We start from the raw sequence: 115,343 nt of genomic DNA, 5'->3' as shown, positions 1-115,343 counted from the left end.
CTTCTGGATGCGGCGGAGCGACACGGCGTGAGCTGTGCCGAGGCGTTGGGCGAATAGTGAAACGCGAAGTTCCTCCACCATCCAGCGAATGTCCTTGACTTCGCGCGTCTTTTCGCGGCCAGGTGGTAGGCTGCGCAGCCGGTTGGCTAGGTAGGCCTTGGCGTTATCGACCTCGGCCTGGCGGTCCGCGTCGCGGTCAGGGTCAAGGTTCATGTCCTCTAAGCGAATGCGCATGGCTTGGATATAGCGCGGTAGATGACGCAGGTGGGACATGCCATGGATTGTGATGGCATTACGGGGTAGGAGGAACTCCAATTGCTCTCGCATGTCATCGATGGCCGCACCGTCCCAGTGGGCGAGTTCGGCTTGCAGGTTGGAATACTCGGCGAGTCCTGGGGCGATAGCCACCACCGCTTGACGCACACGGCCCGGAACCTGGGGCTTGATGGTGTCTTTGAGCTTCTGGAAAGCGGAAGGAGTGCGGACGGGTCCGCCGGCCTCTAGCATCAGGTCGCGTATGGCAGCGACGCGGGCGTCGTTGACCAGGCCATCGGCGCCGCCGTGGGGATAGGAGTCGACGGCGACGCGTTGTTGCAGCGGCAGGCCCTTGACCATTTGTGCAGTATTGACCGCAATGTCGCGCATAAGCAGGGTAAGGGTGGTGGTAACCATAGCGGCATCGGCTGCGGCCTTGGTGGGATGTACCTTGAGTTCAACGCCGTCCTTTGTGGCGACGAGGGCGGGGTAAGCCGTGACTTCGTGGCCGTCGACGTTGGTGGTAACCGTGTCATCGATGGCACCTAGAGTATCGTCGGTCCACTCGCTGACAGCGGTGGACTCAGCGGTGCGAGAGACGCGGGACACAGAGGATTTGATATGCCCGGACTGGCGGCGGATAAGCGCTGCGAGGTCGCGGTCGGAGTCGACGATCTTGCCGCGCTTGTCGATGGCCCCGTAGTTCATCCGCAGGTGCATCGGTAGCTTGCTGGGCTGGAAATCGGTGGCGTTGATGCCTTGGCCGCCGAGTTCATGGAGGACGTCGGCAAGCTGCTGGGTGATGGTGCCTTCATAAGGGACGAGGCGGTCGATGGCGCGCTCAGCGAATTCGGGCGCTGGAACAACAGTGCGGCGCAGGGCCTTGGGCAGGCTGCGGATGAGTTCGGTTACGAGCTCGAGACGCAGGCCGGGTACGAGCCAATCGAAGCCTTCGGTATCTAAGCCGGCGAGCATGGGGATGGGTACCATCACGGTAACGCCATCGAGTGGATCGCCGGGTTCAAATTTATAGGTTAGTTCGTAGTCGATGGAACCCTTTCTCCAGTGGTCGGGGAAGGAGTCTTCGGTGACCTCGTGGGAGTCATCGATGAGCTTTGTCGGATCAAAATCCAGCAATTCAGGGTTGCGACGGCGTTCTTTTTTCCACCACGAGTCGAAATGACGGCCGGTTGTTACATTTGCTGGGATGCGCTGGTCATAAAAGTCGAAGAGGGTGTCTTCGTCTACGATGAGGCCGCGGCGGCGGGCTTTTTCTTCGTATGCGGCGGCGTCGTCAAGCGCTTGGGCATTGGTTTTGAAGAAGGCGTGGTGGGTATTCCAGTCGCCGGCAACGAGCGCGTTGCGGATGAACATATCGCGCGCGGCGGTGGGATCGACGCGGTGGTAGGGCACGGTGCGGTCGGCCACAATGGGTACACCGTAGAGTGTGGACTTCTGGTGAGCGATGGCGGTGGCGCGTTTGCGGGACCAGGTGGGCTCGGAATAGTTGTGCTTGAGCAGGTCTGCGCCCAGCTTTTCTACCCAGGCGGGATCGATGGTGGCGACGTCGCGTGCCCAGAGGCGGGAAGTTTCCACCAGCTCGGCGGCCATGAGGAACTCCGGCGGCTTTTTGGCCAAGGCGGAGCCAGGAAATACCAGGAATCGGGTGTTGCGCGCGCCTTGGAATTCTTTGGAGTTGCCATCGCGGGCGCCGATATTGGACAGCAAGCCTGACAGGAGGGACATGTGGATATCATCGGCGCGGCGCTCGGTACCTTCCTGGTATGTCCAGCCCAGCTGCTTGGCGACGTCCTTGAGCTGGCGCACCAGGTCGAACCACTCGCGAATGCGCATGTAATGGAGGAACTCCTGCTTCATGCGTTTGCGGAATTTATTGCCGGATTGCTCGTTGCGGGTTTGTTTAATGTAGTCCCAGAGCTTAAGCATGGACAAGAAATCCGAGGACTTGTCCTTGAAGCGGGCGTGGGCTTGGTCGGCCTGGGCCTGGAAATCAAGGGGGCGTTCGCGAACGTCCTGGATGGTCATGGCCGCGACGATGACCATGACATCATCCAGGCATCCGTTGGTATTGGCCTCAATGAGCATGCGTGCCATACGGGGATCTAGCGGGATGCGCGCTAGGTCGCGGCCAGTGGCGGTCAGCGTGGGCTTATCCTGCTTGTCGTGGAGAGCGCCGAGCTCGTGCAGGAGGTTAAGGCCATCGCGGATGGCCTTGTGCTCGGGCGGTTGGATGAAGGGGAATTGTTCGATGTCGCCTAGCTTGAGCGAGACCATCTGCAAGATGACGCTGGCGAGGTTGGTGCGCAGAATTTCTGGGTCGGTGAATTCGGGGCGGCTTTCAAAGTCCTGTTCGCTATAGAGGCGAATGGCGATGCCATCGGCAACGCGGCCGCAGCGGCCGGAGCGCTGGTTGGCGGAGGCCTGCGAGATAGGCTCGATAGGCAGGCGCTGGACTTTGGTGCGCGTGGAATAGCGCGAGATACGGGCGGTGCCGGTATCAACCACATAGCGGATGCCGGGCACAGTAAGCGAGGTTTCTGCAATATTCGTGGCCAGCACGATGCGGCGGCCACGGTGTTCGCTGAAAACGCGATGCTGTTCTTGATTAGATAAGCGGCCAAAGAGGGGAGTGACCTCGACGTTTTTCCACTTCTTGCCTTCGATGGCCTCCATGGCATCGCGGATATCGCGTTCGCCAGGGAAGAAGCAAAGGATATCGCCGTCGCCTTCGTGCATCAGCTCTTCGATTGCCACGGTCAAACCGTCGAGCGGGTCTTGGTCCACCACCTTTCCGCCGGCCTCGAACTCGAGGGGCCGGTAACGGATTTCTACCGGGTAGGTGCGGCCGGAGACCTCGATAATGGGGGCAGGGTTTCCGTCGGCGTCGGCAAAATGGGCAGCGAAGCTTTCCGGATCGATGGTTGCGGAGGTAATGATGACCTTGAGATCGGGGCGCTTGGGCAAAAGACGCTTGAGATAGCCCAATAAAAAGTCGATGTTGAGGGAGCGCTCGTGGGCCTCATCGATGATGATGGTGTCGTACTTGTTGAGGAAGCGGTCACGCTGCATCTCGGCGAGTAGGATGCCATCGGTCATGAGCTTAACCGCGGTGGTCTCAGAGACGCGATCATCAAAGCGGATGGCGTAGCCGACGGATTCGCCAATCTTTTGGTCCAGTTCTGAGGCGATGCGTTCGGCCACGGTGCGCGCTGCAATGCGGCGTGGCTGGGTATGGCCGATTAATCCGCGGCGGCCGCGGCCCAGATCAAGACAGATTTTTGGGATCTGGGTGGTCTTACCGGAGCCAGTCTCGCCCGCAATGATGACTACTTGGTTGTCACGGATGGCTTCGGCAATATCGTCCTTACGGGCTGTGACGGGGAGGGCGTCGGGGTAGGTGATGGTGGGGACGGCGGCGTCGGTAAGCGCGACGCGCTCAGCCGCAGCGTGGATTTCAGCGCCGATTTCTTGGAGCGCTTTCGGGGCACGGGCCTTTTTCAGGCGGCGGCGGAAGGAGCGGGCTTCGGCCAAGGTGACATTTTCGAGTGCGGCGAAAAGCTCGTCGCGGGAAGGGGTTTCATTCATAGTCATGACTAGACACAGATTTTACCTGCCCGCCTGAAATGAGGAAAAGTTGTTAAAGTGAAAATACTTATCCATGCACTGATTCGCATTCCTTAAGGAGGAACCCCGGTTATGACGAACCCGTATTCGGGTGGAAATGATGATTTTCCGCGCTACGAACCGACCGATCACCCCGAGGACCGACCAAACTACGGACAGCTTCCGTCCTATGGCGGAAGCCATGAAGAAAATACCCAAGGCTATATGGGCTACCAAGCAGGCCAGCGGCCGTTTACCGGTAAGGCCTCCGCAATAGATGCGGTTTCTTGGGCTTTTAGGACTGTCTTTGGCAATTGGAAGCTGTGGATTCTAGGAGCACTAGCGCTTTTTGTTCTAAGTATCGTTTTTGTAGCCGTTGCAGGCGGCATCAATGCCGCGAGTTACTCCGGTACGGGTGATCCAACCGCGGGTTCTTGGGTTTCTCAGCTCATCTCGACTGTCCTAAGCCTTGTATTGTCGCTGGTAATTATGCGTCTGGCGCTTTTCCAGATTGATGATTCTCGCACCGGCTGGGGCTATCTGTTTAAGAACGTACGCTGGTGGCAGCCGCTGGTCATCATGCTCGTCATCGGGGCGGTGGCGAGCCTCATTGCATTCGCTGCAGTAGGTGGAACTGTCTATGGGTTGCTTAACGACGCCGAGAATATGACGGAGGACGAAGCAGTTGCGGCAGTATTAAGCGTCATGGGCATCATGGGCGTGCTTTTGCTCATTAGCTTCTTTATCCAACCATTCTTCTCGCTGATGCAATGGTTCGCGGCCGACGGCGATAGCGTTGGTGACGCCGTGAAGAAGGGCTTTCAGGCAGGTAAGAATAACTACGGTCAAATGTTGCTACTGGCAATTTTGAACTTTTTCATCATCATCGGTGGATTCTTGCTTCTGGGTATCGGCCTCATCGTGGCTTATCCGGTTACGTTCTTGGCGCAGGCACATTTGTTCCGCCAGTGTGCTGGGCGCAATACGCTCCCGCAGGCATAGCTCGATAAAGACAAAGGCCACCGTTTCCTACGTGGAACGGTGGCCTTTGGTGTGTTGTGTGCAGCGCCGCGTTACTTGCGGGAGCGCTCAACCGCCTGGTTATAGGCAGAAGTGATGAGCTTGCCGAGTTCAGTGAATTCTTCACTACGGGCCGCGGAGGAGCGGAAGACGAGGCCGACTTCGCGTTCGGCGGTGACATCGGAGGCGAAGTGAGCTATGGCTACATCCTTACCGTGGCATTCGGTGGCTAGGGCCGATTCTGGGACGAGGGTGCAACCCAAGCCGCCCATGACCAGCTGCATGATGGTAGTAAGAGAAGAGGCGCGAGTGACGGAGTTGGTGGCCTCGGCCGGGTTGACGTCGGCATGGCGGCAGAGATCGACGATTTGGTCGCGCAAGCAGTGGCCGTCGTCAAGCAGCAGCAAATCTAGGTCCTTGAGCTCGGAAAGCTGGACGTCCTCGCGGCCGGCGATGGGGTGATCGGGAGGGCAAACGATGGAGAATTTTTCCGTGTATAGCGGGCTGTCGACCATGCCGGTGGTTTCGGACGGAATGGCCATGATGGCGAGATCCAAGTTGCCGTTGCGCAGGCGGGTGATGAGGTGCTGGGTTTGCTCTTCTACAAAACGCGGCTCGAGATCCGGGTAGACCTCGGCGAGCATGGAGAGTAAGTCAGGCAGGATATATGGCGCAATTGTGGGGATAACGCCGATGGTGAGCGGGCCTGCGAGGGTGCCGTTGGCACCGCGTGCGTGGGCTAGGAAAGTATCGGCTGCCTCGAGGGTGGCTTTGGCATAGGGGAGAAGCTTTTCACCGGCCGAGGTGACAATGACCTTGCGGGTGGAACGCTCGATGAGTTGAAGGCCTAATCCCTGTTCGAGGGCTACGAGACCTTGGGAGAGCGAGGGTTGGGAAATTTCGAGTTTGGCGGCTGCGGTACCAAAGTGCTTGTTTTCCGCCACGGTGACGAAGGTGCGCAGCTGAGCAAGTGTAGGGCGATACTCTTTATTATGCATGCCTATTACTCTAACACTTACCTATAGGATTTGCTATTGACGCGAGCGGAAAAGATGGTATAACTGATGGTGTTGGGCCGGACACGGTCCGGCCCCGCTGCTTGTACGCCAAGCGGCAGGACACTTAGAGGAAAAGCCTTTGCTAAAGGAGTTGAAGACTATGCCTATTTTGACCGTCGGCGAGAAGTTCCCAGAGTTCAACCTCACCGCCCTGACCGGTGGCGACCTGCACGACGTTAACGCTAACCAGCCGGAGGACTACTTCGAGCAGGTATCCCTGGACAAGTACGAGGGCAAGTGGAAGGTCGTCTTCTTCTACCCGAAGGACTTCACCTTCGTTTGCCCGACCGAGATTGCTGCCTTTGGCAAGCTGGACGAGGAGTTCCAGGACCGCGATACCCAGATCCTCGGCGGCTCCACCGATAACGAGTTCGCTCACTTCAACTGGCGCGCAACCCACCCGGAGCTGAAGGAAGTTCCATTCCCAATGTTCTCTGACGTGCGCCACGACCTCATCCGCGCACTGGGCGTAGAAAACGCTGATGGTGTTGCTGACCGCGCTACCTTCATCATCGACCCGGATGGTGTTATCCAGTTCGTCTCCGTTACCCCGGATGCTGTCGGCCGAAACGTAGACGAGGTTCTGCGCGTGCTCGACGCCCTGCAGTCCGAAGAGGTCTGCGCTTGCAACTGGGAGAAGAACGACCCCACCAAGAACATCAACAAGATGGACGTCGTTCAGTCCGCGCTCTAAATCTCACTGAGATGCAGGTTAACCCCGCTTTCGTGGCGGGGTTTCCTTTTAAATCCAGCGCAGTAAATTCCTATCAAAACCTAAAAGGAGAAAAGCTATGTCTATTGATAATCTGAAGTCTGCACTGCCGGAGTACGCCAAGGACCAGAAGCTCAACCTCGGTGCGCTGACCCGTTCCAAGGACTTGGACGAAGAGCAGCTGTGGGGCTGCCTGCTGGCATCGGCCGCAGCAACCCGCAATGACACCGTGCTGGCAGAAATCGCTGAGGAAGCAAAAGAGCACCTCTCCGAGGAGGCTATCGAGGCAGCCTACGGCGCAGCCACCGTCATGGCGATGAATAACGTTGCTTACCGCGCCAAGGGCTGGTTGGGCGATGACTACGCACAGGTAAAGTTTGGCCTGCGCATGAACATCATCTCCAAGCCAGGCGTGGACAAGGCCAACTTCGAGCTGTGGAATACCGCAGTCTCCGCCATCAATGGCTGCGAGCACTGCCTGGGTGCTCACGCTCACGAGCTTAACGAGGCTGGTCTGAGCAAGGAGCAGGTCTGGGAGGCCGTCAAGGTCGCTGCCGTGGTTCAGGCTGTGGCACAGGCTGTCCAGATTGAGGCCGCACGCTAAAATAGCCGGCCTTTAGCCGCCCTCGCGCTTGCCGACGTCCCCCTCACTCGGGGCGTGGCAGCTAGGGCGGCTTTGTCGTTTTGGCTGGCTAGTACTCCACGCGCAGGTCCGACAGTCGGACTTCGCCAGCCTCATCGGAGGCATCGAGATCTACCGTAGCGACGAACTGGTAGGCGTGGTCGCCGTCTGGGTCCTTGATGATCTGGCGCACGGACCACGCACGCGAGTCAGTATCGCCTAGGCGGAAAAACTCCGGGCCGCGGGCCTCGGGGCCGGAATCGATGTCATCATACTCATCGAAGTAATCATCTAGGATAGCGCCGAAGCCCGGCACCTCGTCCAGGTAATCGAGCAGCTCCGCCAAGCGGTCTTCTTTTTCTAGCGCGAAAAGCTGCACCAAACGGAACATGTAATTGCGCACCATAATGGTAAAGGCGCGGCGATTGGCCGTAAGAGCGGTGGGGTCCTCCACGCCGAAGGCAAGCTCGCGGTCCACGGTGTCTTGGTCGATGGGGGAGTCTTCGCCGGCCATCTGCGCCCATTCGTCGACAAGCGAGGAATCCACCTGGCGGATAAGCTCACCCAGCCAGATGACGATGTCCTCGAGCTCCGGGGTGTTGTACTCATCGGGGATGGATTGTTTGAGGGTACGCCAGGCATCGGTCAAGTAACGCAAAATCACGCCCTCGGAGCGGGCCAAGCCGTAGGTGGCGACCAAATCCGAGAAGGTCATTGCATTCTCGAGCATGTCGCGCACCACGGACTTGGGTCGCAGCTCAAACTCCTTGACCCACGCATTGCTCTCAGCGAAAGTGTCGTAGGCCTGCTCCAATAGCTCCTCGAGCGGCTTCGGCCAGGTGATATCCTCCACGATATTCATGCGGTCGGTGTAGTCCACTCCATCCGCCTTCAGCGCGGCAATTTCCTCGCCACGGCGCTGTTTCTGCTGGGCGATGAGCACCTGACGCGGGTCATCCAGGATGGACTCGAATACGGAAATAACGTCCAAGTTATAAGTGTCCGCCTCCGGATCCAGCAGCGAGAGCGCGGCTAGGGCGAATGGTCCCAGCGGTTGGTTAAGCGCGAAATCGCGGGGGAGTTCTCGCACCAAATGATAGGGTCGGCCGTAGATATCCAAGCCCTTGGTGGATTTTTGCACTACGCCAGAATCCACCAGCCCGCGGAAAAGGTCGAGGGCTGTGAGAATGTCCTTATTCTGCTTGCTGCGATTATCGTGATTGTCCCGCAGCAGATGGCGCATGTGTTCATAGCCATTGCCATGTCGTGCCAATACATTAAGCAGCATCGAGTTAGAGACGCGGAATTGAGACGTCAGCTGCTCAGGCTCAGCCTCAGTAAGGCGCGCAAAGGTCTTTTCGGACCACGAAACCTCGCCCTCTCGAGCGGACTTTTTCTTTAGCTTCTTCAAGCGCTTGGGGTCATCACCGATGCGGCGGCGTTCCTTAGCGTTTTCGATCTCGTGCTCGGGGGCCTCGACCACCACGGTGCCCTCGGTGTCATAGCCGGCGCGGCCGGCGCGGCCGGCAATCTGGTGGAATTCGCGCGACTTGAGGATGCGTTGGCGCTGTCCATCGAACTTAGCCAGCCCCGTCATCAGTACGGTACGGATGGGCACGTTAATGCCCACCCCCAGGGTATCGGTGCCGCAAATGACCTTAAGCAGGCCCTTTTGTGCCAGGCGCTCTACTAAACGGCGGTATTTGGGCAGCATGCCCGCGTGGTGGATGCCGATGCCCTTGCGCAGCAGCTTGGATAAATCCTTGCCAAAGGCAGTGGTGAAGCGGAAGCCGCCGATTTCTTGGGCAATGGCCTCTTTTTCTTCTTTGGTGATTATCCCCGAAAGCGAGGTGAGCGCCTGGGCGCGCTCGGCGGCCTCCCGCTGGGAAAAGTGCACCACGTAGATGGGGGCCTTCTTATCGGCCAAGAGCTCTTCGATGGTCTCGTGCACCGCACTAAAGACATAGGAAAAATCCAGCGGCACGGGGCGCGTGGTACCAGCAACCAGGTCGGTAGCGCGGCCGGTACGACGGCTAAGGTCTTCTTCCAACCACGTGGTATCGCCCAGGGTGGCGGACATAAGCAAGAACTGCGCTTTGGATAGCTCTAGTAGCGGCACCTGCCAGGCCCAGCCACGGTCCGGTTCGGAGTAGTAGTGGAACTCGTCCATTACCACCTGGTCGATATTGGCCTCGGCGCCATCGCGAAGCGCAATATTAGCCACAATCTCAGCCGTGGCGGCGATGATGGGGGCATTGCCGTTGACGGTGGCGTCACCAGTCATCATGCCTACATTTTCCGCGCCAAAGATATCGCAGAGGGCAAAGAACTTCTCACTTACTAGAGCCTTGATGGGTGCCGTATAAAAACTGCGCTGGCCACGGGCCAAGGCGATAAAGTGTGCTGCATTGGCCACCATGGACTTTCCGGAGCCAGTCGGGGTAGCGAGGATGACATTATCGCCGGCCAAGATCCCCAGCGAGGCCTCCTCCTGCGCTGGATACAAATTAATGCCCCGGCCGGTGGTCCACGAGGTAAAGGTATCCCAGATCGCCTCGTCTACGAGGGACTCGGGCACTTCCGATAAATCTGGCAGCAGCTGAGATAAGTTCACCCCCACCACCTTAGCGGTGATGAGGGTGGGTTAGTTAGATATCGTCACCTAAGTCGCTATCGCCCTGAGCGGAATCTGGATCATCCTTGCCGTTATCGGCTTGAGAGCCCTCGCCATCGGCGGAATCTTCGCGGTCATCTATGTCAGAGTTAATGATCTGCTGGCTTTCTTCCTTATCCAAAGAAGCCAAGAAGGCTTGGAATTCCTCGCTGATTTCCTCGCCGGTAGGCACGGCTTCCTCGCCGGGCATGATAGCCTGCGGGTGTTCTTTGCGGTAGCGCTCCATATAGGCGTCATACTGCTGCTCGAGTTGCTGAACCACGCTTTCTATCTCATCCGAGCCACCAACTTGTTCTTCCAGTTGGTTTTCTACGCGGGAAATATCAGCCTCGATGCTGCCCAAAGGAATATTGAGGTGCGCAGCCCGAGCTACCGAATTCAATAACTGGAAAGTGGCTTGCGGGTAGGGCGAAGCCGCAAGATAATGCGGCACGTGGACGGTATATCCGGCTACGGTGCGCTGCTTATCCGCCAGTGCTTTTTCCAGATACAGTGCAGCAGAGCCTGGGACCATCATGGTGGAATCCATCGACAACATATGCTCAGTCAGACGGGAGGAAGTGCCATGCGCCGTGACCACCGTGGGACGGGTGTGCGGAACCGGCATAGGTGCTGCATAGAGCATGATGGTGTCATTGATATTGAACTTTTCCACCAGCTTGACCACAGCAGTGGTAAAAGCCTCCCAGCGCATGTCGGGCTCTGGGCCAGACAGCAGTAGGAAGGTTTTGCCGGAATTATCGCGCAGGACCTTGATACCCAGATCCATCGATTCAATTTCTAGCGCCCGATCCTTATCGATGGTGACGGCTGGCCGGCGCGAGCGGTAATCAATCAGCTCATCAGAGTTAAACGAGGCCAGTTGGCGGCCTTCCAAAGCTGCCTTCAAATGGTCCGCACTAGCCTCGATGGCCTGGCCGGCGTCTGCATAGCCGTGCATGGCAACAATCATGGTGGGGCCTTGTCCGTCACCGGAATCATCCCTAATCACCGGGGCTGGATACTCCAGCTCATACATGCGGCGATCTTCTTCGTGCATGTTGTGTTACCTCCTTGCTTTCTTACCTACCCCAACGCCGCAGGCGGGCTCAGTATTCCCGCGCGCACTGGGAGGTTAAATAACTGATTGTGCCCCAAATCGCCGCACATTGCCAGCGCAATCCCGGGCGGGGTGTGGACAAGCCGCCTGCCGACGCCCCCTCACCCCGCCTATCCCCAGATTCTTACCACTTCTCGATGCTTGTCCTATACATGGTTGCGCGCGTGGCTGAAGCTGGGGCCATGAACATCTCAACACCAACTCAGCCCATTCGTACGCCCGGCGATATCTTCGCCAATATCCCAGGAATTCTCGGATTCTTCCCTTCCGAATCAGTCATCCTCATCTCCATCCAGCCCAGCCCACGCGGATACAGTATGGGGCCGGTAGCCCGCCTCAATCTGAACGATGTCCCTGCCGCCTTGCAAGAAGTGATGGATGCATTTCACTGCGGCAACCCCGAAAGCATCTTTGGTTTCGTTCTCTCTCAACGCCAAGAAGAAGATCTATGGGATATCCTGCACTCCCTCTACCGCTTTCAGGATCGCTCTGGTGTGGGCATTGACGCCTGTTGGCTGGCCGAAGAGCTATCTACTGATACCGCCTACGACCTTATTTTTGGCCACGCGTCCGAGGACGGCGAGGGCCCGATGCAGAATTGGATGGAAGGAACCATTCCCGCCATATCGACGAGCCACTCCATGCGTGAGTGCGTGAATAATGGCATGCTTCCTGAACTCAGCCGCAATGACTTGGTTCAGCGTTTTAAGGACCACAACCCATACTTTGGGAAAGAAGAAATTAGCGCAATGGAGCGATGCTGCAGAGAAATCGCCCGCCAACTGCGCGCCGGGCGCGGTTACCAAACTTCAGATCCAGTGCAGGTGGTCAAGCGCCTTATCGCTGATGTCCGCTTCGTGCTCAGTGAGGTGGAATCGCTGGAGGAGACTTTGGAAAATGAGGAATTGCTGTGTGCAGCAGCCATGTGGATGTCTACCACGTGGACCCGTGACCTGGTCATCACAGAGCTGGTGTCTGCGCCGCGGGAAGCAGGGGACCTCCTCCTAGCGGTGGCACGTACATTCCAGGGGTCCATCCGCTATAACGCCCTAGCCTTATACGCAGCTAGCCAGGTATCCCATGAATTCGGAATTTATGCGGGTCCGGCGCTTTCTGTACTAGTAGAAGAGGCGCCCCATCATAATTTGGGGCGCCTCATAGCGCAGGGGTATAGGGGTATCGCAGCGGCATGGGAAGGCGGTTGGTCACGAGCCTCTGCCATGGCTGTGAGTTAGCCCGCGAAGCGGCGGGGCTTGGCGCTGATGCCCCGCAAAGTAGCTTTGGAGGCTAGGCCCGCTTCGCTGAATGTGCCTTATCACCTAGTTGGCGGGTGAAATTCCATGCATCGGTAACGATCGTTTCCAGATCCGTGCGGGTGGGGCTCCATCCGAGCTCCCGCTTGATCTTCTCTGAGGAAGCGATGAGGGTGGCGGGGTCGCCTGCGCGGCGCGGAGCCACCTCAGCAGGAATGTCGTGGCCGGTGACCTTGCGGCACATCTCAATGACCTGCTTGACGGAGTAGCCATCACCAGAACCCAGGTTGTAAATGCGGTGACTACCAGATTCATTGGATTCGAGAGCAAGCACATGGGCATCGGCCAGATCACGGATATGGATATAGTCACGCACTGGGGTGCCGTCTGCGGTATCCCAGTCATCACCGAACATGAAGATCTTATCGCGGTGGCCCAAGGCCACCTGCAACACGATGGGGATGAGGTGGGTTTCTACCTCGCGGTTCTCACCGATGTTTCCGTAGGCTCCAGCCACATTGAAGTAGCGCAGGGAGGTCGCCCCCAATCCATAGGCGTGGGCGAAAGAGGTGATCATGTAGTCGATGGCAAGCTTGGTTGCACCATAGGGATTGGTGGGCTGGGTTGGCATATCCTCTGTAATCGGCACTTGGTCCGGCTCACCGTAGGTTGCAGCGGTGGAGGAGAAGACGAGATTTTTGACCTCGTTATCCCGCATGGCATTGAGCAGCGTCAGGGTAGTAACGACATTGTGCTGCCAATACTCATCGGGCTTTTCCACGGATTCGCCCACCAACGAGCGCGCCGCGAAGTGGATGACACCCTCGAAACCACCTTCTCCCAGGACCTCGGCGGCCTTATCCGCCACGTCGCCCTCGACGACGCGGGCTGTTTCTGGAACGGCTTCGCGGTTTCCGGTGGAGAAATTGTCAATGATGGTTACATCATGGCCTTGTTCGACCAATACAGCGGCGCACACGCTGCCGACATAGCCGGCGCCACCGGTGACAAGAAGTTTCATGGTTATACCTCCACGCGCACTGCGTGCGCCAAGTCGTCGGAAAGCACGACGCTGCCGCCATCCGGTGTCGACAACGTAATCGTGCCGCTGTTATTGACTACCGATACCTTTGCTCCCACGCGGATTCCGGCAGCGGTGAGTTCCTGGAAGGTGCCATCATCAACCTGCAAAATCTCATTGACCTGGATGACGGTGGCGGAGACCTCCTCACCATTGGGGAGATCGACTGCGCGGGTGCCCTGGTCCGGCTGCGGAGCATCGAAGCCCAGTGCAGACAGCGCCGGGATAGGGTTGCCGAATGGTGACCGGGTTGGATCATCGAGAACCGCGACCATGCGTTTTTCTACTTCTTCGCTCATCACATGCTCCCAACGGCAGGCCTCGTCGTGAACTTTTGCGATGTCGAGCCCGAGGACGTCGGTAAGCAAACGCTCTGCCAAACGGTGCTTGCGCATGACTGCGGTAGCCAGGTCGCGGCCCTTGTCCGTGAGATCCAAACTGCGGTCGGTACGCACGTGCAAAAGGCCGTCGCGTTCCATGCGAGCTACAGTTTGAGAAACCGTAGGCCCAGACTGCTCCAAACGCTCCGCGATGCGGGCGCGAAGGGGAGTAATACCTTCTTCCTCTAGCTCGTAGATGGTGCGTAGATACATCTCCGTTGTATCAACTAGGTCCCTCACGTGGGCATACCTTTCTGTGTGAATACAGTTTCGCGGCTAATCTCCCGACCAAGGACGGGAAAGCGCTTTCTAGACTCTGCAGTCCAGATTAGCCTACCTAAGCCCTTGCTCGCCGCGTCGAACTAAGCCGCTGCCTTTCTAACGCCAAACCCCGAGCCCGTGGCAGTATTGTGCCGAATGGACTCGGGGAGGGGGACTGGGCGCGGAGCGCTGCCAGCCCAGATTAAAGAGCGTACTCGCGCAGGCGATCGGCGCGGTTGCCATCGCGCAGCTTTGCCATAACTTCGCGCTCAATTTGGCGTACACGTTCGCGCGAAAGACCGAAGCGGCGACCAATCTGATCCAAGGTGCGCGGAACACCATCATCGAGGCCGTAGCGCAGACGAATTACGTCCTGCTCGCGCTTTTCCAAGGTGTCAATCACTCCGCGAATATCGGAATGGCGCATGGAGGCTACGACCGCGGTTTCTGCATCGGTAGCTTCGGCGTCTTCAATGAAGTCACCCAAAGGAGCTTCTTCATCGGTACCTACCGGCATATCGAGAGAGACTGGGTCGCGCGACTGGCGCAGCAGCATCTCAATCTTGTTTTCGTCAATGCCTGATTCCTCCGAAAGCTCTTCATTGGTAGCTTCACGGCCCAGGGATTGATACATCTCGCGCTTAATGCGGGACAGCTTGTTGACCTGTTCTACCAAGTGGACTGGGAGGCGAATGGTGCGAGACTGGTCAGCCATGCCGCGGGTAATTGCCTGGCGGATCCACCACGTGGCATAGGTGGAGAATTTAAAGCCCTTGGCGTAATCGAACTTTTCCATCGCGCGGATGAGGCCGAGGTTTCCCTCCTGGATGAGATCCAGCAGTGGCATACCGCGGCCGGTGTAGCGCTTTGCTAGCGAGACCACGAGGCGCAGGTTGGCTTCAAGCAGGTGGGAGCGTGCCTTTTTGCCTTCGCGGGCGAGGATTTTAAGGTCACGCTTTTCTGCACGGGTGAGCTTTTCAGCGTTATTGAGCTTGTACTCCGCGTACAGTCCAACTTCGATGGCCTGAGCGAGTTCTACCTCATCTTCCGCGCTGAGCAATGCGGTCTTGCCAATGCCGTTGAGATAAACACGAACGAGGTCGGCAGAGGGGTTGTCGTTGGTTTGGTTGCGGCGAGATCCGCGATCTACTTCCTGTTCTTCATTAGTAGTGGCAGCTGAAGCGCCCTTGGCGGTGGTGGCAGATGTCTTCGTCATAGTGAAGCCTCCTGAATTTGTCGCCGGTTTCACAAGGTACAACGGAGTCTTTAGAGATTTAGTTCCCAATGTGGAAAGAATTGATAAAACGCGGCGTTCCCCGTGGTACGACTCCACCTTTTCGGGGGAGATGTGCCACGGAGAACGCCGCGCTCTGCGATGGGGCAGGTACGTAGGAGTACTATCCGCGTACCTGTACGAGATAGCGGTAAATGGTGGGTTCGGAAACACCTAGCCGCTCTGCCGCTGCGGCAATTCCTCCCTTAAGAAGGAAGAATCCCGCATCCTCCAAATCTGAGACCACCTCGAGGCGCTCCTCGCGCTGCATGCGAGGGGCAGGGGTGTTTTGGTTAGAAATGGCGGAGTCCAACATTGAGTCCAGAAGGTGTTCCACGTTGGAACGCAAAGACTCGCTGACTCCTTCCTTGTCCGCTTCTTCCTCTACCGGTTCCTTATCTGGAACTGGGTCTGGTACTGCAACGGGGCGGTTGGGTAGCTCAGTTTCACCTGGGTAGCCGCCGAAAGCCTTTGACTTATCGAATGCGGGATCATCGGCCTTGCCGATGAGTGCTGCGGCCGCATCGCGAATGTGTACTAATTCGGATACATCAACATTGATGCACAGCATGCCGCGCATATGCCCGGAGTCGTCTCGGATGAAGTAGCTAGAGGAGCGGCAAATCTTGCCTTCCGCATTGACGGCGCGGTAGCCGGTCATCATGGGGATTGCTGCGGCATCGCCCTGTTTCATAAACCATAGAGCGAAGTCGGTCACCGGGCCGCCAAGTTGCCGGCCGGAGATGTGCCCATTGGCGATGGCCATGATGGATTTATCGGGAACGTCGAGATCGTGGAGGACGATTTCGGTGTTGGGGCCCATTGCCTTACCGAGGAATTCGACGAGGGGAATATACTGCTCGAGGAAGTTTTCTTCGGAGGCACTGCCGCTAGGAAAATTCATTAGCTGAAGCATGTCCTTTAATTCCTGTCAGGTTATAGCGAAGGTACCACATGGAAGCGACTCGGTGGAAGAAAGGGAATAGTCCGAAGAAAGCCGGGTGAACACTAGCGGCTTAGCGCTGTGCTCACCCGGCTCATCGCTTCATTACAGGGTGTTCTTTATCCACACACCGGGACTGGTGGGTGAACTGCTAGGGCCAGACCACCTTGTGAGGTCTCCCTGTACTTGGCATTCATATCCTTACCAGTCTTGTACATGGTCCAGATGACTTCGTCCAAAGAAACACACGGCTTGCTCTCACGCTCTAGCGCCATGCGAGCACTGGTGATGGAGTCGACCGCAGCAACGGCGTTACGCTCAATGCAGGGTACCTGAACCTGTCCGAGGACTGGGTCACAGGTCAAGCCAAGCTTGTGTTCCATGCCAATCTCAGCTGCGATGCATACCTGCTCTGGGGTAGCGCCCATGAGCTGGGCGAGTCCGCCGGCAGCCATGGAGCACGCCACACCAACTTCACCTTGGCAGCCGACCTCAGCGCCAGAGATGGAAGCGTTCATCTTGTACAGGGAAGCAATCTGGTTGCAGGCGAAGATGTAGTCAGCGAACATCTCCGTGGTAACTGGCTCGACAAACTTGTCGTAGTAAGCCAGGACTGCGGGGACGACACCACAGGCGCCGTTCGTAGGAGCGGTAACAACGCGGCCGCAGGCTGCATTCTCTTCGGAGATAGCCAGTGCAAACATGTTTACCCAGCTGAGGATGTTCAAACCATCGTGCGGTTCGGACTGCTCAAGACGACGCTTAAGGGCAGCCGCGCGACGCGGAACGAGCAGGGAACCAGGCAGCGGACCATCGGTGGAGGAACCGCGCTTGATGCCGGTGTACATGACATCGCGAACCTTGCGCAGGTGCTCATTGACCTCATTTTCAGAGCGCAGTGCCAATTCGTTGGCCAAGCCCAGCTCGGGGAGGGTCATATCGTTCTTTTCGCACAGTTCGAGCATTTCTGCAGCGCTGGCATATGGGAAGGGGATATCAACCTTGACGTCCTGCCGCTTTGCAAAGTCTTCCTGCTTGACGATGAAACCGCCGCCGACCGAGTAGTAGGTCTTGTGCAGGATGTTTTCTTCGCCGGCGAAGGCGATAAGACACATACCATTTTCGTGCATCGGGAGGTATTCGTCGTGGAAGAAGAAGCCGCCGTCCTTGGGGAATTCTACCTCGTGGGTGCCGCCCAGCATGAGCTTCTCGCTGCTGCGGACGTTCTTCATGAATTCGGAGATGCCGTCGATATCAACGGTCTCTGGCTCTTCACCGGCCAAGCCGAGGAGGATGGCCTTGTCGGTGGAGTGGCCGATACCCGTGAGGGAGAGGGAACCGTAGACATTTGCCTGCACTCGAGTGACCTTGTCAAAGAGGTCTTTTTCCTTGAGCTCGTCTACGAAAGCCTTGCCGGCCTTCATTGGCCCTAGGGTGTGTGAGCTTGAGGGGCCGATACCAATCTTGAACATATCGAAGATGCTGATGAACATTGTTCTTTCCTTGAATCCTCTGCGAATTTCTCGTCTACGGCGGTGCTTAGAAGGCGTGGACGATGGAGTAGATGATGGTTGCTAGGGCGACGAGGCCCATGAAGAAGACGAAGTAGTTGGAAGCCTTGCCCTTGTAGCGCTGGAGAGCAGGAACCTTGTGGATAGCGACCATCGGGATGATGAAGAGCATGATGGCAATCGTTGGACCACACAGGGTTTCAATCATGCCCAGGATGGACGGGTCAGCCCAAGCGACGAGCCAAGCGGTAACCAGCATGAAGATGAGGGTGATGGTGTCGAGCTTGTGAGCCGACTGTGCGTCATCCTTGCTTGCGTTCTTGCTGCCCTTGACGATGAGACCCTCGAAGCCTTCGGCTGCGCCGAGGTAGTGGCCAAGGAAGGACTTAGCAACTGCAATCATGGCGATGATAGGAGCAATCCACTGGATAAGTGGGGTATCGAAGTGGTTGGCCAGGTAGGACAAGATGGTGATGTTTTGTGCCTTAGCTTCTGCCATATCAGCCGGGGAGAGGCTCAGGGCGCAGGAGAAGACGAAGAACATAACCACGACGACCATGAGGATCTCAGCGCGGAGCAGGGTCTTGCGGGACTTGGCTTCTGCGAACTTGCCATAGGTCTGGCGGCGGTCAACGGCGAAGGAAGAAATCATCGGGGAGTGGTTGAAGGAGAAGACCATAACCGGAACCAAGAGCATCAGGGTAACGCCCATGCCGTGACCAGAGGCTTCGCGAGCAACGTTTAGGTCAAAGGAATCGAAGAGTGCGGTGTTCCACTTCGGGATGAGGTAAAGGGAAAGGAGAACCAGGATGCCGATGAACGGGTATACCAGGTAAGACATGACGTGAACCACGACGTCCTTGCCCATGCGGACAATCAAGATGAGTCCACCAACGAGCAAGAGAGAGGTTAGCCAGCGGTGCGGCGGGGTAACGCCGAGCTGGTGCTCCAGGAAAGAGTTGACCGTGTTGGTGATGGTGACTGAGTAAACCAGCAGGATGGGGTAGACCGACAGGAAGTACAGGATGTTCATGAGAACACCGGCCTTCTTGCCAAAGTGCTCTTCGACGACGTCCGTGAGGTCACCGTCTGGCTTGGAGCTGGACAGTACCAAGCGGGTCATTCCGCGGTGAGCCCAGTAGGTCATAGGCAGTGCTACGACCGTCATGATGAGCAGCGGGATGATACCGCCGATACCGGCGTTGATGGGGAGGAAGAGGACGCCGGCGCCGATGGCGGTGCCGAACAGGGAGAGCATCCATACGGTGTCTTCCTTATTCCACTTCGGTGCGCCCTTCTGGCCATCGAAGGGGGTGTCGATGCCAGGAGCCGGTGCGGCTGTCTTGGGGGGTTCGGGCATTTCTGCCCTGTTTTCTGGGTGCTGGGCTGAATTGCGCCGCTTGAGTGAGTGGGACATTTTCTTTCCTACATCTAGTTGGTCGGCCGAAGCGTTTGGGCTTCTGCAACCGTGACTGAGAAAACGATTCTCATTCAACTTTGCGTTAGTAGGACCTTGAGAAAATTTCTCTCATCCTGCTTGTCCAGCCCTTTTGCTTCGCTGTGCCTTCAGTATAGAACAGAAACTTGCAGGATGATAATAAATTATTGCACTACAGGTAGGGCATTTATCACTCTCGAAAAATTTGCAATCTGCCGTTCTTTATGGCTTGTTCCATATAATTTCACCGAGAGTGGCACCAGTCACAAGTGCTCTAATGAAAGTACTGCTTAATACGTTTTGAGGATCGTTGGGGCGGGAGAAGGGCGCGCAAATTACGTCTCAACTAAAACGGTGAAAGGGCCTTCATTTACAGAGGAGACGCGCATTTTAGCCCCGAATTGGCCTGTTTCTACTGACACGCCGCGTTCCTTGAGGTGGTTGATAATCGTTGAAACAACCGGCTCAGCTTCCGGACCTGGCGCGGCATCCGCCCATGCAGGGCGTCGCCCCTTGGCAGTGCGACCATACAAAGTAAATTGGCTCACTACTAGTACCGGAGCTGCGGCATCGATCACCGAGACCTCGCCGTCAAGAATGCGCAGTTCTGCAATTTTGCGCGCCATTTTCTCTGCTCGAGGCTGCCAATCATCCATATCCTCGCGCGAGACGCCGACGAGCGCGAGAAGACCGCCGGTATCGGGACAATCAATGGCCCCGACGGTCTCTCCATCGACGGTTACTGTGGCCTCTGAAACTCGAGTCAAAACTGCGCGCACCGCTTACTTCTCCTTATCTATCCAGTGGGTTGAAAATGCGGTATCAGCTAAGGTTCGTTGAACCGGTGTCCAAGAGGAGATCTGCTGGGATAAGCAGACCGTGGCGGACCATATCGATGACTGCGGGGAGGGCAGCGGCGGTGAGTTCTTCCTCATCGAATCCGTGCGCCGCCGCATACAGCCCAATTGTCTCTTCTAGGTTCAGACCCTGTGGGTTGAGACCAGCGACAATTGCGGCAATGTGTTCATCTACCTCGTGGCTCCAACGCGGGCCGTCTGTGCGGGTTAGGCGCAAGGCGGCGCGGGTGAATCCCTGTCCCAAATCTTCATCTGGGGTGCCGATATCTTCGCGTGCCAAGCCGGGCCTTACTTGGAAGTGCTTTCCCTGCAGTTCTCCCGGCACAAGATCGCGCAGCCACGCCACACGGGCAAAGTATTCTTCTACTTCGGGGCCAAGCGGATCGCTGAAGGCCTGCGGCATTTCTTCGGCCAAGATATCTGCAGGCTCATCGTCACCGATGCGTTGAATAGCTACGAAACCAAAACCAATGCCGTTTACTTCGTGTTCCTGGAAATGTTCGAGCCAGGCGCGAGAGCGCTCTTGCCCCTCAGGGCAGCGAATATCGAGGGATTCATCTTCGAGCCAGGTGGACACATAAAGTGCGGGATCGGCAACGTCGCGCTGAATGACCCAGGCGGCGATCCCTTTATCCGGCAACCAGGAAGCAACGCGTTGCTGCCATGTTTCGCCACTGGTGTGTACCCATGCAGCCAGAAGGTGAGCGGTTCCGCCGGGCGTCAGGTGATCGGTGGCTTGAGAGACAACCAATTCACTGGCTCCGTCGAGGTTTAATCCGGAATCGCGGTAGACGTGGCCCACTTCGGGAAGGCCTACAACAAAAGGCGGGTTAGCTACTAGACGGTCAAAGCGGCGACCAGCTACGGGCTCAAACCATGACCCAGGGAGCAATTCCACTTTGTCGCCCTCACCAGCGGCCGCGATGGTGGCCGTGGCCAAATCCAAGGCACGCTCATGCACATCGGTCGCGGTGATTTTTTCTGCGCATTCGATTTGCCCCAGCAATTGAACACCCGAGCCGGTGCCCAGATCGAGAACGCTGCTGACTGGACTTACTGGCGTGGACTGCAGCAAAGAGAGACTCGCCGCGCCTACTCCCAGCACATGGTCAGGGCCGGGTACGTGATCCACGAGGGAGGCATCGACGTCGGAGAAGATGAGCCGGTTAGCGCCCACGATGGTGTGGGGGCGGATGTCGAGGGCAATGTAGGCCATGCCGTGGGCGTCGGCAAGCGCAACCTTGGCATCCAGCAACTGGGTAGCCAGGCGCGCTCCTACGGCCTCACCCAAAAGCGTGGCAGGCAGGTGCTCGTGCAGGAGGAAAAAGCGGATCAACAAGTCCATCTGAGATTCGCTTTGCGCGGCTAGCGAAACAGGTGCCGGCTCGCCGCGGAATAGGGCTTCAGTAACCTCCGGCCCTAGGTACCCGGCCACGCCATCGGTGGTAAAGCCTGCGGCGGTAAAGACGTCCGCAAGTTCAGGGGCCAACGTGGCCAGTGCCGCGGCATCGAAATCGGGTCCAAAAGTAGTCGTCATGTGGGCAGGATTCCTTTACTCTTCTTCGTGGTCGATGATGTCGTGTTTAGCCTCAATCGGCCGCGCCGTGCCGCTGGAGACCTGTGGTGCGTGTGTCTGGCCATAAAGCTGCCGATTTACGGCTGGCTTGTACACATTCTTTTCGCGCTTATCCTTCTTTTCTCCTCGGCCGTTCCCAATTACCACGGCGATCCACGGGAGGGGAAAAGTCACGCCCACAACGATTGCGGCTAGCAGCCACCAATGCATATAGAGGAAAAAGCCGGCGATGAGCAAGGAAGGAACGCGCAAGAACTGGAAGATTCCGTACTGAATTTCGCGGCGCTTACGGTCCTGGCCAGGCGTGAGCTTGGCATCTGTGATGAGGTAGCGCTCTTTTTTGCCAAACAACCTAAACTCGGCTCCCCTCGCGCGCGGTAGTCATCCCTCGATATGGGGAAAGGGGCGCAGTGGCTGGCGTGCATGAGGTGTCCATGTTCTCCAAGGGTAGACGCATGACTCGCAAAGTTCGATGCCGATGCGGCAAAATAGAGGGCGTGACTACGACTACGAAGACAATTGAACGGCCAGATATTCGTGAAGACACTTCGACGACGGATAATGACACGCCGAAGTTCTTCCATTACGTCAAAAAGGATCACATCCTCGATTCCGCGGTCAACGGCAAGTATGTCGTTGCCCTATGCGGCGAGACCTTCCCGGTGACCAAGCAGGCAAAGCCGGGTTCTCCGGTATGCCCCGATTGTGAGCGTGTGTATAAGGGTCTGCGCCGCAAGTGAGGACTTTTAAAAAGACTAACCTTCGCGCTTGGCAGCAATCCGCCCTTGATAAATTCCTCGCCACTAAGCCGCAGGATTTTATGGCGGTGGCGACTCCGGGCGCCGGCAAAACTACCTTCGCGCTGCGCATCGCAACCGAGCTTATGGAAGACCGCACGGTCGAACGCGTTATCGTGGTGGTGCCTACCGAACACCTCAAGACCCAGTGGTCTAGCGCTGCCGCGCGAGTAGGTTTAGCGTTGGATCCTGCGTTTAGCAATTCTTCTGCTGTCAATCCCTCGATGGATGGCATTGTGGTGACCTATGCGCAGGTAGGAATGCACCCCTTCAAGCACCGCGCGGTGGCCTCTGCCCGGCGCACTTTGGTGATCCTGGATGAGATTCACCACGCCGGTGATGCCAAGAGCTGGGGTGATGGTGTCAAGGAGGCCTACGATGACGTTAACCATCGCTTGGCGCTGACGGGTACGCCGTTTCGTTCCGATGACTCGCCCATTCCCTTTGTTCAGTATGTAGACGACGGGGAGGGACACAAGGTCTCTCGCTCGGACCATACCTATGGCTATGGCGATGCGCTTGCCGACGGCGTCGTGCGCCCCGTTGTTTTCCTCTCTTACTCCGGCGAGGCCCGCTGGCGGGATTCGGCTGGCGAGGAACATGCCGCGCGCTTGGGTGACATTATGAATGCGGAGCAAACCGCCCGTGCGTGGCGCACCGCGTTGGACCCCAAGGGCGAATGGATCCCTGCAGTGCTGCAGGCAGCGCATACCCGGCTCATGCAAATGCGGCGCAATATGCCGGATGCCGGTGGCCTCGTGTTGGCATCGGATACGACGACCGCACGCGCGTACGCCAAGATCCTCAAACAGCTGTCCAATACTCCGGTGTCGGTGATTTTGTCTGATGATCCCGGCTCCTCTGATCGCATTCAGGAGTTTTCTGAGTCCACCGATGAGTGGATGGTGGCTGTGCGCATGGTGTCCGAGGGAGTGGACGTCCCGCGCCTAGCAGTGGGCGTGTATGCGACGTCCGCATCGACCCCACTATTTTTCGCCCAAGCCATTGGCCGTTTCGTGCGCTCGCGCATGCCGGGTGAGACGGCGTCCGTTTTCCTTCCCTCGGTGCCTGTCTTGCTGGGCTTGGCCGAAAATATGGAAAAGTCCCGCGATCACGTTTTGGGTGAGGAAAAGCCGGACAAGGAGGGCTGGGACGATGAGCTGCTAGAGCAAGCGAATCAGAAGAAGACCGAACCGGACATGCTGGAGAAGTCTTATGAGTCGCTTGGTGCCGAGGCAGAGTTCTCAGGCCTGCTTTATAACGGTTCTCAGTTCAACACTGGGGACATGACCACGGATGAAGAAGCCGACTTCCTTGGTATTCCCGGATTGCTCGATGCGGAACAAGTCAAGGACCTGCTGCGCAAGAAGCAATCTGAGGAAATGGACCGCCGCGAGGCGGAGGAAAAGGCGCGGCGCGCGGCTGAGGCCGAGGAGGCTCACCGTCGCAAGCTCTATGGCATGGACTATGCCCCGGCCTCGCGGAAAAAGGCTGTGGAAGCTGAGTCAAGCGATACCGGAGTCGTCGATGAGCTAGGCCAGCTGCGCAAGGAGCTCAACACGGTGGTTTCTATCGCCGCCCAACGCTCTGGCCGCCCCCACGGTGCTATTCACACCGAGGTCCGCAAGGCCTGCGGTGGACCGCCCACCGCGCTGTGCAACGCTGAGCAGCTACGCGAGCGCATCGAATACCTGCGCAAGTGGTAGTTTGGCCACAACCGCCTGAGGGCAGCTACGCAAAAGCCCGCACCAGAAAGGTGCGGGCTTTGTTCTTGTCCACGTAAAACGATTAGTCGAGATAATCGCGCAATACCTGGGAGCGAGAGGGGTGGCGCAGCTTCGACATGGTCTTGGATTCGATCTGGCGAATGCGCTCGCGGGTAACGCCGTAGACTTGGCCGATTTCGTCTAAAGTGCGCGGCATGCCATCGGTCAAGCCGAAGCGCAGGCGCACCACACCGGCTTCGCGCTCGGAGAGGGTGGTCAGCACGTCTTGGAGCTGATCCTGCAGCAAAGTGAAGGAGACAGCGTCGACCGCAATAACGGCTTCGGAGTCCTCGATGAAGTCACCCAACTGGGAGTCGCCTTCGTCGCCAATGGTCTGATCCAAGGAAATGGGCTCGCGGGCGTACTGCTGGATTTCGAGCACCTTTTCCTCGGTGATATCCATCTCCTTTGCCAGCTCCTGCGGGGTAGGCTCGCGGCCCAGGTCCTGCAGCAACTCGCGCTGGATACGGCCCAGCTTGTTGATGACTTCCACCATGTGGACCGGGATGCGGATGGTACGAGCCTGATCAGCCATGGCGCGGGTAATAGCCTGGCGGATCCACCACGTGGCGTAAGTAGAGAACTTATAGCCCTTGGTGTAGTCGAACTTCTCCACAGCGCGGATAAGTCCCAAGTTGCCTTCTTGGATGAGGTCCAAGAAAGCCATGCCGCGGCCGGTGTAGCGCTTTGCCAAGGAAACCACCAGACGCAGGTTCGCCTCCAACAGGTGGTTTTTGGCCTTGCGGCCATCGCGGGCGATGCTGCGCAGGTCGCGCTTTTCCATGGGGGAGAGCTTAGCGGCCTTATCGCCTTCGGCGCGGGCTTTTTCCATCTCATCCATGCGGTGCTGTGCGTAAAGACCAGCCTCGATGCGCTTGGCCAAGGAAACCTCTTGCTCGGCGTTGAGCAGGGCCACCTTACCAATCTGCTTGAGGTAGGCACGAACGGAGTCAGCAGAGGCAGTCAGCTGCGCATCCTTGCGTGCCTGACGCAGTGCAGCGGATTCTTCCTCGTCCCAGACGGAGGAGGAGTCCTCTTCTTCGTCATCGTCCTCATCGTCTTCGTCCAAGTCCTCTTCGAGGTCCTCGTCCTCGAGGTCTTCACCGCCTGCGAAGTCATCATCTTCCTCGATGTCCGCATTGGTGGGATCGAAGTCGACGTCTTCGTCGTGCTCGTCCTCGTCGAGCTCTTCATCTACCTCCGGCTGTGCTTGCTTTTCGGACTCAGCGGGGGATTCCTGCTTTTTCGCCGCGGACTTGCGGACCGTCTTCTTCGTGGCCTTCTTAGCAGACTTTTTAGTGGTCTTCTTGGCTGACTTCTTAGCGGTCTTTTTCGCAGTCTTTTTGGCTGTTTTCTTAGCGGTCTTCTTGGCCGTCTTTTTAGCCGTCTTCTTCGCGGTTTTCTTTGCCGTCTTCTTGGCGGTCTTCTTTGCAGGAGTAGATGCCCCGGCGGCGTTTTCGCCCTCGCCGAGTGCCTGGTCTGAAGATTCAGTGGCTGCCACGTACGCCCTTTCGACTTACTTCTTGATTAAAACAGCTCAGTGCGCCCTAGCTGGGCGCTCGTCCATCACTGTGATGTTAACGCGCTGTGGCCTTATGCAGGCCAGACACGCCTTAGAGCTATTTAACTTAGGATCGACCGCCCAGTATAGAGGATCTTTCTACTCTGCCGGTGGATAGGGTCACCAGCAGTGCATAAATTTTATGGTTTCAAGCCCTCTACCGCCGCCATTGCGGCACCAACAATCCCTGCACGATTGCGCAATTGTGCAGGCCTGACGGGGGTGGCAATGTCAAGGTGCGGGCCCCACTTTTCAAACTTGCGCGAGATACCACCCCCAATGAGGAAAGCCTGCGGGTTAAAAAGCTTTTCATACTCCGCAAGGACCTTATTTAACCGCTTAGCCCAGTGCTTGTACTTGAGCCCTTCGCGGTCCTTGACGGCCGAAGATGCAATCCTTTCGGCTTCATCATCGCCCACCAGCATGTGCCCTAGCTCGGTATTGGGAAAGAGCTGACCATTCAAGAAGAAGGCCGAACCAATGCCGGTCCCCAGAGTCAAAAAGATTACGGAGCCCTGCTTGGCGATGTCCTCTCCGTAGGCAACCTCGGCTAGTCCCGCCGCGTCGGCGTCGTTAAGCACGGCAAAATCCGCATCCAAGTAATCAGCGAATAGCTCTGTAGCATTAATGCCAATCCATTCCTTGGAAATATTCGCTGCCGTTTCTACCTCTTGGTTGCGGACAACGGAAGGCAGGGTAATGCCTACTGGGCCTTCCCACTGCTTTTCCTGGATGATCTGGGCTACCACCTTGGCAACATCGTGCGGAGTCGATGGCTGCGGCGTGGCGATTTTCATACGCTCGCCCACGAATTCGCCGGTGGCAAGGTCCACCTCTGCGCCCTTAATGCCCGAACCGCCGACATCGACGCCAAAAGAATGTCCAGAAAGAGTAGTCATGCCCGACAGTGTAGAAGAAGGCACAATAGTTGGCATGACTGAGCACATCGATTTTCTCCAATTGCGGGATTTTGCCGTCTCTACCGCCACGCGAGCGGCCGAACTAATTGCCGCCCGGCGCGCAGAGCTTGTCGCCGGTGATGGCATCGCGGCGCATACCAGCACCAAGTCCAGTGATGTGGATCCGGTAACTGAGGTCGACACCGCCACAGAGGAATTCATTGCCACCACCATTCGTACCCAACGCCCAGGGGATGGAATCTTTGGGGAAGAAGGCGCCAATGTGGAATCCACCAGCGGTGTTACCTGGATAGTGGATCCGATTGATGGCACCGTAAATTTCCTCTACGGGGTGCCGGATTTTGCAGTTTCTATCGGTGCGGAATATCAGGGGCGCCTGGTAGCTGGCGCGGTGGTCAACGTGGCCCGCGGGCGCACTTATGCAGCCGCGGCCGGTCAGGGCGCCACGGTCACCGGCCCGGACGGGAAGGCGCACCCATTGCAGTGCGCCCACACCAAAAATCCCGCGTTGGCATTGGTAGCCACTGGCTTCGGATACGATGCCCAACGGAGAGCAGCGCAAGCCGAGCTGCTCACCAAGCTCTTGCCCCAGGTACGAGATATTCGCCGCATCGGTGCTGCCGCGCTGGATTTATGTCGCGTAGCTGAGGGCACGGTTGATGCCTACTTTGAGCACGGCATCAATGCTTGGGATTTTGCCGCCGGGGCAATTATTGCCCGCGAAGCAGGCGCGGTGGTGCACCATCCAGGCTTTGAGAAGGGGTCTGCTCAGGGCGAACTTACCTGGGCCGCGGGGGCAGATTTGGCCCCCGCCTTTGAGGAACTTTTGGCAGCACACAACGCCACAGGCGCGTTGCGGGGGTAATAGTTTTCCACGCTAACGGCCGGTGAGATGACATCTAGCCATTTGTGCTTTACTATGCGCGATCGATAATTACCCATTCCTTAAAGCAATTTGACCATTAGGGGCGTGCATTATGGCCACCGATTATGACGCACCGCGCCGGCGCGCGGAAGATGAACTCGAAACTGACTCCCTAGAGGGGCTCAAAGCCGCTGAAAGCGACAACAACGGCATGGACGATGACGGAGAAATCGTCGAATCGTTCCAGCCGCCAACAGTTGACCTTACCGGTGAGGAGCTCAATGTTGAGGTAGTTCCCCGCCAAGAAGACGAGTTTACTTGCGGCTCTTGTTTCCTAGTGCAGTCCAATAAGCGCTATTCCCACGATGAGGATGGCCAGCCTATCTGTAAGGACTGTGCTTAAAGGAAGTCGCAGCAGTAAAGAAACCCCGCACACGGCAACTTGCTTAAAGCCGAGTGCGGGGTTTGGTGTTGTGGCCGTCTCGAATCTGCCGGTTCGAGGATGCCTACAAAATCTTTAAAATTTAGTGCTGTTCCGGCAGGAAGGCATGGAGTAAAGCTTCTGGGTCCTTCGAAGCGATGAGCCAATAAGGGGTATCGTCCTCAGGATCATTGAGCACCATCATGGCGTGCTCATCCACCCAAGCGTGGGAGACCAAGAACGCCGCGGGATCGAATTGCGGGCCTAGCGCATTACGCCGTGCAGATTTGGGAACCGTGATAGACCGCGAGACCACGTCGTTGGGTAGTTGGGCGTCTTTGACTGAGAGCCAACGCGTTCCGTCTGGGTCACGCTCTACCACGATGACCGTATTGGACCACGTAATAAGTACCCACACGGCGATGGCGCCAAGGAGTATTGCAGGAATAATGGTCCACCACATGGAGCGGTTTAGCCCGGCGGTAGCAGAAGTAAGTGCCACGATGCCGGCGGCAAAAAGCCAAAAGTACCAAGGCACCCATTGGCGTTCGCGGTAGAGCACCTGAGGGGCCATCGTGCCCTGTGCAGAAGCGGAGCTCGACGGTGCCGGAGTTGCGGAAGAAGCAGATGTATCAGACACGTCTAGCTAGTCTAGTCCACACGCACCACAGAATGAACCTGCTAAGGCAGGTAGGATTGGCCAGGTGACTGACTCGTTTCCATATTCTCAGCCAGAAAGCCCTTTCGGCGATATTAAAGTCAAGCGTCTAGACAAGGAGCTTCCGCTGCCGAAACGCGCCCATCGCGGCGACGCCGGTGCGGACCTCTACGCAGCAGAAGCACTTACGTTGCAACCCGGCGAGCGCGCCCTTGTAGGCACCGGGATTGCAATTGCGCTGCCACTAGGAACAGTCGGTTTGATTCATCCACGGTCCGGGTTGGCTGCTAAACAAGGGCTTTCGGTAGTTAATACTCCGGGGACAGTGGATGCTGACTACCGCGGGGAAATCAAAGTCTGCCTTATCAACCACGACCGGCATACCCCAATCGAAATCGAACGCGGAATGCGTATCGCTCAGCTCGTGGTCCAGCGCGTTGAACTAGTGGGATTTGCTGAGGTCGAAGAATTGGATGACACCGACCGGGGAGCCGGTGGCTATGGCTCTACCGGCGTGTAGCTAAAGCAATAGAGACTTAACGAAACTTCTAGAAAGGATGTAGCAACCATGGGAATCTGGCCCTTTGGCAAGAAGAACGAGGATGCGAAGAAGGAGCAGGCAAAGCCTGCAGCAAAGGGCGAAAAGCCGGTGGGCCCCGAGTCCGTGGATAAAGATGCCCAGGAATCATATCCTCCGGTAGAAGATACCGCAGCCGATGCCGCGGCCGCTTCTGGCAATGAATCACGCGAATTTGCCCATGACGCTATCAACGGTCAGACCGGCCCCTTTGATGGTGACTCCGTAGATATCGAAACTTTCGATTTCAGCGACTTTTCCATCGGCATTTTAGATTTGGGCTCTCTGCGCATCCCACTGCCAAAGGAATCCCAGGTACAAGTAGAAATGGGCGAGCAAGGCCCGCGGATGCTGCACATCGTAACCAAGGTGGGCCGAATTACCCCCGTAGCCTTTGCCGCCCCACGCAAGCCGGGCCAGTGGGCAGAATCCGTCGAGGAGATCAAGGAAGGCATGAGCCGCGATGGTCTCACCGTTACTACCGAGCCAGGCCCGTGGGGTGCTGAGGTCGTGGGTAAAAACGACAATGGCCAGGTTCGCGTCATCGGTGCAGATGGCCCACGGTGGATGCTGCGCATGACGCTGGCGGCACCGGCAGGAATGGAAGCTGACCTGGCAGAAATGGCCCGCGAGGTAGCCGCGCGCACCTTTGTCTACCGTGGAGAAGACCCCATCTTGGCCGGAAACGCTTTGCCGGTCATCATGCCCGAGCAGCTCGTAGAGCAAGTCAAGCAGGCCATGGACCAGCGCCAGCAGGAGCAGCAGGCAGCCGCTAATGCCCAGAACCACCCAGAAAACGGCGTTGGCGGTCCAGACCCTGCAGCAGAAGCAGAGGCGGAACAGCACTTGCGCGATTTGGGCGGCACCCCACAGGAGGGGGAGAATGGATCGTCCCCGCAGGACCCCGATGAGGGTTCTGCACCTACTTCCAAAGACTAGGCAAAGCAGTAAACCACGTGACACATTCTTCCTCGCCGCAGTCCTCCCAGGACGCAAAGAACCTTGACGCTAATGAGTCTCAAGCCGAACCCACCCTATTGGAACAAATGGGTGGGCTATCCGGGCTCGTTTCCGCTACCTTGCCGGTCCTTGTGCTGATTCCAGTCAATAACTTTTTTGGGCTGGGCCCAGCCCTCGCAGCGGCGCTTGGTGTAGCCGTTGCTATCGCTATCTGGAGGGTGCTTCGCAAAGAGACCCTTCAGCCAGCCATATCGGGGCTTTTGGGCGTCGCTCTGTGTGCGGCAATCGCCTGGTTTACCGGTGATGCCAAAGGGTATTTCTTGTACGGTATCTGGATGTCGTTGGCGCTATGTATTGCCGCCGTACTCTCGATCCTATTCCGGTGGCCCGCGGTGGGCGTTATCTGGAAGGGGATTAACGGCGAGGAAATGCAGTGGCAGAAGATTACCCCAGCGCGCCGGGCCTATGCCATAGCTACCGGTGGGTGGGCGGTAATCTTTCTCGCCCGTTTTATTGTCCAGCGCGCCATCTATGATGCCGATGCAACTACAGCATTGGGAGTGACCAGAATCCTAATGGGATGGCCCCTGACCCTTCTGGTAACGGCGCTTACCGTGTGGATGGTGCGGCGCGCGGACACAGCTGTGGAGGAAGTTACAGGCGCGGGTGAGCGTACGCAGGCACAACCAGAACCACTACAAGAGGCCGAGGTAGAAAATGACTGAACCTACGATTAGCCGGGGCGATATTCTTGAGGTGAGAATTGACCGCATGGCACACGGCGGGGAAGGAATCGGCCAGGCGCCTGATGGGCGAGTTGTATTTGTTCCACGCGCATTTCCAGGAGACGTCGTTAAGGCTAAGGCCGGCCGAGTCAAGAAGTCGTTCATTAAGGCGGACCTGGACAGTGTAGTGACCCCGGGTGCGCTGCGCGTGCCATCGTCGTGCCCAGCTGCGGAACAAGGGGCAGGCTGCTGCGATTTTGCAGAGCTAGATCCTGCGGCCGAAACTGGGATTAAGGCAGAAATCTTAGCGGAGCAGCTGCGCCGCACTGGCGTTAAAACCAGTGCGGGCCTAGACATTGAACAACACACCCTAGAGCCGGTGAGGGGCTGGCGCACTCGGGTTCGGTGGGGCGTCGACAAGCAAGGGCGTGCTGGAACCCGTGAGCGTCGGTCCAATGAGCTCGTTACGGCAGCCGCCTGTACGCAGCTGGCTCCGGGATTGGCAGACGGCCTCGTCGGAGAAGGCGCACGTCGTTTTACCCCAGGTGCAGAGGTCATTGCTGTTGTCGATGGCGCGGGAGACCGCCATGTAGTAGAAACCCGCAAAGCCCCGCGCGGACGCCGCGTAGAGACCATCCGTGAGGTGGTAGAAGGCAGCGGCCAAGTGCAAGAACATGTGGGTAGTAGGACGTTTAGCTTCCCCGCCACTGCCTTTTGGCAAGCCCATAGTCAGGCGCCGGCAGCGTATACCCAGCTGGTAACTGAGTGGCTCGGTCAACGTGAGTACCAGGAACGTACCGCCTGGGATCTTTATGGCGGCGTTGGGCTTTTCGTTCCAGCACTGGCAGCAGCCGTGCAGGGCAAGGTCATCTCCGTGGATTATTCGCCAGCGGCAACGGCAGCGGAGCAGCCCTGCCTGGCGGACTGCGATGTGGAACTAAAATCCGCGAAGGTGGAGCAGGTTGCTGCGCAGTTACCTAAACCAGGCGCTGTAGTCCTCGATCCCCCACGCACCGGCGCAGGCAAAGACGTGATTCGTTCCGTGGCGGCCGCTGCACCCCAAGCGGTCGTGCACGTGGGATGTGACCCAGCCACCTTTGCTCGCGATCTGCATTACTGGGACGAACACGGGTACGGGATTGAAAAAATGGCGCTCATTAACGCGTTTCCCGGAACGCATCACTTCGAAACGATTGCGCTCATTACCCCTGCCTAATGCGCCGCATAGGTGCCCAGGCGCGGCCGGGTATGGTGCCGCGCCCTAGCCGGAATATAATATTCACCGCCCGCCGCGGGTACGGTAGAAAAGAAGAACTAAGCACAGAAGGAGTTGAAGTCCGCTCCATGACTATCTTGGATACCATTAACTCGCCGCAGGATCTCAAGGCACTGTCCGCAGACAAGCTTGAAGAGCTTGCGGCAGAGATTCGGCAGCGTCTCATTGATAAGGTTTCCGTCACAGGCGGACATTTGGGTCCCAACTTGGGCGTGGTGGAACTGACCATAGCGTTGCACCGCGTATTTGATTCCCCGCGCGAGCCCATTATTTTTGATACCTCGCACCAGTCTTATGTGCATAAAATGCTTACCGGTCGCACCGATCAATTCGATACCTTGCGGCAAAAAGATGGTCTTTCGGGGTACACGGACCGCGGCGAGTCCGAGCATGACTGGACCGAGTCCTCGCACGCTTCGGCCTCGCTGTCTACGGTGGATGGCTTGTCAAAGGCCTTTAAAATCCGCGGCGATGGTCACCGCAACGTTATCGGCGTCGTTGGTGATGGCGCCCTGACCGGCGGTATGTGCTGGGAGGCACTCAACAATATCTCCGAGGACAAGGACCGCAATGCGGTGATTGTGGTCAATGACAATGGCCGCAGCTATTCGCCCACCATCGGCGGCCTCTCGGAAAATCTTGGTCGTATCCGCTCTCAGCACGGCTATGACGAACTTATGGAGCAGGGCAAGCGCCGCCTGAAACAAATGGGTTGGGTAGGCGAGCGGGCCTTCGATGCCCTGCATGCCATGAAAGAAGGCGTCAAGTCTACGGTCTTGCCAACCGAGATGTTCCCGGAACTAGGCATGAAGTACATCGGTCCGATTAACGGGCACGATATCGATAGCTTGGTGCATGCCCTGACCTATGCCCGCGATTATGACGGACCCATCATTGTGCATGTGGTTACTGAAAAGGGCCATGGGTTTGCCCCAGCCGTCAATGAGCCAAAGGATCAGATGCACTCAACCGGTGCTATTGATCCGGTCACCGGTGTGGCAAAAGGAACTAAGCAGCCTGGCTGGACCGCAGCTTTTTCAGAAGAGCTTGTAGCCGCTGCTGAAAAACGCGAAGACATTGTGGCCATTACCGCTGCCATGGCAGGGCCGACTGGGCTCACGCCGTTCCAAGAGCGCTTTCCTGAACGCTTCTTTGACGTGGGAATCGCAGAGCAGCACGCGATGACCTCCGCCTCTGGTCTTGCGCTCGGGGGTATGCACCCGGTCGTGGCGGTATATTCCACCTTTTTAAATCGAGCCGTGGATCAGGTCATTATGGATATTGCGCTGCTGAAGCTGCCAGTAACCATCGTGCTCGACCGGTCCGGGGTTACCGGTTCCGATGGAGCATCGCACAATGGTGTGTGGGATATGGCGCTGATGAGCATCGTACCGGGCATACACATTGCCGCCCCGCGCGATGGCGCGCGCCTGCGGGAGCTCTTACGGGAGTCGCTAGAAATCGAATCCGGCCCCTCCGTAGTTCGTTTCCCTAAAGGCAACCTGCTGCCGGATATGGATGCGGTAGAAACCTTGGGGGATGGCGTCGACATCCTCCACTACGGCGAAGCCGACGCTGGCGAGGACACCCCAGAGGTGCTTATCGTCTCTATCGGTGCCATGTCCGCGCGCAGCATCGAGGCAGCGAAGCTGCTCGGAGAGCAAGGCGTTAACGTAACCGTCGTTGACCCGCGTTGGGTTGTGCCGGTTCCAAGTTCTATTGTGGCACTCGCCGCTGACCACGATCTGGTGGTTACGGCAGAAGACGGCCTTGTACGCGGCGGTATTGGCTCCATGATTTCTGAAGCCCTCAGCGCAGCCGAGGTAAATACCCCTGTGCGCCGACTTGGCGTTCCGGGATACTTCCCTAAGCACGGCTCGCGCGGCGAGGTCCTAGAGGAATTCGGGCTTACCCCTGAACTTATGGCGGCCTCGATTAGCGAGTGGGTAGAAAACTTCACTGCTGATGCCAATGAGCTGGGAAATGAAGGCTAGGCCTGTCCTGATAAATATCTTCTAGAAAAGACCGTCCACGATAAGCGGGGCGGTCAATTCTATTTGCCATTCGCGCGCGCCTTCCGCGCGGAGAAACGCAGCGACGTCGTCTGGCTGGCGGATGGAACCGGCAACAGAATCAGGTCCGCGGTGGCGTTTATCAGCACGTACCCCTACCTTCGCCCATACTGCGGCGCGCACGGTGGCGGGGCGGATAATAAGCTCGGAGGACATTCCAAGATCATCGCCTAGTTCCGCGATGTCGGCGCGAATAGTTTGATATATCTCCCAGAGATCAGGGTAGTCCTTAGTCCAGATGGTCTTGGAAGGGACCGGATGCGGGGTACGGTGCACGCGAGGCCGCTGGTGCGGGGGAATGGCGCGCGCCTGGTTTAGCACCGCCATCCAGCGGGCGGTGGCCCCCTTGCGCCGGCGGGGAAAACCCTTGATGCGGGCCAAATCGCTGCCAGAGGTGGGGAGAGCGCGCGCAATTTCTACCAGCGTCTTATTCGCTAAAACCCGGCCGGGTGCAGTATCGGTGCGCCGAGCTATTGCGTCCCGTTTGAGCCATAGCGCACGAGCGGCGGTAAGCTGGTTGCCGTTGCGCAGGTTGGAGACTCCCTTTAGGTCGCGCCAAGTAGGTGGCTGCGGGTGAGTATCACCGGCATGCTCGCGGACAATGGAGGAAAATTCCTCTAGCGCCCAATCCATTTTGTCTTGTTCGGCCAAGATATCGCGTAGTGAATCGGCAAGCTCGAGGAGCAGCTCCACATCTAGTGCGGCATAGGCCTTGAGTTCCTCGCTGAGCTGCGGGGTTGACCAGTCAGCGTCGCCGTAGCCTTTTTCTAATTCGATATCAAAAAGCTCTGCAACCATTGTGCCCAGATTCGGGCGGTCGAAACCAGCGAGCCGCGCCGCTAGCTCGGTATCAAAGATGGAGCCGGGGAATAGCCCAAGCCACCCTAGGCAGGGCAAATCCGAATGCGCGGCATGAATTATCCATTCCGCCCCGTTGAGTACTGGGGCGAGGGCAGCGGTGAGCTCCGCGCGATGGCCTTCAGGGGCAAAAAGCATGGTGCCTGCGCCGCAGCGGCGAATTTGAACTACGAAGGCGCGGTCATCGTAGCGATAACCAGAGGCGCGTTCAGTATCGATGGCAAACGGGCCCGTACCTGCAGCTAGGCGTGCGGCGGCAGCGGTGAATTCATCCCGGGTAGCAAGGACCGCCGGGATGCCCTCTACCGGCCGGCTGCGCAATTCTGGCATTCTAGTGGCCGAGCTTGGTAACGCCCTCAGGAGGGAGGCCGGCAACGTTAGCCAATACCTTTGCAAAAGCCTGCACGTGAGGCGCCAGATCGAGGCCTTCAGCGGTCCACGAAGCACGCATTTCAATTTGATAGGCGCGCGGTGGGCCACCAATCTCCCCAAATCGAACGGACGCGGTAGAGGTGACGGTGCCACCCAAGTTGGTGTGGTCGGCGCCTTCCTCTTCTAGGCCTTCATTGAGCCACTGCCAAGCCACATCGGGCAAGAGCGGATCTCCTGCTACGGCATCATCCATATCGGCCTGAATATACGCCACAAGGCGCATAGCGCCCTCCCAGGCTTCCTCAGCACCCGGATCGTGGAGCAAGATAAGGCGGCCAAATGCATCGCCTTCCGCATCAGTGGGCACGATGTCTGGGTTGTCTTCGCCTCCCACCTCGAGGCCGATAGCGTGGCTAAACGGCGCAAGGCGCTGCGGTGGGCGAATGGAGCCCAGGGTTATCTCGGGGCGCAGGTCGGCCGCGTGCATTGACTCCACTGCTTGGGTGAATGCGGCGGGGGTAGCTGGTTCGTGGCTTTCCGCTTGCCTGTGCAAAGGAGTGGGGGCGGAAGCCTCGGCGCTGCGTGGGGTGGTCGATTCGGAATTGCTCACGACGTTCAAGCTATAGTTTCCCAGCCTCTAGCTGGGGGAGGCGCGCCGATGCGAGAGCGTGTCGGCATCCCCGCGGCGGGGGAAGTGACAAGGTTTCATATCCAACTTATGATGGATATGTCCGATTACCCAGAGGCTTTGGCAAAGGAGAACGCAATGGCGAAGCTAGACTACAAGGAACTCAATGCGGTTCAGCAATATTCCCAGCACGCAGTTTTTAAGGTGATCCCGGGGGCGCTCGGCACCGAGCGAGCGGAAATCATCGCCCAAGCGCAGAAGTTCTTCGCCGACGTTGAAGAGGCTGGCAAAGTGACGGTGCGCGGTATCTATGACCTCACGGCTATGCGCGATTCTGCTGATTTTATGATCTGGTGGCACGCCGAGGAATTCTCTGACCTGCAGAAGGTCTTTGGGGACTTTCGCCGCGAGACCACCTTGGGCCAGGTTAGCGAAGTGACCTGGGTAGGCAACGCTTTGCACCGTCCAGCGGAGTTTAATAAGTCGCACCTGCCGTCTTTCATCATGGGCGAGGAGCCAAAGGAGTGGATTTCGGTCTATCCCTTCGTGCGCTCCTATGACTGGTACACCATGGACGAGGAAAAGCGCCGCCGCATCCTTATGGAGCACGGCATGCAAGCGCGTGATTATCCTGATGTGCGAGCTAATACCGTACCGGCTTTTGCGTTGGGTGACTACGAGTGGATTCTGGCCTTTGAGGCGGATGAGCTCCACCGTATCGTCGACCTGATGTACCTGATGCGCTATACCGAAGCCCGTCACCACGTGCGCGAGGAAATTCCTTTCCACACCGGCCGTCGCGTCAAGGACGTGGCAGAACTCATTGCAGTACTGCCCTAAAGGAAACGCCGCCTAGCAGAAGCACTGCTTGGCGACGTCCCGGGCTGCGCCCCTTTCACTAGCCTGGCAGCCAGGCTGTTGACGGGGCGTAAGTTGTGGCGGGGCCCTTTAAGCGGTGCCACCTTCTACCGGTTTTTCCTCCAGGTCAAGGCAAATGGAGTTAATGCAATAGCGAAGGTCAGTAGGGGTGTCGTAGCCCTCGCCCTCAAAGACGTGGCCTAGGTGCGATTCGCAGTTGGCACACAAGACCTCTACTCGGCGCATGCCTAGCGAGTTATCTTCTCGCTCGATGATCTTGTCTCCGGCAAGCGGGGAGAAGAAAGACGGCCAGCCACAATGGGACTCAAACTTTTCCGTGGAACGGAAAAGCTCCGCTCCACACGCGCGGCAAGAATAGACACCCTCGGTAGTGGTATTGGTGTACTCGCCTACATGGGGCGGCTCCGTACCTGCCTCACGCAGAACATAGTATTCCTCGGGGCTTAAGCGCTGGCGCCATTCGGTATCAGCAATGAGCTTGAAATCGGTCATGGGCCGAGTCTAAACCGCTCTGCGCGCGGCACGCCACCAGCCAGCGACCGTAGCGAAAATTGCGACGATAAGCAGCGCCCATCCTGCCGTGGCCGTGAAAAAATTCATCCACCGTCCAGCATCCGGGTGCGCTGTAGACGCCCACGAGACCGGAGCCAAAAAGAGAAATGCCGCCAACCACGCTCCCGCGGAATGAAATACCGAGCGCGGGAGCACAACGGTAAACATCAGCGGGAAAAGCCACATGGAATAGTACTGCTGGCCTAGGGAAGACAGGAAGAAAATTCCCACCATTATCGCCCCGCTAGTGGTCAGTGCCCACAAGGTTGGGTCGGAGTTGCGCCAGCGTAAAAGCCCGAGAATCGCTGCGGCCGTAAGGCCGGCAAAAATCAGCCACACGGTCCAATACAACCCGGCGCCAAAATTAACGTAGGCGTGGAAACCCGCCCAGGAAGAATTGGCATAGTCACGAGTTTCCGAAAGATAGGGCAGCAGCTTTTCGAAAAAGCCGCTGGCGCCCGGCACCACCGGCCACGCCAGTAGATTGAGAATCACCGGAACTCCGATGCCCTCGGCGAGACTGCGCCACTGGAGCTTTACCAAGGGCAGGAAGAGCAGCGGCGCAAACTGCGGCTTAATGACGATGGCAAGGCCAATGACCACGCCTGCCACCCAGCCCAACCACGGGGTGCGCTCGGCCCGCAAAAAGGCCCACAAAAACACGGCCAGACACAGCAAGAGAACGCCGTTGATATTGGTAAAGGCAAGCGTATTGGTCACTGACTCCGTGACAAACGCCAGCGCAATAGATACCGGCCACACGGGCGAGGTGAGCTTGCGGTCCACTATAAGGGTAAGCACCGCCAGTGCCGCGATGATCGCGGCCGCATTCGCCACGATGAATAGTCCTCGCGCAAGTGAGAAGTCTAGGTGCCCTAATGGCGCAAGCAGCAGCGTGGCTCCCGGGGTATACAGATACAGCGGGTCAACGTGGTTATAGGCCTGCTCGTAGACCGGCTGGCTGCTGGACATGCGCGCCACCGCGTTATACACGGTGGTGAAATCATCCGTTGGCGTGCCGTTGCGCGCAATGATGAATACGCGGTGCACAACGAGCAATACGGCCACGGGCCAAGCGGCAACATTGATTCGGGAATTCACGGGCCCTTAGTCTACGTCCTCGCGGGTGCGGGAATACCGCAGAAACACCGTGCCATCCGTATCGGCCGCGACATTTTCCAACTGCATGCGGCGGTGGGAATGCTCGCCCTTAAAAGTAGCCATCGGAGTCTCTACGCCGGTAGACAGATGCGGATCCAGGGTCAAATACATCTGGTCAATCGCATCGGCGTCTACCAACTGCCCAATCATTCCTGGACCGCCTTCACATAGCACGCGCTTAAACCCGCGATCCTTCAGGACGGATATGTAGTCGCGCACGCTTCCTTCACCGGCATCGCAGACCTCCGCCCCCGTGCTTTCAATAGCCTCGATTCGGGTAACGATGTCTTCATCCTCCCAGCTGCTGTGTGGGGCCAAGATGACAGGTGGGGTAGTAAAGTCTGTAAAAAAGTCCGAGTCGATATCGAAATCAAGGCTGCGAGAAGGCACTGCAATAGGAGCTGGGCGCGAGCCATCGGTGCTAGGAACAACGCCGGAGTAATCTTCTGCGCGCACCGTTTGCGCGCCCACCAACACCACGTCTGCCCAGTCCCGTAGAGCTGCAAAAAGTTGTCCATCGGTGTCATTTCCCATGTCTTCTGAGACATGGTTCATCGTCGCCGATCCGGTCAACGTGCTGACCATATTCGTACGGATGGTGAATGTGTCGCGGGAATCAGGACCCAAAAGCGAAGAGATATCCATGTCATCCCAGTGTAGCCAGAGCGGCGAGTGCCCAGCATGGCAATAACAGCGCCATAACCTCAGCAAGACGGGCTACACCAGACGGATGAGAATCACACCGGCCAGTATCACTGCAATGCCGGCTACCTGGCGCAGCGTTACGCGGGCGCCACGCAAGCGATCAATAAGTACGGACCCCAGCATGGAGCCGAGGAGCGTCGCAACCACGGTAAGCCCCGTTCCCAGCTGCGGTACTAAGGCCGCGTTGCCAAAAACAAACAAGGCACCCAGGACGCCACCAACCCACATCCACCAGGGATTGTTCTTCCCCTCGGGGCGCTCAATGCGAGGTCGCCAGCGTAGAACAATATTCACAATGGCAAGGGCAGATACCCCGACGCTAAAAGAAACTAAAGCCGCGCTAACAGGTGAGCCAGTAATCTGGCCCAGGTGACCATTGATCGCGGATTGGCTTGCCGTAAAACAGCCAAAAACAAACCCCGCTAAGCGCCACATCCACAGCGCTGTGGCACTGTCCTCATGCTTCGTGGGCGCGCCGGGGCCGGCGACGATGGCGATTACTCCGCCTAGGACGATGAGAGCCCCTAGCATGCGAACCACGGTCAGCGGGGATATAGGGGAGTCAAAGAGCCCAAGGTGATCGATGACGAGCCCCATGATGATCTGACCGGCGATGGGAAGAACTACGGTCTGGACGGCACCCAAGTGGGGAAATAGGAGAATATTCCCAGTAAGCGCAACTACGCCGAGCAAACCGCCGAACCATATCCACAGTGGTTGGCCAGCTGTGCGGGAAAGGCCGAATTCACCGCCGGTGACAGCGGTGGCGATAACGAGCAAGGTCACCGTGCCCACGGCGAAAGAGATAAGCGAAGAAGAAAAGGGCGTGCCTGTTGACAAGCGCAAGCGCGTATTAACCAGGGTCTGTACGGGCAAAACAAGCCCAGCAAAAATGCCTAAAAGGATCCACAACACGACGGAACACCTTACCGGCACACAAAGAAACCCGCCCAAGCTACCTGTGAAGTGGAGTGCAGGGCGGGGAAGTGGTGGTCCTAACTGGGATTGAACCAGTGACCTTTCCGGTGTGAACGGAACGCTCTCCCACTGAGCTATAGGACCGTGCGGTGGCTAAATGTACACCGCTTGAAATTCAAATACCTAATTGGCTGCGTAGGGCTACTCATGAGCGGGAGGCGGCTGGGCGCCTGCGGTCCACAAGAATCACACCGGTGTGATTTGGGAACGTACAAACGTGGAATATCGGCGGTTAAAAGCAAGGCGCTGGGCTGGGGATTTGGAAACTGGCGCGGAGCACGATAATGTTTCTTCTCGCACCGCAACGGAATAAAAGTTTGCGGCGCAATGCGGATGTAGCGCAGTTGGTAGCGCATCACCTTGCCAAGGTGAGGGTCGCGAGTTCGAGTCTCGTCATCCGCTCCACGCTTTTCAAAGGGCTACCTGTGAAGAGTGATTCTAAGTGAATAGCGCGCGATTAGCTCAGTGGGAGAGCGCTTCCCTGACACGGAAGAGGTCACTGGTTCAATCCCAGTATCGCGCACAAGGACTTTGTCCTAGAAACCGGGCCTGGTTTCGCATGCGGATGTAGCGCAGTTGGTAGCGCATCACCTTGCCAAGGTGAGGGTCGCGAGTTCGAGTCTCGTCATCCGCTCCAGCACTGTATTGTGTGAGGCGGTATCGCCACGGTGGAATGGCCGAGTGGTGAGGCAACGGTCTGCAAAACCGTGCACACGGGTTCGATTCCCGTTTCCACCTCAACTTCTTAATGCCTTCGGGCATTAAGCGCGATTAGCTCAGTGGGAGAGCGCTTCCCTGACACGGAAGAGGTCACTGGTTCAATCCCAGTATCGCGCACGAGAGTCTCTTTTTAGGCTCTGTAGCAAACTCCGGTTTGTTGTGCGGATGTAGCGCAGTTGGTAGCGCATCACCTTGCCAAGGTGAGGGTCGCGAGTTCGAGTCTCGTCATCCGCTCCATGTAGCCGCCCCAGAGACGGGGCGGCTTTTTCTTGTCTCCTTCCGTGTGCTGTGCGATACGCTTGCCTTTGAAGAGTCATAACCCAAAGCGGAGGAGGAAAGATGTCACGCGCACTAGTGGTACCGCTATTGGTTGGAGCCTGCGGCTTCGCGTCTTTTGTTTCGGGGACTGTGCTTTTCTTTATGGGCCTTACTGCGGCAGATGCGGCTGGAGGCAGTGGCAGCGGGGCGTGGCCTTTGACGCTCATCGGTGTTGGCGTCGCCCTGGTTATTTTTGCTCTGATGGTTTCTGGTCCGTTTTTTAATGCCCGGCAGGGGGAGAGGTCCTAAGGCTAGGTCCGCTGGAATTGAGTCAACTTGGCTTAAATAGTGATAAATACCTCTTTTTATTAAGGAAGCGGAACTCGAGCCCAGTTCAAGCCGACATATGACTCGACGCGCTGCTTTTGTGATTGCCGCTATGGCAAGTCGCGGGGCTAGTATGTCTGACAATTCAACTTGTGCTTTTCCAACATCACAAAGGAGCTATCTATGGGCTACCGCGTACCTTGGCTGCGCCGCACAGCCGCAGCAGTGGGCACAGCCGCACTGGTCTTGGGCGGGTCGATGCCTGCCGCATTCGCGCACGACTCCGTTATTGGCGGTTCGGTCAAAGACGGCGATCTACTCGATGAGTTCCCTAAGGAAATCACCCTTGAGTTTTCTGGCATCCCCAAAGAGGACTTCAACACCTTTGCCGTAACCAACGCCGATACCGGTGAGAAGCTCTTTAGCCAGGAACCGCAGCTCCATGAACGAGACCTCACAATTGAGACTCCTGAGGGGGTTAACCCTGGGCCGGGCAACTACCAGGTGGGTTTCCAAATCACGTCTTCGGATGGACACGCTACTCGCGGTGGTGTGGAATTTTCCGTTAAAGGTGACGGGGCCGAAAACCCCGAGGCTGGCGAGTCTGACGCGACAGACCAGGAAGCAACCGAGGGGCTGCCGATGTCGCTGAAAATCATTTTGGGCGTGGGCGGCGTTTTGGCAATTGCCGCAGTAGTTGCCCTATTTATTGGCAAGTCTCGTCGCATTGATTCGGAAGGTGAAAAATAATGTCCAAGATTTCTAGCATTGCCCTTGTGGGGTTAACTGTGGCCGGCCTTGCCCTGGCGGGTTGCTCCCCGCAGAACCAAAATGACTCCACCGAGTCGAAGGTTGATGCCACCTCCAGCGCTGCGGAGAAGTCCTCCCCCGCCGCAGCCGAGGACCTGACCTTCGAAGACGCGGTCGTGCGTGCCAACGAAGATAAAGACATGACTGCTATTTTTGGCACCTTGGTGAACCACACCGATAAGGACATCGCTATCACCGGTTTTTCCACCAGTCTTAATGCCAAGGTGAACCAGATCCATGAGACCGTCGATGGCAAGATGCAGGAAATGTCGAGCCCGTTGGTGGTCAAGGCCGGCGAGTCCCACGAACTTGCACCAGGCGGTGACCACTTCATGCTCATGGAAATGGGAAACCACATCGCTCCCGGTGAATCCCTTGACCTTAAGGTGAAGCTAGAAGGCGGCGAAGAGCTCGATCTGGGCGAGATCCAAACGCGTAGCATGCCTTCCGGGGATGAGGACTACGGCGATATGGAAGGCCACGATATGTCCCACATGGAGCACGGAGATATGTCCCACAATAAGGAAGGCCACGACCACTAACCATGTCTGGGTTCAGCAGAAGGGGATTTCTCACTGGCGCTGCGGTATCGACCAGCGCCTTCGCGTTGGCAGGCTGCAATAACCAGGGCTCTTCCCCGGATGCTGGGGCACAGGAACAGCCTGCGCTTGCCGACGCCCTCGTGGCTTTTGACGGCGAGCATCAGGCGGGCATTGCTACCGCAGAGCAGGCTCACCTGAATCTGGTGGGGTTTGACTTTAAAAGGGGCGTCGACAAGCGGGGGTTTGCCAGCCTGATGAAATTGTGGACCGAGGACGCCCGCGCGCTGTGTACGGGGGAGCCGCCGCTGGGCACCCTGGAACCGGAAATGGTGCAACAGCCCGCCAACTTGACCATCACCTGCGGTCTAGGCCAGAAGGTATTCTCCCTGCTCGGCGTGGAGAAACCACACTGGTTGGGAGATGTGCGTTCCTTTAAGCGTGATGAGCTGCAACGACAATGGGGACAAAGCGATATTGTCCTTCAGATTTGTTGCGATGACCCGTTGATGAATACTTATGCACTGCGCCACATGGTGCGAGCCGGTGAGCACTATGCCAGTGTGAAGTGGCTGCAGCAGGGATTTATTAATGCCTATGGCAGCCACGAAAAGGGCGCTACTGCGCGCAATATGTTCGGGCAAAAGGACGGCACCGTTAACCCGCGCAGCGAGGAAGATTTTGCAGCCCAAGTGTGGATCGATGAAGGGCCGAAGTGGGCGCAAGGGGGAACGGCCATGGTGGTGCGTCGCATTCGCATGAACGTGGATACGTGGGAGAAGCTGGATCGCTCCTCCCGTGAAAATGCGGTGGGCCGTAAGCTTGACACCGGCGCCCCGCTTACCGGTGAAGAAGAATTTGATGCTGCAGATTTCGATGCGGTAGATGACTACGGCTTGCCGGTGATTGATAAAAACTCGCACATGGCCGTGGCCGCGCCACCTGCTGATCATCCGGAGCAACGCATCCTACGCCGGCCGTATAACTATGAGCTGGCCCCCGATGGCAAGGATGGGCAGCTTTCCAATATCGGCCAGGTTTTCATCTGCTATCAGCAGGATCCCACCAAGCAATTCGAGCCTATCCAGGCCCGTTTGGATAAATCTGACCTGATGAATGAGTGGCTGACCCATATCGGCTCCGCTATGTATTTCTGCCCGCCGGGCACCCTCGACGCGGATGGGCGTGAATCTTGGTGGGCGAAATCGCTTTGCGAGTATGCAGGGTTGTAGAATAGCTATCCGTAAATTTAAATAGCGGACGCGGCCAGGTATGCCGCCGACGCACGAGCGCATAAAGGAGCGCGATTATGGCGGAACTCATTCCCGCAGTACCGGTCAATTACGATTCCTTCACCGTGCCCGCCGGCCAGGCCGTGGGCGCAGCAATGCGAGAGCTCAATCTTCCCAATAAGGGCCCTGAGGCTGTCGTAGTCGTTCGCGGTGAAGACGGCACTCTCTTTGATTTGTCGCACACCCCCGACACGGAATCCACCTTCACCCCGGTAGCCGCCTGCGAGGAAGACGGTCGCGCGGTAATCCGCCACTCCTGCGGCCACGTTATGGCGCAGGCCGTGCAGGCCGAATTCCCCGGCACCAAGCTGGGCATCGGCCCGGCCATTGAAAATGGCTTCTACTTCGATTTTCAAACCGCGGAGCCTTTCACCCCGGAAGATCTCAAGGCGATTGAAAAGCGCATGAAGAAGATCATTAAGGGAGGCCAGCGTTTTGAGCGCCACGTTTACGAATCCGCTGCAGAAGCGGAGCAGGCGCTTGCCGGAGAACCCTTCAAGCTCGAGCTGGTCCAGGACAAGGGCAACGTTGACCCTGACTCCGATGAGGCCGCCGAGGTTGGTTCTGGCGATCTGACCCACTATGACAACATCAACCCGCGCACCGGGGAAGTAGAGTGGTTCGACCTCTGCCGCGGACCGCACGTTCCAACCACCAAGTACATCCCGGCCTTCACGCTAACCCGCTCTTCTGCTGCATACTGGCGCGGAGATCAGTCTAAGGCTGGCCTGCAGCGCATTTACGGCACCGCTTTTGAGTCCAAGGAGGCCCTGGAGGCCTACCAGACCATGGTGGAAGAGGCTGAAAAGCGCGACCATCGCCGCTTGGGCCAAGAGCTAGACCTCTTCTCCTTCCCAGATGAGATTGGCTCCGGTTTCCCGGTATTCCACCCGAATGGTGCCACCGTGCGCATGGAGATGGAAAACCACTCTCGCAACCGCCACGTCCAGGCCGGCTATTCCTTTGTCAACACTCCGCATATCACCAAGGGTGATCTCTTCAAGAAGTCGGGCCACCTGGACTTCTACGCCGATGGCATGTTCCCGCCAATGCAGCTCGATGGCGAGTATGACGAAGAAGGCAATACCGTCAAGGAGCCGCAGGACTACTACGCCAAGCCCATGAACTGCCCGATGCACAACCTGATTTTTGCATCCCGTGGCCGTTCCTACCGCGAGTTACCGCTGCGCCTATTTGAGTTCGGCACCGTCTACCGCTACGAAAAGTCCGGCGTGGTCCACGGTCTGACCCGTGCCCGCGGCTTTACCCAGGACGACGCGCACATTTACTGCACCGAAGAACAGCTGGAAGAAGAACTCACCAAGGTCCTAGACTTCATCATCTCCTTGCTGAAGGACTATGGCCTGTCTGATTTCTACCTGGAGCTTTCCACCAAGGATCCGAATAAGTTCGTCGGTTCCGACGAGATTTGGGAGCGCTCGACTTCCATCTTGCAGTCGGTCGCGGAAAAGTCTGGCTTGGAGCTGGTACCGGACCCAGCCGGCGCCGCGTTCTACGGTCCAAAGATTTCTGTCCAGGCCCGCGATGCCATTGGCCGTACCTGGCAGATGTCTACCGTGCAATTGGACTTCAACTTGCCCGAGCGTTTCGAGCTGGAGTACACCGCTTCGGACGGAACAAAGAAGCGCCCGATCATGATTCACCGTGCGCTCTTTGGCTCCATTGAACGTTTCTTTGGTGTGCTGCTGGAGCACTACGCTGGCGCATTCCCAGCTTGGCTGGCGCCGCACCAGGTGGTGGGTATCCCGGTGGCAGATGAATTCTCCCCGCACCTTGAAGAAGTTGCCGCACAGCTGCGCCAGAAGGGAATCCGCGCCGATGTGGATACCTCCGATGACCGCATGCAGAAAAAGATTCGCAATCACACCACCGGAAAGGTCCCATTCATGCTGGTCGCCGGTGCCCGCGATGTGGAAGCCGGCGCCGTGTCCTTCCGCTTCCTAGATGGCACCCAGGTCAACGGTGTGCCAGTGAATGAGGCTGTGGAACTCATCACTGCGTGGGTCGCAGAACGCAATAACGAGCAGCCGACTGAAGAGCTCATCAGTGCCCGACGCTAAAAAGACGCGCGAGACCGAAAGCTCCGCCGCTTTCGACAATGGAGCGGTGGAGGGGACCTTCGTTGACTCAGGCGCGGGCGACCCGGACCGTCTAGAACGGCTGTGGGCACCTTATCGCATGGCTTATATAGCCAAGCGCTCTGAGGACCCCTTCGTTGCCGCCCCGCAGGGTAGCGACGAAGACGGGCTCATCATCGCCCGCGGCAAGAGCGTTTATGCATTGCTAAACCTCTTTCCGTACAACGCTGGACACCTCATGGTGGTGCCGTACCGTAAAGAATCTCAGCTTGAGAACCTAACGCAAGAGGAATCTCAAGAGCTGATGGAGTTTGCGCAAAAGGCTATCCGGGTACTCAAACGCGTCTCTCACCCAGAGGCCATTAACGTAGGTTTGAACTTGGGTCGCGCTTCAGGAGGCTCCGTGGGAGATCACCTGCACCTGCATGTGGTGCCAAGGTGGCCTGGGGATAGTAACTTTATGACTGTCCTTGATGGGACTAAGGTATTACCGCAGCTTCTGCAGGATACACGCCGCGTGCTGGCAGAAGGTTGGCGCGAGATGGAAGAGGAGGATTCGCGTGCTTAGCGTGCATGGGCGAAAGCCCGCCGCCGTGGTGGTGGAACCTATAGCGAAGGCCTTTTTAAAGCTGGGCCTGACCCCGAATGTGGTCACTATTGTGGGAACCATTGTCACCATTGCTATTTCGGTGATCCTCATTCCTACCGGTCACCTGTTTTCCGCTGCCGTATTATCCGGCCTCTTTGCCGCCTTTGACATGCTCGACGGCACCATGGCGCGTCTGACTGGCAAAGCCACCGCCTTTGGCGCGACCTTGGATGCTTCCTGCGATCGAATCACCGATGGTGCCTTGTTTAGCGCTATTGCGTGGTGGCTGATTTATTCCGCGGATTCTTCCCGCATTACGGTCATCGCTTGCTTTGTCACCTTGGTATGTTCCCAGGTCATTTCCTATATCAAGGCTAGGGGAGAGGCGTCTGGGTTCAAGATGGTCGGCGGCCTCATCGAGCGCCCTGAGCGGCTTATCTTGGGCTTGGGCGGCATTGGCCTTGAGGGCCTTGGCGTTCCGCATGCTATCGAGGTAGCGCTGTGGATCCTTGCCGTTGGCTCCATCTTCACCGTGTGCCAGCGCATGGTCATCGCTGCCCGCCAGGAGCAGCACTAGCTCGCTGAGCACCACCGAAAAACCAGGAGGTTTTAACACCATGTGGGATAAAGAAGACCTCTCCGCGGCGGGCTACCTCGCGGGGTGGAAGGTGGTGCGTCGGCTGCCTGAGCCCATTGCGCGCACGCTGTTTCGGTGGGGCGCAGATTTTGCCAGCAGCAATGGCCGCGGAATGGAAGGCTTGCGCCGCAACCTTGCCCGCGTGGTGGGGCCAGAAAACGTTACCCGCGCGCTGGTACGCGATTCCGTTCGCTCCTATATGCGCTATTGGATGGAGGCCTTCCGCCTGCCGGCTATCCACGGCGATGCCAGCCTGCACGAGCGCTTACTCAGCGGCTTGGAAGGTCTCGAGCATTTTGATGCTTCCGCTCAATCCGGACGCGGCACTATTTTGGCCCTCCCACATTCGGGTAATTGGGACATGGCGGGTGTCTTCCTCGTGGGCCACTATGGCCAGTTCACCACTGTCGCAGAGCGCTTGAAGCCCGCAGTGCTTTTCGACGCCTTTGTGGACTACCGCGAAACCCTCGGTTTTGAGGTCCTTCCCCTCACCGGGGGCGAAGCCTCGCCTTTTGCTCGCCTCAAAGAAGTATTAGAAGCTGGCGGCGTGGTGTGCCTGCTGGCCGAGCGTGACCTGACTCGAAGTGGTGTGAGCGTAGATTTCATGGGGGAGGAGGCCAATATGGCCGCCGGACCCGCCCGCCTTGCGCTGGAGACTGGTGCCGCCCTCCATGTGGTGCACTCATGGTTTAAGGGAGAGGGCTGGGGCCTATCGGTGTCTCCGGAACTTGAGGTAACAAACGTACAAGAGACTACGCAACGCATGGCCGATGGCTTCGCTGCCAATATTCGCCGGCATCCGGAGGATTGGCATATGCTGCAGCCGCAGTGGAATGTCGATATTGAGAGGCGTCGGCAAGCGCGCGCCGCGCACAAGGCCCGTGATAGCCGCCACGCTGGTGCACGGCAGGAAGGCGAGAAATAATGCGGATCGGCATCGTGTGCCCCTACTCCTTTGATGAACCGGGCGGAGTTCAAGCCCATATCCTTGATCTAGCCACTGTATATATAGAGCAAGGGCACTATGTTCAAGTCATCGGCCCCGCTTCTGACTCCACGCCGCTGCCTGATTTTGTGGTCAAGGGAGGCCCGGCTTTTCCCATTGCTTATAACGGTTCGGTGGCCCGCCTGTCCGTCGGACCTCAGGTAACGCGCAAGGTCAAACGCTTTATCAAAGATGGCGACTTTGATGTTTTGCACATCCATGAGCCCAATTCCCCGAGCTTTTCCATGACCGCGCTGGCCGTAGCGCAGGGACCGTTGGTGGCCACGTATCACGCCTCCGCGTCGAGCTCGCTGGTCTTGACCCTTGCCAAGCCTTTCCTCGCGCCTTTTTTGGAAAAGATCCGCGGCGGTATCGCGGTTTCAGATATGGCGCGCCGCTGGCAGGTGGAGCAATTGGGCGGAGACCCAGTCCTCATTCCCAACGGCGTGGATACATCGGTATACGCGCAGGCACGGCGCCGCAGCCCAGCCAAGGCCCCCGGAGATCCTTTAGAAGTAGTCTTCTTAGGCAGGCTCGACGAGCCGCGCAAGGGGCTGGATATCCTGCTTCGTGCGCTCCGCCAGATAGACCACCCCCTCCGCGTTACCATCATGGGTGGCGGCCGTGCTCGCGAGGTAGAAGGCGTAGATTTTGTCGGCCGAGTCAGCGATGCCGAAAAGGCCGAGATCCTCGGCCGCGCCGATGTATACGTGGCCCCAAATACTGGGGGCGAAAGTTTCGGCATTGTGTTAGTAGAGGCCATGGCGGCCGGCGCGGCAGTAGTTGCTTCTGACCTTGAAGCCTTCCGCGCGGTGTGCAACGCCGATTCTGATGAGCCTGCCGGCGCACTCTTCCGCAATGAGGATAGTGAAGATCTGGCGCGCGTCTTAAGTGAGGTGCTTGATGATGCCGAGTACCGGGTTCGGCTGACACGCAATGGTGTCGAGCGTGCCAGCACGTATGACTGGGACCATGTGGCAGCAGCTGTTATGCAGGTCTATGAAACCGTCCAGGACGGAACCAAGGTGAGGGTGAAGCGCTAATGGCCATTGAAATTGCGCTAGTCCTCTTTCTGCTCATCATCGTGGGGTCCTGGGCGCTTTTTACCGCTCAGCGGCTCAACTCACTGCACATTCGCACCGATGCCTCGCTGGCACAGCTACAGGCGGCCCTAGACCGCAGGGCAGCGGTCACAGCGGCAGTGGCACCGGGCCTGGCGGCCCTGGCCCAAAGAGCCGAATCCACCGAGCTTTACCAAGGCCACTTCGAACCGCGCACGCTGGCCGAGCGGGAGCTTTCTGCCGCCATTGTGCGGGAGTTTCCCGCAGAGCGCCGCCCCGCTGCGCTTGCCGACGCCGAAGGGCGTATCCAGCTCGCCCACCGCTTTTATAACGAAGCGGTCAGCGATACTCGTGCTTTGCGTCTGCGCCCTGCGGTGCGGCTTTTCCATCTGGGCGGCACCGCAAAGCTGCCGGAATACTTTGACTACATGCTGGCTGAGTAGCCTGCTGAGCGGTTTTATGACCGAAGCGAGTGCCGGCCGCCTCGGCGGCGTAAAACCGGCTGTGCCAGGGCGCTTGGCGCGTGTGGCTGGTGAATTCCTGCGCGTTCCAGTTTTCCAGCCAGCGCCACCTCGAGCGCAAACCATATAAGCCCAATGATGGCCATAACCACGATGAGAATATTGCGGGCCACCAAGAGATACACGGGGAACATATTCTCGCCCACGTAATGCCAGATGTAGTCGTAGTTAAACGGATAGACCAAAGTACCCAGCGCAGCGGCGATAATGGCGCAGACCGCTAGCAGGCGCTGGACTACCCGCAAGGTAGTAAACCCTTGTGGAAGTCGCTGGCGGATCACCACTGCAAGCAGCGGGCCGAGCCAGACGATGTATTGCGGGGAGAAAACCTTATTGGTCGCGATAAGGAGCAAGACCATAACGCTAAAGAACGCCATGGTGGTGCGCGTGGTCCATCCGCCGGCACACAGCCGGTAGAGCGCCCATCCCACCGCAAACACCAGCATGATAATGATGGCTATGGTGCTCCACCTGATGGCGGTATCCACGCCGGGCCCGGAGATCTCAAAGCTCTTGGAAGCGGCGTAGCCCAAATCCCAGCGGCCGGGGTGGCGATGCGCTTGCAGCAACAGGAAGGTCGCCGGGATGGACTCCAACTGGAGTCCGCGCACGCCCTGGTAGTTTAAAGGTGAAAGTAAGCGTTCGGTGCCACAGGTGGCAACCGTTATGGCGCAGACTGCAATGATGGTGCAGAAGAAGACGAGCAGGCGTTGCCAGGTCGCAGACCTATTGAAGCGGCCCACTAAGCCTGCGGCGAGCACTCCGGGCCAAAGCTTCATGGTGGTGGCAAAGCCCAGTAACGCCGAGGCAATAAGGGGATGGGTAGCCAGAAGGGCGGCTGCTCCGGCGACGGCTAGGGAGGGGAAAATATCGAGGCGCCACACAAAGGCATGGCCTGCCGCGGTGCCGAAGAAAACCCAGAACCACGCGGCCCAAAAAGCGCGCGGTTGGGTGGGATGGTGGCGCAGCAGCAGGGCTAAAAACGCGGCGTCGACAAGCAGCGTCATGATGGTAAAGCCGATATAGAAAGCGGTGATATTTTCACCGGTGAGCCACCCCAAAAGCACCGTAGGCCACGTGCCTGCATGAGGGTACTCGGTCATTTGAGTTGGGTCGTCGCCGTAGATACCCGCAAAATAATATGCGACATCGCCCCTGGGACTGTGGTCAATCTTGAGTAGATATACAAGGCACAGGCGGGCGATAACCCACCCAATCCAAACTGCAGGAACAGAAGCGAGGCGTTTCACCCAAAAGACTTTATTCAAAGAGCGCTCACTTCGGTGGCGGACATAGTTTCTTCTAGAAAATTCTTCCACTTATGCCAAAAAATGGGGGAGAGATAATGAGAAAAGGAATCGGCGGCTCGGCCTTTTAGTAGTGTGGACGACAATTGCTAGCGGTAGTGATTTAGGACATTGGGAGTGTGGAGATGGCGGCCATCCGCGAGATTTTGGACATAGAGAAAACGGGAGCGGACGATGTCTTTAGTGGCCCGGCGGTGGAGTCGCGGATTGAGCGTACCTTCGGCGGACATATTGCTGGCCAAGCAGTGGCCGCGGCCCAACGCACCGTTTCCGGGAAAGAGGTTCACTCCCTGCACGGCTATTTTGTGGGGCCTGGTGACGCGAGCCGGCCGATTGAGTTGCGGGTCGAGCGCATTCGGGACGGCAGATCCTTTGCCAACCGGCAGGTACGCGCCTACCAAGGGGGCACGCTACTTTTCTCTGCCATGGCGAGCTTCCATCGCGATGGGGACTGCGGACCGCAGCACCAAGATCCCATGCCGGAGGTACCTGGGCCCGAAGAAACAGCTCGTTCCGGTGGCGGTGCGCCTTACTCCACCCGCATCATCCTCAAAGAGTGGGAGGAATGGGATATCCGCTTGGTACCAGAGGAAGGCCGAGACCCTGTGGCAGCGGAACGCACCGGTGCAGGATTTCGTCATATCTGGTTTCGCAATACCGTTGAGCTTCCGCAGGATCCGGCTTTCCACCGCGCCGCGCTGACCTACATGTCGGATATGACTCTCATCCGCTCCGCGCTCCTTCCGCATCAAGGAGAGAAAGTGCAGTTGGCCAGCCTCGACCATGCCATTTGGTTCCTGCGTCCTATTCGCGTGGATGAATGGCTCTTATATGAGCAAGTATCACCCTCAGCATTTCAAGGAACGGCAATTGCGCGCGGCAAGCTCTTTACGGAGGAGGGCGAATTGGTGGCTTTGGTCAATCAAGAGGGCCTCACGCGCTTCTTGGATGAAAAGCTGGGCAGCGGCTCCGCCCATGGCAATTGGCACAACGTGTAAATATGCCCCGCTTATAAGGGGGTCGCTTTCACGCATTCATGCAGCACACGTATAATTGCCACCAGTTTCAGCACCCGATTAGAAAGGGACTACATGTCAGGCCACTCGAAATGGGCAACTACCAAGCATAAAAAGGCTGCCAACGATGCAAAGCGTGGCAAGGAATTTGCCAAGCTGATCAAGAATATCGAAGTGGCGGCCCGCACCGGCGGTGGTGACCCAGCGGCTAACCCAACCCTTGATGACATGATCAAGAAGGCCAAGAAGGCCTCCGTCCCCAATGACAATATTGAGCGTGCTCGCAAGCGTGGATCCGGTGAGGAAGCCGGCGGCGCCGACTGGGAAACCATCATGTACGAAGGCTATGGCCCCAACGGCGTGGCCATGCTCATTGAGTGCCTTACGGATAACCGCAACCGTGCGGCGACCGACGTGCGTACCGCTATGTCTAAAAACGGCGGCAACTTGGGCGAATCCGGCTCCGTGGCCTATATGTTCACCCGTACCGGCTACGTCCTAATAGAAAAGGGCGAGCTGACGGAAGACGATGTTTTGATGGCCGTGCTAGAAGCTGGCGCGGAAGAGGTAAAGGACCAGGGCGAGAAGTTCGAAATCGTCTGCGCTCCGACGGATGTGCAGGCCGTTAAGGACGCGCTCAAGGAAGCCGATATTGAGGTCGATGACTCTGATAATGACTTCCGCGCTTCTGTTGAGGTGCCGCTTGATGCCAACGATGCCAAGAAGATTTTCCGCCTCATTGATGCTTTGGAAGACTCCGATGACGTGCAAAACGTCTACACCAACATGGACCTGTCCGATGAGGTACTAGCCGAGTTGAACGAGGGTTAATCACCTCTTCGCCGCAATAGCGGCGGCTATGTAGCGCCGGGAGCGCTCCGCGAGAATTGCTCGCCGGAGGCGCTGCCGGCGCTTCGCTATGGTGGGGTGGACTGCTACGTTTGTAGAACACCTGTGTGTAGTCCATAATGGGGGCAGTAGGCGGTGCGATAAGGCGCTGACATGACAATGGGGGAGAGATGAACCTAGAAGGAATGCGCGTGATGGGGATTGACCCGGGCTTGACGCGTTGCGGACTTTCCGTGGTTCAAGCTGGTCGCGGCCGAGCAATCCTCCCGGTTTCTGTAGGCGTGGTTCGTACCCCTAGCGATAAAGACTTAACGGAGCGCCTCCTGCGTCTTTCAGTGGCAGCGAAAGAATGGATGGATGACTATACGCCGGATGTGGTAGCGATCGAGCGAGTCTTCGAACGCGGCCAGGTCTCCACGGTCATGCAAACTGCCCACGTGGTAGGGGTGTTGGTGCTGGCTGCAGCTGAGCGCGATATTCCGGTGTATATGTACACCCCATCCGAGGTGAAAAAGGCAATCTCTGGAAATGGACGCGCCGATAAAAAGCAGATGACCACTATGATCACCCGTATTCTGGGGTTGACGGAGCCGCCCAAGCCTGCCGACGCCGCCGATGCACTCGCCTTGGCGGTGTGTCATTGCTGGCGCGCCCCTGCCATTGCGCGGATGGACCAGAATGGTCTTGGGCTTGGAGCCAAGACAAGTGGCGTGCGCGGACAAGCTAAGAAGCGGTAGAGAAATTTACTGAGAGAAAAGGATAGGAAGCCAATGATTGCTGCACTGCGTGGAGAGGTAATCCATATTGGGCTCGACCATGGGGTCATCGATTGTGCAGGTGTGGGATACAAGTTCTTGGCCGCCCCAAAAACGCTGGGCACTTTGCGCCGCGGGGAAGCAGCTACGGTTCTCACCAACTTGGTGGTCAAGGAAGACTCCCTGACTCTTTATGGCTTTAGCGCTGATGAGGACCGCGAGATGTTCCAAGTTCTGCAATCCGTGTCGGGGCTCGGACCAAAGCTTGCCTTGGCGGCGCTTTCGGTCATGGGCGCTGGGGAGCTCGCTGCAGCGATTGGTGCGGAAGACGTGAAGGCGCTGCAATCTATCCCGGGCGTCGGCAAGCGTATGGCTCAGCGCTTAGCATTGGAGCTGAAAGATAAGGTGGCTGCCTTTGCGCCAAGCGAGCCCTCTACTGCAGGTGCCAGCGATACCGCCGTCGCGCCAGCCGGCGGGGCCGTGGTAGAAAGCGTGACGGAAGCGCTCATTGGTCTTGGGTTTACTGATAAGGGAGCGCGGCCTGTGGTGGAAGCGGCATACGCGGAGAACCCTGATGCCGATACGTCTTCCCTCTTGCGTGCGGCTCTAGCGCAGCTGGGCAAGAAAAAGTAACGGCAGGTAGGAAGGCTGAACAATCATGTCCGATATTGAGCGCACCGAATTTAACCTCCCCGACGGCGTCGACGCGGCGCATTCCTCGCAGCGCAATAGCGACGTCGAAGCGACCGCACACTCCGAGGAACATGATATTGAGCGGTCATTGCGCCCGAAGTCGCTAGATGAGTTTATAGGCCAGCCCAAGGTGCGCGAGCAGCTTTCCTTGGTGCTCAAAGGCGCTAAGAATCGTGGAGTTACGCCGGACCACGTTCTGCTCTCTGGCCCGCCTGGCCTGGGTAAGACCACCATGGCGATGATTATTTCCCAGGAGTTGGGGACCTCGCTGCGTATGACTTCCGGGCCTGCCTTAGAGCGCGCCGGCGATTTGGCCGCCATGCTTTCAAATCTGATGGAAGGCGACGTGCTTTTCATCGATGAGATCCACCGCATTGCCCGGCCAGCAGAAGAAATGCTGTATATGGCGATGGAAGATTTCCGTATTGACGTCATCGTAGGCAAGGGGCCTGGTGCTACCTCCATTCCGCTGGAAATCCCGCCTTTTACCCTGGTAGGGGCTACAACCCGCGCCGGCATGCTTACTGGCCCCCTGCGTGATCGATTCGGCTTTACTGCGCAAATGGAGTACTACGACACGGCTGACTTAACTCAGGTGATTAAGCGTGCGGCGCACATCTTAGACGTAGATATTGACCATGATGCAGCGGTAGAAATTGGTTCTCGTTCGCGTGGCACCCCGCGTATTGCTAACCGTCTGTTGCGCCGCGTTCGCGACTATGCCGAGGTCAACGGCTCGGGTCTGATTGATCTTAGTGCGGCCCAGGGGGCGCTCGAGGTCTTCGACGTGGATGAAATGGGCCTCGATCGCTTGGACCGGGCGGTACTCGATGCCTTAATTAAGGGGCACGGCGGCGGACCGGTCGGCGTGAGCACCCTTGCCATTGCGGTGGGCGAGGAGCCCTCGACGGTGGAGGAGGTGTGTGAGCCCTACCTGGTGCGTGCGGGAATGATTGCGCGGACAGGACGCGGCCGCGTAGCTACCGCCGCCGCGTGGCGGCACTTGGGGCTAACTCCTCCTGAGGGGGCAGCCGGCCTGTTTTAATTCCAGGCGCCAGCCTGCTTGGTCAAGCACTCTGGGTTTTTGTGTTCACTTCCGTCTGGCACACTAGGGAGCTATGGAAATCATCATTCTCATCATTATTGGCATCCTGTTCGTCATCCCCTCCTTCATGGCCATGCGAAAGCAGCGCCAGCGCCAAAATGATATGCAGGCCCTACAAAATTCCCTCAAGCCGGGCGATTCCATCGTTACCGCGGGCGGTGTACACGGCGTGGTGCGTAACACCAGTGACAAGGATGTGGATCTAGAAATTGCCCCAGGAGTGGTGGTTACTTTTGACAAGATGGCCGTGATTCGCACCGAGCAGGAGGCCAATAAGCTCGAGCGCCCTGCGGCTGCTGGGGAAGCACAAGGCGATACGGAAGATAACCTGCCTGATGAGAATGTCCCTCCGTTCGGCGGCGAGGGGAAGAACTAACCCCGTCTTTCCTGAGAACTATCTTAACGTTTGCTAGGTGGGTGGGAACTTTATGGAGCGTAGAACCCATCACACTTTGGGCCTTATCTGGCCCTCGTTAAGGAAAAATCCGTCTCATGACGTACGATTGTGCGTTGTTGACGTGCCTGCGCCATTCGGTCGGGCCGTATTTATTGTCTAAGCACCCTGTTATAAGCAGCACAGGAGATTATCGTTGTCCGCATCACCCCGTCGCGCTATGAAAAATAGCCAACGCCAATGGCCGAAGCGCGCTATCGCGTTATTCGTCCTCATTGTGGTTGTTATCTATGCGCTTATCTTTCTTACTGGTAGCCGTCAAAGCACGCCGAAGCTCGGCATTGACCTGCAGGGCGGTACTCGCGTAACGCTTGCTCCGCAAGGCGAGGAACCCACTCAGGACCAGCTCAAACAAGCACGCACCATCTTGGAACAGCGTGTCAATGGTATGGGCGTTTCTGGCTCTGAGGTTGTCATTAACGGCAATACCCTGGTTATTACCGTGCCAGGAGAGGACGCTTCCCAAGCACAGGCCGTAGGTAAGACCTCGCAGCTCTTCTTCCGCCCAGTGGCTAAGCCATCCATGCCGGATATGGGCAAGCTCAATAAGGAGCTAGAAGACATGGCCAACCGCTGGGTAAAGTATGGCGTGCTAAGCGCAGACGAAGCGAACAAGCAGATGGATCAAGGCGTCAAGGCCATCTCTGCGCAGGAAGCGCAGATGACCGGACAGAAGCCAAAGGAGAAGAAGGCTCCAAAGGTCAGCGCTAAGCCCCTGGATGAGCCAAGCAACTCCATTGAGCAGTCGAAGCGCCGTGATGAAATCACGGAGATGTTGCTCAAGGACCGCCAGTCCGAGGATCCGACGACCCAAGCCGCAGCTTCGATGCTGATGACCTGTCAGGGCGATACCGATCCGCTGGCTGGCGCGGACGATCCGGCTAAGCCATTTGTTACCTGTGATTATTCCAAGGGCAACCCGTACGTCCTCGAGCCCGCGCCACTTCTTAACGGCATCAAGGATGAAAATGGCACCCGCCTAACCGGCAATGAGATCAATACCAATGGTCCTATCGAAGGCGGTATGAACAACAAAACCGGCCAAATGGAGATCAACTTCTCTTTCAAGACCGGAGATGGACCAAACGGTTCCCAGACGTGGGCGGACCTCACCAAGGAACACCTCAACGACCAAGTCGCCATTACCCTTGACTCCGCAGTTATCTCTGCACCGGTGATCCAGGGCGCAACTCCAGTTGGGTCCGCAACCTCTATTACTGGTGATTTCAGCCAGGAGGAAGCACAGAACCTGGCCAATAACTTGAAGTATGGCGCACTGCCGCTGTCCTTCGCCGGTGAAAATGGCGAGCCGGGCGGTACCATTGAGTCCATTCCGCCGACACTGGGTAAGGCCGCCCTGCAGGCCGGCCTAATCGCGGGCCTAGTCGGCTTGGTACTCGTGATGGCTTATTCGCTGTATTACTTCCGCGCACTGGCCGGCGTCTCCCTCGTCTTCCTCATTTCTTCTGGCCTGTTGACCTATGGTGCCTTGGTGCTGCTGGGTCGTTGGATCGGCTACTCACTGGATCTCTCCGGTATTGCCGGTCTGGTCATCGGTGTGGGTGCAACGGCTGACTCCTTCGTGGTCTACTACGAACGCATCAAGGATGAGCTGCTAGAGGGACGCACTTTCCGCTCCGCTACGCAAAAGGCGTGGGAGCGTGCTCGTGCGACCATCGTGACCGGTAACGCGGTGACCCTCATCGGCTCCGTAGTGGTCTACTTCCTCGCCATCGGTGAGGTTAAGGGCTTCGCCTTTACCATGGGCCTGACCACGGTCTTCGACCTTGTCGTATCCTTCTTGGTTATGGCACCACTGATGCAGTTGGTGGGCCGCCGTCCAGCTGCAGCCAAGCCTTCGATGAACGGCCTTGGCGGTATCTACGCCTTGGTGGAAGAGCGTCGTGAACGCGGCTATTTCGGCTCGGGGCATCGCAAAGCAGGCTCCACTAAAACCTCCGCAACCAAGGAGGCAGCCACCACAGAAACGGCAGCACATACTGCCGCAGGAACCGCACGTCCCGTTGATGCTGCGGAAGATGAGGAGAAATAAGCATGGCTGTTTCGACTAAGCACAAGATTTCCCGAATGGACCGCCTCTACGAGGATGAGCGCGGTTATGACTTCATTGGCCGCACCAAGCTGTGGTACGGCATCACCGCCGCGCTGATCGTGGCGGCCGTGGCCGCAATCCTAATTCGCGGCTTCAGCCTCTCGATTGACTTCGAAGGCGGCACTACGCTGTCCATGCCGGCAGGGGACCTTAAGGAAGAAGAAGTAGGACGCGTCTTTGAAGATTCCACCGGCGTAGAACCCGAGCAGGTACATATCGTAGGCTCCGGCAACTCCGAGACCTTGGAGATTGTCTCCGAACGCCTCAGCCAAGAAGAGGTGAATGCGGCTCGTACCGCTATCTACGAGGACTTTAAGCCGAAGGATGAAGAAGGTAAGGCCACCCCGGATGCCATCGGTTCGTCCACGGTATCTGAGTCTTGGGGTTCTGCCATTACCCAGCGCATGCTTATCGCCATGCTGGTCTTCTTGGTAGCTGCCACCGTTTATGTGGCCATTCGCTTGCAGAAGAACATGGCTTTTGCCGCTATCATCGCCCTGATTGCAGACGGCGTGATTATTGCCGGCATTTATGCGCTCTTCGGATTCCAGGTTTCCCCTGCTGTCATTATCGGTCTGCTTACCGTCCTGACCTTCTCCATGTATGACTCGGTCATCGTCTTTGACAAGATCAACGAGAACACGGAAGGCCTGGAGGGACAGCGCAAGAAGACCTTTGCTGAGCTGACGAACCTGGCGATTAACCAGACGGTCATGCGCTCGATTTCTACCTCGGTGATTTCTGCGCTGCCGATTATCGCGCTCTTCGTGGTGGCCGTGTGGCTCATGGGCATTGGTACCCTGCGCGATTTGGCACTCATCCAGCTCATCGGTGTGGTTGAGGGTATTTTCTCCTCCATCTTCTTCGCTACGCCATTGGTTGTCACCTTCGCCAATATGTCCAAGAAGACTAAGCGCCACAATAAGCGAGTAGCGGACTACCGTGCTGGTAAGGATGAGAAGGGTGCTGCAGAAGATGACGCACCCGCAGCGGGGCGCACCGTGGTTTCGCCAGTAAGTGCTCAGTCCACCCCGGCTGGCAATGAGGCCGAATCGGCGGAATCCACCGGACACCCTGGCGCAACGTGGCGGCCAGGCAGGTAACTTCCGGTAGTAAAATTCAGGCGGATCGCTAGCTGAAGTGAGGGCACATAACCATGCTTAAGGAAAAGAGCAGTTCTGGAGGACGTCATAGGGGGAGGCGGGCCCTTGCTTCATGCGTATCCGCACTCGCCCTGGCTGCATCTGCCTGCAGCGGGCAGGGTGGCGAGGATGAGTCTTCGGCTGCGCCCCAGGAACCAGAATCCTATGGATACTTTGGGTACCAGGTAAATTCCCGTCTGGCCACTACCAACGCAGGCACCTCCTTTGGTTCTGCCAGCTCCGCCGGACTGTTATCCACGCGCCTATATCCTGGCCTTTTCGTACCTGGTCCCGCGGGCGAATTGATCCCCAATGCAGACCTAGTAGAAACGGAAGAGCTCCCGCCCGCTGAGGGCAGCGACCAGCGCAGCGTCCAGCTGACCTTGGCCGAGGATGCCGTCTTTTCCGATGGCACTCCCGTGACCTGTGATGATTACTATTTGACTTACGTTGCCGGCACCCATCCGGCTGAATTCGCCTCCCATATGCCGCTGATGAATGACATTGCGAATTTCAGCTGCGAACCCCACAGCAAATCGTTTACGTTGACCTTTAATAAGGATCAGGGGCAGCGCTGGCGCCATATGTTTGGCGCCGGAACGGTCATGCCCGCCCATGCGCTGGCAGAAAAGGCTGGGTTGAGCCTTGAGGAGCTTAATGCGGCGCTGGCAGCCGAAGATATGCAAGCGCTAGATCCAGTTGCTCAGGCATGGCGGTATGGCTTTTCCGTGGCAAAGGATCAACTCGATCCAAAACTGCAAGTGTCTTTTGGCCCCTATGTCATCGACAAGATAGGCGATGAGGGCGAGGTTATCCTCAAAGCGAACGAAAAATACTTTGGGGATGCGCCAGCCGAGGACCACGTTGTGGTGTGGCCAGCGGATGCTGACGCGCACAAGCTGGTAGATAAGGGGGCACTGCGCGTGGTCGACGCCGCCAATGCAACCCCTGACTGGCTTGACCGGAATCAAAGTGAGTCAGGGGAGGACTCCTATGAAGCTACCCCAATGGTAGGCGAGCTAACGGATACGCTGACGCTGTCTGAGGCTGGGGTATTCGCCGAGCCGTGGGCGCGCGAGAGCTTCGCTGCGTGCGTCGATCAGCAGGCGGTGGCTCAGGCAAGCTCCGCGGCCTCTGGCGTAGAGGTGCCACCGGCTTATGTGCGCACCGTTTCCGTCACCAACCCGGTTGCCGGCGGCCTCGACAAAGTGGGTAAGGAGCACCAGGGTACCGATCTGGCGCAGGCGGGGAATCTGAATGGAACGACCATCAAGGTCGGCTACTTAGGACCGGATAAGCGTTACGCAGCTATGGTGGAACAGCTCCGTGCATCCTGTGAGCCGGCCGGAATCACCATCGAGGATGCGTCTGCGGAGTTTATGTCTCAGCACTACCTGGAAATGGATCCAGAAACCTGGGCACCTACCGTCGACGCTTTCCTTGGACCGGTAGATCCTCAGACGGAGTACTCCGCGGTCGAAGCTAGTATGAAAAACTCTGCGGAGCTTAAGAAGACAGAAGAAGCTTTGTGGAAGGATATTCCGTCCATTCCGCTCTCCGCGCAGCCGCGTGTCTTCCTCGTCCGCCGCGACGTGGAAGGTGTCCTGCCGTACACTGGCGTCTCGGGCATCGGTTGGAATATGGATCGCTGGCGTAGCACCGCTCCAACCGAAAAGAAGTAGGACCCGCAACAGCGGCCGTTAACGACCTCTCGCAATTATTTCTCAAGGAAGATTATGAGTTCGCACTACGAATCAGCAGCACAGGCTCTCAAGGATAAGGTTCGCCTCGTTCAAGACTTCCCAGAGGAGGGTATCCTCTTCGAAGATCTCACCCCAGTTTTGGCAGACCCAGAGGCTTTTCGCACCGTCGTAGACGGCTTAGCGGCCGCCTGCGAGGAACTGGGCGCGGAAATGATCGGTGGCCTAGATGCCCGTGGCTTCCTCCTCGGCTCGGCCGTGGCCTACAAGATGGGCCTGGGTATCCTAGCCATCCGCAAGAAGGGCAAGCTTCCTCCTCCGGTATACACCGAGGAATACGAGCTGGAATACGGCTCGGCGGCGCTGGAGATTCCGGCCAGCGGCGTCGACATCAAGGGCAAGCGCGTAGTGCTTGTCGACGACGTCCTAGCCACCGGTGGCACCCTCCATGGTGCGAAACTTCTGCTCGAGTCCGCGGGTGCCGAGGTTGCCGGCAACGTCGTTGTGCTGGAAGTCAAAGGCCTCAATGGGCGTGAGCGTTTATCCGGCCCGCCGCTCATTGTGCTAAATGCCACAGACTAAGATGAAGTGTCTAAGCTAGATCCCACGATCTAGACGAATATGAGGCCAATATGGCCCGTGGCACTGTGAAGGGCGGTAGAAATGGCCATGGATAAACCCGTAAAGCGCCAGACCGGCGGCGGTATGCGTAGCATGTCGGCTCGCCTTGCCCGTTCGCTCACAGGCGGCCGAGTCAGGGTGAATCCGGTGCTGGACCCGCTGATGTCCATCCACCGCAAGTTTCACCCTAAGGCCGACTCAGACCTGCTCAATCGTGCTTATAACACCGCCGAGCGTCTGCATGAAGGGGTTTTCCGCAAATCTGGAGAACCTTATATCACCCACCCACTTGCCGTTGCTACGATCGCTGCGGAAATTGGTATGGACACCACCACCATCGTGGCAGCGCTCTTGCACGATACGGTGGAGGATACGGACTACTCCTTAGACGACCTCACCAGGGATTTCGGCCCCGAGGTGGCCCGGCTGGTTGACGGTGTGACGAAGTTGGATAAGGTGGCGCTGGGCTCGGCCGCAGAGGCGGAAACCATCCGCAAGATGATCGTAGCCATGGCCACTGACCCGCGCGTCTTGGTCATTAAGGTAAGCGACCGCCTGCACAATATGCGTACGATGCGGTTCCTCCCGCCCGAAAAGCAGGCCAAAAAGGCGCGCCAAACCCTCGAGGTTATCGCTCCATTAGCTCACCGCTTAGGCATGGCCAGTGTGAAGTGGGAGCTGGAGGACCTATCCTTTGCCATCCTGTACCCCAAAAAGTACGACGAGATTGTGCGCATGGTGGCAGACCGCGCCCCCTCGCGTGACCGCGCGCTCAAAGAGATCATTAGCCAAGTTAGTGCGGCATTGAAGGAAAACGGCATTGAAGCTGAGGTTATGGGCCGGCCAAAGCACTACTGGTCCATCTACCAAAAGATGATCGTACGTGGCCGCGACTTTGCAGAGATTTTTGACCTAGTGGGTATCCGCATCCTAGTAGAGGATGTCAATAGCTGTTATGCCGCAATTGGCGTGGTTCACTCGATCTACCAAGCTCTGCCCGGGCGCTTTAAGGACTATATTTCTTCGCCGCGATTTGGTGTCTATCAATCGCTGCACACCACAGTGCTAGGCGATGGTGGTGCCACGCTGGAGGTCCAGGTACGCACCCACGAGATGCACTACAATGCCGAATTCGGCGTGGCCGCTCACTGGCGCTACAAGGAAACCAAGGGCAAAAACTCGGGCCACCAAGAAGAAGTGGACCAGATGGCGTGGATGCGCCAACTTCTGGACTGGCAGAAGGAAGCAGCTGACCCTAATGAGTTCCTAGACTCCTTGCGCTATGACCTTACCGCTAAGCAAATCTTTGCCTTTACCCCTAAGGGTGACGTAGTAAATCTGCCCGCAGGTTCTACTCCGGTGGACTTTGCCTATGCAGTACATACCGAAGTGGGGCATAGGTGTATCGGTGCCAAGGTCAATGGCAAGCTGGTAGCACTGGAATCGAAGCTAAAATCCGGTGACAAGGTTGAGATCTTTACTTCTAAAGACCCTAACGCAGGCCCGTCCCGTGATTGGCAGGACTTTCTGGTATCTGCACGCGCTAAGACCAAGGTACGGCAGTGGTTTGCCAAAGAGCGCCGCGAAGAACATTTGGAGGCAGGGCGAGATGCCCTAGCCACTGAGGTCCAGCGAGGCGGCCTGCCGATGCACCGCCTGTTTACCGCCAGATCTATGAAGCAGGTGGCGGAGCAGCTGCACCACGCTGATGTCGATTCGCTGTATACCGCCATCGGCGCGGGCCAAGTATCTGCGCAACATGTTGCCAATCAATTGGTTGCCATGTTTGGGGACCAGGACGATGCAATTGACACTTTGGCCTCGCGCACGCCGCTGTCTGAGATTGAAAATTCCCGTGCCCAGCACACCGAGGACTCCGCATCGGGCACCGGCATCTTGGTGGAGGGCAGCCCTGATGTAATGGCCAAGCTCGCCAAATGCTGCCAGCCTGTACCAGGCGATACCATCTTTGGTTTCGTAACCCGAGGCGGCGGAGTATCAGTGCACCGAGCCGACTGCACCAACGCGGAAAAGCTCAAAGCAGAACCCGAGCGCATGCTAGAGGTGGCCTGGTCTTCTGGGACCTCCGCTACCGGTGCTTTCTCTGCGACGTTGCAATTGGAAGCCCTTGACCGGCAAGGCCTTCTTTCAGAGCTCACCCGCGTTATGAGTGATGAGAACATCAACGTTTTGACTATGAACTCCAACCGGGGAGATGACCACATTGCGACGGTTAGGTTTACGTTCTCGGTGTCAGACACCAAGCAGCTGGGCACGTTAATGACGACCTTGCGCAATACGGAAGGCGTCTTCGACGTTTACCGAGTAACTGCTTAGCGCGCTTTCTCCTTACCCTCAAGGAGGGGCGGGGCAAGCAACGCGAAGGCTTCGGGCTGGTTACCAGTGTATGAATTTTCGGCTTCTGCCAGGTAAATCCCCAGCAAGCGAGCTTAGTTTCTCCTGCCAAGTTGTTAGTAAAGCGATATAAATTATCCTGTTGCTTTCTACAATCTAGGAGTATTTCAATGCAGTTTCGCCGCATCGGCCAACTTGTGGCCGCCACTACCGTATCCGCTGTAGCTCTCTCCGGCGCGCAGGCGGTCGCACAAGAAAACAAGACCACCATCTCTGTCACCAATATCACCGATATTCACGGTCACTTGGAGGACAAGATCGGCGACCCAGCAAAGGCCGGCGATGAAATTGGCGTGGCTCGTTTGCAGTCCCTAATCAAGCAGGTGAATGAAGGTCAGGAATTCAACCTGACTTCTTCGGGCGATAACGTAGGCGGCTCTGCCTTTGTATCTGCAATTTCTGATGACAAGTACACCCTTGAGGCTCTCAATCAGATGGGCATGAAGGTATCCGCAGTGGGCAACCACGAGTTTGATAAGGGCACCGAGGATCTAACCGAGCGCATTCAGCCGAACTCCACGTATCCCATCTTGGGTGCCAACGTGCTGAAAGACGGCAAGCCCTTGCTTAAGCCTTCTCACGTTGAAGACGTGGACGGCGTCAAGGTGGGCTATGTCGGAACCGTGACGGAAAATACCAAGTACAAGGTATCTGCGGCCAAGATCCCGGGCGTTACCTTCACGGATCCAGTAAAGGCAACCAATGAAGAGGCCGCCCGGCTAAAGGAGTCCGGCGAAGCGGACGTTGTTGTCGCCCTTTTCCACGAGGATGCCCAAGAATATGCCGAGGGCTTCAGTAAAGACGTAGACGTGCTTTTCGGCGGCGATACTCACCAGCGCACCAAGGGCGAAGTCCCGCGCGAAGGTGCACTCCCGTTGCAATGGGCGCAGGGGCATGAGTATGGCAAGTTGCTTAACGACGTCGACATTACCTTTGACAAGTCCGCCAAGAAGGTAACCGACATCAAACTCAGCCAGTACGATGCTACCGACGCTACCGCTGTCGAGCCGGACGCTGGCATTGCAGCTGTGGTGGAAAAGGCACAAAAGGAAGCCGAGGTAGAAGGCTCCAAGACTGCAGGAAACGTCAAGCAGGACCTGTTCCGTGGCTCTGACAAAGGCGCAGAGGCAGGCTCCAACCGTGGCGTAGAATCCACCCTCAATAACTTCATCGCAGATGGCCAACGCTATGCCATGAGCAAGCAGGTAGGTAAGGATATCGAGATCGGTGTCATGAACGCCGGTGGTGTGCGTGCTGACCTGAAGGGTGGCGACGTTACCTACAAGGACATCTTTGAGGTGCAGCCGTTTGGTAACTCCGTGATTACCGCAAAGATTTCCGGCGAGGAGTTCATCAATGCTTTGGAAAACCAGTGGCAGGAAGGCAGCCGTCCGCGCTTGGCCATGGGGCTTTCCAATAATGTGCAGGTGGTCTACGACCAGAAGGCCAATAAGGGTGAGCGGGTAAAGTCCGTGACCATCAACGGCGAACAGATTGACCCGAAGAAGGATTATTCCATCGCGTTGTCGTCCTTCCTTGCTTCTAGTGACGAAGAAGCCGGCGGCGATGGCTATTTCAACGCTGGTTCCATCAAGGACAAAAACGATGTGGGCTACATGGACACTCAGGCCATGATTGACTACATCAAGTCGGGTGAATCTGAGGTCCGCACCGGACAAGGTCAAATCGGTGCCCACGTTGAAGGTGAGGTGAAGCCGGGTAAGGAAATTACCGTCAATCTGTCTAGCCTTAATTACTCCACCGAGGGTGAGCCGATTGCCAAGAAGGCAACCGTGAAGTTGGGTGACGCTGAGCAGACCGTCGACATCGACAACGCTGCCCAGGAAGGCGATGCGCAATTTGGCGAGCGCGGACGTGCAACGGTAAAGCTCACCGTTCCAGAAAACCTCAGCGGCAAGCAAAACCTCGAAATCACCACTGACGCCGGCACAAAGGCAACTCTGCCTATCGAGGTAAGCGGCGAGGGCTCCCAGGAGCCGGGTGCTAAGCCCGAGCCGAAGGGTTCCTCCTTGTCCTCTAACGGTTCTTCCATGGGCAGCGCAGTATTTGCCATTGTTGCGGCGCTGGTAGCTGGTGTTGCGGTTGTGGGTATGAACCCGCAGATTCTTCCTGCCCCAGCGCGCAAGATGATTGAGGACCTGCGCAAGCAATTCCACCTCTAAGCCATCACGGCGCTAGGCGGAGCGGTTCTTCCTGAACGGGGGAGTATCGCTCCGCCTTTTCTGTATGCCGTGCAGCAGCCAGGTAACCTAATCAACCGTGGATACTCTAGACCTCTTCCTGCGCGAAATTACCTATCAACTAGGCATTGAATGGCACCGTATCCCAGTTGTCGTATTGGCCACTTTGGGCATCTACCTATCCTTCATGGTCTTAGTGAAGATTTTTGGCTCCCGGGTCCTTACTTCCATGACGGCCTCAGATGCCATCATCATCATTATGTTTGGCGCGGTTGCAGGCCGTGTCATTGTGGGTAATCCACCGACCCTGGCCGCCGGCGTAATCGGTTTGACTACTCTGATGGCTCTAGAGGCCGCGTTCGGTACTATCCGCAAAGTGGTGAAGTGGACTCGCTTTCTTGACCGGCGCCCAGTTCTCCTAGTATTTCGCGGGAAAATGGTTGAGGATAACTTGACCCTGGCACATATTACTAAGTCAGATATCTATTCTGCTGCCCGCAAGGCAGGCATTAGCCGCATGCAGGACGTACAGATTATGATCCTGGAGCCCACGGGTCATATCTCTGTCATCAGGGTCGGTCAAACAATCGATCCAGAGCTTTTCAAAGACCTCGTAGGGTCCGAGTACATTGAAGACGCCAAAGAGTCCTAGAAGCATTCCTAAGACTCGAAAGCACTAGCGTCGAGCAGTTCTTCCGATTGCTCAAAAGCCTACAAAAAAGCCGCTGCATTCCCATTTGGAATGCAGCGGCTTAAGAATCGCTATGAAGCGGTGACCTTACTTGTTGCCGAAAGGCAGGTCGAGGTACTTATTTGCGAAGGCGAACAGGGTGCCCAGAGCGCCGATGACGGCGGTAACAACGCCGATCCAAGCCTTGATGTCTTCTGCCTTCTCCTTGGAAGTGCGGGTGTCTTCCTTCTTCTTGGAGTCGTCAGCGTTGGAGTTGGACTCGCCGTCCTTTTCAGAAGCGTAGTTGTTGCCGTCGGAGGACATACCTTCGAAAGTGTTGGTGATGCGGGAGGACAGTTCGTTGGTGGTGTCCTCAGCGTTTGCAACGGTGGTGCCTGCGAAAGCGACGGACAGAGCGGTTGCGCCGGCAACGAGTGCCTTGCGGGAGAAAAGCTTCATGTTTGATTCCTAACAAGCTTGGTGCGTTCAAAGACGTTTCAAATACTAGACAGGCTGACAGGCTTCCGCAACAGTATTGGCAGGTCTCTGTTTACTCGCTGAAATATCTGAAAGTCTGCTGTGTGCTGCAAGTTTACTCTTGTGGCTAGTGTGAACTAGGGGAATTTTAGAGGCTTAGTGTTTCTGCAGCTAAGGGCTCATATTCAGGCTCAGGTTAAATTAAGGAAAGTAAAAGCCCCGGCGCGTCCGTACGTTGTGAAAGTGACGAATGCGCGGGGCTTAACCCTTGCCCCCGTTAGGGGGTGTGCGGTGGTGGCAGGGGGAGGCGTCGCCAAGCAGGGCTTTTAAAGCGCCTAGGCCTTGACGGTTGCCTTCTTGATCTTGACTTCCTTTGCTGGCTTGCCGTCTGGCTGGCCGCCTTCGACACCGTTCTTGGCAATCTTGTCCATCGTCTTCATACCTTCATCGGTAATGGTGGCGAAGTAGGTGTAGTTCGGGGTCAACTCAGAATCGTCATAGTTGAGGAAGAACTGAGAACCATTGGTGTCTGGACCGCTATTTGCCATGGCGACGGAGCCGCGCGGGTAGATAACGGGGTTCTGGGCATCCTTCTCATCCACCTCGTCGGTGGGGTACTCATCAGCGAAGCTGAAGCCAGGGCCGCCGGAACCGGAACCGGTCGGATCGCCACACTGCAAGACGTTGAGACCACCCGAGGTCATACGGTGGCAAACGGTGTTGTCGTAGTAGCCAGACTTTGCCAACTCAGAAATTGCGTTGGTGGCACACGGCGCCTTGGCACGATCCATCTCCATCTCAATGGTGCCCTGAGAAGTCTCAAAGGAAACGGTAACGGTGCCCTTGGTGGAAATATCCTTTCCATTCGGCTTAGTCGCACCATTGGAATCTTGACCGGTGTCCTCGTACTTACAGGTCACGGTATCCGGCAGAGCCTTTGCACGCTTATCTGCAACGGGCTGTGCCTGTGGGGTTTGCTGCGAGGTCTCAGCTGCGGAGGACTCCTCAGCCTGTACCTTCTCATCGTCGCCTTCGCGGGTCGACAAGTAGTAAATACCGCCTACCAGGGCGAGGATTACTACGAGGGACGCGAAGACAACGCCCAGCGGGCGTGTCTTTTGCTTGCGTTCGCGGGATTTTAGCTCGCGCTCGAGCTTGCTCAGCGCCTCTTCGCCGCGCTTTTTATTATTTGGCACCGGGAGTCAACCTTTCTAGCGATTTTCGGTGGCATGATTCAACCTGACCGAGTTTAGCGGTTCCATACTTCGAAGAAAGCGTGGGCACGTAAATCGGGCTAGTCAATGGCTATTGAGCCAAGTCATAAGTACTCTGGTTTCTATGGTTGAACCAGATTTTATCGACCCGCCAACACCCACCGTTGGTGAACTTCCCGCAGTGGGAGACCCGCTGCCCGAATTCGAACTCATCGGTACGGACCTGAGTCAGATTAACAATGAGACTTTCGCGGGCACGCGCCTTATTATCTCCATCTTTCCCTCTATCGAAACCCCTTCCTGCCAGGAGCAACTGCGCCGTTTCCATGAGCAGGTTGCGCAGCTAGATAACACTAAGCTTCTTTGCGTTTCTCGTGACTTGCCTTTTACCCTCAAGCGTTTTTGCGCTGCGGAAGGCATTGCTGATGTCATCGCCGCCTCCGCATTTCGATCGGATTTTGGAGAGAAGTTCGGCGTGACCGTACGCGATTCCGTATTGGAAGGCCTCCTTGCCCGCTCCGTGGTCGTGGCCGATGAAAATCACCGGGTGATGCACACACAAATGGTTCCAGGTGTTGTCACCCAGCTTGACTACGAGAAGGTGTGGGATGTTTTGAGCTAGGCCTCACGGCGTTGCTGGTCGAGGTTCATCTACGAAGACGGGGCCGGACGGCTCTTTATTATCTGGGCAGCTAGGGTGGTGGGTATGGAAATTTTCGGTTTTACTGCCGGTCCCTTTCAGACCAATACCTATGTGATTGCGGAGGGCCGTCGCGCCTTTATCGTCGATCCCGGCATGGATGCGATGGAAAAAGTCCTAGAGCATGACTTGGACTATGAGGCTATCGTGCTTACCCACGGCCACATTGACCACACCCGCGACGCCGGATCCCTTGCCGAAAAGCTCGATATCCCTGTTTATATCCACCCCGCTGACAAGTTTATGCTCGCCCGCGGCGAAGGTGTTTCGCCCCAGGCACAGGAGCTTTTCGACGCCGCCCATATGACCCCCATCAACGACGTGCGCGAGCTACAAGACGGAGCAACCCTAGAACTCCTCGGCCACACCTTCAGCTTGAAGCACGCACCCGGGCATTCTCCGGGATGCACCATGATCGTCGCTGAGGACTTTGCCTTAACTGGTGATGTGCTCTTTGCCGGTGCCATTGGTCGCACCGACCTACCTCACTCGGATCCCAAAGCCATGCAGAAGTCCCTCGCGGGACCAGTATGGAGTTTGGCGGATAACCTCGACATTCTGCCCGGCCATGGTCCCACCACAACCATGCGTAAGGAGAGGGCGACCAATCCCTTCTTCGCTACATTGAGGGAGGTACTGTAATACCCGTGAGTAATAAAAAGCAGTTTCAGGCCCTGTCCGCTCCTAAAGGTGTCCCAGACTATTTCCCACCGCAGTCGGCCGCATTCTATAAGGTGCGCCAGACCATGGTGGAGCAGGCACATCTCTCCGGCTTCCAGCACATTGAGCTGCCCATTTTTGAAGACACCGCACTCTTTGCTCGTGGCGTAGGCGAGTCCACCGACGTGGTATCTAAAGAGATGTACACCTTCGCCGATCGCGGTGACCGCTCCGTTACTTTGCGCCCAGAGGGCACCGCCGGCGTGATGCGTTCTGTCATCGAGCACAACTTGGACCGTGGCCAACTGCCCGTGAAGCTTAACTATTTTGGTCCGTTCTTCCGCTACGAACGCCCGCAAGCCGGCCGCTACCGCCAGCTCCAGCAGGTGGGCGTGGAGGCAATTGGTGTCGACGATCCCGCGCTAGACGCCGAGGTCATTGCTTTGGCAGACCGTTCCTTTCGCCCGCTGGGGCTCAGCGGCTTCCGCCTCGAGCTCACCAGCTTAGGCGATCGCAATTGCCGCCCGGCTTACCGGGAGAAGCTGCAGGAGTTCCTCTTTAAGCTCGATTTGGATGAAGAGACCCGCCACCGTGCTGAGATCAATCCTCTGCGTGTGCTGGATGATAAGCGTCCGGAGGTCCAAGAGCAGCTTGTCGATGCCCCCTTGATGCTCGACCACCTTAATGCGGAATGCCGCGAGCATTTCGAGACCGTAACCGGCATGTTGGATGATATGGGCGTAGCTTATGAGATTAATCCGCGCATGGTGCGCGGACTGGATTACTACACTAAGACCTGCTTCGAGTTCGTCCACGACGGCCTTGGTGCGCAGTCAGGTATCGGTGGCGGTGGACGCTACGACGGACTGATGGCCCAGCTAGGAGGCCAAGACCTATCCGGCATCGGCTATGGCTTGGGCGTCGACCGCGCCCTGCTGGCTCTTGAAGCCGAGGGCATCACCCTAGAAGGCGTAGATTCTCGCGTGGACGTCTTTGGCGTGGCGCTGGGTGCCTCTGCAAAGCGCACCATGACCACTCTTATCAATGATCTCCGCAAAGCCGGCATTTCCGCGGATATGTCTTTTGGAGACCGTGGCCTCAAGGGCGCGATGAAGGGTGCGGACCGCGCAGGTGCGCGCTTCGCTCTGGTACTGGGCGAGCAGGAGCTAGAAAACGGCACCGTTGCGCTCAAGGACCTAGCCGCGCACGAGCAGCACGACGTCAATGTCTCTGACCTAGTTTCCGTCCTTACACGCGAAATGCACGGCGAGGCTTAAGTTTCTGTAGCTGGTGGGCATCGCGCTTAGGCGCGGTGCCCTCTTTTAATGCCCGCCAGGTAAAGATCAATAATCTTTTCTTGCAGGTCGGGTTGGTAGGCCTCAACATCGACCTCGCGGGGCCGCGCCAGACTCAGGAGTCCCACAATGAATTCGAGGTGGGTGACTCCGGGTCCGATCTCGCCGTGCTGTTGCCCAAGCTCAATAAACCTGCGCCCATTGCTCTCCAAGAGATCACGCTGAGCGGTTAGCTCGGGGCTCAGAGAATCCAAATCCTGGGGGATGAAGGCAGGGATAAGGGTATTAAGCTCCATGGTAAGGATATGGGTGGCATAGGCGCGGACATAATCATTGCCGGAATGCTTAGGATCCTCAAAGTCAGCGATGAGACGCTGTTGGAACCTCGCAAAGGCATCGCCCATATATTCTGCGCAAGCGCGGATAAGGCTCGCGCGGTTAGGGAAGTTGCGATAGACGGTGGCTACACTCACCCCGGCCTGTGCGGCTACCTTATCCAAAGCGACATTATCGCCGTGGGATCGGAATAACTGACACGCCGCGGCAATAATAGCTGTGCGGCGGTGAAGGGCATCTGCGCGCATGGAGTCTGTTTTAGCACTCCACCTGGGACACACTAAAGCCCATGGTCTTAGCCAATCCGCCCAGGGAGGTTTCCTTGTATTTGGAGAGCATATCGCGGCCGGTCTCTGCCATAGTTTGCACTGCATTATCCAAGGTCACATGATGAGTGCCTTCGCCCATCTTGGCCATGCGTGCGGCATTGATGGATTTAACCGCACCGATCGCATTGCGTTCGATGCACGGAATCTGCACCAATCCGCCAACTGGGTCGCAGGTCAGGCCCAAGTTATGCTCCAATGCGATCTCCGCGGCATTTTCTACCTGCGCCGGAGTAGCGCCGAGCAGCTCTGCCATACCCGCAGCGGCCATAGCGGAGGCGGAACCTACCTCGCCTTGGCAGCCCACCTCAGCTCCCGAGATGGACGCATTTTCTTTGATGATCATGCCGATAGCACCGGCGGTCAATAGGTAGCGCCGGGCGGTAGAACGGGTGAAGTCTGCGCGGAAATCGCGCGCGTAATGCAGTACCGCTGGAATGATGCCGCACGCACCATTGGTCGGTGCGGTAATGACGCGGCCACCGGCCGCGTTTTGCTCATTGACTGCGAGGGCATAGAGGTTAACCCACTCCATGGCGGAGAAACCGCAGCTGGTGTCATCCTGATTTTCCAGCAACTGGGCGTACATCTTTGGGGCGCGACGCGGCACACGCAACCCTCCCGGTAGTAGGCCCTTGGTGGAAATACCTTCGGTCACACACTCCCGCATGATGTCCCAGACCAGATCAAGGTGCCGCAAAACGAATTCGGCGCCGCCCTCGTCACGGTGCAAGGCTTCTTCGTTGGCTAGCACAATCTCCCAGATTGCCTTGTCATGAGCCTCGCACAGATTGAGCAATTCTTCGCCCGTGGTGAAATGATAAGGAACGGTGTCATCAACCTGCGCTGCGGCTACGCCAGCGGGCACCTCATTGCTTTCGGCGACTTCTGCATCAAGCTCGGAGCGAGAGAGAATAAAGCCGCCGCCGACAGAAAAGTACTCTTCTTTTTCTGCGATGAGGTTGCCACTTTCGTCCCAAGCACTAAAAATCATGCCATTGGGGTGTTGAGGAAGTGGCTCGTTATCAAAGACGATCTCATAGTCCACCGTGCCGCGGGGGCCAGAAATGGATCCTTCACTGGGGATAAATCCACCTGCGTGCGGCTCGGCGTCGATAGGCACGCTCAGTGGATCCCAGCCAGCGAGACCGAGGATGACCGCGCGGTCAGAGGCATGCCCGCGGCCAGTGGCGGAAAGAGAACCACGCAACTCGGTATACACCTTCGCCGGGTGCTTCTCGAGGGAATCGAGGAATTGCTTAGCCGCGCGCATAGGCCCAACGGTGTGCGAAGAGGACGGGCCGATGCCGATGGAGAAGATGTCCGTGACGCTAATTGTCATAGTTAAGCTGTGCCGAACCTTTCTGGGTGGATATGTGTTTGGCTCCTAGGGGCTTTTCTCGTATCAAGGGGCAAAGCCGGAAGCGAGGGGAGAGGCAAATTTTCTGTGCCCAGCGTAGCGAAAGTCACACCTTCTATCAATCGCCGCCTATGCGAAGTACCGACCGCGCCTGTGGCCTAGTCGCCGTATCCATTCAGGAGCTTTCCCAAGGGGATGAAGTTCTCCTTGGCTAGCCGCACAGTAGAGTGGCCACCCAACCCCTCCAGCTCGCCAGCGATTCCAGACACCCTGTCCCTGGGGGCAACCATTTGGTCAGCTAACTGAATGGCAGAGCGTTCAATGCGGGTGACAATGCGTTCTCCTTCTGGAGTGCCCAAGTCTTCCGCAGCCTGAAAAACTCCCGTTGGCACGATATTTGCGTGGAGTTGATTAAACAGTGGGCGAAGCGCGTAATCCAAAATTAGGGAGTGGCGCGAAGAACCAGCTGTAGCTGCGATAATGGTGGGAAGATCGTCTAGTGCATGGGGCTTCAAGGTATCAAAAAACATCTTGAAGAGGCCTGAGTAGCTTCCCTGAAATACAGGGGTGACGGCAATAAGTCCATCGGCCTGAGCAATGCACTCTTGGGCCCGGGCCAACTCCGGCGTCGACGCAGTCCGATCTGTCATGGCAGTAGCTAGTTCGAAAGCCAGATCGCGAATCTCAATGACGTCGATCTGGGTCCCTTCACCGCGCGCGGAGATTTTGGCGCGGGTAGCCTCTGCAAGCATGTCTGCCAGCCGGCGAGAGGAAGACGGTTGCGATAAGCCAGCTGAAATAACGAGTAGGGAGCGCATAACTAGTGTTCCTTTCCAGGGCTGACCTGCAGGTGAGAAGAATTGGGCTCAGCGAGCAAGCTAGCGTGCGTCGGCGGGTGAGAAGGAACGTGGCTGGGACGGCGTTGTTCAAAGCGTCGTCGCAGCTCGGGGACTACTTGGGTGCCAAGGATTTCTATCTGCTCGAGGACTACTTCTTGCGGTAGCCCGGCATGATCGATGAGGAAAAGCTGACGCTGGTAGTCCCCGGCCCAGTCAGCAAAACTGAGGGTCTTTTCAATTACTTGCTCCACGGTGCCAACGGTCAATGGGGTCTGGGCCGTGAATTCTTCGAGGCTGGGGCCGTGTCCATAGACCGGGGCATTGTCGAAGTAGGGGCGGAAGAAATCTTTAGCCTCTTGCTCGGTATCGCCGATAAAGACCTGGCCACCAAGGCCTACAATCGCTTGGTCCGCTTGGCCGTGGCCGTAGCTTGCAAAACGACGGCGGTAGAGATCTACCATCTGAGCAGTGTGTTCCTTATTCCAAAAGATATTGTTATGGAAGAAACCATCGCCGTAATAAGCAGCTTGCTCGGCAATTTGCGGCGAACGAATTGAGCCGTGCCAGACAAAGGGTGGAATTCCATCCAGCGGCGCCGGGGTGGCGGTAAACCCTTCCAAGCCTGTGCGGAACTTTCCTTGCCAATTAACAACTGGCTCGCGCCAGAGCCTGCGCAGCAGGTGATAATTTTCAATAGCCAAGGAAATGCCCTGCTGGATATCCTTGCCAAACCACGGATAGACCGGGCCCGTATTTCCGCGGCCCAGCATGAGGTCTACTCGTCCTTGTGCAAGGTGCTGCAGGAAGGCATAGTCCTCTGCGATCTTGACCGGGTCATTTGTAGTAATAAGAGTCGTTGCAGTCGAGAGCTGCAAGCGCTTAGTCTGCGCGGCGATATAGGCCAAGTGCGTGGTAGGTGAGGACGGCACGAAGGGCGGGTTGTGGTGCTCGCCGGTGGCAAAGACATCAAGGCCTACCTCCTCGGCCTTGAGTGCAATCTCCGTTAAGTTGCGGATGCGCTCGGCCTCAGAGGGAGTTTTTCCTGAGTTGGGGTCAGTGGTTAAATCCCCGATACTGAAGATGCCGAATTGCATGGTTACCTTTCTCTGCGGTGCCCAGGGGTAAAAGACGCAGTGTGAACGGCTGGCGAATCATTCCCATTCTAGGGCATCCATTAGTACCGGTAGGTCCGCCGGTGCAACCAACCACAGCGGAGTCTCATTTACTTTGCCGTGTTCTGTGATGACGGCTGCGCACGGGCGGTTCCCCAGGCTATCGGTTTCTGATGGGCAATCCATCGGTTCCTGCACACTTACCGTGCGGGCCAGAAAGATGGCGCGATCGCTGGGCTCTTGATACCTCGCTCTATCCGCACTGTCGGCGGCATCGAGTTTGTGCTTATCGCTGAAATCCGCGGCGACCCATCGATGCGGCTGCAGGACGCGAAGGGTCTCGGGAGGGGACACCACTATGTCCCGGAGGGTGGAAATCTGCTGTACCACTGCTGCGTGCGGCTGAGCGATGAGCTCTGATTTGTAATAGCGGGCGTGGGAAAGGAGTTCTTTGCGTTCACAATGGAGCGCAGGGTTTTAAGGTCATGAAAGCGACCAAGAATGCACTAGCTCGGTGAATGGTGATAGGTGCCAGTGTGGAGAAAGGTGGAAAGGGAGGGCGTCGCCAAGCGCGGAGTGCTTGCAGCGCCCTGGGATAGGGATAAGAAAATCCGCTAGCCCCGGCACAGTCGGTATGGCTAGCGGAGGTGGCGAGTCGGTCTTGGCTCTTAGAGGATAGGCGGCGGCCAAAAGTAGTTTTTAGCCGCGGTAAGCGCCGCGCTCCAAGGTGTCGCACTGGGACATCTTGCCGGAGTTATAGCCAGCGAGGAATGCCTTCTCGCGTTGTTCAGAAGAGCCATGGGTCCAGGAGTCAGGCTGGACCTGGCCGCCGGAACGGCGTTGAATATTGTCATCGCCCACCGCTTGGGCAGCGGCGACAGCATCCGAGACCTGTTCTTTGGTAATGGGCTCTAGCAAGGGGTTGTCACCCTTGTCGGCGTAGGAGGCCCACAGCCCGGCGTAGCAGTCAGCCTGCAGCTCGATCTTTACGGCGTTGGAATCGGCGCCGGGGTTGTTATAGTCCGACAAGCCGAGGGTGCCCTCCAGGTTTTGAATGTGGTGGCCAAACTCGTGGGCCACGATGTACATGCGGGCCAAAGGGGCATTTTCCGCGCCGAAATTGCGCAGGGAATCAAAGAACTCGGTATCGAAGTAGGCGGACTCATCGCGTGGGCAATAGAAGGGGCCGGTAGAAGAGGATGCCGCGCCGCATCCGGTATTAACGCCACCGTGGAAGACCACGCGCTCCGGTTCGGTGTATTGGATATTTGCCTGTTCTGGCAGCACCTTGGACCAAACGTTGTCCACGCTGCGGCCGGTGAACTCTACCAGGCATTCATCTTTGGTATTGCCATCTTCTGCAGTTTTGCATTCTGGGCTATCGCCCTGCGCGGCGCCATCGGACTGAGACTGTTCGTTGCCTAAAATCGCGCCCAAGTCTGAGGGGTTACCGCCAAGTAGGAAGAAAAGGCCAAGCAAAACAATCGAGCCGACGCCACCGCCGATGGCGATGCCACCGCCGCCGCCACCGGAACGAGCTTCCTTGCCGCCGAAATCGGCACCAGATCTAAAAGTCATGTCTAAATAGTGCCACATGGCCCCCTTAAAACACAGGATGAAGATGGGTACACAAGGGGGCAAGGAAACAGGGGGAGGAAGCAACCTTTTCCGCTTTCGGGGCGGTGCTGCGTCTACCTTACTACGCTGCATGTACCGGTAGGGATGTAGGATTGTGCACGTTCCTAGTCTTGTGCTTGGTTTGGCGCGCGCTGTTTACGCGTGGCGGGACCCGCAAGTGACACAATTTTCAGAAGGGATTGAACAACAGTGCTGCGTACCCACTTAGCTGGTGAGCTCCGCAAAGAACTCGCAGGAGAGACCGTCACCCTAACCGGTTGGGTTTCCCGCCGCCGCGATCACGGTGGTGTGATATTCATTGACCTGCGCGATCGCTCTGGCATCGCCCAGGTTGTCTTCCGTGAATCTGACGTGGCAGAACGCGCCCACGACCTGCGCTCCGAATACTGCGTGAAGGTTACCGGTACCGTAGAGCCACGCCCGGAAGGCTCTGAGAACCCCAACCTGCCGTCCGGCGAGATTGAGGTCAATGTCGCGGATCTCGAGGTGCTCAATAAATCTGCAGCGCTGCCGTTCCAGGTTGATGATCCTTCGACCTCGGGTGAGGTAGGCGAGGAGACTCGCTTGAAGTACCGCTACTTGGACCTGCGCCGTGAGCGCCAGGCGAAGGCCCTGCGCCTGCGTTCTGCTGCTAACCGTGCAGCCCGCAAGGTGCTGGATTCTCATGACTTTGCAGAAATTGAGACTCCGACCTTGACTCGTTCCACCCCGGAGGGTGCGCGTGACTTCCTGGTGCCGGCGCGCTTGAAGCCAGGCACGTGGTACGCACTGCCACAGTCCCCGCAGCTGTTCAAGCAGCTGCTCATGGTCGCTGGCATGGAGCGCTACTACCAGATTGCTCGTTGCTACCGCGATGAGGATTTCCGCGCCGACCGCCAGCCGGAGTTTACGCAGCTGGACGTGGAGATGTCCTTTGTAGACCAGGACGATGTCATCGCCTTGGCAGAAGAGATCGTTACCGAGCTGTGGAAGCTCATTGGCTACGAGATTAAGACTCCTATCCCGCGCATGACCTACGCTGATGCGATGAAGTACTACGGCTCTGATAAGCCAGACCTGCGCTTCGACATCAAGATTGTAGAGTGCACCGAGTTCTTTAAGGACACCACCTTCCGCGTCTTCCAGAATGAATACGTGGGCGCTGTGGTTATGGAGGGCGGCGCCTCCCAGCCGCGCCGTCAGTTTGATGCTTGGCAGGACTGGGCTAAGCAGCGCGGTGCGAAGGGCTTGGCTTATATCACCGTGGGTGAGGACGGCACATTGGGCGGCCCGGTAGCTAAGAACATTACCGACGCCGAGCGCGAGGGCATCGCCGAGCACGTCGGCGCCAAGCCAGGCGATGCCATCTTCTTTGCCGCTGGCGACACCGAGTCTTCACGTGCCCTGCTGGGTGCTGCGCGCGGCGAGATTGCAAAGAAGCTGGACCTTATCAAGGAAGGCGACTGGGCCTTTACGTGGGTTGTTGATGCCCCGCTCTTCGAGCCTTCTGCCGATGCAACCGCTTCCGGTGACGTCGCTTTGGGTCACTCCAAGTGGACCGCGGTCCACCATGCCTTCACCTCCCCGAAGCCGGAGTGGATTGATTCCTTTGACCAGAACCCGGGCGAGGCTACCGCCTACGCTTATGACATTGTCTGCAACGGCAATGAGATTGGCGGCGGTTCCATCCGTATCCACCAGGAAGACGTGCAAAAGCGCGTCTTTGATGTCATGGGAATTGGGGACGAGGAAGCTCAGGAGAAGTTTGGCTTCCTGCTCGATGCCTTCTCTTATGGCGCCCCGCCACACGGCGGCATCGCCTTTGGCTGGGACCGCATTGTCTCCCTGCTGGGCGGCTTCGACTCCATCCGCGACGTCATTGCGTTCCCGAAGTCCGGCGGCGGCGTAGACCCGCTTACCGACGCCCCTGCGCCAATCCCTGCCGCACAGCGCAAGGAAACCGGCGTAGACTACAAGCCGGAAAAGAAGAAGGAACAGGACAAGGCCGGTTCCACTGCGGGAGAGACTGCTGAGGAGAAATAAGCAGATAGCTTGAACCTCAGCCGCTGAGGCACACCGTGCGGGGCACATCGTAGGCCGTGGCCATTTTCGCTGCGGGCGAACTTGTGGCCCCGCTTTGGTGTGAGGGGGCATACTGGATAGAACTATGGATGAAAACGATACTGTGCTATCGCCCGAGGACGTCATCAAGGCCGCCTCGGAGATGTTGTCGCGCCGTTTTGGTGGCACCCCGGAGATGTCGAGCGTCGAGCGCTTGGATGGCTCCGGCAATGCAATGGTCTTGCGCGCAAGGATTGCCCCCGGCGCCTTCCTGCCTCACCGTTCGGTAGTCATTAAATACAACCCGGTTACAGGCTATGGCGTTGATGATGCCGCAATGCTGCGTGAGGTTGTGGCTTATCAATTTACTACCGCGCTATCTGAAGATGTGCGCCCCGGCCCGGTGCTCCTCGCCCATGATTTAGATAAGCGCATTATCGTTTTGACGGACTTGGGAGAGGGCGAAACGCTTGCCGATGTCCTGGTTCAGTCCACCGATGCCGACCGCGTCCGAGTGCTGCGCTCGCTGGGCAGCGCACTGGGCCACATGCATGCGGGGACCGCCGGGCATGAGCAGGATTATGAAACCTTGCTTAGCCGCATGTTGCGCAAGAACCCGGAATTGGCCCCGCACCAATCCGTGCGTGATGAGGCATTGGAAGGCTCCATCGGAATCGGCCTTGATTTGCTGGATACGGCGGGGCTCGAAGCCCCCGAAAGCTTCCGTGAGCTAGCTAGTCAAGCAGCCAGGTCTTTGGCCTCCGGCAAGGACCGGGCCTTTACCCCCTTTGACCTTTCTCCAGATAATATTATCGTCTCGCAGCACCTGCACTTCTTGGATTATGAATGGGCGGGGTTCCGCAATGTAGGCTTCGACGTGGCCTGCGTTATTGCCGGTTTCCCACAATTCCTCTTCTCTAAGCCGATTACGGACGAGGAGGCAGATATTTTTATCTCCGCCTGGTCTCGTGCGGTAGCAGACGTGTGGCCGTTGTTTTCTGATCCGGAAGAGATCCATGGACTCATCGTGGCTTCACTTATCGGCTGGGCGCTGTCGAGCGTGACCACCATGCAAGCAGGCGGCATTGAAGGGCTGGTGGCCTTGGTCAGGGGAGAAGCCGAGGTCTTCCACGATCCGCAGCATTCGATCTTGCGCCCGGCCGATCACGGGCCGTTTACGGAAGATGAATTGCTGGTACGCCGCGATCTGTACGAAACCTTTGAGGCGCTGTCGCGCTATGCCGCGCGCTGCGACGGCCCCGCCTGCGCACCCATCGCAGAGTTTGGCAGCGCAATTGCGCGTCGCTTGGATGATGAATAGATAACTTTGATGTGCCCGCACACTGCTAGGAGGTAGGTTTTTAGTGTCTCAAGACTCACTCTTTGGCGGGCCCACTCCCGGGGACAATGCCGCGTCTTTGCCTGGGAAGAACCTCTTTGCCACCCACGCAGGATCGCCGCTGGCGGCGCGCATGCGCCCGCAGAGCTTGGATGAAGTGGTCGGACAAGACCACCTTTTGGCTCCTGGCAAGCCATTGCGCCGCCTAGTGGAAGGCTCAGGGGAGGCCTCTGTCATTTTGTATGGCCCGCCAGGTACTGGCAAGACCACGATTGCCTCTCTTATTGCGAGCCAGATGGGGCAGAATTTTGTGGGTCTATCCGCGCTCGATTCGGGCGTGAAGCACGTCCGCGAGGTCATCACCCACGCCCGGCAAGAGCTCATTCACGGGCGCCGGACGGTGCTTTTTATCGATGAGGTACATCGATTTTCTAAAACCCAACAGGATGCGCTGCTCGCGGCCGTGGAAAACCGCACCGTACTGCTCGTGGCGGCGACGACGGAAAATCCCTCATTTTCCGTTGTGGCGCCGCTCCTGTCGCGCTCGCTGCTTTTGCAGCTGCATTCGCTAAGCGACGACGACCTAAGGGGCGTCGCCAAACGCGCGCTAGAAAGCGATCGAGGCTTGGGCGAGCGCAAGATTCGGATCGCCGACGAGGCCTTGGAGCAGCTAGTTCTTTTGGCCGGCGGTGATGCGCGGCGCACATTGACCTACCTGGAGGCGGCGGCCGAGGCGGTCGCCGACGGCGGGGAAATTACCGCACAGACGGTCACAGACAACGTCAATAAGGCGGTCGTGCGCTATGACCGCGACGGCGACCAACACTACGATGTGGTCTCTGCGTTTATTAAATCCATTCGTGGTTCCGATGTTGATGCTGCGCTGCACTATCTAGCCCGCATGGTGGAAGCGGGAGAGGATCCGCGCTTTATAGCGCGCAGGCTCATAGTGCATGCCTCCGAAGACATCGGTATGGCCGATCCCACTGCGCTCCAGGTAGCTGTGGCGGCGGCCGAGGCCGCACAGCTCATCGGAATGCCGGAGGCGAGAATTCCCTTGGCGCAGGCCACCATCCATCTGGCCACCGCGCCGAAGTCTCCATCAGTAATCTCCGCCATCACGCAGGCCCAGGCAGATGTGGCCGCCGGCAAGGTGGGCCACGTGCCGGCGCATCTGCGCGATGGACACTACGAGGGCGCAAAGCGGATGGGAAATGCTGTGGGCTATGTTTACCCCCACGATGATCCCCGCGGCGTAGTAGAACAGCAATACCTGCCCGATGAGTTGGAAGGCTCCGTATATTATGAACCCACCGATCATGGAGCTGAAAAGCGCGTTTATGACTATATAGGCCGCTTGCGCAGCATTATTCGCGGCAAGCGTTCTCTCGGTAAAAACGCTCGCCGGCCGCGCTGATACCTACCCAAGGGAAATTGCGGTGCGGCGAAGGGTAAAGTTGGGCGGGTTAGAAACTTCTCGATAGAAGATGAAAGCTCATACAGTTAGGATTGTTGCTCGTGAAGACTCATGAGATCCGGGAACGGTTTACCCAGCACTTCGTCAATTCTGGTCACGAGGCGGTACCAAGTGCCTCGCTGATCCTGGATGACCCTAACCTGCTTTTCGTAAACGCGGGCATGGTTCCATTCAAGCCCTACTTCCTGGGCCAGCAGAATCCGCCCTTTGCCAAGGGGCTAGCCACCTCTATTCAGAAGTGCGTGCGCACCCTTGATATTGAAGAGGTGGGCATTACCACCCGCCACAACACCTTCTTCCAGATGGCCGGAAACTTCTCCTTTGGCCAGTACTTCAAGGAAGGCGCCATCACCAATGCCTGGACCTTGCTTACCCGCTCCGTTGTGGAGGGCGGTTTTGGTTTAGACCCAGAACGCTTGTGGGTGACGGTGTACCTGGATGATGATGAGGCCGCCGAAATCTGGCGCGATAAGATTGGCGTTCCTGAAGAGCGCATTCAGCGCCTCGGCATGGAGGATAACTACTGGTCCATGGGTATCCCTGGACCATGTGGCCCGTGCTCCGAGATTTATTTCGATCGCGGTCCTGAGTACGGCAAGGACGGCGGACCCATTGCCGATGATAACCGCTACATGGAGATCTGGAACTTGGTCTTCATGCAAAACGAACGCGGCGAGGGCATTGGTAAGGGCAATTTTGAAATCGTTGGCGAGCTGCCCAAGAAGAACATCGATACTGGCCTTGGCATCGAGCGCGTGGCCTGCATTTTGCAGGGCGTAGACAACGTCTACGAAACAGACCTGCTGCGTCCAGTCATTGACGTAGCTGAGGAACTTACCGGTGCCACCTACGGCGATAAAGCCTCTCAGGAAGACAATATCCGCTTCCGAGTGGTAGCGGACCACTCCCGCACCGGCATGATGCTCATCTTGGATGGCGTAACCCCGGGCAATGAGGGCCGCGGATATATCCTGCGTCGCCTGCTGCGCCGCATTATCCGTTCCGCCAAGCTGCTGGGCGCTACCGGTGCCACCATGGAGCGCTTCATGAACACGGTCATGGATACCATGACTCCGTCTTATCCGGAGATTGCGGACAACCGTGAGCGCATTCTGCGCGTGGCCGTCAACGAAGAAAAGGCCTTCCTCAAGACTCTGGAGTCCGGAACCCGCCTCTTCGACGATGCCGTGCAGGAGCTCAAGTCCACCTCTCGCGCGAAGACCGCAAAGGTCCTGCCTGGTGAGAAGGCCTTTGAGTTGCACGATACCTATGGTTTCCCCATCGACTTGACGCTGGAAATGGCCCAGGAAGCGGGCCTTGAGGTGGACATGGATGGCTTCAACGATGCCATGGGTGAGCAGCGCCGCCGCGCCAAGGCCGATAACCAGGCCAAGAAGCACGGGCACACTGACCTTTCCCTCTACCGCGACTGGGTAGACAATAACCCCACCGTCTTCACCGGCTACGAGGAGCTTACTTCCGACGCCCGCGTGATCGGCCTTGTCCGCGGCGGAGAAAAGGTCGATGAAGTCCACGAGGGTGAAGAGGTCGAGGTCATTTTGGACCACACCCCACTTTATGCCGAGGCGGGCGGCCAGATGGCTGATCGCGGGCGCATTGTGGCCGGCGAGTCCTTGCTGGAGGTCAATGACGTCCAAAAGATTGGCAAGAAGCTGTGGGTCCACAAAGCCACGGTTACGGCTGGCGGCCTAGACCTGGGCATGTCGGTTGAGGCGGGCGTCGACGAGCAGTGGCGCCACGGCGCTACCCAGGCTCACTCTGCTACGCACCTCATTCACGCCGCACTGCGCCAGGTGCTTGGCCCCACCGCGGTACAGGCTGGTTCTATGAACCGCCCGGGTTACCTACGGTTTGACTTCAACTACACCGAACAGCTCAGCCAGGCCCAGCTGGAAGAAATTGCCTTGATTACCAACCAGGCAATTGACTCCAATTTTGCCGTCAACACCATCGAGACCTCCTTGGAAGAGGCTAAGGCCATGGGCGCCATGGCGCTCTTTGGTGAGAACTACGGCAAGGAAGTCCGCGTGGTAGAAATCGGCGGACCGTTCTCCATCGAGCTATGCGGCGGTACCCACGTGGGATCCTCCGCTGAAATCGGCCCGGTTTCCGTGCTGGGTGAATCTTCCGTAGGCTCTGGCGCTCGCCGCATTGAGGCTTACTCCGGTATGGATGCCTTCCGTTACTACTCCAAGGAAACCGCATTGGTGGAAGGAGTCTCCCGCGAGCTTAAGGTACAGACCGAGGACCTGCCTGAGCGCATTGCTCAGCTATCTGAGAAGCTCAAGGCAGCAGAAAAGGAAATCGAAACCCTGCGCAAGCAGCAGCTGGCTGCGCGTGCCTCCGAGTTTGTCGGCGCCGCCAAGGACATCAATGGTTTCAAGGCTATTGCGCTGACGTTGCCGGATGGAACCACCGGTGGGGACCTGCGCACCGTGGCTATGGACCTGCGTAACCGCCTGCGCGAGGAAGAAGCCGTCATCGTCTTGGGCGCCCAGGACAAGGGCAAGTTCCCGTTCATCGTGGCAGCCACCGACAAGGCCGTCGAACGCGGTGTGAAGTCCGGGGACGTCGTCAAGCAATTTGGCCAGTACGTTGATGGCCGCGGCGGCGGTAAGCCGGACATGGCCCAGGGCTCCGGTTCTTCAGCTGCAGGTGCAGAGCGCGGCTTTGCCGCCGTCGAGGATATGCTCGAGTCCCTGTAGGAGTTCGAACGTGGCACAAGTGGAACCAGATATCCCCGGGGTTGATGATCCGGGGCAGGGCCGCCGGCTCGCGCTTGACGTCGGTACTGTGCGCATCGGCGTAGCAGTGTCCAATAGGGAAGCAACGCTTGCCACCCCAGTGGAGACCGTTCACCGCGAAACCGGGTTTAAGGACCGCGATAAGGGTGATATCGACCGGATCCTAGAATTGATTGATTTTTATGAGGCGGTCGAGGTCATCGTGGGGCTGCCACGAGATTTGCAGGGAAATGGCTCAAAAAGCGTAAAACATGCTAAAGAAATTGCGTTTCGGATCCGCCGTCGGTTGAATCGAAATGCAAATATGGATAAAGTTCCACCACCAGTACGTTTGGCTGATGAGCGTTTGACTACCGTGGCAGCGACCACCGCGCTGCGCGCGTCAGGCGTGTCCGAGAAGAAGGGCCGTAAAGTCATCGACCAAGCAGCAGCGGTGGAGATATTGCAGACATGGTTGGACGGGCGTGCAAACGCTCTCCGTCCAAGGGATGCAATAGATCAGCCTTCAAACTCAGGAGACTAAAACAAGTGAGCCGTAATCAAGAACGTCTCGGTCGATCGATGGAGCCGAAACACGTCAAGCGCCGCCAGCGCGGCATTGCCGTTATCATTGCGTCGATCATCGTTATCCTTGGTGCCCTTATCTACATCGGATTCCGTCTCGGCAATACCTCTGCCGATTATGAGGGAACCGGCAACGGTACCACCCAGCTGGTGGAGGTGCCGGAAGGCTCGTCGATGTCCGAGCTCGGTCCTGCACTGGTGGAAAAGAATGTGGTCAAGACCCAAGACGCCTTTGACTCTGCTGCGTCTATGAACCATAGCGCAAGCCAAATCCAACCTGGCTTCTACCGTCTGCAGGAAGAGATGAGTGCCAACGCCGCGGTAGAGGCGCTATTGGATAAGAATAACCGCGTCGACATGCTCGAAGTCCAAGGCGGCGCAACCTTGGAGGACGTCAAGGTTGTTGGTGGAGACGTTCGTTATGGCATCTACTCCTTGATTTCTGAGGTCAGCTGCAACGATGGCAACTGCCTGAAGAAGGAAGACTTAGAAAAGGTCGCTGCGGAAACTGATCCTGCTGAGCTGGGTGCGCCACAGTGGGCACTCGAGGCCATCAACAAGCGCGGCAACGATCCTAAGCGCATTGAGGGCCTTATCGCTCCAGGCCAGTACGTCCTGGACCCCAATATGGAGGCCAAGGATATTTTGAAGGACCTCATTACCCGCTCTACCAAGCGCTACAACGAGACCAAGATCGAAGAACGCGCCCAGGCTATCGGTCTGAGCCCTTATGAGCTGCTTACTTCCGCATCCCTAGTGGAGCGCGAGGCGCCAGCAGGTGAGTTCGACAAGGTCGCCCGCGTCATCCTCAACCGTCTGGACGAGCCGATGCGCTTGGAGTTTGACTCCACCGTGAACTATGGCTTGGAAGACGTTGAGCTGGCCACCACCGATAAGGCCCGTGAGGAGAAGACTCCGTGGAATACCTACGCAAAGGAGGGCCTGCCGGATACCCCGATTTCTTCTCCTTCGGATGATGCAATCAAGGCCATGGAGCAGCCTGCTGAGGGCAATTGGAAGTTCTTTGTCACCGTGGACGAAGAAGGCACCACCGTCTTCTCCGATACCTACGATGAGCACTTGGGCCGCGTTGATGACGCCATCCGCTCCGGCGTGCTTGACTCCAAGCGCGAAGGGGAGGGCGCTGGTTCCGGCAACGGCGACGCCGCTGCCGAGCAGCCCGCCAAATAAAGTCGCAAAACCACGAAGAGGTAGAACCGATGCCACGTGCGGCAGTCCTTGGTAGCCCCATCGAGCACTCACTGTCTCCGGTGCTCCACAATGCTGGCTACGAGGCTGCCGGGCTCGAAGGTTGGGACTACACCCGCTTTGAAACGGCTGCGGAGGGCTTGCCGGATCTGGTGAGGGGGAGTACCCCTGAGTTCGTAGGGTTCTCCGTCACCATGCCGGGTAAGTTCGCCGCCCTCCGCTTTGCGGATACCGTAAGCGAGCGCGCACAGCTGATAGGTTCCGCAAACACCCTGGTGCGTAAAGAAGAAGGGTGGTTTGCAGACAATACCGACACCGAAGGCGTGCGTGGCGCGCTCATAGAACTTTTGGGGGATTCCCCCGCACGGCACGCGATGCTCATTGGAGCTGGGGGCACAGCGCGTCCAGCTTTGTGGGCGCTGGCTGAGCGCGGAGTGTCTACCGTCACCGTGCTCAATCGCTCGGACCGTAGCGCCGAGCTACGGCCACTTGCCCAAGAGCTGGGACTGGAGCTTTCTTTCACCGGTTTCGATGGTGACCTATCTGCACTGTCTCGCGCAGCCGATGTCATTGTATCCACCGTTCCCGCCGCTGCGGTGGAGGACTGCGTCTTCGACATCGCCCACGCACCGGTGCTCGACGTCATTTATGATCCCTGGCCCACGCCGCTGACCACGTGCGCGGCGGCCAACGGGTACAAGTCCGTCGGCGGACATGTCATGCTCGCATATCAAGCATTTAGCCAGTTCGAGCAATTTACCGGGGTGGCCGCACCGCGGGAAGAGATGCTAAATGCATTGAATGAGGAATTGCAGCGGCGGTCGCAAACTGTCAAATAAAACGAGGCCTGGACAAGTGCGGGCTATCCTTCGCGTCTGGCTCACGCTGCACAATTCGCCCTCTGAGTGGAAGCCTCGAGCGCTAGGCGGTACCTCGCTTTACTCTAAGTCCCGTGTTGATCTTTGGGGGAATTGTTTATTGCCTTTGGGCCGCGGCACTGTCTTGGTGGGACTTTCGGCATCGCCGCTTGCCCGACTGGTTGACGCTGCCAGCCGCTGCGTTGTCACTTGTACTTGCCAACTGGGGCGGGCTGTGGTGGCCGGGGATATATCTCGTGCTTGGGCTGGCCCATACAGGGGTGGGCGGCGGCGATATTAAGCTGGCCGTGCCCTTAGGGATGCTGGTAGGGCATGCTGCTGGGTTCATAGGGGTGGTGGCGGCGAGCGGCTGCGCGTCCCTGTTAACGTTCGTCTGGTCTGTGTGTGCTGGGCAGAAAGAAAGCGCGCATGGCCCCGCGATGTTATTGGCGGCGGCACTCGTCGTGGCTTGTGTTTACCCTTTTTGAGGGGGTGGAAGAATATATTGCGGGGCCAAGTTCATACCGGATTGGCCTCATCGTGCGATAATACCCGCATGCTTCGTTGGACTACTGCAGGTGAATCCCACGGCCAGGCTCTTATTTCTCTGCTGGAGCACATGCCCGCCGGGGTCCCAATTACCCGCGCCGATATTTCGCATCAGCTTTCCCGGCGCCGCCTTGGCTACGGCCGTGGCGCCCGCATGAAGTTTGAGGCTGATGAGGTTACCGTGCTGGGCGGAGTCCGCCACGGGCTGACTCTGGGTAGCCCTATTGCCATAATGATTGGCAATACGGAGTGGCCGAAGTGGACCACCATCATGTCGGCCGATCCACTGGATATGGACGATGAAGAAAATATACAGGCCATGAATTCTGGACGAGGTGCAGCCCTGACTAGGCCGCGTCCAGGCCACGCGGATTTTGCCGGAATGGTGAAATACCGCCATAGTGAAGCGCGCCCCATTCTAGAGCGTTCCTCCGCGCGTGAGACTGCAGCGCGTGTGGCTGCCGCTACCGTCGCGCGCAACTTCCTGCGCGAGACCCTCGGCATCGAGGTACTCTCCCACGTCATTTCTATTGGGGCTTCTGAGCCTTATGAGGGCCCTGCGCCGGCGTTCGCGGACATCGAGGCTATCGATGATTCACCCGTGCGCGCCTGTGATAAGGAGGCAGAGGCCTCCATGATTGCAGAAATCGAAACCGCCAAGAAACAAGGCGATACCTTGGGCGGCATCGTCGAAGTCGTGGTAGATGGCCTGCCTATTGGACTGGGCTCGCACATTTCCGGCGATGACCGTTTGGATGCGCAATTAGCCAGCGCTTTGATGGGCATTCAGGCTATCAAAGGAGTGGAAATCGGTGATGGCTTCGCAGAGGCTCGTCGGCGCGGCTCCGCTGCTCACGATGAAATGGTGCGTACCGCTGAGGGCGTTTCCCGCCTCACCAATCGCGCAGGTGGCCTCGAAGGCGGCATGACTAATGGGCAGCAGCTTCGTGTGCGGGCGGCGATGAAACCAATCTCTACCGTCCCGCGCGCATTGCGCACCATTGATATGGAATCCGGCGCCGAGGCAACTGCCATTCACCAGCGCTCCGATGTCTGCGCGGTTCCGGCGGCCGGCGTCGTAGCAGAAGCCATGGTTGCCCTTGTTCTTGCGCGCGCTGTGCTTGAGAAATTCGGCGGAGATAGCCTCGAAGAAACCTCTCAGGCTATTGCCGCGTATGATAGATACGTTTCGGACCGCCTTGCTTTTGACCAGGAGTAAGTTATGACCACCCCAACCGCCGTTACGGGCCAACCCCGACCACGCGTTGTTTTGGTTGGCCCGCCAGGCGCGGGTAAATCCACACTTGGCCGCCGCCTATCCCATGCCCTGAGCTGTGAATTTACTGACTCTGACCACCTTATTGAACAGGCACAAGCAAAGCCTTGCGGGGAAGTCTTTAGCGAGCTCGGTGAGCAGGACTTCCGTGCGCTTGAAGCGCAACACGTTGCGGCCGCGTTGCGTACCGATGGGGTCGTAAGTCTCGGCGGCGGGGCAGTGCTCACGGAGTCCACTCGTGACCTCCTGGAGCGGCACACGGTAATTTTTTTGGATATTTCCCCTGAAGAAGGAGCAAGGCGCACCTCCGGTGATAGCAATCGGCCGGTTCTTGCAGCCGCTGACCCCCTCGAACATTACCGAAACCTAGTGGACGTGCGGCGCCCGTATTACCAGGAGGTTGCCGATTATCGAGTGCGCACAGATACCCGAACCCCGCAGCAGGTAGTAGGCGATATTCTCGGTTTCCTCGATACCCTTTAGCTGCCCGCTGCGCTCGTACTTGTTCCTCGCCACACTGCCTCGGCGGCGAACGGAAAGGACCACCATGCCCACCATTGCCGTTAATGGACCGCAGCCTTATAAAGTTCGCATTGGCGCCGGTCTCAATGAAGACATCGCGCAGCGCTGCGCGGAGATTGGCGCTAGCCGGGCAGGCATTGTCTTCCAACCGCCGCTGCGCGCCGCCGCCGAGCACCTAGCGGAACTCGTTGGGACCCAGGGGGTCGTGCCCGTGCTCATTGAGGTTCCCGATGCTGAGGCGGCCAAGCAGCTCAGCGTCGTTGGCGGTGTATGGGACAAGCTGGGGGAGAACGGCTTTAACCGGCGTGACGTCATCATCGGCCTAGGCGGTGGTGCCACCACCGATATGGCGGGGTTTGTGGCGGCTGGGTGGATGCGTGGCATCAAGATTCTCCAGGTGCCTACCACGCTATTGGCCATGGTTGATGCCGCCGTGGGCGGCAAAACCGGCATCAATACGGCGGCCGGGAAGAATCTTGTCGGCGCCTTTCACGAGCCGAATTCCGTCTTTGTGGACCTAGACCGCCTTGACACCCTGCCTGCGGCGGAAATCGTTGCCGGTTCGGCAGAGATTATCAAAACTGGTTTCATCCATGACCCGGTAATTCTGGAACGCTATGAGGACAACCCTGGGGCCTGCGTGGACCCGCAGGGCTTCTTGCCAGAATTAATAGAGCGCTCCATTGCAGTAAAAGCCGCCGTGGTAAGCCAGGACTTGAAAGAGTCAGGTATGCGCGAAACGCTGAACTACGGCCACACCTTTGGCCATGCTGTGGAGCGCCATGAGAACTACGAATGGCGCCATGGCAACGCGGTGGCAGTGGGCATGATGTTTATCGCCCACCTGTCGCATTCCCGCGGCCTCATTGACGCTCAACTGGTGGAAAAGCACCGCCGGATCCTGCACAGCATTGGGCTTCCCACGCGGTATAAGGCAGGCCATTTCGCCGACCTGTATGAGGCCATGACCCATGATAAGAAGAATAGGGACGGAAAAATCCGGTTTGTGGCCTTGACCGGGGTGGGGGAGGCCACCCGCCTGGAAGGCCCTGACTTGGACGAGCTCGAGGCGGCCTACGCCGCGATTTCGGAGTAGAAGATGAAGATTATTGTTCTCAACGGCCCGAACTTAAACCGCTTGGGAAAGCGACAACCGGATGTCTACGGCTCAACCACCTTGGCCGATGTGGAGCGCATGATTGCCTCTCGTGCCGCCGAACACGGGGTAGAGGTGGAATGTTTTCAATCCAACCATGAGGGCGAGCTCATTGAGAAGGTACATGCCGCCGCGGATGCGGGCCATCCCGTGATTATCAACCCTGGCGGGTTTACCCATACCTCGGTGGCTTTGCGCGATGCCCTGGCTGAAGTGGCGGAGGGAGCCGGATTCGTTGAAGTACATATTTCCAATGTGCATGCGCGCGAGCCCTTCCGCCATCACTCCTACCTCAGTCCGATTGCCCGCGGTGTGATTGCTGGCTTGGGGGTCTTTGGTTACGTTGCGGCAGTGGACTACCTCTGCCAATAGAAGCGTCCCACTGGGCTTCGTGGCGTCCGGGCAGAAAGAAAACGGCCCGACCGCGGTGGCAAGGTCGATATACTGGGTGAATACTTTCAACACCGCAGTCAACCCAGGAGGATTAAATCATGGCTTTGGCAGATACCCGCTTTAGTGACCGGCGCCGCAAGCTTGCCGCGACACTAGCCAGCCAGCGCATCGATGCCGTTTTAGTAACCCACCTCACGCATGTGCGTTATCTTTCGGGGTTTTCCGGCTCCAATGGTGGTCTGCTCTTGCGCAAGGATCTTTCCGCGCAGGTTGCTACCGACGGCCGCTACACCACGCAGATTTCCCGCGAGGTCCCTGATCTGGAAGCTATTCAGGGGCGCGCTGTAGGTAAGGTGCTCCTGCAGCAATTCGCCGATGTGCAAGGACCGGTCCGCGTGGGCTTTGAGGCAGACTATCTGACGGTATCTGAATTGAAGGAACTTGAAGATTCGGCCCCAGAGTCAGTCACCTTGGTCCCTGTTACTGGCGTGATTGAAGACATTCGGCTGTTTAAAGACTCACTCGAGCTGGAAAAGCTGGAGGAAATTGCCGCGCTGGCTAATCAGGCGCTGGAGGATCTCCTGGCCGCAGGCGAGCTGCGTGCCGGCCGCACGGAGCGCCAGGTGGCTGCCGATTTGGAGTACCGGATGCGCATGCTCGGCTCGGAGCGGGTGAGCTTCGATACCATCGTCGCTTCCGGTCCCAATTCGGCCATGCCACACCATGGTGCGGACGATCGGGTCATCGAGGACGGAGATTTGGTGACCATCGACTTCGGTGCGCATCTGCGCGGGTTCAATTCCGATTGCACGCGCACTTACGTCGTGGGCGCGGCGAATGACTTTGCTAAGGAAATTTATGATGTGGTGCTACGCGCCCAGAAAGCGGGCGTGGCAGCGTCGGTGCCGGGCGCTAAGCTTGCCGACGTCGACGCAGCTTGCCGCGACATTATTTCCGCCGCCGGCTATGGCGAGTACTTTGTGCACTCGACTGGCCACGGAGTAGGCCTCGACGTACACGAGGCGCCCTTCGCCGCCCAGTCCGGGAAGGGCGAACTGGCCGCGGGCATGACCTTGACCATCGAGCCGGGCATTTACGTGCCTGGCAAGGGCGGTGTGCGCATTGAAGATACTCTTATCATTACCGATGGCGCGCCGAAGATCATCACCGCCGCGACGAAGGAGTTCATCGAGCTACCTGCCTAGTGGCTGAGCACCTTGGAGTTGAGCAGCTGGGCGACGTTGCGGTTGCCTAGGTGCGTGAGGTGGTTGAAAAGGTTGTGCGGTACGGAGTACTCCCACTTACCGGAAATCCAGCGCGTGCTATCCGGCGCACACATGCCATGGTTGATGGAATCGGCGCGTAGGTCGTAGTACTGGACACCGTTGGCACGTGCTGCCTTGTACATCGCGCTATTGACTTGGTCCTCGCCGGTGCGCACTAGGCCTGCATAATCCAGATTAAAACCGGCGTCGGTGGAACCCGGCGCAGACGTGCGTATTGGGCATACAGCGCCGTTACGGGCGGAGATGGCGGGATACCCTACCACGGTGATGTGCGCATGAGGCGCGGCCTGACGGACGCGCTGGATGGAACGCTTCATGCCGTCAAAATAAGGATTGGCGGAAGACAGCGATGGCCGCAAAATTTCCTGGAGGTCGTTGGCGCCGAACTGAATCAAAACATTCTTGGTCGCACCATTGAGATCGTTATTGGCAATGGCCCCGTTTATCTGCTCCTCGAAGTCCTTGCGGTGCGACTGGCCGGCGGCTTTCGCGGCAGAACAGGCGTAATTGGCTACGTGCTGGCCAGAAACCCGCTCCAGTTCGCGGCCTACATTGCTGTGACCCTGCGGGCAGCCCTGCGGGGAAGGTGCACCCGGGGTGTCTTCAATGCCATGGGTAGCAGACGAGAGAGCAGTGTCTGCTGCGGGGGACAGGCTGGAGGTTGTCCCGATCTGGCCATAGGTAGGGTTAGCGAAGATAGAATCGCCGAACATCACGGTTTGGGCATCCGCCGCCAATGCTTGGGGAGCGCTAAGTGCTGCTAAAGCTGCGCCAGTCACGGTAGCCACAGCAGAAAGCTTCTTGAAAGGCATCGCAAAAATCCTTGGTAGAAATGTGAAAAATTAATACGGCAAGACTGTACCGTACAGCCAGTTATCGTTGGATAAAAACCATTACGTGTCTGTTCTCCACCTGCTGCGTATGGTCACAAGCTGCGGAAGTTTCTCTTTTAGCCAAGATAGGGCAGAAGTGTGGGGCGGAAATGGGGGACCAGTAATACCCCGAAAGGCAGTTGTCCGGTAGGCTTGATCATTGTTTTCAACCTTTAGTCCACAATTTCGGGAGTTTAACCGCAATGGCTGATACTACTGATTTCAAGAACGGCCTCGTTCTGAAGATCGACAACAAACTGATGCAGATCGTTGAGTTCCAGCACGTAAAGCCGGGCAAGGGCCCAGCCTTCGTGCGTACCAAGCTTAAGGATGTTGTCTCCGGCAAGACCGTGGACAAGACCTGGAACGCAGGCGTGAAGGTAGAGACCGCTACCGTGGACCGCCGCGATATGACCTACCTCTACAACGATGGCACCAGCTACGTCGTCATGGATGAGAAGACCTTTGAGCAGTTCGAGCTCCCGCCGGAGAAGTTTGGCGATGCCGCTCGCTTCCTGCTGGAGAACATGCGCGTACAGGTTTCCTTCTACGAGGATGAGGCGCTGTTCGCAGAGCTGCCTATTTCCGTAGACCTCAAGGTCGAGCACACCGAGCCTGGCCTGCAGGGTGACCGTTCCTCCGGCGGCACTAAGCCTGCCACCTTGGAGACCGGCGCGGAGATCCAGGTTCCGCTGTTTATCGAGATCGGCAATGTTCTCAAGATCGATACCCGCACCGGTGAGTACCTTTCCCGCGTCAACAACTAGGGCATCTGGCTGTGTCTGATAACACCCCTAAGCGCGACATTAACTACAAGCGGCACACCGCGCGCTACCGCGCACGTCGCCGCGCCGCGGACATCCTATACGAGGCTGAGAATCGAGACATCGATCCCGTAGCCATCGTGGAGGACCGCATCGCATTGGCGCGCGAAGATCGCAATGCGGTAGCGCCGATTGCCGAGTACACCAAGGTCATTATCAAGGGAGCAGCGGAAGAGCTTGATGTCATCGATGAGACTATCGCTCGCTACCTTTCCGAGGACTGGGAGCTACACCGCATTCCTGCAGTAGATCGCGCTATCCTGCGCGTTTCGGTCTGGGAACTGCTCTTCAATCCGGATGTTCCTACTGCCACGGCTGTAGTAGAAGGCGTAGAAATCGCCTCTCAGTACTCCAATGAGCAGGCAGCACCGTATATCCACGCGGTATTGGACGATGTGGCCCAGTCCCGCTCCGCCGAAAGCCCAATGTCTGCAGAACACCAGGGCCTAGAAGAAGACGGGCACGATACTGCTGCGGCTGAAGACACGACGGACGCTGTACCCTCGGCCGAATCAGCAGAGACTGCGAGCAACACAGCCGCTACTGATGAGGATTCCGAAACAGTGGAAGGCTCGGCCCAGTAATACCGGCGAGTAGTAGCCGCGCCCTTTAGCGTGAGCCATTTTCCGTCCGCGGCTGGCTTGGTTGAAATACCAGGCTGGCTGCGGGCGGTATTTTTGTACCATGGCAGGCATGGGCAAATTCAAGATTCATGATGCACTGGGCCTGAGGGCAGGGAAGAATTTCCGCCTCGCTGATGTAGACCCTGCCGGCACGCCGGGGTTTAGCGGCTCTAAGAACGACCTTGCCGCTCGCTTTGCGCATTACGACGAAGAGCTTTATGAGCTACAAGAGCGTCTTTTTGCTAATGGCCGCGCACATGAAGAAAATGCGCCGTCATTGCTGGTGGTTTTGCAAGGCATGGATACCTCCGGCAAAGGCGGCGCCATTCGTAATGTCTTTTCGGCCTTTGACCCGCAGGGCACCAAAACTGTCGGCTTTGGTAAGCCGACAGAGGAGGAGCTGGAGCACGACTTTTTGTGGCGCATTCGCAAACATGACCCCGTGCCGGGCCAGATTGTGGCCTTCGACCGCTCCCATTATGAAGATGTGCTCATCCAGCGGGTGCATAAATGGGTAGACGAAGACGAAGTGGACCGCCGTTTTGCAGCCATCTGGGACTATGAGCAGGAACTTGCCGGCAAAAACGTCAAGATTTTAAAGATATTCCTGCATATCTCTCCACAGTTCCAAAAAGAAAACTTGCTGGAGCGCACCGAACGCGAGGACAAATATTGGAAATACGACCCATCCGATATTGAGGAGCGCGGATACTGGGACGAGTACATGGCTGCTTATGAAGATGCCATTCGCCGAACGGATGAGATCTGGGCACCGTGGTACGTCATCCCCACAGATAATAAGAAGTACGCCCGCATGGCATTGAAGTTCCTCATTGTCGACGCGCTGCGCCACCTAGAGCTATCGTGGCCCGCACCGGATTTTGATCCAGAAGAAGAACGCCAGCGCATTCTCGACGCCTAGAATCCGCCAGAAAATGTGCACAAGAAAAGCTCCCTTTCTGCCCACCATTCCCACATGAGGAATGGCAGGTTAAGGGAGCTTGATTCTTGGTAGGCCTAGTTAACTCGTGGCATCTCCAGCACCCGAGTTATTGCCTTCCGCGCCGGCCTTGCCAGCAGTTTCGGAGCCAAGCTTGGCCATTTCCTCCGCTGCAGAGACCATGGCGTCCTGCCCGCGGATTACGCCGTCTACTGCAGATTTTAAGGCCGCCTGCAGCTGCTCGTCATTCATACCAGCGGCAGCGGGGATATCGCGCTCGGTGCGCACGACGAGCATGTCATCGTGCTCTGAGATAACCGCGCGCGCTCCGAAAGCTACCGAGTTGATCTGGTTTGCAGCCAGAAATAGGCCAGCGTCGGCCTTGGAATAGGCGGCGTCGGTAGGCACGTCGCAACGAACGATAACGACGGAGTCTAGTACCGCGAACATGGTGGGCAGGCCATTGAGGTTAGCGGTGGCTGCGTCGATATCAGCGTCCATTGTGGTCAGCTCAATATCGAAGGTACGCATTGTCTCGATAACGCGGTCCAGGCTGATTTCTGGCAGGTTATTTTCCGTAGATGCATTAGTCATGGTTGTGCTCCTCCCAGGTGACGAGCTGTGGGTAATGTTCCTCGACGAAGGCGAAGGACTGCAGCATAGAGTCCAGGGTGGACATCACAAAGGAACCAATCTGGTTCCGGGATAGGCCGTGTGCCACATTAATTTCGCGTACACCGGAGACCGCGAGGTTGTTTTCTGCGGACTCGAAAAAGCGCAGGGTCGGTGCAAAGTGCTGCTGGTTCCACTGGTTGAGAACCATCAGCAGGCTCGGTCCTTCAGAAGAAGGGACGTTGCCGCGCCACACAGAATCGGCGACGAGGACGTCATCGCGAACCTGCATAGCAATGGCAACATTGGAAAAGCCGGTACGCAGGATACGTACGGTCTCGTCCTCGCCTACAGGCTGCTCTTCTAGGCGGTACTCGAGGTTTTCGGACTCAAAAATCTCACCAATACGCTCGAGAGTAACGGGCTCTACCGGCGTATCGGGATACAGGGTTGGTTCTTCAGACACTTAAACAGTCTCAATCCATGTACTAATCGGGGTTAAGGTCAACCCTTCCCAGCCTACCTAACTACGCCCGTGCTTTCCGGCAGGAGAAGAACACCGCAGGTCTTGCTCGGAAGTTATATCAGGGTGGTGCAGTACGTGCGTGTTGCCGCAACGAACTGCGAAGGTGAATCACTGCCCACAACCTTTGGCTGACCGACAAATTGCGTCGCGTTCCGGTGGCGCTGCGCCAAAAGTGTCTGGGGCGTCCACGGGGAGTGGCCCGCAACTAGCAGAGGCTTTCGCCACCCAGCTCATGCGCCAAGGCGGCGTCGATAGTGGAGTAGCGGAAGCTATGACCGAGCTCGGTGAGCACGGAGGGTGCTACGCGCTGTTCCGCCAAGGCTAACTCCTGGGCGCCCTCGCGCCCGAGCAAGAGCGCAGGACCAAAGGAGGGCACGGGCACAATAGCCGGCCGGTGGAGCTCTTTGCCCAATGCAGCAACGAACTCCTTATTTAGGACCGGGTTGGGGGAGGCCGCATTGACCGGGCCGGAAAGCGAATCATCCACGATGGCGCGGAAATAGGCATCCGTAAGGTCATCGATAGCAACCCAGCTAAACCAGAATTTGCCATCGCCAAAGGGGCCACCCAGTCCGGTGGAGAAGAGGGCTCGCAGCAGCGGCAGTAGGCCGGAGCCGCCTGACATGGCAATGCCGGTGCGGATATTGACTACGCGGGTGCCCGCTGCGCGGGCGGGTTCGCAGGCGTCCTCCCACTGGCGCACGACATCGGCTAAGAATCCCTCTCCCGGTTCGGAGTCCTCAGTTAAGACTTCCTCGCCCCGGTTTGCGCCATAAAAGCCGATAGCAGAGGCGCACACCATGGCCTTTACGGATGGCGATTCGCCGGCGATGCGAGCCAAGCTCCGGGTAGGGCCCACGCGGGAATCCCGAATGGCAGCCTTGTGTTCCTCATTAAAACGGCCGAAGATGGGCTCGCCCGCAAGGTGGACGACGACGTCCACGCCATCTAGCAAGTGCGGATCGGGGAGGTTGGTATTCCAGTGGCGCTGGCCACTGCCCGCCTTACCACGCACGAGCTGGATCACTGTATGGCCGGCGGTACGTAGCTGCGCAGTAAGCGCCGTGCCCACACTGCCGCGCGAACCTGTCATCGCAATGGTCAATGGTCGGGTATTAAGTCCTGCATCGCGCAGCCGCTTGAAGAGGCAAAGTCTTCAATCAGCTGATGCTGACGATAAGCAAAGACTGATTTCAATGCGGCGGAAGGAACGCGCGTGTCCACCTCATCCGTCACCCGGGTACCGGCTGGGTCCTCGGCGAAGGTGTGGGTGTGGCGCCACTGAGTCAGCTGGCGCAGTGGGGAATTGACGCATTCATCACTAAAGGAATAGCCCTCCTGGTAGCGAGACAACACATGCTGCGCCCTGCACTGCAGGCCGCCAGGCAAGCGCAGAATCGAAGTGCCATCACCCAGGCTCTGTGCTTGCTGTACTGGGGTCATAAAGGCGAACGCGGGATTGAGCCGGGTGAGAGCTCCTGGGCGGGTATGCCAGGCCCAGACATCTGTGCGGGGAGCAGGGACTACGTGCTGTGCGGAAAAACTCACCGTCGAAGTACCTTTCTGGGTTGCCTCACCCGAATGGCGGGTGGAGTGCTAAAGTATCTTGTGTCTAACACCATAGACACTTTTGAGACCATCTATCGGCATCCTTTAAAGACCGCACCGTGAGGCGGGGAAGGAGGTCACGATGAGTGAAACTAACGCTACCGCGAAACAATTGGAGCTTTTAAGCTCCGATGATGTCTCGCGTACCGTTGCACGCATCGCGCACCAGATCATTGAGAAAACGGCGCTCGATTCCGCGGAGGCTCCGCGGGTCATTCTGCTTGGCATTCCCTCTGGTGGCGTGCCGCTAGCACAGCGTCTTGCACTTAAGATCGCAGAATTTTCCGGGGTAGAAGTCCCATGGGGCTCCCTCGATATCACCCTCTACCGCGATGATTTGCTCAATAAGCCGCATCGCGCATTGCAACCCACCACCATTCCTACCGGCGGTATCGATAACGCGATTGTCATCCTGGTTGATGATGTTTTGTATTCCGGCCGCACGATTCGCGCCGCCCTTGATGCGCTAAGCGACGTTGGCCGGCCCGATATTATCCAGCTCGCAGTTCTGGTAGACCGCGGCCACCGCGAAGTTCCCATCCGCGCAGATTATGTGGGCAAAAACCTGCCTACCGCGCGAGAAGAAGACGTCACCGTATATAACAATGAGATTGACGGTCGAGACGCAGTCGTGCTGACCCGAGCCGCCGTCAACCTCGATGCCGCAGGCACTGAGAAGGGGGAGGCATAACCATGAAGCACCTCATCGATATGGCGGAGCTCGATAAGTCTGAAATTATCGGCCTGATGGATGAAGCGGATCGCTTCCGCGAGGCTCTCGAGGGGCGCGAAGTTAAAAAGCTTCCTACCTTGCGCGGGCGTACTATCTATACGCTTTTTTATGAAAACTCCACTCGCACCCGTTCCTCCTTTGAAACGGCCGGCAAGTGGATGTCTGCAGATGTGATTAACCTTTCTGCCTCTACTTCTTCAGTGAAAAAGGGTGAGTCTCTCAAAGACACTGGCCTTACCTTGGCCGCTATTGGTGCAGACGCCATTATTATGCGCCACCCTTCTTCTGGCGCCCCGCAGCAGCTGGCTCAGTGGGTAGCCCCTGAGGGCAAGGGCCCATCCGTTATTAACGCGGGCGACGGCGCCCACCAGCACCCAACGCAGGCGCTGCTGGATGCGGTAACCATGCGGCAACGTCTCGGCTTGCAGGGCGAGCAAGGCTTTGCCGGTCTCAAAGTGAAAATTGTGGGCGATTGCCTGCACTCGCGCGTGGTGCGCTCCAACGTGGATTTGCTCAATACCCTGGGTGCAGAGGTAACCCTCGTAGGGCCAGCTACGCTCATGCCCTTCGGGGTAGAGAATTGGCCGGTGCGCGTGTCCTATGACTTTGATGCAGAGATTGCCGAGGCCGATGTGGTCATGATGCTGCGCGTGCAGCAAGAGCGCATGAATGGCGGCTTCTTCCCATCCCACCGCGAGTACGCCAACCTCTTTGGCTTGTCCAAGGACCGCGCGGCGGCCATGCATAAGGACGCCATTGTCATGCACCCTGGCCCTATGCTGCGCGGCATGGAGATCAACTATGGCGTGGCTGATCTGGATAAAACCGCCGTCTTGCAGCAGGTACACAACGGCGTGCACGCCCGCATGGCGGTGCTGTTTACCCTGCTGACCAATGGCGAGAACGCCGGCATTTAATATCGCGACCCGCAATCAACCTTAGGGAGAGAAAATGACTACTTACCCAGAAACCGGTCGCCTTTCCGCGCCGGCGGACACCCCGCTCCTCATCCAGAATGTGCGCTTGTATGGCGAAGGCGAGCCCACCAATGTGCTGGTTAAAGATGGCGTTGTTTCAGCCATTGGCGGTGACGTTGCGGCACAAGACGCTAAGGTCATCAACGGCGAGGGCAACGTCCTGCTACCGGGGCTCGTAGATATGCACGTGCACCTGCGCGAGCCCGGCCGTGAGGACACCGAAACCATCGAGACCGGCTCCAAGGCTGCCGCTAAGGGTGGTTTCACCGCCGTGTTTACTATGGCCAATACCAACCCGGTGACCGATCAGCCGATCATCGCGGAATCCGTGTGGGCTAAATCCCAGGCCCTAGCGCTGTGCGACGTCCACCCAGTGGGCTCTATTACCAAGGGCCTGGAGGGCAAGACCCTTACCGAGTTCGGCATGATGGCCCGCTCGGATGCCAAGGTCCGCATGTTCTCCGATGATGGCAAGTGCGTCCAGGACCCGCAGCTGATGCGTCGCGCCTTGGAGTACGCCAAGGGTATGGATGTACTGCTGGCTCAACACGCCGAGGATGACCGCATGACCGGCGGTGCTTCCGCCCATGAAGGCGAGACCGCGGCCAGGCTCGGCCTGCGCGGCTGGCCGCGCGTGGCGGAGGAGTCCATCGTGGCCCGCGACGCCCTCTTGGCGCGCGACTATGGCAATCGCGTACACATTTGTCACGCATCCACTCAGGGAACCGTGGAGCTGCTCAAGTGGGCCAAGGAGCAGGACATCCCGCTGACCGCGGAGGTCACCCCGCATCACCTGTTGATGACTGACGATAAGCTGCGCACCTACGATGGCCTCTTCCGCGTTAACCCGCCGTTGCGCGAGAAGCGCGATACCGAAGCCCTGCGCCAGGCGCTGCTCGACGGCACCATCGACTGCGTGGCCACTGACCATGCCCCGCACGGCTCCGAAGACAAGTGCGTGGAGTTTGAAAATGCCCGCCCAGGCATGCTGGGCCTGGAATCTTCCCTGGCCGTTATCGCCAAAATCTTCGTTGAGACCGGACTGGCCAATTGGCGCTTTGTCGCCCGCGTCATGTCCGAGCGCCCGGCGGAAATCACCCGCCTGCCGGGTCACGGCCGCCCCATCGCAGAAGGCGAGCCCGCGAACTTGACCATTGTGGACCCAGCCCACCACTGGGTGTCTGATTCCTCCAAGCTGGCATCCAAATCCGAAAACAACCCGTATGCAGGTGAAGAGTTCGGCGCCCGCGTTACCCACACCATATTGCGAGGAGCCGTCACTTTTGACTTGGCAGCCTCCGAAGAAGACTAACCTTGCACACTGAGACCACCTATATGGCAGAGAAAGGCCACGACGTGACTGATAGAACCCCAGCAATCCTCGTTCTCGCGGACGGGCGCACCTTCCGCGGTTATGGCTTTGGTGCCACCGGCACCACCTTGGGTGAGGCCGTATTTACCACGGCGATGACCGGCTACCAGGAAACCATGACGGACCCGTCCTACCACCGCCAGATTGTGGTTTCCGCAGCACCGCATATTGGCAATACCGGGTGGAATGACGAGGATAATGAGTCCCACGGCAACCGTATTTGGGTTGCTGGCCTCGTTATCCGCGACCTCGCCCAGCGCGTTTCCAACTGGCGCGCAGAGCGCAACTTGAGCGAGGAGATGGAAAAGCAAGGCGTCATCGGTATTCGCGGCATCGATACCCGCACCTTGGTACGCCACCTGCGCAACTACGGCTCTATCGCCGCCGGACTCTTTTCCGGCGAGGATGCGCAGTGTCCAGTAGAGGAGCTGCTAAAGGAAGTAAAAGCCCAGGACTCCATGGAGGGCGCTGACCTCGCCGCGGAGGTATCTACTAACGAGCCCTACACGGTTGAGGCCGTGGGGGAGAAGAAGTACACCGTCGTTGCCTTCGATATGGGTGTGAAGACCGCGACCCCGCGCCACTTCTCGCAGCGCGGGATTGAGACCATCGTTGTTCCTGCAAATACCTCCTTTGACAAGGTGAAGTCCTATAACCCGGATGGCGTCTTCGTCTCCAATGGCCCTGGCGACCCGGCTACGGCCGATGAGATGGTAGGCATCATCAAGCAGGTGCTTGAGGCAAAGATTCCGTTCTTCGGCATCTGCTTTGGCAACCAGCTCCTCGGGCGCGCGCTGGGCCTGGATACCTACAAGATGAAGTTCGGCCACCGTGGCATCAACGTGCCGGTGCGCAATAACTTAACCGGCAAGATCGACATCACCTCGCAGAATCACGGCTTCGCGCTCAAGGCGCCGGAGGGCTATGACCTAGAGAGTAAAGATGCCGAGTTTGACACCGACTTCGGTCCCGCGCAGGTCACCCACATCTGCCTCAATGACGACACGGTGGAGGGCGTTGCTTTGAAGAATGGCATGGCCTATTCCGTGCAGTATCACCCCGAGTCCGCAGCTGGACCGCACGATGCCAATCCACTTTTTGATCAGTTCGAAGAACTGATGGCTAACCACACCCCGAATAAGTAAACAACCAGGAAAAGGAAGAAAAACTATGCCAAAGCGCAACGACATCAACCACGTCCTGGTCATCGGCTCCGGACCGATCGTCATCGGCCAGGCTTGCGAGTTCGACTACTCCGGCACTCAGGCCTGCCGCGTGCTCAAGGAAGAAGGCCTTCGGGTAACCCTGGTCAACTCCAACCCGGCCACCATCATGACCGACCCTGAGTTCGCGGACCACACCTACGTCGAGCCCATTGAGCCGGACTACATCGAGAAGATTTTGGTCAAGGAGCGCGAAGAGGGACACCCTATTGACGCTGTGCTCGCCACCTTGGGTGGCCAGACCGCGCTGAATGCGGCAGTCCAGCTGGACCGCAAGGGGATTTTGGACAAGTACGGCATTGAGCTCATCGGCGCCGATATTGACGCCATTGAGCGCGGTGAAGACCGCCAGAAATTCAAGGATATTGTCGCCTCCATTGGCGGCGAGTCCGCTCGCTCCGCGGTGTGCCACAACATGGATGAGGTACACGAGACCGTCGACAAGCTCGGCCTGCCCGTAGTGGTCCGCCCCTCCTTTACCATGGGTGGCTTGGGCTCTGGTCTGGCCTTCAATAATGAGGACCTAGACCGCATTGCTGGCGGCGGCCTGGCCGCGTCCCCTGAGGCCAACGTGCTTATTGAGGAGTCTATTCTCGGCTGGAAGGAATATGAGCTCGAGCTTATGCGCGATGGCGACGACAACGTCGTGGTCGTGGCCTCCATCGAAAACGTTGACGCCCTCGGCGTGCACACCGGCGATTCCGTTACGGTTGCCCCAGCGCTGACCCTGACCGACCGTGAGTTCCAGAAGATGCGCGACCTCGGTATCGCGATTATCCGCGAGGTCGGAGTCGATACCGGTGGCTGCAATATCCAGTTCGCCGTCAACCCGGAAGACGGTCGCATCATCGTCATCGAGATGAACCCGCGCGTGTCCCGTTCCTCCGCGCTGGCGTCCAAGGCCACCGGCTTCCCCATTGCTAAGCTGGCTGCCAAGCTCGCCATTGGTTATACCTTGGACGAGGTGCAAAACGATATCACCGGCGAAACCAAGGCCGCATTCGAGCCGACCTTGGACTACGTCATTGTCAAGGCCCCGCGCTTTGCCTTTGAGAAGTTCCCGGGCGCAGACGATACCCTGACGACCACCATGAAGTCTGTGGGCGAGGCCATGGGCATCGGCCGCAACTACATCGCGGGCCTCAATAAGGTCATGCGTTCTTTGGAAAACAAGCCCAATGGCTTCTGGACCAAGCCGGATGAGTACTTCGCCGGCGAGCGCGCTGGTGACCTCAAGGCGGTACTCAAGGATCTAGAGCGCCCGACCGAGGGCCGCATGTACGACATTGAATTGGCCCTGCGCCTCGGTGCGTCGGTGGACGAGGTCCATGAGGCTTCTGGCGTTGACCCGTGGTTCATCGCTGAGCTGGCCACGTTGGTCGCCTTCCGCCAGGAGCTTATCGATGCCCCAGTGCTCACCGAGGAGCTGCTGCGCGAGGCCAAGGTCTTTGGGCTTTCCGACGGCCAGATTGCCGCCCTCCGCCCCGAATTCAACGGTGAAGATGGCGTGCGCAGCCTGCGCTGGCGCATGGGTATCCGCCCTGTCTACAAGACCGTTGACACCTGTGCCGGCGAGTTCGAGGCACAGACCCCATACCACTACAGCTCCTATGAGCTTGATCCGGAAGCCGAGACCGAGGTTCGCCCCGCACCGGAGGGCTCCAAGGGCAAGGTCATTATTCTGGGCTCCGGACCGAACCGCATCGGTCAAGGTATCGAATTTGACTACTCCTGCGTGCACGCAGCTCTCGAGCTCTCGGAGCAGGGCTATGAGACCGTCATGGTCAACTGCAACCCAGAGACCGTGTCCACTGACTATGACACCGCGGACCGCCTCTACTTTGAGCCGTTGACCTTCGAGGACGTTATGGAGGTCTACCACGCGGAGGCCGCTTCCGGTGATGTTGCCGGCGTCATTGTTCAGCTCGGCGGCCAGACTCCACTGGGCCTTGCAGCCCGGTTGGAGGAGGCAGGAGTACCAGTTGTTGGCACCAGCCCAGCAGCTATTGACTCCGCTGAGGACCGCGGCGAGTTTGGCAAGGTCCTCGACGAAGCCGAATTGGCAGCACCAGAGTATGGCACCGCCACCTCCTTTGCTGAGGCGCGCGAGGTTGCCTCCTCTATCGGCTACCCAGTATTGGTCCGCCCGTCCTATGTCCTGGGCGGCCGTGGTATGGAGATCGTCTACGACGAAAAGGCGCTGGAAGACTATATCGAGCGTGCTACCGAGCTTTCCCCGGACCACCCGGTCCTGGTGGACCGTTTCCTAGATTCCGCGATCGAGATCGACGTCGACGCACTCTGCGACGGCAACGAGGTCTACTTGGGCGGTGTGATGGAGCAAATCGAGGAAGCCGGCATCCACTCGGGTGACTCTTCCTGTGCACTGCCGCCTATGACACTGGGACCAGAGGATATCGAAAAGGTCCGCACCTCCACCCGACTTCTAGCGGAGGGTATTGGCGTCAACGGCCTGATGAACGTTCAGTTCGCCCTGAAGGACGACATCCTCTACGTCATCGAGGCCAACCCACGTGCTTCCCGTACCGTGCCATTTGTCTCCAAGGCGACCGGCGTTCCACTAGCTAAGGCAGCTTCTCGCGTCATGATGGGCTCTACCATCGCGGAGCTGCGCGCCGAAGGCATGATTCCTTCTGAATATGACGGTGGTTCCTTGCCGCTGGAGCACCCGATCGCAGTCAAAGAAGCGGTCTTGCCGTTTAACCGCTTCCGCCGGACCGATGGCAGCCTGCTCGATACGCTGCTGTCGCCGGAAATGAAGTCCACCGGTGAGGTTATGGGCTTGGCTACCAACTTCGGTGCGGCCTACGCCAAAGGCGAAATCGCTGCCTTCGCCGTGCCGCCTACGGAGGGCACTATCTTCGTATCCGTCGCCAACCGGGACAAGCGCACCTTGATTTTCCCGATCCAGCGCTTGGCGAACATGGGTTACAACATCGTCGCTACCGCCGGTACGGCGCAGATGCTGCGCCGCAATGGCATCGAATGTGAGGTTGCCGCCAAGGTCTCTGAGGCTAAGGAAGGCGAAGAGTCCATCGTGGATAAGATCTTCAACGGTGAAATCGACTGGATTCTCAACACCCCTGCGGGCTCTGCAGGCGCGCGCCACGACGGTTACGATATCCGCGCTGCCGCGGTCCACATGGAAATCCCGCTGGTAACCACCGTGCAGGGCGTAACCGCAGCCGTCCAAGGTATCGAAGCGATGCGCATTGGCAACCTGCAGGTACGCGCGCTTCAGGAGCTTGAGCATGGCCCACAAAACTAAGGGATTTGGTGAGCTGCTTGAGGCAGCGGGCCAGGCGCGTGGTCGCCTCTGTGTGGGTATAGACCCGCATCCGTATCTGCTGGAAAAGTGGGGACTGGAGCCCACCGCTGATGGTCTTCGGACCTTCAGCATGCGCTGCGTAGAAGCCTTCAGCGATACCGCTGCCTTGGTAAAGCCGCAGGTTGCCTTCTTCGAGCGCTTCGGTTCCCAGGGGTTTGCGGTCCTCGAGGACGTCTTGGCGTCCCTACGCGAGGTGGGATGCCTGACCGTGGCCGATGCCAAGCGTGGCGATATTGGCTCGACCATGGCCGGCTACGCAGATGCTTGGCTAGGTGATAGCTCACCCCTGCGCGCAGATTCGGTGACCGTGTCTCCCTATCTAGGCGTTGGTGCGTTAGGCCCGGTGTTTAGCAAGGCCGAAGAAACCGGACGCGGCGTATTCGTCTTGGCGGCTACCTCCAACCCGGAGGCACGTGCCATCCAAGCCGTCCCAGTAGGCGAGGAGAGCACCATCGCACAAGGAGTGGTCGATGAATGTGCCGCGCTCAATGTAGCTGCGCACAAGGCCGACAAGCCGGGAGACATCGGGGTAGTCGTTGGGGCTACTTTGGACAATCCGCCTCGCCTGGATGCGCTCAATGGCCCGGTTCTTCTGCCAGGCGTTGGCGCCCAAGGTGCTGGCCCAGAGCAGGTGCACAGCATTGTCTCTGCTCGGCCATCGCTGGGATTCGCGAACGTGTCCCGAGCAGTATTGGAACAAGGACCTGCTCTCGCTGACCTGCGCAAAGCGGTGAATCGCGTGGCTCAGGAGTTCCGGGACTAAAAGGGGCGGCGTGGCAGATTACTGGCCGCGCTGCTTACCTGGTACTTTGTTTTAGGTATGTGCGGTGACGTGCTAAAATAGGCGTGCTTTTGGACCCGCTAATCGTCACCGTTCAATGAGCAGTGCTAGGATTACCAGAAGTCGGTTTGCCCGAAAGTTATTGATAACTTTCCGCGGTGTATAAACTGCGTTAGGCAACCGTAATCTGGTACCAAGTACTAGACGTAACAGAATCAATCTAATGAATCGGAGGAAACCCGTGGCCCTTCCAAAGTTGACTGATGAGCAGCGCAAGGAAGCTCTCGCAAAGGCCGCTGAGGCCCGTAAGGCTCGCGCTGAGCTCAAGGCTGCGCTCAAGCGCGGCGAGACCGACCTGAAGGACGTGCTCGAAAAGGCTGAGACCGATGAGATCATCGGCAAGACCAAGGTTTCTGCACTCCTCGAGGCTCTGCCGAAGGTTGGCAAGGTCAAGGCTAAGGAAATCATGGAGGACCTGGAGATCGCTCAGACCCGTCGTCTGCGCGGCTTGGGTGAGCGTCAGCGTCGTGCTCTCCTCGAGCGTTTCGGTTACGGCGAATAGTTACAACCATGGCTGACGCAACTGCACGCGGTCGCCTCGTCGTTCTGGCGGGGCCATCCGCAGTGGGAAAATCCACCGTGGTTTCGCGTCTGCGCAGTGACGTCGAGGGGCTGTACTTTAGCGTGTCGATGACTACGCGCCAGCCCCGTCCCGGGGAGCAGGATGGTGTCGACTACTTCTTCGTCACCCCAGAAGCCTTCCAGCAGCGAATCGACGCCGGGGAAATGCTCGAATGGGCTGATATTCACGGTGGATTGCAGCGCTCTGGAACCCCTGCTCAGCCGGTAGAGGAAGCTTTGGCCGCAGGACGCCCAGTGCTCGTTGAGGTTGATCTTGCGGGCGCTAGGAGTGTTAAGAAAGCACTGCCGGAGGCAGACTTGGTCTTTTTGGCACCCCCATCATGGGACGTGCTTGTGGAGCGGCTCACCGGCCGCGGTACCGAGCCGCAAGACGTCATTGACCGTAGGTTGCAAACTGCGCATGAGGAACTAGCCGCACAGGATGAGTTCGACCACGTCGTTGTTAACGAGGATTTGGACCAGGCAGTGGCTGCCATCAGTGATATCCTGCAGGCATAGACCTCCTTTTTGACCATCTTCAATCAATGTAAAGGTGCATGTGACTAACGTGACCACCCCTTCTAACACTGAAGCCGCAAAGGCGGAGCCAGTATTTGATGATCCGATCGGCATTACTGATCCCCCGATCGATGAGCTTTTGGACAAGGTTTCCTCTAAGTACGCTTTGGTCATCTTCGCTGCTAAGCGCGCCCGCCAGATCAATAGCTACTACCAAGAGCAGGATGAAGGTGTCTTCGAATTCGTAGGCCCACTGGTTACTCCAGAGCCAGGCGAAAAGCCTTTGTCCATCGCATTGCGCGAAATTGACGCTGGCTTGCTGGACCACGAGGAAGGCAAGTAGCTAGCGCACAAGCGTGCAATAGCTTGTAGGCTCCACGCGTCGCCACGGACGTGTATCCCCGGCTAGGGGTGCACCTTCCCGGGGCGGCGAGTGGGGCCTTTCTTTGTGCCGCCAGGTACCATCGTGCGGTGTGATTGAAAAAGATAGCTCTCGCAATATTGTTGTAGGCGTTGCTGGCGGCATCGCCGCCTACAAAGCGTGCCACCTTGTGCGCAATCTCAAGGAGGCGGGCGATGATGTGCGCGTTGTCCCTACGGAAAGCGCACTAAACTTTGTTGGCGCTGCAACGTTTGAAGCCCTGTCCGGCCACCCGGTTTCCACCAGCGTTTTTGAGGCTGTGGATGAGGTGCAGCACGTTAACATCGGGCAGCGGGCGGATGCTGTGGTAATTGCGCCCGCAACTGCGGATCTAATCGCGCGACTGGCCGCCGGTCGGGCTGATGATCTACTTACGGCGACCGTGTTGGTGGCGACGTGCCCGGTCATCATTGCTCCGGCCATGCATACAGAGATGTGGCACAATCCCGCCACGCAAGACAACGTCGCTACTTTGCGGCGGCGCGGTATTACGGTTATTGAGCCCGCCCATGGCCGTTTGACCGGCAAGGACTCAGGTCCTGGTCGCCTTCCGGAGCCGGAGCAGATTGCTGAGGTAGTGCGCACCGAATTGGCTGGTTACCGGGTTGAACATACCTGGCAAGACAAAAGGGTAGTCATATCAGCGGGAGGCACCCAGGAAGAACTGGACCCAGTGCGGTACTTGGGTAATCGATCTTCTGGTAGGCAGGGATTCGCGCTCGCGGAATGGGCCGCCCAGAAGGGGGCTCAGGTCACCCTTGTGGCTGGGAATACTGCGCAGCTGCCTGTCCCCAGCGGTACGAAGGTGCGCCACATTGTTTCCACCCGGGAACTGGAGGAAGCGATGCACGAAGAGGCCCGTGATGCGGACGTGATCATTATGGCTGCCGCAGTTTCTGATTTCCGCCCCGCGGAGGCAGCTGAGTCAAAGATGAAGAAGGGGCAAGCAGACGACGCACTCTCGGCCCTACATTTGGTAGAAAACCCGGATGTCCTCAAAGGGCTTGTGGCCGCACGAGAGCGCTCGGAGATTCCGGCGGAGTGTGTGATTGTGGGGTTTGCCGCCGAAACGGGTGACGCCCACAAGTCTGCCTTGGAATATGCCCAAGAAAAGTTTGTTCGCAAAGGCTGCGATGTGCTTATGGCCAATGAGGTCGGTAGGGCCAAGACCTTTGGCCAAAAGTCGAATGAGGGATGGATTTTGCGGCCAGATTCCGCGCCGCAACGGGTGGAACATGGCTCGAAACAAGTAGTCGCCGCACAGATTTTGGCGGCTGTGAATGAAATGTTTCGGGTGTAGACAGCTAAAATTGCATTTATAGACCGCTTGGTCTAGGATTGCGAGGTATTAGGCTTGGGCGTAGAAAACCCACAGCATCGAATCAACAGTGAGAACGAAGGAAGTTTTTGTGACTGATAACGCTGCAGTGGCAACTCGTCTTTTTACCAGCGAGTCCGTTACGGAAGGCCATCCCGATAAGATTTGTGACGCCATCTCGGACGCCATCCTCGATGCCCTGCTGGAAAAGGATCCCGTATCCCGCGTCGCCGTTGAGACGTTGGTTACCACCGGTCAGGTTCACGTGGTGGGAGAGGTACGCACCGAGGCATATGTAGAAATCCCGGCGCTCGTGCGCGATACCCTAAAGTCCATTGGCTTTACCTCCTCTGAGGTGGGATTTGATGGCAATACCTGCGGTGTCAATATTGCCATCGGTGAGCAGTCCCAGGAGATCGGCGCCGGCGTAGATAACTCCACCGAAGCCCGCGCCCATGACGAGGACTATGACGAGGAAAATGACACCGCTGGTGCAGGTGATCAGGGCTTGATGTTCGGCTATGCCTCCAATGAGACCGCCGAGTATATGCCCCTGCCTATCGCCTTGGCACACCGGCTTTCTCGCCGCCTGACGCAGGTGCGCAAGGAGGGCATCGTGGATCACCTGCGTCCGGATGGCAAGACCCAGGTGACCTTCGCCTATACCGATGACAATGAGCCTTCCCACCTAGATACCGTGGTGATTTCTACTCAGCACGATACTGAGGTTGATAGCGCTTGGCTGGAGGGCCCATTGCGCAGCGAGGTCCTTGAATGGGTCATTAAGGACGCGGGCTTGGAGAAGTACTACACCGAAGACACGACGTTGTTGGTCAACCCTTCAGGGTCTTTCATTCTCGGTGGACCCATGGGTGATGCCGGTCTTACCGGCCGGAAGATCATCGTCGATACCTACGGTGGTATGGCTCGTCACGGCGGTGGCGCCTTCTCCGGTAAGGACCCCAGCAAGGTAGACCGCTCCGCTGCTTATGCAATGCGCTGGGTGGCTAAGAATATCGTCGCCGCTGGTTTGGCGGATCGCGCCGAAGTTCAGGTTGCCTACGCAATTGGTCGTGCTAAGCCGGTGGGCTTGTACGTGGAGACGTTCGGCACTGCTAAGGAAGGCCTGAGCGATGCGAATATTCAGGCTGCGGTAAATCAGGTATTCGACCTGCGTCCAGCCGCGATTATCCGCGAACTCGACCTGCTACGGCCCATTTATGCCCAGACTGCGGCTTATGGTCACTTTGGCCGTACCGATGTTGAGCTGCCATGGGAACAGTTGAACCGAGTAGAAGCACTGCGCGCGGCCGCCGGTCTGTAGAATCGGGGCTTATGCCTAAGAAAACACCCGCCACCCGGAAACCGGTTGTGCGGGTGTTGCCTCTTTTAGGGGTCGCGCACCTTGACCGGGGTTTTGATTACCTTGTAGAAGAGGCAGATTCGGAGGACGTTCAGCCGGGCATTAAGGTCCGCATCCGCTTTAATGGACGCTTGGTTGATGCGATAGTGCTAGAGCGGCTGCATGATTCTGAATTTGGCGGTAACCTGCGCTTTATCGAGCGCATCATCTCACCGTTCCAGGTGTATCCGCCGCAGCTTGCCCGGCTTATCGACGCCCTAGCGGACCGCTATGGCGGAGTGCGCTCAGATATTATCCGCTCTGCTATTCCACCTAGGCACGCCAAGGCGGAGGAATCCGATTTGGAAACCCCGTGGGAGGAGCTCGGTACCACGAGCGAGCCTGACCTTTCGGGGTGGTCTGCTTATGAGCATGGTGAGGCTTTCGTTGATTCAATCCTGTCTGGCAAGCTCGCCCGTGCCGCATGGCAAATCGCCCCGGGCGATGATTGGGCGCATGCCTTAGCTGCGCTCGCGGCCAAGGTGGCGTTAGACGGAGGCGGGGTGCTCTTAGTTGCCCCGGACCAGAAGAGCGTTGATGCGGTAGAAGCCGCCCTTCGCCAGGTATTAGGGGCGAAGCAGATTACAGTGCTGACTAATAGTATGGGCCCGCAGGCCCGCTACCGCCGCTACCTATCAGCCCTGGTAGGCCAGGCGCGCGTCGTAATTGGTACTAGGTCCGCCGCCTTCGCCCCAGTAAAACATCTACAGCTGGCGGTTATCCTCGATGATGGCAACGATAATTTGGTAGATAACCTCAAACCTTATGTCCATGCCAGGGAAGTGCTAACCACCCGTTCTGCTTTTGAAGGTTGCAGCATGGTCTTGGCAAACCATTCGCGGACTGCGGAAACGCAGCTCCTCGTGGAGTCAGGCTGGGCGCACGATGTGGTCGCCAAAGAACAAACGATCGGGGCGCGTTGCCCAGCCATTGAGGCGGTAGGCCCATTCGGTCTATCGATTGCTCGCGATTTAGAAGGCGGCACCACTTCAGTTCAGGCACAGGCCTTCCAAGCCGCCCATCAGGCGCTGGATAGGGGAGAGCCGGTATTGGTGCAAGTACCGCGCAAGGGATACGCACCAATTTTGGCCTGCGGCCGATGCCGCGCGCCGGCGCGCTGCCGGCACTGCAACGGGCCATTGGGGCTGCCGCCGACGGGGGCGTCGCCAAGCAAGGGCGGCGCGGAGGAGACAGGAATGCCCACCTGCCGCTGGTGCGGTCGCATCGAGGCGCGCCATCGCTGCAGTGAATGCGGATCCCCGCGCCTGCGCGCCATCGTTTTAGGCTCAGAGCGCACCGCGGAGGAATTGGGCCGTGCCTTTCCTAATACCCGGGTAGTGGTCTCTGGCGGAAATAAGATCCTCGAGGCAGTGGATAATGCGCCGGCCCTTGTCATCGCCACCCCTGGCGCCGAACCGAATGTACGAGATGGCGCCTACGGTGCGGCGCTGCTCTTGGACGCTGGTGCATTGCTCAACCGCCAAGATCTGCGTGCTACTGAAGACACGTTATCGAAGTGGGCGCAGGCGGCCACGCTAGTGCAGCCGCATTTCAAGGGCGGCCGGGTAATTGTGGCTGCCGATGAGTCTCTTAGCGTGGTTCAGCATTTCTTGCGCTGGGATATGGTTGGCGCGGCCGCAGCCGAGCTTGCTGCCCGACGAGAAGTAAGATTCCCACCTGCGGTGCACTTTGCCGCCATTGATGGTGCGGATGCGTCCCTGGATGGCTTTGCTGAGCTTGTGGATCTTCCTGAGCATGCGGAGGTTTTGGGCCCAGTTCCTCTTCCCCCGGGCCATAGCCTGCCCGGCGACTACGATAGCCAGCGCTTTGGTCCCGCGCAGCGGCTGGTGATCCGCACCCCACTGGGGCCTCGTTCCCAATTAGGGCGCGCCTTGCGCAGTGCAAACGCGGCGCGTAGCGCGCGCAAGGATGACTTGCCACTGCGTATCGTGGTTGATCCTATCCACGTGGGTTAGCCGTATCGGGTGGCTAGGGCTTATGCGCTAGTCTCGACGGGGAAACCCTCCATTGTCAGGCCGGCTTTATTTCGGCGCATCAGAAAGGTGTGATTGCCATGTCTCTTCGCGGAATCCGTATCTACGGCGACCCTGTCCTGGGCAGTCGCGCAGAAGAAGTAAGCACGTTCGATCGCGGACTGCGCATTTTGGCCAACGGTATGCTCGAGACCATGGACGAAGCTGGGGGAGTAGGGCTGGCGGCCAATCAAGTGGGCATACTCAAACGGATTTTTGTCTATGACTGCTCGCATACCCAATCTGGCTTGCGTGGCGCGATTGTTAATCCCGTCTGGACGCCGTTGGGCGCGCAGCAGCAAATAGGCCCGGAAGGATGTCTTTCTATTCCCGGCATTAGCGCGCAAACCACCCGCTTCAACCGCGTCTTTGTCAGCGGTCAGGATATAGAGGGCCGCCCCTTATCCATGGTGGCTGCGGGGCTGATGGCTCGGTGCATCCAGCATGAAACAGACCATCTCGATGGAGTGCTTTTCCTGCAGCGCCTCGATGCCGTGGACCGAAAAGACGTTATGCGCGCCATCCGTGAATCCGAGTGGTTTAACGCCTCATAGCCCGCTTACTGTGGCGGCAGCGCTACGGCGTTGTAGCCTAGTAGTTTGAACGAGATTAATAGGAGAGTTTCCCCGCATGCGGATTATTTTTGCCGGTACCCCTGAGCCCGCTGTTGTGGCCTTGGAAAAGCTAATTGCCTCCTCGCATGAGGTGGTGGCGGTAATTACCCGCCCAGATGCTAGGAAGGGCCGCGGCCGTAGCCTTCACCCCAGCCCGGTGAAAGCAGTAGCCCAAGAACATGGCATCGAAGTGCTAACTCCTAGCAGCTTGCGTCCAGACACGGAGGACGGGCAGGCCCTGCGTGCCCGCCTGCGGGAGCTCGAACCCGAGGCAATTCCGGTGGTGGCTTATGGCAATCTGGTCACCAAGGACCTGCTGGAGCTGCCGCAGCATGGTTGGGTGAACCTGCATTTTTCCCTGCTCCCGGCATGGCGTGGCGCGGCACCGGTACAAGCTGCCATAGCTGCCGGTGATGAGATTACCGGCGCATCTACGTTCCGCATTGAAGAAGGCCTAGATACCGGTCCGGTGCTGGGCACCGTGACGGAGGAAATCCGCACCACCGATACTGCCGATGACCTGCTCACTCGCCTTGCCTATTCCGGCGGCGATCTGCTCGTCGCCACCATGGATGGCCTAGCGGCGGGTCAGTTGGAGGCACAACCGCAGCAGGGCGAGGCCACCTATGCCCCGAAAATCTCTACCGCACAAGCTCGCGTGGAGTGGTCCCAGCCTGCCTTTGCCATCGACCGGCATATTCGTGCGCACACCCCAGGTCCTGGCGCATGGACCATGTGGGACGAGGCCCGGGTAAAAGTGGGACCAGTAAGCCCCGTGGAGGCAGCAGCCGCGGTACCGGAGCACTTAGAGCCTGGGCAGCTCTACATTGCAAAGAACGCCGTTTTTGTTGGTACCGCAACGCAGCCGGTCCAGCTGGGTAAAATCCAGCCACCAGGCAAGAAAATGATGAATGCGGCCGACTGGGCCCGCGGACTAGGCAAGGATGCCGAGGTGAAGTTCCAATGAGTGGTGGTTTCCGTTCCCGTAGTAAATCTGGTGATAAGTCGCCGGAAGGCAAGCCGCAGGACCCCCGGAAATCCGGTGGAGCGAAAGGCCGTGGTGGCCGCCCGCACCAGCAGCAACATGGTGGACGTAACGGCCACCGCAGAGGTCGACAGGCTCATGCTTCTGGTCAGCGTTCCGGCAAGCGCCAGGAAGGCAGTCTGATTCAGGCTGCACTGACCGCTGGTGTGGACGCGCCGCGTGCGGTGGCTTTCGACGTCGTGCGTCGGGTGAGCGATGACGATGCCTTTGCCAACCTCATCTTGCCCACAGCACTGCGTAAGCAAAAGCTCACCGGGCGAGACGCCGCCTTTGCCACCGAGATCACCTACGGC

Annotated in this window: 103 protein-coding genes, 7 tRNA genes and 1 pseudogene (2 of these 111 running past the window's edge); 76 read left to right on the top strand and 35 right to left on the bottom strand. The window is 57.8% G+C overall.

Going from position 1 to position 115,343, the window contains the following annotated elements; all coding sequences use genetic code 11:
• Window positions 1–3,867 carry the 5' portion of an ATP-dependent RNA helicase HrpA gene (hrpA, locus tag ACLI1M_RS06960; protein ID WP_411706484.1) on the bottom strand. It extends 21 nt beyond the left edge of the window, so the window shows 3,867 of its 3,888 coding nt (coding positions 1–3,867); its start codon is at window positions 3,865–3,867; the stop codon falls past the left edge of the window.
• Window positions 3,868–3,972: 105 nt separating this feature from the next.
• Here hrpA and ACLI1M_RS06955 point away from each other — a divergent pair, with 105 nt between their 5' ends.
• Window positions 3,973–4,881 carry a hypothetical protein gene (locus ACLI1M_RS06955; RefSeq protein WP_316359946.1) on the top strand — a complete coding sequence of 303 codons (909 nt, stop codon included), beginning with the start codon at window positions 3,973–3,975 and terminating at the stop codon, window positions 4,879–4,881.
• 71 nt (window positions 4,882–4,952) lie between these two features.
• On the opposite strand, the gene ACLI1M_RS06950 is transcribed toward ACLI1M_RS06955, so the two are convergent.
• Window positions 4,953–5,897 carry a hydrogen peroxide-inducible genes activator gene (locus ACLI1M_RS06950; protein ID WP_316359944.1) on the bottom strand — a complete coding sequence of 315 codons (945 nt, stop codon included), beginning with the start codon at window positions 5,895–5,897 and terminating at the stop codon, window positions 4,953–4,955.
• 160 nt (window positions 5,898–6,057) lie between these two features.
• Here ACLI1M_RS06950 and ACLI1M_RS06945 point away from each other — a divergent pair, with 160 nt between their 5' ends.
• Both ACLI1M_RS06945 and ACLI1M_RS06940 read left to right on the top strand, forming a co-directional pair.
• Window positions 6,058–6,651, top strand: a complete 594-nt coding sequence (locus tag ACLI1M_RS06945; protein ID WP_023021385.1) for a peroxiredoxin — start codon at window positions 6,058–6,060, stop codon at window positions 6,649–6,651.
• Between the two features lie 97 nt (window positions 6,652–6,748).
• On the top strand, window positions 6,749–7,273 hold the full coding sequence (locus ACLI1M_RS06940; RefSeq protein WP_049361224.1) for a carboxymuconolactone decarboxylase family protein: 525 nt from the start codon (window positions 6,749–6,751) through the stop codon (window positions 7,271–7,273).
• Between the two features lie 88 nt (window positions 7,274–7,361).
• Here the strand turns inward: ACLI1M_RS06940 and ACLI1M_RS06935 are convergent, their stop codons facing one another.
• The gene (locus ACLI1M_RS06935; RefSeq protein WP_408918444.1) at window positions 7,362–9,905 is read right to left on the bottom strand and encodes a DEAD/DEAH box helicase; all 2,544 of its coding nucleotides are present in this window, start codon (window positions 9,903–9,905) and stop codon (window positions 7,362–7,364) included.
• Between the two features lie 34 nt (window positions 9,906–9,939).
• Window positions 9,940–11,004, bottom strand: a complete 1,065-nt coding sequence (locus ACLI1M_RS06930; protein WP_248098656.1) for a proteasome assembly chaperone family protein — start codon at window positions 11,002–11,004, stop codon at window positions 9,940–9,942.
• A 242-nt stretch (window positions 11,005–11,246) separates the two neighbouring features.
• Here ACLI1M_RS06930 and ACLI1M_RS06925 point away from each other — a divergent pair, with 242 nt between their 5' ends.
• The gene (locus tag ACLI1M_RS06925; protein WP_411706483.1) at window positions 11,247–12,299 is read left to right on the top strand and encodes a DUF4192 domain-containing protein; all 1,053 of its coding nucleotides are present in this window, start codon (window positions 11,247–11,249) and stop codon (window positions 12,297–12,299) included.
• Window positions 12,300–12,351: 52 nt separating this feature from the next.
• On the opposite strand, the gene galE is transcribed toward ACLI1M_RS06925, so the two are convergent.
• The 9 genes from galE to ACLI1M_RS06880 form a co-directional block, all read right to left on the bottom strand.
• The gene (gene galE / locus ACLI1M_RS06920) at window positions 12,352–13,338 is read right to left on the bottom strand and encodes a UDP-glucose 4-epimerase GalE (protein ID WP_248098650.1); all 987 of its coding nucleotides are present in this window, start codon (window positions 13,336–13,338) and stop codon (window positions 12,352–12,354) included.
• Window positions 13,339–13,340: 2 nt separating this feature from the next.
• The gene (locus tag ACLI1M_RS06915; protein WP_023021391.1) at window positions 13,341–14,018 is read right to left on the bottom strand and encodes a metal-dependent transcriptional regulator; all 678 of its coding nucleotides are present in this window, start codon (window positions 14,016–14,018) and stop codon (window positions 13,341–13,343) included.
• Between the two features lie 223 nt (window positions 14,019–14,241).
• The gene (locus ACLI1M_RS06910) at window positions 14,242–15,255 is read right to left on the bottom strand and encodes a sigma-70 family RNA polymerase sigma factor (protein ID WP_023021392.1); all 1,014 of its coding nucleotides are present in this window, start codon (window positions 15,253–15,255) and stop codon (window positions 14,242–14,244) included.
• A 181-nt stretch (window positions 15,256–15,436) separates the two neighbouring features.
• Window positions 15,437–16,228: a transcriptional regulator gene (locus tag ACLI1M_RS06905; protein ID WP_023021393.1), complete on the bottom strand. Its 792-nt coding sequence runs from the start codon at window positions 16,226–16,228 to the stop codon at window positions 15,437–15,439.
• Window positions 16,229–16,374: 146 nt separating this feature from the next.
• Window positions 16,375–17,748, bottom strand: a complete 1,374-nt coding sequence (locus ACLI1M_RS06900) for an L-serine ammonia-lyase (protein ID WP_023021394.1) — start codon at window positions 17,746–17,748, stop codon at window positions 16,375–16,377.
• Between the two features lie 46 nt (window positions 17,749–17,794).
• The gene (locus ACLI1M_RS06895; RefSeq protein ID WP_023021395.1) at window positions 17,795–19,183 is read right to left on the bottom strand and encodes a hypothetical protein; all 1,389 of its coding nucleotides are present in this window, start codon (window positions 19,181–19,183) and stop codon (window positions 17,795–17,797) included.
• Window positions 19,184–19,539: 356 nt separating this feature from the next.
• Window positions 19,540–19,983: a D-aminoacyl-tRNA deacylase gene (dtd, locus tag ACLI1M_RS06890; protein WP_023021396.1), complete on the bottom strand. Its 444-nt coding sequence runs from the start codon at window positions 19,981–19,983 to the stop codon at window positions 19,540–19,542.
• Between the two features lie 43 nt (window positions 19,984–20,026).
• Entirely contained in the window at window positions 20,027–21,598 is a 1,572-nt protein-coding gene (locus ACLI1M_RS06885; protein ID WP_023021397.1) for a methyltransferase, read from the bottom strand.
• Window positions 21,599–21,613: 15 nt separating this feature from the next.
• Window positions 21,614–21,988, bottom strand: a complete 375-nt coding sequence (locus ACLI1M_RS06880) for a DUF3099 domain-containing protein (protein ID WP_023021398.1) — start codon at window positions 21,986–21,988, stop codon at window positions 21,614–21,616.
• Window positions 21,989–22,092: 104 nt separating this feature from the next.
• Between ACLI1M_RS06880 and ACLI1M_RS06875 the strand changes: the two genes are divergently transcribed.
• Together ACLI1M_RS06875 and ACLI1M_RS06870 are read left to right on the top strand one after the other, a co-directional pair.
• Entirely contained in the window at window positions 22,093–22,377 is a 285-nt protein-coding gene (locus tag ACLI1M_RS06875) for a DUF3039 domain-containing protein (RefSeq protein WP_049361236.1), read from the top strand.
• The gene (locus ACLI1M_RS06870; protein ID WP_023027865.1) at window positions 22,374–24,140 is read left to right on the top strand and encodes a DEAD/DEAH box helicase; all 1,767 of its coding nucleotides are present in this window, start codon (window positions 22,374–22,376) and stop codon (window positions 24,138–24,140) included. Before ACLI1M_RS06875 ends, ACLI1M_RS06870 begins: the two co-directional genes overlap by 4 nt.
• An 82-nt stretch (window positions 24,141–24,222) precedes the next feature.
• On the opposite strand, the gene ACLI1M_RS06865 is transcribed toward ACLI1M_RS06870, so the two are convergent.
• Window positions 24,223–25,701 (bottom strand): RNA polymerase sigma factor, encoded by a 1,479-nt coding sequence (locus ACLI1M_RS06865; RefSeq protein WP_023021401.1) that lies wholly within the window; start codon window positions 25,699–25,701, stop codon window positions 24,223–24,225.
• A gap of 200 nt (window positions 25,702–25,901) precedes the next feature.
• The gene (ppgK, locus tag ACLI1M_RS06860) at window positions 25,902–26,660 is read right to left on the bottom strand and encodes a polyphosphate--glucose phosphotransferase (RefSeq protein ID WP_239204135.1); all 759 of its coding nucleotides are present in this window, start codon (window positions 26,658–26,660) and stop codon (window positions 25,902–25,904) included.
• Between ppgK and ACLI1M_RS06855 the strand changes: the two genes are divergently transcribed.
• Window positions 26,659–27,546: an inositol monophosphatase family protein gene (locus ACLI1M_RS06855; protein ID WP_200288990.1), complete on the top strand. Its 888-nt coding sequence runs from the start codon at window positions 26,659–26,661 to the stop codon at window positions 27,544–27,546. The two genes, ppgK and ACLI1M_RS06855, sit on opposite strands and share 2 nt — an antisense overlap.
• 112 nt (window positions 27,547–27,658) lie before the next feature.
• Window positions 27,659–27,949, top strand: a complete 291-nt coding sequence (locus ACLI1M_RS06850) for a DUF4193 domain-containing protein (protein ID WP_023021404.1) — start codon at window positions 27,659–27,661, stop codon at window positions 27,947–27,949.
• 121 nt (window positions 27,950–28,070) lie between these two features.
• Here the strand turns inward: ACLI1M_RS06850 and ACLI1M_RS06845 are convergent, their stop codons facing one another.
• The gene (locus ACLI1M_RS06845) at window positions 28,071–28,607 is read right to left on the bottom strand and encodes a DUF3093 domain-containing protein (RefSeq protein ID WP_034655386.1); all 537 of its coding nucleotides are present in this window, start codon (window positions 28,605–28,607) and stop codon (window positions 28,071–28,073) included.
• A 64-nt stretch (window positions 28,608–28,671) separates the two neighbouring features.
• Between ACLI1M_RS06845 and dut the strand changes: the two genes are divergently transcribed.
• The 5 genes from dut (at window position 28,672) to dxs (ending at window position 34,157) form a co-directional block, all read left to right on the top strand.
• Complete coding sequence (gene dut / locus ACLI1M_RS06840; RefSeq protein WP_086587552.1) at window positions 28,672–29,145, top strand: dUTP diphosphatase; 474 nt, start codon at window positions 28,672–28,674, stop codon at window positions 29,143–29,145.
• Between the two features lie 48 nt (window positions 29,146–29,193).
• On the top strand, window positions 29,194–30,141 hold the full coding sequence (locus ACLI1M_RS06835) for a DUF3710 domain-containing protein (protein ID WP_248098636.1): 948 nt from the start codon (window positions 29,194–29,196) through the stop codon (window positions 30,139–30,141).
• A gap of 17 nt (window positions 30,142–30,158) precedes the next feature.
• Entirely contained in the window at window positions 30,159–30,887 is a 729-nt protein-coding gene (locus ACLI1M_RS06830) for a DUF3159 domain-containing protein (protein WP_248098633.1), read from the top strand.
• Window positions 30,880–32,103 (top strand): class I SAM-dependent RNA methyltransferase, encoded by a 1,224-nt coding sequence (locus ACLI1M_RS06825; protein ID WP_023021409.1) that lies wholly within the window; start codon window positions 30,880–30,882, stop codon window positions 32,101–32,103. The genes ACLI1M_RS06830 and ACLI1M_RS06825 overlap by 8 nt, the downstream gene beginning before the upstream one ends.
• 128 nt (window positions 32,104–32,231) lie before the next feature.
• Window positions 32,232–34,157: a 1-deoxy-D-xylulose-5-phosphate synthase gene (dxs, locus tag ACLI1M_RS06820; RefSeq protein ID WP_023021410.1), complete on the top strand. Its 1,926-nt coding sequence runs from the start codon at window positions 32,232–32,234 to the stop codon at window positions 34,155–34,157.
• Window positions 34,158–34,178: 21 nt separating this feature from the next.
• Here dxs and ACLI1M_RS06815 read toward each other — a convergent pair whose 3' ends face one another.
• Window positions 34,179–35,423, bottom strand: coding sequence for an HRDC domain-containing protein (locus tag ACLI1M_RS06815; RefSeq protein WP_411706481.1), 1,245 nt, complete (start codon window positions 35,421–35,423; stop codon window positions 34,179–34,181).
• A 1-nt stretch (window position 35,424) separates the two neighbouring features.
• Complete coding sequence (locus ACLI1M_RS06810) at window positions 35,425–36,018, bottom strand: DUF3000 domain-containing protein (RefSeq protein WP_232212620.1); 594 nt, start codon at window positions 36,016–36,018, stop codon at window positions 35,425–35,427.
• A 213-nt stretch (window positions 36,019–36,231) separates the two neighbouring features.
• Here ACLI1M_RS06810 and hemQ point away from each other — a divergent pair, with 213 nt between their 5' ends.
• Window positions 36,232–36,933, top strand: coding sequence for a hydrogen peroxide-dependent heme synthase (hemQ, locus tag ACLI1M_RS06805; RefSeq protein WP_034655844.1), 702 nt, complete (start codon window positions 36,232–36,234; stop codon window positions 36,931–36,933).
• A gap of 108 nt (window positions 36,934–37,041) precedes the next feature.
• Here the strand turns inward: hemQ and msrB are convergent, their stop codons facing one another.
• From msrB to ACLI1M_RS06780, 5 genes are all read right to left on the bottom strand, one after another.
• Window positions 37,042–37,464 carry a peptide-methionine (R)-S-oxide reductase MsrB gene (gene msrB, locus ACLI1M_RS06800; RefSeq protein ID WP_023021414.1) on the bottom strand — a complete coding sequence of 141 codons (423 nt, stop codon included), beginning with the start codon at window positions 37,462–37,464 and terminating at the stop codon, window positions 37,042–37,044.
• Window positions 37,465–37,473: 9 nt separating this feature from the next.
• Complete coding sequence (locus tag ACLI1M_RS06795; RefSeq protein ID WP_259824634.1) at window positions 37,474–38,625, bottom strand: glycosyltransferase family 87 protein; 1,152 nt, start codon at window positions 38,623–38,625, stop codon at window positions 37,474–37,476.
• 6 nt (window positions 38,626–38,631) lie between these two features.
• Window positions 38,632–39,330, bottom strand: a complete 699-nt coding sequence (locus tag ACLI1M_RS06790) for a pyrimidine reductase family protein (protein WP_248098629.1) — start codon at window positions 39,328–39,330, stop codon at window positions 38,632–38,634.
• 72 nt (window positions 39,331–39,402) lie between these two features.
• Window positions 39,403–40,305, bottom strand: coding sequence for a DMT family transporter (locus tag ACLI1M_RS06785; protein ID WP_259824632.1), 903 nt, complete (start codon window positions 40,303–40,305; stop codon window positions 39,403–39,405).
• 72 nt (window positions 40,306–40,377) lie between these two features.
• Window positions 40,378–40,452 (bottom strand) — tRNA-Val (locus ACLI1M_RS06780).
• A gap of 245 nt (window positions 40,453–40,697) precedes the next feature.
• On the opposite strand from ACLI1M_RS06780, the gene ACLI1M_RS06775 reads away from it, so the two are divergent.
• From ACLI1M_RS06775 to ACLI1M_RS06705, 15 genes are all read left to right on the top strand, one after another.
• Window positions 40,698–40,773: transfer RNA gene (locus ACLI1M_RS06775), tRNA-Gly, on the top strand.
• Between the two features lie 46 nt (window positions 40,774–40,819).
• Window positions 40,820–40,891 (top strand) — tRNA-Val (locus ACLI1M_RS06770).
• A 38-nt stretch (window positions 40,892–40,929) separates the two neighbouring features.
• Window positions 40,930–41,005 (top strand) — tRNA-Gly (locus tag ACLI1M_RS06765).
• A 30-nt stretch (window positions 41,006–41,035) separates the two neighbouring features.
• Window positions 41,036–41,106, top strand: a tRNA-Cys gene (locus ACLI1M_RS06760).
• Window positions 41,107–41,133: 27 nt separating this feature from the next.
• Window positions 41,134–41,205, top strand: a tRNA-Val gene (locus tag ACLI1M_RS06755).
• A gap of 44 nt (window positions 41,206–41,249) precedes the next feature.
• Window positions 41,250–41,325 (top strand) — tRNA-Gly (locus ACLI1M_RS06750).
• Between the two features lie 531 nt (window positions 41,326–41,856).
• Window positions 41,857–42,423 (top strand): copper resistance protein CopC, encoded by a 567-nt coding sequence (locus tag ACLI1M_RS06745; RefSeq protein WP_200287392.1) that lies wholly within the window; start codon window positions 41,857–41,859, stop codon window positions 42,421–42,423.
• Window positions 42,423–43,025 carry a copper chaperone PCu(A)C gene (locus ACLI1M_RS06740; protein WP_200287394.1) on the top strand — a complete coding sequence of 201 codons (603 nt, stop codon included), beginning with the start codon at window positions 42,423–42,425 and terminating at the stop codon, window positions 43,023–43,025. The genes ACLI1M_RS06745 and ACLI1M_RS06740 overlap by 1 nt, the downstream gene beginning before the upstream one ends.
• A 2-nt stretch (window positions 43,026–43,027) precedes the next feature.
• On the top strand, window positions 43,028–44,254 hold the full coding sequence (locus tag ACLI1M_RS06735; protein ID WP_200287396.1) for a Dyp-type peroxidase: 1,227 nt from the start codon (window positions 43,028–43,030) through the stop codon (window positions 44,252–44,254).
• Between the two features lie 77 nt (window positions 44,255–44,331).
• Window positions 44,332–46,395 (top strand): threonine--tRNA ligase, encoded by a 2,064-nt coding sequence (gene thrS / locus ACLI1M_RS06730; protein WP_023021422.1) that lies wholly within the window; start codon window positions 44,332–44,334, stop codon window positions 46,393–46,395.
• Complete coding sequence (locus ACLI1M_RS06725; RefSeq protein ID WP_408918441.1) at window positions 46,382–46,981, top strand: HIT family protein; 600 nt, start codon at window positions 46,382–46,384, stop codon at window positions 46,979–46,981. Before thrS ends, ACLI1M_RS06725 begins: the two co-directional genes overlap by 14 nt.
• The gene (gene pgsA / locus ACLI1M_RS06720) at window positions 46,974–47,579 is read left to right on the top strand and encodes a phosphatidylinositol phosphate synthase (protein ID WP_049360666.1); all 606 of its coding nucleotides are present in this window, start codon (window positions 46,974–46,976) and stop codon (window positions 47,577–47,579) included. Before ACLI1M_RS06725 ends, pgsA begins: the two co-directional genes overlap by 8 nt.
• A gap of 40 nt (window positions 47,580–47,619) precedes the next feature.
• Complete coding sequence (locus tag ACLI1M_RS06715; protein ID WP_200287397.1) at window positions 47,620–48,564, top strand: phosphatidylinositol mannoside acyltransferase; 945 nt, start codon at window positions 47,620–47,622, stop codon at window positions 48,562–48,564.
• Window positions 48,564–49,667 carry a glycosyltransferase family 4 protein gene (locus tag ACLI1M_RS06710; RefSeq protein WP_200287399.1) on the top strand — a complete coding sequence of 368 codons (1,104 nt, stop codon included), beginning with the start codon at window positions 48,564–48,566 and terminating at the stop codon, window positions 49,665–49,667. Before ACLI1M_RS06715 ends, ACLI1M_RS06710 begins: the two co-directional genes overlap by 1 nt.
• The gene (locus ACLI1M_RS06705; protein WP_086587568.1) at window positions 49,667–50,128 is read left to right on the top strand and encodes a hypothetical protein; all 462 of its coding nucleotides are present in this window, start codon (window positions 49,667–49,669) and stop codon (window positions 50,126–50,128) included. Before ACLI1M_RS06710 ends, ACLI1M_RS06705 begins: the two co-directional genes overlap by 1 nt.
• 14 nt (window positions 50,129–50,142) lie before the next feature.
• Here the strand turns inward: ACLI1M_RS06705 and ACLI1M_RS06700 are convergent, their stop codons facing one another.
• Complete coding sequence (locus tag ACLI1M_RS06700; RefSeq protein ID WP_234288094.1) at window positions 50,143–51,309, bottom strand: DUF2029 domain-containing protein; 1,167 nt, start codon at window positions 51,307–51,309, stop codon at window positions 50,143–50,145.
• Between the two features lie 329 nt (window positions 51,310–51,638).
• Between ACLI1M_RS06700 and ACLI1M_RS06695 the strand changes: the two genes are divergently transcribed.
• The 13 genes from ACLI1M_RS06695 (at window position 51,639) to ACLI1M_RS06635 (ending at window position 67,229) form a co-directional block, all read left to right on the top strand.
• Entirely contained in the window at window positions 51,639–52,511 is an 873-nt protein-coding gene (locus ACLI1M_RS06695; protein ID WP_200287402.1) for an acyl-CoA thioesterase, read from the top strand.
• 93 nt (window positions 52,512–52,604) lie between these two features.
• Window positions 52,605–53,360 (top strand): YebC/PmpR family DNA-binding transcriptional regulator, encoded by a 756-nt coding sequence (locus ACLI1M_RS06690; protein ID WP_023021430.1) that lies wholly within the window; start codon window positions 52,605–52,607, stop codon window positions 53,358–53,360.
• A gap of 188 nt (window positions 53,361–53,548) precedes the next feature.
• On the top strand, window positions 53,549–54,115 hold the full coding sequence (gene ruvC / locus ACLI1M_RS06685; RefSeq protein ID WP_200287404.1) for a crossover junction endodeoxyribonuclease RuvC: 567 nt from the start codon (window positions 53,549–53,551) through the stop codon (window positions 54,113–54,115).
• 33 nt (window positions 54,116–54,148) lie between these two features.
• Window positions 54,149–54,766 carry a Holliday junction branch migration protein RuvA gene (ruvA, locus tag ACLI1M_RS06680; protein WP_411706479.1) on the top strand — a complete coding sequence of 206 codons (618 nt, stop codon included), beginning with the start codon at window positions 54,149–54,151 and terminating at the stop codon, window positions 54,764–54,766.
• Between the two features lie 25 nt (window positions 54,767–54,791).
• Complete coding sequence (ruvB, locus tag ACLI1M_RS06675) at window positions 54,792–55,871, top strand: Holliday junction branch migration DNA helicase RuvB (protein ID WP_259824625.1); 1,080 nt, start codon at window positions 54,792–54,794, stop codon at window positions 55,869–55,871.
• A gap of 73 nt (window positions 55,872–55,944) precedes the next feature.
• Complete coding sequence (gene yajC, locus ACLI1M_RS06670) at window positions 55,945–56,307, top strand: preprotein translocase subunit YajC (protein WP_248098549.1); 363 nt, start codon at window positions 55,945–55,947, stop codon at window positions 56,305–56,307.
• Window positions 56,308–56,545: 238 nt separating this feature from the next.
• Window positions 56,546–58,438 carry a protein translocase subunit SecD gene (gene secD / locus ACLI1M_RS06665; RefSeq protein WP_051138332.1) on the top strand — a complete coding sequence of 631 codons (1,893 nt, stop codon included), beginning with the start codon at window positions 56,546–56,548 and terminating at the stop codon, window positions 58,436–58,438.
• A 2-nt stretch (window positions 58,439–58,440) separates the two neighbouring features.
• Window positions 58,441–59,601, top strand: a complete 1,161-nt coding sequence (gene secF / locus ACLI1M_RS06660) for a protein translocase subunit SecF (protein ID WP_200287413.1) — start codon at window positions 58,441–58,443, stop codon at window positions 59,599–59,601.
• Between the two features lie 53 nt (window positions 59,602–59,654).
• A complete protein-coding gene (locus ACLI1M_RS06655) occupies window positions 59,655–61,322 on the top strand; it encodes an ABC transporter substrate-binding protein (protein WP_200287415.1) in 1,668 nt (555 codons plus the stop codon).
• Between the two features lie 54 nt (window positions 61,323–61,376).
• Entirely contained in the window at window positions 61,377–61,922 is a 546-nt protein-coding gene (locus ACLI1M_RS06650; protein ID WP_023021438.1) for an adenine phosphoribosyltransferase, read from the top strand.
• Between the two features lie 87 nt (window positions 61,923–62,009).
• On the top strand, window positions 62,010–64,298 hold the full coding sequence (locus tag ACLI1M_RS06645) for a RelA/SpoT family protein (RefSeq protein ID WP_156900699.1): 2,289 nt from the start codon (window positions 62,010–62,012) through the stop codon (window positions 64,296–64,298).
• A gap of 188 nt (window positions 64,299–64,486) precedes the next feature.
• Window positions 64,487–66,559 (top strand): bifunctional metallophosphatase/5'-nucleotidase, encoded by a 2,073-nt coding sequence (locus ACLI1M_RS06640; RefSeq protein WP_023021440.1) that lies wholly within the window; start codon window positions 64,487–64,489, stop codon window positions 66,557–66,559.
• Window positions 66,560–66,656: 97 nt separating this feature from the next.
• Window positions 66,657–67,229, top strand: a complete 573-nt coding sequence (locus ACLI1M_RS06635; RefSeq protein ID WP_023021441.1) for a DUF421 domain-containing protein — start codon at window positions 66,657–66,659, stop codon at window positions 67,227–67,229.
• A 126-nt stretch (window positions 67,230–67,355) separates the two neighbouring features.
• Here ACLI1M_RS06635 and ACLI1M_RS06630 read toward each other — a convergent pair whose 3' ends face one another.
• Complete coding sequence (locus ACLI1M_RS06630) at window positions 67,356–67,706, bottom strand: hypothetical protein (RefSeq protein WP_023021442.1); 351 nt, start codon at window positions 67,704–67,706, stop codon at window positions 67,356–67,358.
• Between the two features lie 353 nt (window positions 67,707–68,059).
• The gene (locus tag ACLI1M_RS06625; protein WP_200287421.1) at window positions 68,060–68,920 is read right to left on the bottom strand and encodes a peptidylprolyl isomerase; all 861 of its coding nucleotides are present in this window, start codon (window positions 68,918–68,920) and stop codon (window positions 68,060–68,062) included.
• A gap of 142 nt (window positions 68,921–69,062) precedes the next feature.
• On the opposite strand from ACLI1M_RS06625, the gene tpx reads away from it, so the two are divergent.
• The 3 genes from tpx to hisS all read left to right on the top strand — a co-directional run bounded on the left by tpx (window position 69,063) and on the right by hisS (window position 71,575).
• Window positions 69,063–69,560: a thiol peroxidase gene (gene tpx, locus ACLI1M_RS06620; RefSeq protein WP_200287423.1), complete on the top strand. Its 498-nt coding sequence runs from the start codon at window positions 69,063–69,065 to the stop codon at window positions 69,558–69,560.
• A gap of 84 nt (window positions 69,561–69,644) precedes the next feature.
• Complete coding sequence (locus tag ACLI1M_RS06615) at window positions 69,645–70,280, top strand: MBL fold metallo-hydrolase (protein ID WP_316349263.1); 636 nt, start codon at window positions 69,645–69,647, stop codon at window positions 70,278–70,280.
• Between the two features lie 5 nt (window positions 70,281–70,285).
• Complete coding sequence (hisS, locus tag ACLI1M_RS06610) at window positions 70,286–71,575, top strand: histidine--tRNA ligase (protein WP_411706478.1); 1,290 nt, start codon at window positions 70,286–70,288, stop codon at window positions 71,573–71,575.
• Window positions 71,576–71,601: 26 nt separating this feature from the next.
• Here the strand turns inward: hisS and ACLI1M_RS06605 are convergent, their stop codons facing one another.
• From ACLI1M_RS06605 to ACLI1M_RS06585, 5 genes are all read right to left on the bottom strand, one after another.
• Window positions 71,602–72,177, bottom strand: a complete 576-nt coding sequence (locus tag ACLI1M_RS06605; protein WP_023021447.1) for a TetR/AcrR family transcriptional regulator — start codon at window positions 72,175–72,177, stop codon at window positions 71,602–71,604.
• Between the two features lie 10 nt (window positions 72,178–72,187).
• Window positions 72,188–73,597 (bottom strand): L-serine ammonia-lyase, encoded by a 1,410-nt coding sequence (locus tag ACLI1M_RS06600; protein ID WP_023027859.1) that lies wholly within the window; start codon window positions 73,595–73,597, stop codon window positions 72,188–72,190.
• A gap of 176 nt (window positions 73,598–73,773) precedes the next feature.
• Window positions 73,774–74,433, bottom strand: a complete 660-nt coding sequence (locus ACLI1M_RS06595) for an FMN reductase (protein WP_239204073.1) — start codon at window positions 74,431–74,433, stop codon at window positions 73,774–73,776.
• A 2-nt stretch (window positions 74,434–74,435) separates the two neighbouring features.
• Window positions 74,436–75,548, bottom strand: coding sequence for an LLM class flavin-dependent oxidoreductase (locus ACLI1M_RS06590; RefSeq protein ID WP_023021450.1), 1,113 nt, complete (start codon window positions 75,546–75,548; stop codon window positions 74,436–74,438).
• 717 nt (window positions 75,549–76,265) lie between these two features.
• The gene (locus ACLI1M_RS06585; RefSeq protein ID WP_239207640.1) at window positions 76,266–77,144 is read right to left on the bottom strand and encodes a neutral zinc metallopeptidase; all 879 of its coding nucleotides are present in this window, start codon (window positions 77,142–77,144) and stop codon (window positions 76,266–76,268) included.
• Window positions 77,145–77,393: 249 nt separating this feature from the next.
• On the opposite strand from ACLI1M_RS06585, the gene aspS reads away from it, so the two are divergent.
• The 13 genes from aspS to ACLI1M_RS06520 all read left to right on the top strand — a co-directional run bounded on the left by aspS (window position 77,394) and on the right by ACLI1M_RS06520 (window position 92,556).
• Window positions 77,394–79,226, top strand: a complete 1,833-nt coding sequence (gene aspS, locus ACLI1M_RS06580; protein ID WP_411706477.1) for an aspartate--tRNA ligase — start codon at window positions 77,394–77,396, stop codon at window positions 79,224–79,226.
• Window positions 79,227–79,350: 124 nt separating this feature from the next.
• On the top strand, window positions 79,351–80,565 hold the full coding sequence (locus ACLI1M_RS06575) for a phosphotransferase (protein WP_200287431.1): 1,215 nt from the start codon (window positions 79,351–79,353) through the stop codon (window positions 80,563–80,565).
• A gap of 43 nt (window positions 80,566–80,608) precedes the next feature.
• The gene (locus ACLI1M_RS06570) at window positions 80,609–82,000 is read left to right on the top strand and encodes a replication-associated recombination protein A (RefSeq protein WP_411706476.1); all 1,392 of its coding nucleotides are present in this window, start codon (window positions 80,609–80,611) and stop codon (window positions 81,998–82,000) included.
• Window positions 82,001–82,101: 101 nt separating this feature from the next.
• A complete protein-coding gene (gene alaS, locus ACLI1M_RS06565; protein WP_411706475.1) occupies window positions 82,102–84,786 on the top strand; it encodes an alanine--tRNA ligase in 2,685 nt (894 codons plus the stop codon).
• A 10-nt stretch (window positions 84,787–84,796) separates the two neighbouring features.
• A complete protein-coding gene (gene ruvX, locus ACLI1M_RS06560; protein WP_023021457.1) occupies window positions 84,797–85,348 on the top strand; it encodes a Holliday junction resolvase RuvX in 552 nt (183 codons plus the stop codon).
• Between the two features lie 38 nt (window positions 85,349–85,386).
• Entirely contained in the window at window positions 85,387–86,580 is a 1,194-nt protein-coding gene (gene mltG, locus ACLI1M_RS06555; RefSeq protein WP_301715783.1) for an endolytic transglycosylase MltG, read from the top strand.
• 29 nt (window positions 86,581–86,609) lie between these two features.
• Window positions 86,610–87,437 carry a shikimate dehydrogenase gene (locus ACLI1M_RS06550; protein WP_259824612.1) on the top strand — a complete coding sequence of 276 codons (828 nt, stop codon included), beginning with the start codon at window positions 86,610–86,612 and terminating at the stop codon, window positions 87,435–87,437.
• Window positions 87,438–87,550: 113 nt separating this feature from the next.
• The gene (locus tag ACLI1M_RS06545) at window positions 87,551–87,943 is read left to right on the top strand and encodes a prepilin peptidase (protein ID WP_239204059.1); all 393 of its coding nucleotides are present in this window, start codon (window positions 87,551–87,553) and stop codon (window positions 87,941–87,943) included.
• 68 nt (window positions 87,944–88,011) lie between these two features.
• Window positions 88,012–89,223, top strand: a complete 1,212-nt coding sequence (gene aroC, locus ACLI1M_RS06540; RefSeq protein ID WP_301715716.1) for a chorismate synthase — start codon at window positions 88,012–88,014, stop codon at window positions 89,221–89,223.
• A 3-nt stretch (window positions 89,224–89,226) separates the two neighbouring features.
• Window positions 89,227–89,763 carry a shikimate kinase gene (locus ACLI1M_RS06535; protein ID WP_023021461.1) on the top strand — a complete coding sequence of 179 codons (537 nt, stop codon included), beginning with the start codon at window positions 89,227–89,229 and terminating at the stop codon, window positions 89,761–89,763.
• 64 nt (window positions 89,764–89,827) lie between these two features.
• Complete coding sequence (gene aroB, locus ACLI1M_RS06530) at window positions 89,828–90,898, top strand: 3-dehydroquinate synthase (RefSeq protein WP_301732024.1); 1,071 nt, start codon at window positions 89,828–89,830, stop codon at window positions 90,896–90,898.
• Between the two features lie 3 nt (window positions 90,899–90,901).
• Window positions 90,902–91,330, top strand: a complete 429-nt coding sequence (aroQ, locus tag ACLI1M_RS06525) for a type II 3-dehydroquinate dehydratase (RefSeq protein WP_023021463.1) — start codon at window positions 90,902–90,904, stop codon at window positions 91,328–91,330.
• A gap of 119 nt (window positions 91,331–91,449) precedes the next feature.
• Window positions 91,450–92,556 carry an aminopeptidase P family protein gene (locus tag ACLI1M_RS06520; protein ID WP_248098498.1) on the top strand — a complete coding sequence of 369 codons (1,107 nt, stop codon included), beginning with the start codon at window positions 91,450–91,452 and terminating at the stop codon, window positions 92,554–92,556.
• Here the strand turns inward: ACLI1M_RS06520 and ACLI1M_RS06515 are convergent.
• A complete protein-coding gene (locus ACLI1M_RS06515) occupies window positions 92,553–93,449 on the bottom strand; it encodes a GDSL-type esterase/lipase family protein (protein WP_239207649.1) in 897 nt (298 codons plus the stop codon). The two genes, ACLI1M_RS06520 and ACLI1M_RS06515, sit on opposite strands and share 4 nt — an antisense overlap.
• A gap of 263 nt (window positions 93,450–93,712) precedes the next feature.
• Between ACLI1M_RS06515 and efp the strand changes: the two genes are divergently transcribed.
• The 3 genes from efp (at window position 93,713) to ACLI1M_RS06500 (ending at window position 95,878) form a co-directional block, all read left to right on the top strand.
• A complete protein-coding gene (gene efp, locus ACLI1M_RS06510) occupies window positions 93,713–94,276 on the top strand; it encodes an elongation factor P (RefSeq protein WP_023021466.1) in 564 nt (187 codons plus the stop codon).
• Between the two features lie 11 nt (window positions 94,277–94,287).
• Window positions 94,288–94,917 carry a transcription antitermination factor NusB gene (nusB, locus tag ACLI1M_RS06505; RefSeq protein ID WP_248098494.1) on the top strand — a complete coding sequence of 210 codons (630 nt, stop codon included), beginning with the start codon at window positions 94,288–94,290 and terminating at the stop codon, window positions 94,915–94,917.
• Between the two features lie 109 nt (window positions 94,918–95,026).
• Complete coding sequence (locus ACLI1M_RS06500) at window positions 95,027–95,878, top strand: PPK2 family polyphosphate kinase (RefSeq protein ID WP_248098483.1); 852 nt, start codon at window positions 95,027–95,029, stop codon at window positions 95,876–95,878.
• 99 nt (window positions 95,879–95,977) lie between these two features.
• On the opposite strand, the gene ACLI1M_RS06495 is transcribed toward ACLI1M_RS06500, so the two are convergent.
• From ACLI1M_RS06495 to ACLI1M_RS06485, 3 genes and pseudogenes are all read right to left on the bottom strand, one after another.
• Window positions 95,978–96,490, bottom strand: coding sequence for a YbjN domain-containing protein (locus ACLI1M_RS06495; protein ID WP_248098472.1), 513 nt, complete (start codon window positions 96,488–96,490; stop codon window positions 95,978–95,980).
• Window positions 96,483–96,974, bottom strand: coding sequence for a YbjN domain-containing protein (locus ACLI1M_RS06490; RefSeq protein WP_023021470.1), 492 nt, complete (start codon window positions 96,972–96,974; stop codon window positions 96,483–96,485). Before ACLI1M_RS06490 ends, ACLI1M_RS06495 begins: the two co-directional genes overlap by 8 nt.
• A 265-nt stretch (window positions 96,975–97,239) precedes the next feature.
• A pseudogene (locus ACLI1M_RS06485) lies at window positions 97,240–98,582 on the bottom strand (TIGR01777 family oxidoreductase).
• Between the two features lie 142 nt (window positions 98,583–98,724).
• On the opposite strand from ACLI1M_RS06485, the gene pyrR reads away from it, so the two are divergent.
• The 15 genes from pyrR to ACLI1M_RS06410 form a co-directional block, all read left to right on the top strand.
• Window positions 98,725–99,333 carry a bifunctional pyr operon transcriptional regulator/uracil phosphoribosyltransferase PyrR gene (gene pyrR, locus ACLI1M_RS06480; RefSeq protein ID WP_049360744.1) on the top strand — a complete coding sequence of 203 codons (609 nt, stop codon included), beginning with the start codon at window positions 98,725–98,727 and terminating at the stop codon, window positions 99,331–99,333.
• Between the two features lie 2 nt (window positions 99,334–99,335).
• The gene (locus ACLI1M_RS06475; protein WP_086587612.1) at window positions 99,336–100,292 is read left to right on the top strand and encodes an aspartate carbamoyltransferase catalytic subunit; all 957 of its coding nucleotides are present in this window, start codon (window positions 99,336–99,338) and stop codon (window positions 100,290–100,292) included.
• Window positions 100,293–100,326: 34 nt separating this feature from the next.
• Window positions 100,327–101,664, top strand: a complete 1,338-nt coding sequence (locus tag ACLI1M_RS06470; protein WP_248098469.1) for a dihydroorotase — start codon at window positions 100,327–100,329, stop codon at window positions 101,662–101,664.
• A gap of 23 nt (window positions 101,665–101,687) precedes the next feature.
• The gene (gene carA / locus ACLI1M_RS06465; protein ID WP_248098836.1) at window positions 101,688–102,869 is read left to right on the top strand and encodes a glutamine-hydrolyzing carbamoyl-phosphate synthase small subunit; all 1,182 of its coding nucleotides are present in this window, start codon (window positions 101,688–101,690) and stop codon (window positions 102,867–102,869) included.
• 25 nt (window positions 102,870–102,894) lie between these two features.
• The gene (carB, locus tag ACLI1M_RS06460) at window positions 102,895–106,236 is read left to right on the top strand and encodes a carbamoyl-phosphate synthase large subunit (RefSeq protein ID WP_411706474.1); all 3,342 of its coding nucleotides are present in this window, start codon (window positions 102,895–102,897) and stop codon (window positions 106,234–106,236) included.
• Entirely contained in the window at window positions 106,220–107,059 is an 840-nt protein-coding gene (pyrF, locus tag ACLI1M_RS06455; RefSeq protein WP_023021477.1) for an orotidine-5'-phosphate decarboxylase, read from the top strand. Before carB ends, pyrF begins: the two co-directional genes overlap by 17 nt.
• Before the next feature lie 259 nt (window positions 107,060–107,318).
• On the top strand, window positions 107,319–107,639 hold the full coding sequence (mihF, locus tag ACLI1M_RS06450; protein ID WP_005328460.1) for an integration host factor, actinobacterial type: 321 nt from the start codon (window positions 107,319–107,321) through the stop codon (window positions 107,637–107,639).
• Between the two features lie 8 nt (window positions 107,640–107,647).
• Window positions 107,648–108,217, top strand: a complete 570-nt coding sequence (gmk, locus tag ACLI1M_RS06445) for a guanylate kinase (protein ID WP_023021478.1) — start codon at window positions 107,648–107,650, stop codon at window positions 108,215–108,217.
• 40 nt (window positions 108,218–108,257) lie between these two features.
• Entirely contained in the window at window positions 108,258–108,560 is a 303-nt protein-coding gene (rpoZ, locus tag ACLI1M_RS06440) for a DNA-directed RNA polymerase subunit omega (RefSeq protein ID WP_005324891.1), read from the top strand.
• A 130-nt stretch (window positions 108,561–108,690) separates the two neighbouring features.
• Window positions 108,691–109,938 (top strand): bifunctional phosphopantothenoylcysteine decarboxylase/phosphopantothenate--cysteine ligase CoaBC, encoded by a 1,248-nt coding sequence (coaBC, locus tag ACLI1M_RS06435; RefSeq protein ID WP_200287469.1) that lies wholly within the window; start codon window positions 108,691–108,693, stop codon window positions 109,936–109,938.
• A gap of 109 nt (window positions 109,939–110,047) precedes the next feature.
• Entirely contained in the window at window positions 110,048–111,280 is a 1,233-nt protein-coding gene (metK, locus tag ACLI1M_RS06430) for a methionine adenosyltransferase (RefSeq protein ID WP_023021480.1), read from the top strand.
• 11 nt (window positions 111,281–111,291) lie between these two features.
• Window positions 111,292–113,334 carry a primosomal protein N' gene (locus tag ACLI1M_RS06425; RefSeq protein WP_200287471.1) on the top strand — a complete coding sequence of 681 codons (2,043 nt, stop codon included), beginning with the start codon at window positions 111,292–111,294 and terminating at the stop codon, window positions 113,332–113,334.
• Between the two features lie 98 nt (window positions 113,335–113,432).
• The gene (gene def, locus ACLI1M_RS06420; RefSeq protein WP_023021482.1) at window positions 113,433–113,945 is read left to right on the top strand and encodes a peptide deformylase; all 513 of its coding nucleotides are present in this window, start codon (window positions 113,433–113,435) and stop codon (window positions 113,943–113,945) included.
• Between the two features lie 76 nt (window positions 113,946–114,021).
• Entirely contained in the window at window positions 114,022–114,972 is a 951-nt protein-coding gene (gene fmt, locus ACLI1M_RS06415) for a methionyl-tRNA formyltransferase (protein WP_023021483.1), read from the top strand.
• Window positions 114,969–115,343 carry the 5' portion of an RsmB/NOP family class I SAM-dependent RNA methyltransferase gene (locus tag ACLI1M_RS06410; protein WP_023021484.1) on the top strand. It continues 1,179 nt past the right edge of the window, so the window shows 375 of its 1,554 coding nt (coding positions 1–375); it begins with the start codon at window positions 114,969–114,971; the stop codon falls past the right edge of the window. Before fmt ends, ACLI1M_RS06410 begins: the two co-directional genes overlap by 4 nt.

Origin of the sequence: Corynebacterium sp. LaCa54 (assembly GCF_046717495.1) — a bacterium.
Lineage (GTDB): Bacteria > Actinomycetota > Actinomycetes > Mycobacteriales > Mycobacteriaceae > Corynebacterium > Corynebacterium kefirresidentii.
Note: the sequence above shows the minus strand (reverse complement) of the source record. Positions and strands in the feature narration are given on the sequence as shown.

Coding starts and splice junctions, on each gene's coding strand:
- ACLI1M_RS06955 (WP_316359946.1), top strand. CDS start 3,973: ATGACGAACCCGTATTCGGGTGGAAATGATGATTTTCCGCGCTACGAA.
- ACLI1M_RS06950 (WP_316359944.1), bottom strand. CDS start 5,897: ATGCATAATAAAGAGTATCGCCCTACACTTGCTCAGCTGCGCACCTTC.
- ACLI1M_RS06945 (WP_023021385.1), top strand. CDS start 6,058: ATGCCTATTTTGACCGTCGGCGAGAAGTTCCCAGAGTTCAACCTCACC.
- ACLI1M_RS06940 (WP_049361224.1), top strand. CDS start 6,749: ATGTCTATTGATAATCTGAAGTCTGCACTGCCGGAGTACGCCAAGGAC.
- ACLI1M_RS06930 (WP_248098656.1), bottom strand. CDS start 11,004: ATGCACGAAGAAGATCGCCGCATGTATGAGCTGGAGTATCCAGCCCCG.
- ACLI1M_RS06925 (WP_411706483.1), top strand. CDS start 11,247: ATGAACATCTCAACACCAACTCAGCCCATTCGTACGCCCGGCGATATC.
- galE (WP_248098650.1), bottom strand. CDS start 13,338: ATGAAACTTCTTGTCACCGGTGGCGCCGGCTATGTCGGCAGCGTGTGC.
- ACLI1M_RS06910 (WP_023021392.1), bottom strand. CDS start 15,255: ATGACGAAGACATCTGCCACCACCGCCAAGGGCGCTTCAGCTGCCACT.
- ACLI1M_RS06905 (WP_023021393.1), bottom strand. CDS start 16,228: ATGCTTCAGCTAATGAATTTTCCTAGCGGCAGTGCCTCCGAAGAAAAC.
- ACLI1M_RS06900 (WP_023021394.1), bottom strand. CDS start 17,748: ATGTTCATCAGCATCTTCGATATGTTCAAGATTGGTATCGGCCCCTCA.
- ACLI1M_RS06895 (WP_023021395.1), bottom strand. CDS start 19,183: ATGTCCCACTCACTCAAGCGGCGCAATTCAGCCCAGCACCCAGAAAAC.
- ACLI1M_RS06885 (WP_023021397.1), bottom strand. CDS start 21,598: ATGACGACTACTTTTGGACCCGATTTCGATGCCGCGGCACTGGCCACG.
- ACLI1M_RS06875 (WP_049361236.1), top strand. CDS start 22,093: ATGACTCGCAAAGTTCGATGCCGATGCGGCAAAATAGAGGGCGTGACT.
- ACLI1M_RS06855 (WP_200288990.1), top strand. CDS start 26,659: ATGCCCGACAGTGTAGAAGAAGGCACAATAGTTGGCATGACTGAGCAC.
- ppgK (WP_239204135.1), bottom strand. CDS start 26,660: ATGACTACTCTTTCTGGACATTCTTTTGGCGTCGATGTCGGCGGTTCG.
- ACLI1M_RS06850 (WP_023021404.1), top strand. CDS start 27,659: ATGGCCACCGATTATGACGCACCGCGCCGGCGCGCGGAAGATGAACTC.
- ACLI1M_RS06835 (WP_248098636.1), top strand. CDS start 29,194: ATGGGAATCTGGCCCTTTGGCAAGAAGAACGAGGATGCGAAGAAGGAG.
- ACLI1M_RS06825 (WP_023021409.1), top strand. CDS start 30,880: ATGACTGAACCTACGATTAGCCGGGGCGATATTCTTGAGGTGAGAATT.
- dxs (WP_023021410.1), top strand. CDS start 32,232: ATGACTATCTTGGATACCATTAACTCGCCGCAGGATCTCAAGGCACTG.
- ACLI1M_RS06815 (WP_411706481.1), bottom strand. CDS start 35,423: ATGCCAGAATTGCGCAGCCGGCCGGTAGAGGGCATCCCGGCGGTCCTT.
- hemQ (WP_034655844.1), top strand. CDS start 36,232: ATGGCGAAGCTAGACTACAAGGAACTCAATGCGGTTCAGCAATATTCC.
- msrB (WP_023021414.1), bottom strand. CDS start 37,464: ATGACCGATTTCAAGCTCATTGCTGATACCGAATGGCGCCAGCGCTTA.
- ACLI1M_RS06790 (WP_248098629.1), bottom strand. CDS start 39,330: ATGGATATCTCTTCGCTTTTGGGTCCTGATTCCCGCGACACATTCACC.
- ACLI1M_RS06745 (WP_200287392.1), top strand. CDS start 41,857: ATGGGCTACCGCGTACCTTGGCTGCGCCGCACAGCCGCAGCAGTGGGC.
- ACLI1M_RS06740 (WP_200287394.1), top strand. CDS start 42,423: ATGTCCAAGATTTCTAGCATTGCCCTTGTGGGGTTAACTGTGGCCGGC.
- ACLI1M_RS06735 (WP_200287396.1), top strand. CDS start 43,028: ATGTCTGGGTTCAGCAGAAGGGGATTTCTCACTGGCGCTGCGGTATCG.
- thrS (WP_023021422.1), top strand. CDS start 44,332: ATGGCGGAACTCATTCCCGCAGTACCGGTCAATTACGATTCCTTCACC.
- ACLI1M_RS06715 (WP_200287397.1), top strand. CDS start 47,620: ATGTGGGATAAAGAAGACCTCTCCGCGGCGGGCTACCTCGCGGGGTGG.
- ACLI1M_RS06710 (WP_200287399.1), top strand. CDS start 48,564: ATGCGGATCGGCATCGTGTGCCCCTACTCCTTTGATGAACCGGGCGGA.
- ACLI1M_RS06705 (WP_086587568.1), top strand. CDS start 49,667: ATGGCCATTGAAATTGCGCTAGTCCTCTTTCTGCTCATCATCGTGGGG.
- ACLI1M_RS06700 (WP_234288094.1), bottom strand. CDS start 51,309: ATGACCGAGTACCCTCATGCAGGCACGTGGCCTACGGTGCTTTTGGGG.
- ACLI1M_RS06695 (WP_200287402.1), top strand. CDS start 51,639: ATGGCGGCCATCCGCGAGATTTTGGACATAGAGAAAACGGGAGCGGAC.
- ACLI1M_RS06690 (WP_023021430.1), top strand. CDS start 52,605: ATGTCAGGCCACTCGAAATGGGCAACTACCAAGCATAAAAAGGCTGCC.
- ruvC (WP_200287404.1), top strand. CDS start 53,549: ATGAACCTAGAAGGAATGCGCGTGATGGGGATTGACCCGGGCTTGACG.
- ruvA (WP_411706479.1), top strand. CDS start 54,149: ATGATTGCTGCACTGCGTGGAGAGGTAATCCATATTGGGCTCGACCAT.
- ruvB (WP_259824625.1), top strand. CDS start 54,792: ATGTCCGATATTGAGCGCACCGAATTTAACCTCCCCGACGGCGTCGAC.
- yajC (WP_248098549.1), top strand. CDS start 55,945: ATGGAAATCATCATTCTCATCATTATTGGCATCCTGTTCGTCATCCCC.
- secD (WP_051138332.1), top strand. CDS start 56,546: ATGAAAAATAGCCAACGCCAATGGCCGAAGCGCGCTATCGCGTTATTC.
- secF (WP_200287413.1), top strand. CDS start 58,441: ATGGCTGTTTCGACTAAGCACAAGATTTCCCGAATGGACCGCCTCTAC.
- ACLI1M_RS06655 (WP_200287415.1), top strand. CDS start 59,655: ATGCTTAAGGAAAAGAGCAGTTCTGGAGGACGTCATAGGGGGAGGCGG.
- ACLI1M_RS06650 (WP_023021438.1), top strand. CDS start 61,377: ATGAGTTCGCACTACGAATCAGCAGCACAGGCTCTCAAGGATAAGGTT.
- ACLI1M_RS06645 (WP_156900699.1), top strand. CDS start 62,010: ATGGATAAACCCGTAAAGCGCCAGACCGGCGGCGGTATGCGTAGCATG.
- ACLI1M_RS06640 (WP_023021440.1), top strand. CDS start 64,487: ATGCAGTTTCGCCGCATCGGCCAACTTGTGGCCGCCACTACCGTATCC.
- ACLI1M_RS06630 (WP_023021442.1), bottom strand. CDS start 67,706: ATGAAGCTTTTCTCCCGCAAGGCACTCGTTGCCGGCGCAACCGCTCTG.
- tpx (WP_200287423.1), top strand. CDS start 69,063: ATGGTTGAACCAGATTTTATCGACCCGCCAACACCCACCGTTGGTGAA.
- ACLI1M_RS06615 (WP_316349263.1), top strand. CDS start 69,645: ATGGAAATTTTCGGTTTTACTGCCGGTCCCTTTCAGACCAATACCTAT.
- ACLI1M_RS06605 (WP_023021447.1), bottom strand. CDS start 72,177: ATGCGCGCAGATGCCCTTCACCGCCGCACAGCTATTATTGCCGCGGCG.
- ACLI1M_RS06600 (WP_023027859.1), bottom strand. CDS start 73,597: ATGACAATTAGCGTCACGGACATCTTCTCCATCGGCATCGGCCCGTCC.
- ACLI1M_RS06595 (WP_239204073.1), bottom strand. CDS start 74,433: ATGCGCTCCCTACTCGTTATTTCAGCTGGCTTATCGCAACCGTCTTCC.
- ACLI1M_RS06590 (WP_023021450.1), bottom strand. CDS start 75,548: ATGCAATTCGGCATCTTCAGTATCGGGGATTTAACCACTGACCCCAAC.
- ACLI1M_RS06585 (WP_239207640.1), bottom strand. CDS start 77,144: ATGACTTTTAGATCTGGTGCCGATTTCGGCGGCAAGGAAGCTCGTTCC.
- ACLI1M_RS06575 (WP_200287431.1), top strand. CDS start 79,351: ATGGATGAAAACGATACTGTGCTATCGCCCGAGGACGTCATCAAGGCC.
- mltG (WP_301715783.1), top strand. CDS start 85,387: ATGGAGCCGAAACACGTCAAGCGCCGCCAGCGCGGCATTGCCGTTATC.
- ACLI1M_RS06550 (WP_259824612.1), top strand. CDS start 86,610: ATGCCACGTGCGGCAGTCCTTGGTAGCCCCATCGAGCACTCACTGTCT.
- aroC (WP_301715716.1), top strand. CDS start 88,012: ATGCTTCGTTGGACTACTGCAGGTGAATCCCACGGCCAGGCTCTTATT.
- ACLI1M_RS06535 (WP_023021461.1), top strand. CDS start 89,227: ATGACCACCCCAACCGCCGTTACGGGCCAACCCCGACCACGCGTTGTT.
- aroB (WP_301732024.1), top strand. CDS start 89,828: ATGCCCACCATTGCCGTTAATGGACCGCAGCCTTATAAAGTTCGCATT.
- aroQ (WP_023021463.1), top strand. CDS start 90,902: ATGAAGATTATTGTTCTCAACGGCCCGAACTTAAACCGCTTGGGAAAG.
- ACLI1M_RS06520 (WP_248098498.1), top strand. CDS start 91,450: ATGGCTTTGGCAGATACCCGCTTTAGTGACCGGCGCCGCAAGCTTGCC.
- ACLI1M_RS06515 (WP_239207649.1), bottom strand. CDS start 93,449: ATGCCTTTCAAGAAGCTTTCTGCTGTGGCTACCGTGACTGGCGCAGCT.
- efp (WP_023021466.1), top strand. CDS start 93,713: ATGGCTGATACTACTGATTTCAAGAACGGCCTCGTTCTGAAGATCGAC.
- ACLI1M_RS06500 (WP_248098483.1), top strand. CDS start 95,027: ATGGGCAAATTCAAGATTCATGATGCACTGGGCCTGAGGGCAGGGAAG.
- ACLI1M_RS06495 (WP_248098472.1), bottom strand. CDS start 96,490: ATGACTAATGCATCTACGGAAAATAACCTGCCAGAAATCAGCCTGGAC.
- pyrR (WP_049360744.1), top strand. CDS start 98,725: ATGAGTGAAACTAACGCTACCGCGAAACAATTGGAGCTTTTAAGCTCC.
- ACLI1M_RS06475 (WP_086587612.1), top strand. CDS start 99,336: ATGAAGCACCTCATCGATATGGCGGAGCTCGATAAGTCTGAAATTATC.
- ACLI1M_RS06470 (WP_248098469.1), top strand. CDS start 100,327: ATGACTACTTACCCAGAAACCGGTCGCCTTTCCGCGCCGGCGGACACC.
- carA (WP_248098836.1), top strand. CDS start 101,688: ATGGCAGAGAAAGGCCACGACGTGACTGATAGAACCCCAGCAATCCTC.
- carB (WP_411706474.1), top strand. CDS start 102,895: ATGCCAAAGCGCAACGACATCAACCACGTCCTGGTCATCGGCTCCGGA.
- pyrF (WP_023021477.1), top strand. CDS start 106,220: ATGGCCCACAAAACTAAGGGATTTGGTGAGCTGCTTGAGGCAGCGGGC.
- gmk (WP_023021478.1), top strand. CDS start 107,648: ATGGCTGACGCAACTGCACGCGGTCGCCTCGTCGTTCTGGCGGGGCCA.
- ACLI1M_RS06425 (WP_200287471.1), top strand. CDS start 111,292: ATGCCTAAGAAAACACCCGCCACCCGGAAACCGGTTGTGCGGGTGTTG.
- def (WP_023021482.1), top strand. CDS start 113,433: ATGTCTCTTCGCGGAATCCGTATCTACGGCGACCCTGTCCTGGGCAGT.
- fmt (WP_023021483.1), top strand. CDS start 114,022: ATGCGGATTATTTTTGCCGGTACCCCTGAGCCCGCTGTTGTGGCCTTG.